Below are 115,343 nucleotides of genomic sequence, written 5' to 3' on the forward strand. Positions count from 1 at the left end.
CCATCAGCAGGCCGGTCATGAGTTCGCGGCGGATGACCCGCCACCAGTCGGCGAGCCGGACCTCGCCCAGCGCCATGGCGCGAATGACCAGCGTCGAGGCCTGCGAGCCCGAGTTGCCGCCGCTCGAGATGATGAGCGGGATGAAGATGGCCAGCACCACGGCGCGGGAGATCTCGTTCTCGAACCGGCTCATGGCGGTGGTGGTGAGCATCTCCGACAGGAACAGGGCGGCCAGCCACACCACCCGCTTCTGCACCATCTGCGGGATCCCGACCTGCAGGTAGGGCGCGTCGAGGGCCTCGGTGCCGCCGATCTTGTGGATGTCCTCGGTGGCCTCCTCCTGGATGACGTCCACGATGTCGTCCACCGTGACGATGCCCTGCATGCGGCCGGCCTCGTCCACGACCGGGATCATGTGCAGGTCGTGCTGCTGGAACAGCCGTCCCAGCGCCTCCTGGTCCATGTCCGCGCGGGCGGAGTAGACCTCGGTCGTCATCAGCTCGCGCACGGTGGCGCCGGGCGCGGCGGTGAACAGGTCGCGCAGCCCGACGACCCCCACCAGCTTCTGGTCGGTCTCGAGCACGTAGACGTAGTTGACGTTCTCGAGCTTGTCGCGCCCCTGGCGGCGCAGGTAGGCGATGGCCTCGTCCGCGGTGACGTCGGGGCGCACGCGCGCGTAGCGCGTGTTCATGAGCCCGCCGGCGTCGTCCTCGGCGTAGGCGAGCAGCGCCGTGACCTCTGCGCGGGTCTGCTCGTCGAGCAGCGCCAGCCATTCCTCTCGCTCCCCCGACTCCTCGCACTGCTGCAGCACGTCGGCCGCGTCGTCCGGCGGAAGCAGCCGCAGCCAGGACCTGCGCTGGGCCGCCGGCATCAGCGAGATGAGCTGGTGTTCGTCGCGCGCCGAGAGGTCGAGAAAGAAGTCCTCCGCGTCCGCACGCGGCAGGTCGAAGAACGCCTCGAGCCGGTCCTCGGGGGAGAGGATCCGCCAGGTTTCCTGGAGGTCCTCGACCGCGAGGTCGGCTTCGCTCTCGGCTTCTTTGCGCAGTGAGTTCACGGGGCGCTCCGGACGCCGCGGGCGCGCGCCTCCCGCGGAAGGTCGTGAGGATGGCCCGCAAGCTAACCGCTCGCTCACTCGCGCGTCCACTCCGAAGCGCTCAGCTCGAGGGCAGGCAGGGCTCCTCGCCGCCGACGGGCCGGGCCGCGGTTTCGGACTTCGCGGCGTCCGCGGGCACCCGTTCACCAGTGCGCGCCGTGGTGATGAGCACGACCGCCGTCACGACCAGCAGCGCGGCGGTCAGCGACCGGTTCGAGAGCGCTTCGCCGGCGAACGCCCAGCCGAGAGCGAGCGCCACGATCGGGTTCACGAACGCGTACGTCGCGACCCGCGCCGGCGGCACGTGGCGCAGCAGGTAGAGGTAGGCCGAGAAAGCCACCACCGAGCCGAACACCGACAGGTAGCCGAGCGCCGCGATCGAACTCCAGCCAACGCGCGCGGGGTCGAAACGCGCGAACTCGCCGAGCGAGCCGCTCATCGCCAGAAGGAAGACGCCACCGGACAGCATGCCCACGCCCGTCGAGGCGAGCGGGGAGCGCGGCAGGCGCACCCGTCGCGCCCACAGCGTGCCCCACGCCCACGAGAACGCGCCCGCCACGGGCAGCAGAGCCCACCGCGCCGGGAACTCCGTGCGCGCCGCGTGCGCGAGCGAGGGCGCGAGCAGCAGCGCGATGCCGGCGAAGCCGAGCACCAGCCCCACGAGCGAGCGGGCCGGCGGCCGCACGGCGTCACGGCCGAACGCGGCGAGCAGCGCCATCCACAGCGGAATGGTGGCGAGCAGCAGCGCCACGAGGCCCGAGGGAACGTGCGTGACGCCGAGCGTGACCGAGCCGTTGCCGACCGCCGGCAGCAACACGCCGACGATCGCGGCGTTGCGCAGCTCGGCGCCGCGGGGCCAGGACGCCCCGGTCACGCGCGCCCAGACGAGCAGCGCCAGCCCCGCCGACAGCAGGCGCGTCGCGCACATCAGAAGCGGTGGCAACGTCGCGACCGCGATGCGGGTGGCGAGGAACGTCGAGCCCCAGATGAAATACACGCACGCGAAGGCGATCAGCACCCTGGCGATCCGCCCGCGTTCGCGCAGGCGTTCAACCACGCGCCTTCACCGGGCGGGGCGCGCCGTCCACGGGCAGCGCCCAGCTGTCCTTGAAGGTGTCGAGCGCGATGATGCTCTGGGTCGAGCGAACGGACTCGATGGCGCCGAAGCGGTCGCGCAGCAGCCTGCCGAGCGCCTCGGGATCCTTGACGCGCACCTTGACCAGGTAGCTGTCCTGCCCGGCGACGTGGTGCACCTCGAGCACCTCGGGAAGCTGCGCGAGCGCCTCGCCCGAGGAGCTCGTGCCGATGCGCTCGTCGCTGCGGACGAGCACGTAAGCGAGCAGCGGCCGGTCCACCGCCCTCGGGTCCACCCGCGCGGCGTAGCCGGTGATGACGCCGCGCTGCTCGAGGCGGCGCACCCGCTCGAAGATCGCCGACGGCGCCATGCCGATGCGGCGCGAAAGGTCCACGTTGGCCATGCGACCGTCCGTCTGCAGCAGCTCAAGGATCTTGCGGTCCACGTCATCGAGCATATGGAACCTCCCGGTAGACTCGGGACAATAGTTCGCGCTTGTCGCCAATCAAGAGAAGTTTCTGCTAGTTCCAAGCCGAACAATCCGACGATTATTCGGCAAGCTGCGACTCACGTGGCGGGCGCCGCGAGGCACATTCGGCGCGGCAGAGCGAGCCATGAACGGCCCGCCGCGGCAGCTTCCCAGTTCCGAAGAGTCTCAGGCCGGCCCGGTGCCCTTCCCCGCGCTCACACCTTCGGCCCAAGAACGCGACGCGGCCCCTTCCGGGTGGGAAGGAGCCGCGCCGCGATCGAGGGCCCCGGCGGGCCCGAAGTCAGTCGTCGATTTCCTTGATGACCACGCTGTCCACGCCGTCGATCTCGAGCAGCTTGACCCCGATGACCTCCTTGCGGGACGTGGGCACGTTCTTGCCCACGAAGTCGGCGCGGATCGGCAGCTCGCGGTGGCCGCGGTCAATGACCACGGCCAGCTGGATCGAACGCGGCCGGCCGAAATCGATGAGCGCGTCCATCGCGGCGCGCACCGTACGGCCGGTGAACAGCACGTCGTCGATCAGCACCGCGATCTTGCCGTTGATGTCCACCGGGATTTCGGTCGCGCCGACCACCGGGTGGGCCGAAACGGTGGACAGGTCGTCGCGGTAGAGCGTGATGTCGAGGCTGCCCTCGACCGGCGAGGTGCCCTCGAACTCCTTGATCTTCGCGGCGATGCGGTTCGCCAGCGGCACGCCGCGCCGCCGGATGCCGACCAGCACCAGGTCTTCGATGCCCTTGTTGCGCTCGACGATTTCGTGCGCGATCCGCGTCACGATGCGGCGCAGCCCGTCCGCGTCAACGATCTCGGCCTTCTCACGCATGGTCATGGGGGCCTCTTGCCTCGGAAAGCTTCCGGGTGCGGGAAAGTGGGCGGACGATAGCGGGCGGTGCACAGTCGGGCAAGGCGCTCCGGCTCGGGGTGGCCGCGGTCGGCCGTCGCCGCGGACACGCGCGGGCCGCGACGCGACTCCCCTGCCCGAGGCGGGCGGAGCGACCGCCAGCGCTCACGCCTTCCCGCCCTCGACGACGACCTTCGAGAGGTCCCAGCCGCGCACGAACAGCTCGCGCACTTCCGACAGGAGGCGCAGGCGATTGAGCCGCACCGCCGCGTCTCCGGCGTTGACGAGCACCTGGTCGAAGAAACCGTGGATCGCGCCCTCCATCCCGAGCAGTGCGGGGATGATCTTCGCGTACTCGCGCGCGTCCCACAGCGGCGCGGTGCCGGCGCGCGCGGCCTCGAGCGCCGCGAGCAACGAGCGCTCCGCCGGTTCGGCGAGCCGCGCCCGGTCGAGCGAGGCCGGCAGCGGCTCGGTCGCCGCCCGCAGGATGTTCGCGACCCGCTTGTCGAGCAGGACGAGCGGGGCGAAGCGCGGATCGCCGCGAAAGGCCTCGAGCGCGCGGCCGCGCGCGAGCGCGTCCGCCGCGTCGCACCAGCCCGGCCGCGTCGCGCCGCCCAGGTGGATGCGGGCTTCGAGCGCCGCCTCGCGGGTGTCGTAGGGCACGCCGCGCTCCTCGAGCGCGGCGTCCACGCGCGCGCGCAGGAACTCGCCCAGCTTCTTCATGATTTCGGCCTGCGCGAGGTCTGGGTCGGCGGCGAAGAACGGCCGCGTCATCTCCATGGCCGCGGCGCGCAGGTCCAGGGCGCGCGACTGCTCGAGCACGATGCGCACCGCGCCGTTCGCCGCGCGCCGCACGCCGTAGGGATCCTCGCTGCCGCTCGGCGACTTGCCGGCGACGAACGCGCCCGCCACGTGATCGAGTTTGTCCGCCAGCGAAAGGAGCGAGCCGGCGTCCGTCTCGGGCAGCGCGTCGCCGGCGCCGCGCGGGCGGTAGTGCTCGGCGATGGCGGACGCGACCGCCTCGGGCTCGCCCGCGCGCCGCGCGTAGTGCCCGCCCATGACGCCCTCGAGGCTCGCGTACTCCTTGCCCGAGCCGATCATCTCGCCCAGCAGGTCGGTCTTGCACAGCAGGGCGGCGCGAACCACCGCCGGCCTGGCCGGCGGCGCGAGGCGGTCGGCCAGCCAGCCCGCGAGCGATTCCAGCCGCGCGGCCTTGTCGCGCAGCGAGCCGAGGCCTTCCATCCACACGACGGCCGACAGCTTCTCGAGGTTGTCGGCCGGGGTCTGCCGCAGGTCGGTCTCCCAGTAGAACTTCGCATCCTCGAGCCGCGCGACCAGCACGTCCTCGTTGCCCTTGCGCACCCGCTCGAGCCCGCGATCGTCACCGTTGCGCACGGTGACGAAGCCGGGCAGCAGGGAGCCGTCGGCCCGCTCGAGCGCGAAGAATCGCTGGTGTTCGCGCAGCGCGGTCACGATCACTTCGCGCGGCAGGTCGAGGTAGTTCGCGGCGAAGGCGCCCTCCACGGAGGTCGGCCATTCGATCAGGAAGTTGTTGATGTCGGTGAGCTCGTCGTCGGCGACGATCCGCCCGCCACGGGCTTCGGCGAGGCGGGCGATCTGCCGTTCGATGGCCTGCCGCCGCTCGCGCGGGTCCACGACGACGAAGGCCCGGCGCATCGCCTCGACGTAGCCGCCCGGCGAGGCGATCTCGACCGCGTCCGGGTGCAGGAAGCGGTGGCCGAAGCTCGTGCGCCCGGCGGTGAGCCCGAACGCGCGCACGGGCAGGACCTGATCGTCGAGCAGCGCGACCAGCCAGCGCACCGGGCGGCCGAAGCGCCAGTCGCCGGCGTCCCAGCGCAGCGTCTTCGGGAACTGGAGCTTCGGCGCGAGCGCTCCGAGCATCGCCGGAAGCACGTCGGCCGCGGGACGGCCCACGTGCTGCACGGTGACGGCGACGTACTCGCCCTTCGGCGTGGCGACGCGGCGGACGGCGGAGACGTCCACGCCCCGGCCCGCGCAGAAGCCGACGAGCGCCTTCGTGGGCTGGCCCGCGGCGTCGAACGCGACCTTCGCCGCCGGACCCATCGCTTCCTCCTCGTGGTCACGCTGGCGGGCGGCGACGCCGGTCACGAGCACCGCGATGCGGCGCGGCGTCGCGAAACCGGTGACCTGATCGAAACCGAGGCGCAGTTCCTCGAGCCCCGCGCGCACGCCGCGCTCGAGCTGTTCGAGCGCCGGCGGCACGTAGCCGGCGGGAAGCTCCTCGACGCCGATTTCGAACAGCAGTTCTCCGGGCGCGCTCACTTCGCTCCGCCCTTCTTCGCTCCGGTCGCCGCGGGCGCCGGGGCGCCGGCCGCTTCGGCCGGCTTCACCCATTTCGCGCGCTCGTCCGGGTCCCTGAGCAGCGGGTAACCGAGTTCCTCGCGCAGCTTCACGTACGCGACGGCCGCCTTTCGCGCGATCTTCCGCACCCGGCCGATGTAGCCGACGCGTTCCGAGACCGAGATCGCGCCGCGCGCATCGAGCAGGTTGAACGCGTGCGAGCACTTGATGACCGCGTCGTAGCCGGGGCCCACGAGCTTCAGATCGAGGAGGCGGTTCGCTTCGGACTCCCAGATCCGGAACATTTCGAAGAGCTCGGCGACGGGCGACTGCTCGAAGTTGTAGTGCGACCATTCCCACTCGTTGCGAACCCACAGGTCGCCCCATGTCACGCCGGGCGCCCACGCCAGGTCCTGCACGCGGTCCTTGCGCTGCAGCATCATGCCGATGCGGTCGAGCCCGTAGGTCAGCTCGGCCGAGATCACCGGCAGCTCCAGCCCGCCGCACTGCTGGAAGTAGGTGAACTGCGAAATCTCGGTGCCGTCCATGACCACCTGCCAGCCGAGCCCGGCCGCGCCGAGCGTCGGCGACTCCCAGTCGTCCTCGATCAGCCGCGGGTCATGCTCGTTCAGGTCCAGGCCCATGGCCCGAAGCGACTGGAAGTAGACGTCCACGACGTCGGCCGGGGCCGGCTTGAGCAGCACCTGGTACTGGAAGAACTGCTGGAAGCGGTTGGGGTTCTCGCCGTACCGCCCGTCCTTGGGCCGCCGCGAGGGTTCGACGTAGGCGACCCGCCAGGGTTCGGGGCCCAGGGAGCGCAGGAACGTGGCCGGATTGAACGTGCCCGCGCCGACTTCGCTGGGGTAGGGCTGCTGGATGACGCACCCGCGCTCGGCCCAGAACTGCTCGAGCGCCAGGATCATCGCCTGCAGGGACTGGCGGGGATCGGAGGACATGGGGTGACGCGGGCCTCGGTGAGCGCGGTGGCGGCCGCGGCGTGTGCGGAATCGGGCTCCGGCAACGGTATCGAGCGCGGCATGTTAGCCCGATGCCGCACGCCGTGTCACGCGGCGGGCCGCAGCGGGAGCCGCGCGAGGCGCGGGGCCGCCGCCGGTGGGCCCGGGAGCGCGCCGAACGCGACGACACCACGGACGTTCGGACTTACGGAACGAGCTTCCCCCGAAGGCATCGTCCCGGGCCTTCCCGTCCGTGGCGCCGTCGGTCCTCGAATGGCCCCGTCCACGACCGGCGCTCTCCCCGAACACCCCGGAGAGCGGTCGCGAAGCGGCTGGCCAACTCTCGTGCTAACCTTGCGGGAGCCGTGGGTCCGCCCCCGAGCCACGCCCGAAAGGTAGGCTAGGACCCACGTGCCGCAAATACGTGGACCTACGTAGCTGCGCGTTCTCGGGGAGGAACGCTGGTGCCGCTTTCGGCCGCCGACACGTCATGCCTGCACCGCTGCGTGCTGACGCTGCACGAGCCACGGGATCTGCGCGGTCTCGCGGCCGCGGCGCCGGGCGCGTTTCTCGAGGCCGTTCCCGCCGACTATTTCTTCCGGATCGAGATCGCCCGCGGGCCGGGCGGCGAGTTCGAGCGCGTGACGTCGTACTGGCAGCATCCGGCGCGCGCGAGCCGGGAAATGTTCGAACTGGCCGTGAGCCTTGGGCCCGAACACCCGTTCACCGGGCACGTCCTGCGAACCGGCGACCTGGGTCCGCTCCGGCTTTCGGACTTCTGGTCCCGCCGGCGCCAGCTCGCCGCCCCGATCCACCGGCGGTTCTACAAGCGGGTCGGCATCGGGTGGCTGCTGACGCTGCTGTCGGTGCGGGGCGATCGCTACTGCGCGATCAACCTTGGCCGGCCGTTCACCGCCCCGGACTTCAGCCAGCGCGACCGTGAAGTGCTCGGCCTGCTCGAGCCTCACCTCCGGCTGGCGCTGGACGCCGCCGAGCGCGAGACCGCGGCGCAGGAGGCCGACGCCTCGGCGCTGGCGGGCCTGGGACTCTCCGCGCGGGAGTGCGACGTCGCGGGCTGGCTCGCGCGCGGCCGCACGAACGGCGAGATCGCCTCGATCCTTTCCCTGCGCTCGCGCACGGTCGAGAAGCACGTCGAGCGCATTCTCGACAAGCTGGGCGTCGAGAACCGTACGAAGGCCGCGCAGGTCGTGCTCGGGCGGCGCGGCGCGCGACCGGTGAGCGAACCTGCGGACGCCCTCGAACTCGTCCGCCGCGTGCTGCGGCCCGACCGCACGCGCCGCGTCCTGTGAGCGCTCCGCGCATGAACGCGTCGCAACAGGCCGCCTTCCAGGCGGCCCTGATCGAACTCCACCAGCCGCGCGACGCCGCCGCCCTGCGCCTGGTCGCTCCCGCCGTCTTCAAGCGGCTGATTCCGTGTGACTACTTCCTGCGGCTCGAATTCGCATCCGCTCCACGCGGGAACGGCGACGCGCTCGAAGTCCTGTGGGACATGCCGGCACGCGCGACGCGCGCCCTCATGCGCAGGGCGACCCGTCTTTCGACCGATCATCCGCTCACGGCCCACGTCCTGCGGACCGGCGAGCTCGGTCCGATGCGGCTTTCGGATTTCTGGTCGCGGCGCGAGCAGCTCGCCTCGGCGATGCATCGCGAGATCTACCAGCCTCTCGGCGTCGGCTGGATGCTCGTCCACCCGTTCCTGCGCGGGGACCGCTGGGGGGCGATCGACCTGAGCCGGCCGTTCAGCGCGCCCGACTTCAGCGATCGCGACCTCGCGATGCTCGGGTTGCTCGTGCCGCATTTCGTGCAGGCCGTGGATGCCGCCGAACGTGTGGCCGCCCGGCGCGAGCTGGAACGGCTCACGCTCGCCGGCCTCGGCCTCACGCCGCGCGAGCAGGACGTGGCCGCCTGCCTCGTCCGCGGCCAGAGCAACGTCGAGACCGCGGCGAGCTTCGGCATGAGTCCGCGCACGGTGGAGAAGCACGTCGAACGCATCCTGGGAAAACTCGGTGTCGAAAACCGCACGTCCGCGGCGCGCGTGATCATGGGCCTGCAGGCGAAGCAACCACCCGCGGCTTCGCCGCGGAAGGTGGACGCGCGCATGGCGTTTCGGCGCCTGCTTTGGCCGGAAACGGGCGGCGAAGGTGACGGGCGAGACTCCCGTGCGGAGGATTCGCCTACCCGGGCTCCCGCAGGGCACGCAGCACTTCGAGCGAGCGCAGGCCGTGGAAGCGATGGAAGTGGGCCCTCAGGAAGTCCTCGACGACGCGCAGCAGCTCGGCGCTTCGCGGCACCTCGAGGTACTCGCCGGCCTCGCTGACCGGCCGGCCGAGCAGCAGCGCGAAGCTCGCCAGCGCCTCGGCCGAGAGCGCGACGACGCCGCCGTCGCGCCCGGCACAACCCTCGCAGACGAGCCCGCCGCGGCCCGGCGAGAACAATCGCCGCTGCGATACCGGCCGGCCGTCCACCGCGCAGGCGTCCAGGCGGGGCCGGTAGCCGAGCTCGGCGGCGAGCTGGAGCTGGAACGCGAGCGTCACCGCGGGCAGCGAGGCCGCCGGCGCCCGCGCGCAGCCGTCGAGCGCGGCGAGCAGCAGGTCGTAGATCTCGCCCTGCGGCTCCTCTCCCCACACGAGCCGGTCCACCAGTTCGAGCGCCGCCTGCGCGTGCGACAGCCGCGTGAGGTCCGTGAGCCGGCCACCGAACGGATCCAGCACCTCGGCCCGCGAGAGCAGGTGCAGGTCACGGTCGGGCTTCTCGTAGTAGACGAACTGCGATCGCGACAGCGGCTCGAGCGCGAAACCGAAACGGCTCGGAGTCCTGCGCGCGCCCTTGGCGACGAACTTGCGCAGCCCGAAATCGCGCGTGTAGGCGGTGACGATGCGGCTCGTGTCGCCGAGCGCGTGAATCTTGAGAACGACGCCTTCGGTGGTGACGATGGCCATGCCGGTGCGGAGTGTAGCGCAGGCGTCCCTCGCGGCGACCGGCCGGGGAGCGCGCTCCCCGCGGACGCTCGCGGCGCCCGCAGGCGCGGGACGAGGTCTAGTCGTTCGCCGCGGGCGCGCGGTGCGCGTCACCGGGCGAGCCCGGTTGCACGACGCCGCCCGAGACGACCACCTTGAGCCCCTCCTCGACCGGCCAGTCGAGGTACACGAGCTCGCGCTTGGGCACGTAGTGCACGAAGCCGGACGCCGGATTCGGCGTGTGCGGCACGAACACGCACGCCACGTCCTCGCCGAGCCTGGCCTTGAGCACGTCGTCCACGTGCCCGGTCACGAAACCGACGCGCCAGACGCCCGGCATCGGCCACTGCATGAGCACGACCTTGCGGAACGCCTGGCCCTCGCGCTGGGTGAGGAACGCCTCGCCGAGCGACTTGGTCGAGCCGTAGACCAGCCCGACGCCGGGGATGCGGTTGAGCATCTTGTCCCAGAGCCGCGCCAGCGGCCCCTGCCCGAGGAGCGAGGCGACGAAGCCCACGATCACCAGCAGCACGAGGGTCGCCAGCAGTCCGAGTCCCGGAATGCGATGGTAGTCGAACGCCGCGAAGCGCAGGTAGCGCCCGAGCAGGTTGTCCACCCAGTTGAGCAGCCGGAAAAGGACGAACAGCGTGATCGCGGTCGGCGCGAGCACGAGCAGGCCGGTGATGAGGTACGTGCGCACCCGGCCGAAAAACGAGGATCGGGACTTTGTCGCTGCGGAGGTCATGCCGGGCAGGGGCTCCGGGTCGGGAGTGCGGTGCGGACGCGCGGGAATCTAGCGAAGTTTCGGCGATTCGGCACCAGCGGCCCGGCGGCCGGGCGTCAGGCGCCGCGGGACGCGGCCCGCCAGCGGCGGTCCAGTTCCCGCACCTGCACGCCCACCGCGCGCAGCGCGCGTTCCTCGCGGGCGCGCATCGTCCGCCGCTCCGCGGCCCGGACGTGGTCGTGACCGCACAGGTGCAGCGTGCCGTGCACCACCAGGCGCGCGAGCTCGGCGCCCGGCGTCACGCGAAAGCGCCGTGCCTGCGCGCGCACCCGGTCCAGCGAGACGGCGAGGTCTCCCGAGACCGGCCGCGTGGCGGCATCGGGCTCGTGCTCGTCGTAGGCGAAGCTGATCACGTCGGTCGCGCGGTCCATGCCGCGCCAGCGGCGATTCAGGCCACGCAGCTCGTCGTCTCCGGTGAGCCGGACGCCGATGTCCCCGGCGCGACGCGACTCGCCCTCGATCACGCGCGCGACGATGGCGCGCAGCGGCGCGGACAGCCGCTTCCACGACGCGGCGGCGGTGACGGACGTGGCCATGGCGGCATTCTCGCGGGCGGCCGCCGGGGCCGCAACGCGCTCCCCGCCGCGGCGCGGGAGTTTGGTGTCCGGGAATCCGGGAGAGGCACGGGCAAACTTCGATTCGCGATCGGAGCGCCCGGCATTTGGCCGTTCCGCCGGCCCCGCCTTCGCGCATAGAATGGCGGCCTCGCGCTTCACCGAAAGCTTCGGGCACTTCGCCGGCCGGCCGGCCGGCCGCGGTCCGCGAGCTCAGGCGGAAGCCGAGGCACGGCCCCCCGAACGTGCGCGCAGGGTCCTCAAGACCGCCGCACCGATTCCGGCGCCCCCGACACCTGCATCGGACCCGGCGGTTCGCCGTCGCCCCAGGCCGCCCTCGTGAAGCGCCGCGTTCCGTCCGCGCCCGCCTCGAGTGTCCTGCACGACGGACGCTTTCGAGCAGACGTAGTCGGCCGCGAGTCCCCGATGCGGATGCCTTTCCCCCGGCACGCGGGCACGTCGTGGCCAGGACCAAGAGCGATCGCGTCTCGCGCGATCACAGGGGGAATCGCCATGCAGCGTTCCGGAATCGCCGCCCTCCGGCGGATCGCGTGCGTCGTCGCGGGCCTCGCACTCCTGCCGTCCGCGGTCCTCGCGGCCACGTACACGTGGAATGCCGCGAGCGGCAGCTTCACGGACGCCTCGAGCTGGTCCCCGCTCCGCTCCGCGCCGGCCGTCACCGACGTCCTGTTGTTCGACGGCTCGGTGACCCCCACGGCGGCCGTCACCGGGCTCGTGACCCAGACCATCGCGCAGCTCGTGGTGCAGAACGGCGCGGCGGTGACGTTCGCCTCGCCCGCCAGCGCGACGCTCACGATCGCGGGCGACGCCGGGGCCGACTTCGACGTCAACGGCGCGACGCTCACCACGCTCGCCGGCAACGTGATCATCCTGGCCATCGGGGCCGGCGCGACCGGCACGGTGCGCAACGCCGGCGTCGTCGCCCTGCAGGGCGGTGGCCACCGGGTGCTGCCCGCGGACGCGGACGCCCTGCACTTCCAGAGCGGTGGAAAGTTCGTCTCGGACGTCGGCATGACCGGCAATCCCTTCGGCAACGCCGGTACCGCAAACGTGGTCGTCTTCGAGACGACGAGCGCGTTCGTCTTCCGCGCCGGCGCCAACCCGTTCGGACTCCTGCAGCCGGCGAGCCGGGTCACGTTCCAGGCCGGCAGCCTGTACCGGCACGAATCCGTCAACCAACCCTCGCTCGCGGGCCGCACCTATGCCGACATCGAATGGGACAACGGGCCGACGACGCTCACCGCGAGCAGCGGCACCGCGCCCTGGTCGGCGGACCACCTGCACCTCGTCTCCGGCGTCCTCAACGTCACGGCGGCCCTGCCGCTCACCGTCCGCAACGATCTCGACGTGTCTGCCGGCGCGACGTTCAACTATTCGCCCTCCGTCACACCCGCGACGCTGACGCTGGGCGGCACCGGCGCGCAGTCCATCAGCTCGACGAACGACGCCGCGGCGGGAACCGGCAACCTGACGCTCGGACCGCTCGCCAACGTCGTCGTCGGCGGCGCCTCCGCCCCGGTCGTCGCGGCCGGCGACCTCGTCGTGCAGGGGTCGCTGTCCTTTCCGGGCAAGCTTTCGTGCGCCGGAGCGAGCCGGGTCGTGATGGCTCCCGGCAGCGTCCTGACGCCCTCCGCCGGCTGGGTGGACGGCCCGCTGGCGCTGAGCGTTCCCGCGGGCTCCCCGTCGCTGAACTTCCCGGTCGGCGACGCGGCCGGGCCCTCGCCCGTGAATCTCTCCTTCGCTTCGGTCGGGTCCTCGGGGAGCGTCGTGGTACGGGCCAGCGCCGGCGACCACCCGCTGCTCGTGGGCTCGGGACTGAACGCGGCGCGGAGCGTGAACCGCTGGTGGCGCGTCGGGCCGGTGGGCGGCGCGATGCCGCCGCCCCTCTTCACGACCTGCGATGCGACCTTGAATTTCACGCCGGGGGATCTGGACCCCGGGACCGTGCCCGCCAGCCTCATCGTCGGCAAGTTCGACACCCCGACCTGGACGCTCCCGACGTTCGCGTTCGGGCCGCCCTGGAGCATCGTGGCGACGGGTCTTTCCTCGTTCAGCGACTTCGCGGTCGCCGAGGCCTCGAGCTGCCCGGCGATCGCGGTCGCCCCGGCGACGCTCGGGCCGGGCAACTCGGGCTCGCCGTTCGCGGCGACGCTCACCGCGAGCGGCGGAACCGCGCCCTACACGTTCGCGGTCGTGATCGGCTCGCTGCCGCCGGGCCTCTCGCTCGCGCCGGGCGGCGCGCTCACCGGCACGCCCACCACGGCCGGCTCCTACGCCTTCACGGTCGCGGCGACCGACGCCGGAGCCTGCGGCGGGACCCGTTCGTACAGCTTCGTCGTCAACGGCCCATGCCCGGCGATCAGCGTCGCACCCCCGACGCTGCCGGACGGCCTGATCAGCACCGCGTACGGACAGTCCGTGACGGCCAGCGGCGGCACCGCGCCGTACACGTTCGCGATCACCGCCGGCGCGGCGCCGACCGGGCTCGGCCTCAGCCCGGCGGGCGTGCTGAGCGGCACCTGCTCGGCGCTCGGCGTCTTCGGTTTCGACGTCACCGCGACCGACGCCAACGGCTGCACGGCCACGCTGGCCTACTCGGTCACGGTCGGCTGCCCGATCATCGCCGTCTTCCCGAGCGTGCTCCTCGGCGCGACGGCCGGCGTGCCGTTCTCGGCCAGTTGCGCGGGCGGAGGCGGAACCGCGCCGTATTCGTTCGCGGTCACCTCGGGTTCGCTGCCTCCGGGCCTCTCGCTCGCGCCGGGTGGCGCGCTCACCGGCACGCCGGGAGCGTCGGGCAGCTTCCCGTTCACCATCACCGCGACCGATGCCGACGGCTGCACGGGCAACCGCGCCTACGCGATGGGCGTCGCGCCCGGCGACGTCGTCAGCGTCGGGCCGGCGCCTTCGTGCATCTCGTCGGCGCACCCGTGCGTGGTGGTCCCCGTGAACTTCACGCGCTTCGACCCGACGCCGATGCGCGCCTACAGCATCACGGTCCAGCTCAGCCCCGAGCTGGCGGCGTGCGGTCCGCAGTTCACCTCGGCCGGCTTCCTGCCGCCCGGCTCGGGCGGAACGTTCTTCTTCGTCACGCCCGGCGCGCCCGGCCAGTATGTCGTTGACGAGTCCACGCTCGGTGAGCCGTGCGGCGTCACGGGCAGCGGAACGCTGTTCAACATTTCCCTCACTTCGAGCGCACCGAGTTACACCTCGGGGGCCGTCACCGTGACCTCGGTGACCGTGCGCGACTGCGCGAACGCGCCCCTGCCCGGCGTTCCCGGGAGCGGCGCGACGCTCACGATCGACTGGACCGGACCCGGAGCGATCGCCGACCTGGCGGCCGCGCAGCACAAGACCGGCAACGACGCCGACGGCACGACGAAGATCGGTCTCACGTTCACGCCGCCCGGAGACGCCGCCTCGGTCGAGGTCTGGCGCCACCCGTTCGGCGGCTATCCGCAGTATGACGAGAACGGCGGCGCCGTCCCGGCCCTGCCCGCGTCGCCCACCTCGGCGGCCCTCGCGGGCTGGACGCTGACCCCGGTCACGGCTTCCGGGCAGTCCGACGAACCCGCGGCGCGCGACTTCTGGTACTACGTCGCGTTCTCGACCGACGCGTGCGGCAATGTTTCGGCCGTCTCGAATCGCACCAACGGCACGCTCGATTACCACCTCGGCGACGTGGCCGACGGCTTCACGGCGTGCGCGGGCGAGAACGCCGTCACCATCGCCGACCTCACGCTTCTCGGCGCCAACTATCACCTGCACCCGCCCGTCAACGGTGCGCTCGAGTGTCTCGACGTCGGACCGACGACCGACTATTCGGTGAACGCGCGACCGACGACCGACAACTTCCTCGACTTCGAGGATCTGATGCTCTACAGCATCAACTTCGCCCAGGTCTCGTCGCCCTCGCTGGCGGCGGCGCCCGCGCGCGAGGACGGCGCCGGGGCCAGCGCCGTGTGGATCGAGGCGCCGAAGCTGGCGGCGGCGGGCGCGCGCCTGCAGGCGTTCGTCCGCGTTCGCGGGGAGGGCGATCTGCAGGGCGTCTCGGCCAGGCTTCGCTGGGACGCGGGCGTCGTCCGGCCGGTGGGTTTCGCCTCGGGCGGCTGGCTCGAATCGCAGGGTGGCGTGGTGTTCGGAGCCGGCGAAGGCGGCGTGGACGGCGCGCTGCTCGGGGTCGGCGCCCGCGGAATGAGCGGCGAGGGTGCGCTCGCGGTCGTCGAGTTCGAGGCGCTGCGCGAGGGAGATCCCGGCATCTCCCTCGCGCGGGCGGAAGGCCGCGACGCGGACAACCGCCGCGTCGCGCTCGCCGGAGCGTCCGCCGAGTCGGGACCGTCCCCGCCGGCGCGCACCTCGCTCGGCCCGGCGTTCCCGAACCCGTTCCGCGGCACGACCTCGCTGCGGCTCGCGCTCGCGCACGGGTCGGCCGTGAAGCTGGCCGTGTACGACCTCGGCGGCCGGCGCGTTCGCTCGCTGCTCGACGCCGAGCTGCCCGCCGGCGAGCGGCTCGTCACCTGGGATGGCCGCGACGACGCGGGGCTCGCGCTCGCGCCGGGGCTCTACGTCGTGCGCTTCGTGGCGTCCGGAGACGCGCAGAGCCACCGCGTTCTGCTGGTTCGCTGAACGCGCCCCGCGGAAGCGCGACGGCCGCCTCCCCCGACCCGGGGGAGGCGGCCGTCGTCGCGCGCGGGCTACGCGTCGCGGCGCGCGTCCTCGCGCGACGTGCGCCGCGCCGTCTCGGGGTACGGCACGCGCACGTGGAAGATCGCGGTCAGGACGGGAATGAACGCCTCGCGGATCCGCGCCAGCTCCTGCAGCGTCAGGCCGCAGTCGTCGAGCTGCCCGTCGCGCACGCGCTCGTCAATGATGCGCTGCACGAGGCCGCGGATGCGGCTCGGGGTGGGTTCGGCGAGCGCCCGTGATGCGCCCTCGACACCGTCGGCGAGCATCAGGATGGCGGTCTCGCGCGAACGCGGCCGCGGCCCGGGATAGCTGTAGTCCTCGCGCCGCGCCGTCGCGTCGGCCTCGAGCGCCTTGTGGTAGAAGAACGCCATCACCATGGTGCCGTGGTGCTCGGGGATCGCGTTGCGCACGGCGCGCGGCAGCCGCTGCTTGCGGGCGAACTCGAGCCCCTCGGTGATGTGCGACTTCACGACCAGCGCGCTCATCGAGGGCGTCAGCTTCTCGTGCCGCGAGCGCGAGGCGGCCGGTTCGTTCTCCGCGTAGTACTCCGGCTTCGCCAGCTTGCCGATGTCGTGGTAGTAGGCCGAGACGCGCGCGAGCAGCGAGTTCGCGCCGATCGCCTCGGCCGCCGCCTCGGCGAGCGAGCCGACGACCATGCTGTGGTGGTACGTGCCCGGCGCCTCGAGCTGCATGCGCCGCAGCAGCGGCCGGTTCAGGTCCGAGAGCTCGAGCAGCGTGATGTCGCTCGTCAGGCGGAAGGTGCTCTCCACCAGCGGCAGCAGCAGGAACGCGAACAGCGTCGCGACGAAGGCGTTGAGCGTTCCGGCCAGCCCGTCCACGAGCAGGGTGTGCGTCGGACTGAGCCGCGCGAGGTCCCAGGCGAGGATGGCCGCCAGGTTGGCGAGCGCGATCGCGAAGAAGGCGCGAACGAAGTGCCAGCGGTGGCGCAGGCGCGAAACCGAGTAGGTCGCGGTCACTCCGCCCATCATCGCCACGGGCACGAACGGCGCGCGCAGCTCGGCGACCGCGGTCGCGAGCACGGCGAGCATGAGCGTGAAGACCAGCGCCGGCCGCTTCTCGAGCAGCGACGCCACGACCAGCGGCGCGAGCGCGAGCGGAACCGTGAACTCCGACTGCCCGCCCCAGTTGACGAGCGCGACGATCGAGCCGAGCACGGCCAGCGTCAGCAGCGTGAACATCGCCAGCATGCCGTTGTCGCGATAGACGTGCAGCAGTTCCATGCGCAGGTAGGTCAGGAACGCCGCGATGAACAGCAGCATGAGCAGCATGCGCGCGACCGGCGGATAGAGGAACTCGCTCTGGTTGCTCTTGGCGAGTTCCAGGTTCCGCAGCGAGCGCAGCTTGAGCACCGCGTCGTGGGTGACGCGCTGGTTCGCGTCCACGATCAGCTCGTCCTTCTTGACCGTGCCGATCACGCCCCGCACCGCGCCCTGGGCCTGGACGCGCCGCCATTCCGTCTCGGCGCGGTCGTACATGACGGTCGGCTGGACGAATGGCCGCGCGAGCTCGATCGCGAGCTGCACCGCGCGCGGGTCGCCGATGAACGTGCTGCGCGCCCGCGCGCCGATGCGTTCGAGCGCCTCGCGCGGCTCGTAGAAGCGACCCGACGAGGCGGGAGCCTCGGTCTCGCCCTCGCGCAGGGCGACGGTGCGATAGCCCAGCACGAACCCCGTCTTCTTCTCGGCGACGATGCCGGCGCGCACCAGATCGCTCAGCCACGGCCCGAGTTCGTGAAGCACGCGCCGCGCCCGGCCGGGTGAGGCGAAGGCCTCGGCGGCCTCCCCTTCCAGGGGAACTCCCAGCGCCCGCAGGCGCGCGAGCCGGTCGTCCGGGCCCAGGCGCGTGTCGGCGAGGGCGGCGAGGGCCTGCTCCTCGAAGGTGGCCCAGCGGTTCAGCACCTCGGCCTGCGCCCGGGCGTCCACGACGAGCACCGGCGGCACGGCGGTGCCGGCCTCCTCCTGCTCGCGCCGCAGCGTCGCCTCGTCCTTCTGCACCGGGAAGTCGTAGGGCGCGACGACGCGCTCGCGCGCGATCTCGCCCTCGCGGAGCCGCAGGCGCTCCCACTGGCCGCGGCCGGTCGGCAGGAGCGCGGCGGCCGCGAGCAGCACGACCACCAGCCCGAAGCGGGCGGCGTAATAGCCCCAGCGGATCTGCCTCGCGCGATCCGGCAGCGCGGGAACGGATCCCGTGTCCAGTGTGCTCAGGGTAGGGCCCCCGGGTGTGTCGGCGTCGCGCGAACTCTACGCGGCCGGACCGCCCGAGTCACCCGCGGGTTCGGCCGCGGATTCCGCGGGCTCCTCGCTCCCGGACCGTGCCGCCGGCGGCGACTGCGGGTCGAGCGACGTGCCCACGCCGTCGTCGGCGTCGGCCTCCGACCGGGCGTGCCAGCTGTCGAAGGCGTGGATGATGTCGCGCACGAGCCGGTGGCGCACCACGTCCTCGGGATGGAAGTAGACGAACTTGATCTCGGGCACGTGGCCGAGAATCGCCTGGATCTTCACGAGCCCCGAGGTCTCGGGATTGCGCAGGTCGATCTGGGTGAGGTCGCCGGTGATGACGGCGCGCGAGTTCACCCCCATGCGGGTCAGGAACATCTTCATCTGCCGCACGGTCGTGTTCTGCGCCTCGTCGAGGATCACGTACGCGTTGCTCAGCGTGCGTCCGCGCATGAACGCGAGCGGCGCGATTTCGATGACGCCCATCTCCAGGAAGCGGCGCATCTTGTCGTACGACATGAGATCCGCCAGCGCGTCGTACATGGGGCGGAGATACGGATCCACCTTCTCCTGCATGTCGCCCGGCAGGAAGCCCAGGCTCTCGCCGGCTTCGACCGCGGGGCGCACGAGGATGATGCGATCCACCTTCTTGCCGCGCAGCGCCGCCACGGCGGCCGCGACCGCGAGATAGGTCTTGCCGGTACCGGCGGGGCCGATGCCGAAGACCACGTCGTTCGCTTCGAGCGCCTTGAGGTAGAGAGCCTGCGTGGGCGTGCGCGGCCGGACCGCCTTGCGGTCGAAGGTGTACCCGGGCGCGCCCTCGTAGGCCTCGACCAGGCTGGGCCGTCCGTGCCCGTTGCCATTGCCGTTCCGTTCGTGCTCGTCGTCGCGGTCGCGCCGCGTCTGTCCGAGGGCAGTCGCCACGTCAGCCTCCTCGATGACTCGGCCGCGCTCGACGAGCTGCACCAGTTCGCCGATCGCGGTCGCCGCGGGCATGACGTCGTCCTCCTCGCCGGCCACGGTGAGCGTTCCGTCGCGCAGGGTGATGCGCACCGGAATCGCCCGTTCGATCTGGCGGAGGTTGGAGTCGTTCTGCCCCAGCAGGGAGATGGGATCGAGATGCTCGATGGGAAACTTGCGGACGATCACTCTGCGCTTCTCCGGTCCCGAAAAGCACGAAACTCCCGACCCTGGGACTCCCACCTCGGGAGCCGGGTCAAGAGCTCGAACCGTCTCGGGCCTTTTACGGCGAGTCGTTGGGTCAACTCGAGGTGCCCTGGGTCTGTGCTCAAGGGGCGCCTGCCTCCTCTGGACGAGAGGGGGGCGTCCCGACGCCGTGTGCTTCCTGCGGCGACCGGAACGTAACAAACCGACTCGGACCATTCCACAGGTTCCTGCGAATTCGCAGTGTCCGCCTGCAAGGTATCGGCAGGACAGCGGCGGACTGGAGCGGGGATTGCAATCACCCCGGATGGACTCCTCGGGCGGCAGCGCCGCCCCGGCGCGGACGGCGAGGGTCGCCGAAGCGGCCTGGCCGCCTCAGCCGGCCTGCGCGGCTTCGGGGTCGAGCTCGACCAGTTCGACGCCGCCCTGGACCATCGCGCCCGCCGTGGCGTGCACCGCCTTCACACGGCCCTCGCGGGGCGCGCGGATCATGTGCTCCATCTTCATCGCTTCGAGCGCCACGAGCGGCTGCCCCCTGACGACCGTGTCCCCCGGCGCGACCAGCACGCGCGTCACCACGCCGGTCATCGGCGCGCTCATTCCCTGCTGCAGCCGCGCGCCGGAACTTCGCGCCGCGCTCTCGCGATCGAGCACGAACTCGAGCGTGCCGACGCGCACGAAGCGCCGCGCGCCGACGGCCGTGACCTCGGCGATCGTGTCGCCGCGATCGGTTCGCAGTCGCATGCGGCCGCCCTCGAGCGGCTCGGCGGCGACGTCGAACTCGGCGCCGTCCACGCGCACTCGCCAGATCGCGCCGCCGCGCGGCTCGAGCTCGACCTCGCGCACGCGCTCGCCGTCCCGCCAGGCGCTCTTCACGCGTCGAGCCCCGGCGCACGCCAGCGCCCCAGCGTCGCGAACGGATCGCGCGGCGCGGCGGACGGCGTCGCGCCGCCGGCGTCGGCCTCGCGTCCGGCGCCCACCACCTCGGCGAGCGCCGCGGCCGCGAGCGCGAGGTCGGGCGCGGGCGCGCGCAGAAGCTCTTCGAAACCCGCCAGGAACTCGCGCTCGATCCATTCCGTGTCGAAGGCCGCCTTCGCCACGGCCTCCGATCGCACGAGCGCGCGCAGGAACGGCAGGTTGGTGACCAGGCCGTGCACCCGGGTCGCGTCGAGCGCCCCGGCGAGCCGCGCGAGCGCCGTCTCGCGCGTCGGCCCGTAGGCGATGATCTTCGCCAGCATCGGATCGTAGTGGATGGTCACCTCGTCGCCGGCTTCGATCCCGCGATCCACGCGCGCGAACGGTCCGTGCGGCCAGCGCACCTTGACCGCCCTGCCGGACTGCGGCACGAATCCGCGCGAGGCATCCTCGGCGTAGACGCGCGCTTCGACCGCGTGACCGCGGTGGCGCAGCTTGTCCTGACCGAACGGCAGCGTATTCGTGGCCGCGACGTGCACCTGGGCGCGCACCAGGTCCACTCCGGTGATGAACTCGGTCACCGGATGCTCGACCTGCAGGCGCGTGTTCATCTCGAGGAAGTAGTGGCCGCCATCGGGCGCGAGCAGCATCTCGATCGTGCCCGCACCGCGGTAGCGGACCGACTCGGCGAGCCGCACGGCGGCGGAGGTCAGCTCGGCGCGCTGGCGGGCCGTGATCGCGACCGAGGGCGCCTCCTCGATCACCTTCTGGTGCCGCCGCTGCAGCGAGCACTCGCGCTCGAACAGATGCACCGCGTTGCCCTGTCCGTCGCCGAGCACCTGGACCTCGATGTGGCGGGCGTGGTCGAGGCGCTTCTCCAGGTACACGCTGGCGTCGCCGAACGCCGACTGCGCCAGGCGCCGTGCCGATTCCACCGCTTCCCGCAGCCCGGCCTCGTCGGCGACCGAGCTCATGCCTTTGCCGCCGCCGCCGAGCGCCGCCTTCACCATCACCGGGTAGCCGATCCCGCGGGCCGCGGCGGCCAGCTCGTCGGCGTCGGCCCCCTCGGCGCCCGGCACGATCGGAACGCCGGCCCGCGCCGCGATCGCGCGCGCCGCGCGCTTGTCGCCCATGGCCCGGATCTGTTCCGCGGTCGGACCGATGAAGACCAGCCCGGCCGCTTCGACCGCCGCGGCGAACGCGGCGTTCTCGGCGAGGAATCCGAACCCCGGGTGAATCGCCTGCGCCCCGCTGGCGCGCGCCGCCTCGAGGATGGCCTCGACGTTCAGGTACGAGGCCCGCGCCTCGGCGGGGCCGACGAGGAACGCTTCGTCGCAGACCCGCGTGTGCAGGGCGCCGCGGTCGGCCGCGGAAAAGATCGCGACCGAACGGATGCCCATCTCCTGCAGCGTCGAGGCGATGCGGCAGGCGATCTCGCCGCGGTTGGCGATCAGCACTTTCCGGAAGGGCGCGGTCATGGCCGGGCGCAGCCTACGGCACGGACGCCGCACGGCGCGAGCGCGTCGCGGCACCGGCGCGGCGCGTCCGGGGCGCCCGCTACGCGCTCCACTTCGGCGGACGCTTGTCGAGAAACGCCGCGAGCCCCTCGCGGGCCTCGTCGCCGCGGCGCGCTTCGGCGAGCGCGCGGGGGAGCGCGGCGCGGTACTCCTCCCAGCTCGAATCGGCGTACAGCTCGAGCAGCGTCTTGATCCGCTTCTGCGCTTCGGGGCCTCCCTTGAGCAGCTCGGCGACGCGCTCGTTCACCTTCGCGTCCAGTCCGGCGGCGGGAACGACGTGGTGCACCAGACCCAGCCGCAGCGCGTCGGCGGCCCCGAAGCGCTCGCCGGTCAGCATCAGCTCGCGTGCGGCGCGGTCGCCGAGGCGGCGGATCACGTACGGCGAGATCAGGCCGGGCAGGATCCCGAGCCGCACCTCGCTGAGGCCGAACTTCGCGTCGTCGCTGGCCACGGTGATGTCGCAGGCGCAGGCGAAGCCGACGCCGCCACCCAGCACCCCGCCGTGCACGCGGCCCACGACCGGCCGGGGAAAGTCGGCGAGGGCGGCGAACATGCCGCCCAGCTTCTCCGCACCGGCCAGGTTCTGCTCGAACGTCGCGGCGCCGGCCGCCTTCATCTCGGCGATGTCGGCACCGGCGCAGAACGACGGCCCCCGCCCGCCCAGCACGACGCAGCGCACGCCCGGGTCATGGGCCAGTTCGTGGAGCGCGGCCGTGAGCTCGGCGCCCATGGCGGCGGACAGGGCGTTGTGGACCTCGGGGCGGTTGAACCAGACGCGCGCGAGCGCGCCTTCACGTTCGACTTCGACCAGCGGCATGCGGGCTCCGGAGTCGGGGGCTCGATCAACGATGGACAGGGCGGCGCGCCGGGGGCCCGGCCGGCGCGCCGCTCCGGCCCGCCCTCACCTCACCCGCACGACGCTCCGCGATTGTACTTCGTCGCCGACTCGCAGGCGCACGACGTAGTGGCCCGCCGCGAGCGGGCGACCGTCGGTGTCGGTCCAGTTCCAGCGCGAGGTGTGCGCGCCCGCCGCGACGCGCCCGCTCGCCAGCGTCGCGAGTCGGCGCCCGGCGAGGTCGTGCACGGCCAGCGAGACGTCGGCGTCCACCGGCAGCGACCAGCCGATCGTGAAGCCGTCGCGCGATGGATTCGGCGCGGCGGCCCCGAGCCACACACCGCGGCCCGGCAGACCGGCCGTCACCCCGGTGGTGCGAACCGTGACGTTCACCGGATGGTCCTCGGTTTCACCGCCCGCGTAGAACCCGCCCGGTTCGCTCGCCGAACCGTTCCACGGGAAATCGTCCGCCACCGCCGCCGGGGTGAGCGTGACCCGCATCCACGAGCGGTCCGGGTACTGGCCCGTCTGGAACGCGGGCGTCTGGAGGAAGTTGCAGCCCGGGGTCAGCGCCACGGCGAGGTTCTTGACGACCCACTCGGGCGTGCACGCCGTCTGGCCGCACGCGGGCGCGAGCACGTCGTTCCAGTCGCCGTCGTGGTTCCAGTCCACCAGCACGTTGAGCACCGCGGCCGCATCCTGCTGGTCGCAGTTGTACGCCTCCACGTTCACGACGCCGAGCGAGCACTGCGCGAAATGCTTGGGCTGGGTGAGCCCGGCGTCCAGGTCGCCCAGGCACTCGTCCTGGTTCATGGAGAGGCCGATCAGGCTCTCCATGCAGTCGGTGGCGACGCTCGGGTCGCACGACGATGGGCCGCCCGACCCGGCCCCAATGTTCACCTTCCCGTCGGTTTCGGAGTCCACCGCCGAAAGCGGCACGACGTACTGCCCGCAGCCGAGCCAGAAGTGGGCCGGGTCCGCGGGCGTGGCCAGGTGCCGCACGTGGCCGGTCGGTCCGGGGGGCGTGCCCGGGGCGGCGCCGCACTGCACTTCCTGCGTGCCGGCCGGGCCGACGCCGAGACAGGTCGGGAACGCCCCGACGACACCCGAGAGGTAGGCGTCCAGCTTCTCGGGCGCGTCGCCGAAGTCCTCGTAGGACACAGCGCACGTGTCGGGTCCCGCGATCGTCACCGGATGGTCCTCGGTCTCGCCGCAGGCGAACGCGCCGCCCGGCGCGGACGCCGAGCCGTTCCACGGGAAGTCGTCGCCCACCGGTTGCAGTGTCAGCGTGGTGCGCATCCACGCGGGGCCGGCGTTCGGGCCGACGAGGAACGAGCCGGTGTTGAGCGTCGTGCAGCCGGGCGGCAGGGCGACGGGACGGTTCTTGACCGCCCACTCGAAGGCGCACTCGGCGCCGCAGCGAAAATTGTCGTTCCAGTCGCCGTCCGCGTTCATGTCCACGAGCACGTTGAGGTAGGCGAACGTGAACTCGCCCGTGTCGCAGTTCATGACGAGCAGGTCCACCGAGTCGCGCGAGCAGATCGTGAACGTGACCGGAGCGCGCAGGCCGGCGTCGCCGTCGGGGTCGCCGATGGCCTCGTCCTGCCCGAACGTCCCGAAGGGCGCGGGCTCGGCGACGTCCACCGGCGTCACGCCGTCGCAGTCGCTCGCTCCGGGGCCCGTCGTGTTCACCTTGCCCTCGGGTTCGGAGTCCACACCGCTCCAGCCCGCCGCCGGGTCGCCGCAGCCGAACCAGAAGCGCGGATCGCCGGGTCGCGTGAGGTGCAGCACGCTGCCCGCGAGCGGGCCTGGAAGCGTGCTGATCGCGCCGCAGGCGAGGTCCTGCGCGCCGGCGGGCGAGCCGCTCATGCAGGTCGGGAACGCGCCGATCACCGCGCCGCCGTACGCCGGCACGCCCTCGGGCGCGTCGCCGCGGTCGTCGTAGGTGTCGGGACAGTTCGCGCCCGTCGGATTGGCGATCGTCACCGGGTAGTCCTCGGTTTCGCCGTTGTGCAGTTCCGGGACCGGATCGGTCTCGACCCCGGCCCACGGGAAGTCGTCGTTCACCGGCCCGTCGCTGACCGTGATCCGCATCCAGCCCTCGCCCGCCGACGGACCGGCGAGGAAGTCCGGAGACGTGAGCGAAGTGCAGCCCGTGCCGATCGCGAAGGCGACGTTCTTCACCGCCCACTCGTGGGCGCAGTCGGGCTGGCCGGGGCACTGGAAGTTGTCGTTCCAGTCGCCGTCGCGGTTCCAATCCACGAGCACGTTGAGGTACACGGTGCGCGGCTGGTCGGGATCGCAGCTCGTGACGTTGAACGTCACGTTGGAGGGCGAACAGGCGGTGAATGACACGGCCGCGGCGATCCCCGCGTCGTTCGAGCCGTAGCACTCGTCCTGGCCGAACGTGAGACCGAAGGCGCTCTCGGTGCAGTCCACAGCACTGCCGGAGCAATCGCTCACGGGCGTGCCGCTGGCATTCACCTTGCCGTCGGGGTCGCTGTCAATGCCGCCATTCCCCGCGAAGCACCCCAGCCAGAACGGATGCTGGCCGGCCGGGAGGACGTGCCGGACGAAGCCGGCCGGTCCGGGCGCGGTGCCGCGCGGCGGGCAGACGAAGGTCTGAGTCCCGACCGGGCCGGCGATCGAGCAGGTCGGGAAGCACGCCAGCACGCCCGGGTACGCGGGGATTCCCTCGGGCGCGTCGCCCCAGTCCTCCCGACTCTCGGCGCAATCGTTTCCGCCGTCCACGTCGGTCGCGCGAACTTCAGGCGGCGAGGCGAGCAGGGCGAGCGCGACGAGCAGAGCGCGGTGTCGGGGCGAGGGCAGAGTGCGGGCGAACCAGCGGGCCATGGGTCACCTTCCCTTCGAGGGTAGAAAAGGGCGGTTCCGCCTTGCGGAGCCTGTTCCTCGGGATCGGGGGTCCGGGATGGGCGGCCGACCCCGGCCGAATTCAGCGTCCGACTCCGGAAGTATCCGGTGGCGATTGCGGGGAATTCAAGGATCCATTGGGCGTAGCGGGCCCCGCCGCGTGTAGACCTGGACGTAGGCGAGGTGGAGGACGAGCCGGCAATCCACGCATTCGTCCTCGAGCAGCTCGGGGGCGACGGCGTCCACGGCGACCTCGTAACCGCTCGCCTCGTAGAGCGCCACCAGGTCGGCGGCGCGGGCGCGCTCGATCACGAACCGGCGTTCCCAGCCGTCCGCGACGCGGGCCGGGTCGGGCTGGATGCGGGACTCGGCCTCGGCGCGAACCGCCTCGCCGCGCACGATCGAACTGAGCGGACGCGCCGGGGGCCCGGCATCGTCGCCGGCGCCCTCGCAACCCTCCCGCGAGCCGCCCCGCGGTCTCACCCGCGCCCCCCGGTCGCGCCCGCCTCCGCGCGCGCACCGCTCATGCCCAGCACGTCGAGCCGCCGCTGCCCGAGCAGGGCGGCGCCGTAGGCGGCCGCGAACTGGACGAGGTCGCCGGCCGGCAGGTTGACGTCCGCCTGCAGCGCCTCCCGCACGACCCGGCCCATGGCGGGGAAACGCATGATGCCGCCGATCAGCGTGTACTCGGGCTCGAGCTTGACGCGCTTCATGAGCTGCACCGAGCGGCCGACCAGCGAGACGATGGCACCGTGCATGATGTCGGCGGGCGCGACCCCCTGCGACAGGTGGTTGATGACCTCGGACTCGGCGAACACCGCGCACACGCCCGAGATGTTCGTCGTGCCTTTCGAGGTCTCGACCAGCGGCCCGATCTCCTCGGTGGAAAAGCCCATGTAGCGCGCGGTCTTCTCGAGGAACGCGCCGGTGCCGGCGGCGCACTTGTCGTTGAGCCGGAATGAATGCACCCGCGCCTCGGGAGTGAGCCGCGTGGCCTTCATGGTCTGGCCGCCGACGTCGAGGATGGTGCGCGTGCCGGGGAACAGCTTCGAACAACCGCGCGCGGCGGCGGTCAGATCGGTGACGTGGATGTCCGCGAACGCCGCCTGGTGGCGGCCGAAGCCGGTGGCCACCACGTACGCCTGCTCGCCGCGGCGGCGTCCGGCCTGCGCCAGCGCCGCGTCGAGCGTGCGGTTGGCGACCTCGGTGAGGCGGAAGCCGGTGGGCTCGAGCGCGCGGCCGAGCACAGCGCCGTACTCGTCGCAGACGAGCGCCTTCGTGTAGGTGGAGCCCACGTCGATGCCGGCGGTGATCCTCATGACGGTGTCCCCTGTCGGGCCGCGGCCGGCGTGCGGCTCGCGCGGATGTGGTCGAGGGCGAAGAGCGCGGCGCCCAGCGCGCCCATGAAGTGCGATTCCTCGCTGACGTTGACCTTGCAGTTCATCGCCTTCTCGAGCGACTCGATCATGGCGATGTTCTTCGCCACGCCGCCGGTGAAGGTCACTTCGGGCTCGATGCCGACGCGGCTCAGCAGGCCGGTCGAGCGGCCGGCGATGCTCTGGTGCACGCCGAGCAGGATGTCCTCGATGCGCTTGCCCTTGCCGAGCCAGCTCAGCACCTCGGACTCGGCGAACACCGTGCAGGTCGTCGAGATCTTCACCGGCCATTCGCCGCGCAGCGCCACCGTGCCGAGCTGGTCGAGCGGGATCTCGAGGGCGGCCGAGGCGGCGCCGAGGAAGCGGCCCGTGCCGGCGGCGCACTTGTCGTTCATGCAGAAATCGAGAATCTCGCCGCGCGGCGAGACACGGATGGCCTTCGTGTCCTGGCCGCCCATGTCCACGACCGTCCGCGTGGCCGGGAACATGTGCACGGCCCCCCGGCCGTGGCAGCTGATCTCGGTGACCTGCGTGTTGCCGAACGTGACCTTGTAGCGGCCGTAGCCGGTCCCGATCACGTACTCGACCTCGCCCTCCTCGACGTTCGCGTCGCGCAGCGCGACGCCGAACGCCTCTTCGGCGGCCTGCGTGACGTTCGCTCCCGTCATGGTCAGCGCCCGGCCGACGATCCGGCCCTGCTCGTCCACGACGACCGCCTTGGTCTGCGTCGAGCCGACGTCCACTCCCGCTGCGTACGCCATGTGCCCTCCCCTCAGGAGATGCCGGCCGCGGTCTGCTGGCGGCGGGACTGGAGGCCTTCGAAGAAGGCGTCGATCCGGTTCTTGAGCTGCGCCTCGGACACGACGCGCCGGTCCATCATGTCGGACTCGATGAACAGGCTCGGCACGTCGCGCAGCTCCATCAGGGCGCGCCGGTTGTCGGCGAGTCCGGTGGACGTGGTGCGGCAGCTTTTGATCGGGTGGTAGATCACCCCGTCCACCGCGAACTCGCCGATGATCGAATCCAGCGCCCGGGTCTGGAAGAACATGCTGTCCATCGCGTCGCTGCAGCCGACGAGGACCCCCTCGGCGAGGCTCTCGATCGGGTCCTTCAGGTCGTACTCGAAACCGAGGTTGGTGCCGCCCGAGGCGAACCACAGGTAGGTCGAGTTCACGAACGTCCCGCCGTGCTCGGAGAACAGCTCGGTGAAGCGGCGGAAGATCGGGTAGCACGGCACGCCCACGAACACGAGCCGGAACTTCTCGTCCACGAGCGTGCCGATGCCGTGGGCGCGCTTGTGCTCCAGCTCCTCGACCAGCTCCTCGAAGTAGCGCGCGCCGGCCTCCTGGCCGCGGAAGCCGTTGCACACGCCGAGGTAGATGGTGCCGTCCGAGAGCGCGTTGAATAGCGACGGCCGGCTGCGGTTCAGCTCGATCACGCGCTTCCACGAGCGGCTCATGCTGTTCGCGTGCCCCATCGCCTCGCGCAGCCGGTCCACGTCGAACGCCTTCCCCGTCGTCGTCTCGAGCAGGCCGATCAGCTCACGCAGCTGCGCGGCGACGTAACGGCGGTCACGCTCGAACCCCGGGGCGCCACGGTGAACGGGATGCCCGTCCTGGCGCGACGCCGGAATGTCGAGCACGTAGGTCGGCATGTGGTACATGCGCTCCCAGATCTCGGCCCATTTGATGTAGGTGTTGCAGGCGTTGGTGAGCACCGCGATGGCCGGCTTCGGGACCCGGCCCATCGGCAGCATGCCGCCGCGCCGCTGTGTCGCCACGTCGGCCTTGACGTAGCCGCAGATGTCCGGCGAGTAACCGATGTCCTCGGCCTCGTTCAGGTACTCGTGCGCCTGCCGGCGGACCGCGGTCTGCAGCGAGTTGATCTCCGGGAACACCATCGGCAGGTCGAACGCCGTGAGCAGCTCGCCGAGGCTGCCCATCACGAACACGTAGGCGCCGTCCCGCCCCTCCTCGGCGGCGGCGCCCAGGCCGTCGAACCACAGCCGGAAGAGCCGCGCGCCCTCGCGGTTCCCGCGGCCGACGATTCCGTCCACTTCCGGGGTCTGGTCCATGCCGCCTCCCTCAGACGAACAGCAGGTTCTCGACGAACGTCTCGAGCTGGATCTCGAGCGTGTCGAAGCTGGTCATGTTCTCCTCGAACTCGGTCACGAAGTACGGCAGCTTCGCCTCGTCGAGGGCGTGCACGTACGCCACCTGCTCCTCGAGCCCGGGCTCGCACATCTTCGCGGCGGCGAGAATCACCGCCTGCGCGTTCGCGCCCCGGACGCGCTCCAGGAGCATCGCCTCCTTGAGCTTGCGCGGGTCGTGCTGGACGGGGCTGTAGCTCGAGCGGTTCAGGTACGCGTCCGCGAGCGCGTCCAGCGGATCGCCCTGCGTGCCCACGTCCTCGAGCAGCCAGCGCAGGCCGATGAGGAAGTCGTCGTCCACGACGTAGCACGAGCGGCCGATCGAGCGGATCAGCTCGAACGGCGGCTGCTCGCAGAAGCCGCCTTCGAACACCACCCGCACCCGGTCCTGCGGATGCGTCCCGCGCGCGCGCAGCAGCGGCAGCACCGCCTCGAGCAGCTCGTTGTGCTCCTCGCGCGGCACCAGCCCCGCGATCGCGGTCAGCGCGTAGGCCTCGTGCGCGGCCACGAGCCACGGCGTCCCGCGCTTGATCGCGTACAGCTCGCGCAGCAGCGCGCGATTGCGATCGAACACCCCGATCGCGGCGCGCAGGCGCTCGTCGGTGACCTCACGGCCGGCGATCTCGCCGCACAGCTCTCGCACCCGGTCGTACTCGCCGCGCAGGTACTCGCGCGCCGCCGGCGAGGTGGCGTTTTGCGGAAGGTAGAGAATCTGGCAGGGGTACGGAAAATTGCGTCCGAACACGCCCGCCAGGTTGCGGGCCGCGTCGCAGATCGGGTGGGTCACGAACAGCTCGAGCGGCACGCGGTTCGACAGCGCCAGCTCGAGCGAGGTCTTGAGGATCGAGCACAGGTACGAGCCGAAGCGCGAATCCGCCTGCCGCGGCTTGATGGGCGCGCCGCGCATCTTGAACGGCAGCATGCCGGCGGCGTGCGCGATCTCCTCGGGAAAGTAGACCTGGAAGTGACCCACGACCTTGCCGCCCGATTCGCGCCAGCGCTTCACGGTCGGGAAGTCGGTGTTCTCGAGCAGCTCGATCGCGGCGTGCAGGATCCCGTCGAGGTCCCTGCCCCGCCACTCGGGGAAGAGGGGAGTCGCGTTCACCGGTGCCTCCACGCGGCCGGACGCTTCTCGAGAAAGGCCTGCAGGCCCTCGAGCGCGTCGTGGCTCGCCATCAGTTGGTCCACGTAGGCGCGGGCCGCGTGCCGGAGCGCATCGCCCCGCGGCAGCGTCGCCGTCTCCCGCAGCGTGCGCTTGGTCTCGCGCAGCGCCACCGCGCTGTGGCGCGCGATGCGCTTGGCGAGTCCCGCGGCCTCGGCCTCGACCGCGTCGTCGGCGACGACCTGCTGGACGAAGCCCATCTCCCGCGCGCGCGCCGCCGGCACGGCCTCGCCCGTGAACAGCAGCGCCGCCGCGTCGCCGTAGCCGATCCGGCGCGGCAGCAGCACGCAGGCGGCGGGCGCCGTCACGCCGAGCAGGATCTCGGGCTGTCCGAACGAGGCTCCTTCGCCGGCGACGATCAGGTCCGCCGCCTGCGCGAGCTCGAAACCTCCTCCCAGGCAGCGCCCGCGCACCGCGGCGATCACCGGCAGCGGAAACGCGGCGACGGTCTCGATGGTGTCGGCGAACTCGGGGATCAGCTCGGCGTACTCGGGCGGCAGGTGCTCGCCCACGTCTGCGCCGGCCGAGAAGTGCCGCCCCGCGGCGGTGAGCACCACGGCGCGCAGGCCGGGCTCGTCCGCCAGCTCCCGGAACGCGGCGCGCAGATCGCCGAGCAGCGCACGCGTCAGGATGTTGAGCGGCGGATGGTCGAGCTGCAGCGTCGCGACTCCGTCCTCGAGGGTGCGGTTCAGCGGCATGTCGTTCTCCTCGTCACAGGCACTGCCCTCCGTCCACGCGCACGACCTGGCCCGTCAGGTGTGCGGCGGGCCCGCCGCACAGGAACGCGATCGCCGCCGCGCAATCGTCGGGCTCGGCGAGCCGCCCGGTGAGCGTCTCGGCGACCGCCTTCTCGACCACCTCCGGCGCCAGTCCCGCGGTCATCGCCGTGCGCACCATGCCCGGGGCGACGGCGTTCACGGTCACGCCGTGGCGTCCCAGTTCGCGCGCCAGCGTCTTCGTCAGCGCGATGACGCCCGCCTTGGACGCCGCGTAGTTGGCCTGCCCGAACTTGCCGCGCAGGCCGTTGATGGACGCCACGTTCACGATCCGGCCGCCGCCGGCCTGTTTCATGTGCGCGCCGGCGGCGGCGCAGTAGGCGAAGCAACCCTTCAGGTTCACGTCCAGCACGCGGTCCCACTGCGTCTCGGTCATCTTCCAGGACACCGCGTCGTCGGTGATCCCCGCGCAGCAGACCAGCACGTCGAGCCGCCCGAACTCGGCGGTCACCGCGGCGACGGTGCTCCGGGCGAGCGCGAACTCCGCGACGTCGGCCGCATGAACGGCCGCGCGGCGGCCGGCGCCTCGCACGGCCGCGGCCACTTCCTCCGCGCCCGGCGCGCCGGGCAGGTCCACGAGCGCGATGTCGCATCCCTCGCGCGCCAGGCGCAGCGCGGTGGCCGCGCCGATGCCGGACGCCCCGCCCGTCACCAGCGCCGTCCGGCCCGCGAGTCCGAGATCCATGGCGTTCGTCGGCGGCGCCTCAGCGCGCCGCGCCCTCCGGGTGGAACTGCGGCGAGATCGCGCGCAGCAGCTCGTCGTTCCACGGGTGACCCGCGGCGAGCAGCTGGCGCAGCTTGATGAAGTCCACTTCGCGCCGGTCCTTCGGACCCTCGTTGAAAGCGCGGAATCCCGCCCGACCCTCGGTCATCATGTTGAGCGCGAGCCAGTCGCGGTTGGTCTGGCTGTTCGCGTTCCAGTGGTTGAGCTTGTGCTTGCGCACGCTGTTGAGGGTCTTGGTCACGCAGTCCGGCATGAGCATCAGCAGCCGGGTGCACAGCCGCTCGGTCGCCTGGTCGAGCGCCGACAGGTCGGTCGTCGCCTTCGCGAGCAGCGCTTTCGCGGCCGCCGCCTCGTCGCCGGTCCTGAACTCGCCGTAGACGATCCGCCCGAAGGCGTCCACGAACCGGTCCGTCACCACCATCGGGTTGGGCGTCCACTGGCCGTCCACGCGATAGACGGGCACCACCTCGTTCACCAGTCCCAGGAACGCGGCCCGGTGCGCGCTCCACGTTTCGCACAGCAGGCAGCTCTCCATGGCGTGCGAGAAGCCCACGTAGAGCGGCAGGAAGTCGGTCGAGCCGCCGTCGGGGGCGGAGCCGTGCTTGGGCCCCGCCTGCCCGAAGCGGGCGGAGTCCACCGCGACGGTGAAGTCGCAGGCCATGCCGATCTCCTGCCCGCCGGCGATGCGCATGCCGTTCACGCGGTTCACGACCGGCTTGTCGCAGCGCAGGATGGAGTCGATCATGTCGTTGAAGATCCGCATGTACTGCCGGTATTCCTGCGGATTGCCCGCGTAGTACTCGGCGTACTCCCGCGTGTTGCCGCCGGTGCAGAAGGCCTTGTCGCCGGTCGCCGTGAACACCACGCACACGACGCCGCGGTCCATGCTCGCCTGCCGGAAGGCGAGCACGATCTCCCGGGCGATGTCGGTCGTGTAGCTGTTGAGCTGCGCCGGGTTGTCGATCACGATCCAGGCGTTGAACAGCCCCTCGACCGGGCGGCCCTGCGGGTCGAGCGCGTTTCGCAGCTCGTACTTCACGTGCTGGAACGACCAGTCGGGCACCAGCGTGTGCGACCTGAGCATGTGCGTGTCCTTTCGCGCCCGGCGGCGCTCAGTGGTTCGCGTCGGGCACGAGGATCGCCCGGCGGTGAATCTCGTGGTCGGCGACGCGCCGCAGCATCTCGGGCCCGGCGCTCAGCGGGTGGCGCTCGATGAACGGCTTGAGCGTGACCTTGCCGTCCGTCACCAGTTCGAGCGCCGCGGGATAGAGCTCGGGCAGGCAGCCCCAGGTGCCCTGCACGGTGGCGTCGAACGCCATCAGGTTGGAGAGCCGCAACTCGATCCTGCCGAGCGTGAAGCCGACGACCATCAGCGTCGCGGCGGGGCCGAGCAGTCCCCAGGCGGTCTCCTGCCCGGCCGTGTGGCCCGAGCACTCGAAGATCTTCCAGCCGTGCGGCGGGCAGCCCCACTCGGCGGCCTTCGCGGTGATCGCCTTGCGCAGCGACTTGAAGTCGGTGGTCCGCGAGTCGAGCGTCAGGCTCGCGCCGTGCGCCGCGACGGCGGCGAGCCTCGCGCCGTCCACGTCGATGGCGACCACCTTCGCACCCATCGCCGCCGCGATCTGGACCGCGTAGCCGCCCACCCCGCCGGCGCCCACGACGATCGCGAGATCGCCGGTCCCGAGGCCGCTGCGCACCACCGCCTGGTAGGGCGTCGTCACCGCGTCGGCGATCACCGACAGCTCGGCGAGGTCGTAGCCCGGCCGTTTCCCGACCACGCACAGCCCGCGGCCGGGGACGACGAGGGCCTCCGCGAAGCCGCCGTCCAGATCATTGCCCGGCATGACCTGCTCGCGGCAGGCGTTGCCCCGGCCCGCGCGGCACAGGCCGCAGTGCCCGCACGGCACGACCGCGGGCACGATCACCTCGCGGCCGACGAGGGCGCGGAACGCCTCGCCCGCGGCCTCGACGGTGCCGCTCACCTCGTGGCCGAGCGTCAGCGGAAGGCTCCTGCGCGTCGGCACGCCGTCGCGCCAGAAGCCGATGTCGGTGTGGCACACCCCGCAACCGGCCACGCGCACGCGCACCTGCTCCGGCCCCGGCTCGGGCAGGGGAACGTCCTCGAGGGCGAGCGGAGCGCCCACCGCGTTCAGGCGCACGGCCTTCACGCGCGGACCTTTCCCGGCCTGCGCGGGCGTGCGGACGCACGGGCCCTGTGCGCGGCGCGCGGCCGCGCCGCGGGCGCGAGCCCGAGCACCAGGTGGTCCGCGAACTGCGCGCCCAGCGTGGCCGCGTCTAGCGCGCCGCCGGGGCGGTACCAGCGCGCGACCCAGTTGATCGCCCCCAGCACCGCGAACGTCGCGACCTTCGCGTCCACGCGGCGGAACGAACCGTCGCGGATGCCGTTCTCGATGATGAGGCGGATCTGCCGCTCGTAACGGTCGCGCCCGGCGAGGACGCCGGCCTGGTGCCTCTCGCCCAGCGCCGTGACCTCGAACGCGAGCGGCGAGCCGTCCACCGTGTCGGTGACCTCGCGCACGTGCTCGACGATCACGTGCCGAAGCTGCTGCTGCGGCGTCGCGAGCCCGCGGCCCGCCGCGACGATGCGTTCGAGCCGTGCCAGCGAGTCCACGTGACAGGCGTGAAGGATCGCGTCCTTGTCGGGAAAGTAGTGGTAGAGGGCGGTCTTGCGCACGCCCAGCCGCTCGGCGATGTGGTCGAGCGTGGCGCGATGGAAGCCGTGCTCACGAAACGCCTGCAGCGCGGCGCGCAGGATCTCGTCGCGCCGCCGCTCGCGCTTCGCGCGCACGTGCGCCGAGGCCTTCCGGACTTCGCCATGGCGCGCCATCGCGTCCCTCCCGGGTCCCGAATCGAATCACTGTTGGAATTTCGAACAGTGGGTCACTTTTTCGCAATGGTCCGAAAGGACCATGCCGGGCGCCGGGAGCAGGCTCCGCCCGGCCTTCGCTCGAGGGAGCGGGCGCCACGCGGGGCCTCCCGATTCCCTACCCCCTCGCGAGGGCCAGCGCGATCACGCCCGCGGCGAACGCGCCGGCGGCGGCGAGCCGGCGATGACGATCGCCCTCGCCCAGCACGCGGCCGCCCAGGTAGGTCCCGAGCAGGATGGCGATCTCGCGCGCCGGTGCGATGTGGCTGATCGCGCCGGTGCGCATCGCCAGCAGGATCAGGATGTAGCTGAGCGGGCTCAGCAGGGCGATGCCGAGGACGCGCGGGCGTTGCTCGCGCCACAGCGCCGCGACGCCCGCCCGATCGGCGAGGGCGACCGGGGTGAAGATGGCGACCCGGACCACCTCTCCCGCCCAGTAGTAAAGGAGCGGCGGGACCCCGGCGCGCTTGACCGCCCAGCCGTCCCACAGCGTGTACACGGCGATGAGCGCGCCGATGGAGAGGCCGTGGCGCAGCCCGGGCGCGAGCTTCGCCTGCCGTCCCGGATCGGGATGCCACGTCAGGACGACGATTCCGGTCACGATGAGCAACAGTCCCGCGACCGAGAAGACCGTGGGCTTTTCGGCGAAGACCACGATCGCCGCGCTGGCGGCGAGCAGGGGCCCGGTGCCGCGCGCGACCGGGTAGACGAGCGAGAAGTCGGCGGCGCGGTAGCCGCGCAGCAGCAGCACGAAGTAGCCGACATGGATGACCCCGCTGCCCAGGATGAGCGCGAGCGCCGCCGGATCGGGCCGCCATCCGCCGTGCAGCACCGCGAGGAGCGCCGGCGGCGCGTACGCGACCGCCGAGATCACGACCAGCAGCCACATGAGCGGGCCGCTCCTCGCCGAGGGTCCGAGCTGCTTGGCCCACAGGTTCCAGGTCGCGTGGACGAGCGCCGAAGCGAGGACGAGCGCGAGCGTCGCGAGAGTCATACCGCGAACCCCGGCCGGACACGTTCCCGAACCGCCTGCCGGAAGTTCCATCCGCGCGTGGAGCGCGGCGCCGCGACCCGATCGCGGCGTGGCCGCCTACATTCGAAAGACGCCGAAGCGCATCTCCGGGATGGGGGCGTTCAGGCAGCTCGAGAGCGCCAGCGCGAGCACGTTTCGCGTCTCGGCGGGATCGATCACGCCGTCGTCCCACAGCCGCGCCGTCGAGTAGTAGGGACTGCCCTCCTCCTCGTACTTGTCGAGCGTCGGCTGCTTGAACGCCTGCAGCTCGGCCTCGCTCATCCGCCCGCCACGCGCCTCGAGGGCGTGCTGCCGGACCTGCGCCAGCACGCTCGCGGCCTGCTCTCCGCCCATGACGCTGATGCGGCTGTTCGGCCACATGAACAGGTAGCGTGGCTGGAAGGCGCGGCCGCACATGCCGTAGTTTCCGGCGCCGTAGCTGCCGCCGATGATCAGCGTCAGGCGCGGCACGGGAGCGTTGGCGACGGCGTGCACCATCTTGGCGCCGTCCTTGGCGATGCCGCCGTGCTCGTACTGCCGGCCGACCATGAAGCCGGTGATGTTCTGCAGGAACAGCAGCGGCACGCCGCGCTGCGAGGCCAGCTCGATGAAATGCGTCGCCTTGAGCGCCGATTCGCTGAACAGGATGCCCTGGTTGGCGAGGATCGCGACCGGCATGCCGTGCAGGTGCGCGAAGCCGGTGACGAGCGTCGTGCCGTAGCGCGCCTTGAACTCGTGCAGCCGCGAGCCGTCCACGAGGCGTGCGATGACCTCGCGCACGTCGTACGAAGTGCGCAGGTCCTTCGGCAGCACGCCGTACAGTTCGGCCGGATCGTAGGCCGGCGCTTCGGGCTCGCGCAGGTCGAGGTCGGCGCGCCGGCCCGCCCCGAGGTGGCCGATGGCCTGGCGCACCTGCTCGAGCGCGTCCGAGTCGTCCTCGGCGAGGTGATCGGCGACCCCGGAGATGCGCGTGTGCACGTCGCCACCGCCCAGCTCCTCGGCGGTGACCTCCTCGCCCGTCGCCGCCTTCACGAGCGGCGGGCCGGCGAGGAAGATGGTGCCCTGGTTCCGCACGATGACGGCCTCGTCGGACATCGCCGGCACGTACGCGCCGCCCGCGGTGCACGAACCCATCACGGCGGCGATCTGCGGGATGCCGGCCGCCGACATGCGCGCCTGGTTGTGGAAGATGCGCCCGAAGTGGTCCCGATCGGGGAAGACTTCGGCCTGCAGCGGCAGGAACGCCCCGCCCGAGTCCACGAGGTAGACGCACGGCAGGCGGTTCTCGTAGGCGATCTCCTGCGCGCGCACGTGCTTCTTGACCGTCATCGGCAGGTAGCTGCCGCCCTTCACGGTCGCGTCGTTGGCGACCACCATCACCTGCCGCCCGTGCACGACGCCGACGCCGGTCACGATGCCGGCGGCCGGCGCCTCGTCGCCGTAGAGCCCGTTCGCGGCCAGCGCCGAGAGCTCGAGGAACGGCGTTCCCGGATCGAGCAACCGCTCGACGCGGTCGCGCACGAACAGCTTGCCGCGCGAGCGGTGGCGCGCGAGCGCATCCGCCCCGCCGCCGGCGCGCACGGACGCGAGGCGCGCGCGCAGTTCGCCGGCGAGGGCGCGGTGGTGCGCCGCGTTGGACTGGAACTCGGCGCTCGACGGGTCGAGGTGCGACTCGATGCGTTCCATCGGAACGGAACGTAGCCCAGACCGTTCACCGACCGCCAGCCGGACGCCCGCCGGGTGGCTGCCCCGCGAAGCGAGGCCTCAGCCTTTCGCCTGCCTCGCGGCCATCTCCTCGCGCGTCGGTCCGTAAATGCCCGGCGGCGTTCCGCCGGCGAGGCGGCACATCAGGGTGAGTTGTCCGCGGTGGTGAATGGCGTGGTGCAGCAGCCAGCCCCACAGGACCTCCGACACGCTGACCGTCGTTCCCATCGGCGAGGCGAGTTTGCGTTCGAGCTCGGCGGGACCGAGAGCGGCGACCTGCGCGCGGCTCGCGGCATGCACGCGCTCGTAGCCGCCCGCCAGCTCGGCCACGGTGCGGGGCTGCTCGAGCCCCGGGAGCTTGACCGTGAAGTCCAGCTTGCCGGTGGCCACGGAGTGCGCCATCACGGCGTCAATGCCCGCCAGGTGCCAGGCCTGCTCGGCGAGCGTGCGGCCCTCGGGGTAGGCGCGGAAGTCGTACTTCCCGGCCGGGAGCGAACGCAGGACACGCACGGTGCTGCCGGCCTCGTGGTCCCAGGTGGCGAGGAACGATTGCAGTTCGTGGGTGGTCATGGACGGCTCCCTTCCGGTGGGTGACGCAGGGCGTGGATGAAGGCCGGCAGTATACGCCGCGGGGGTCGGCGGGGGATGCGCGGCTACGCGGGCGGCCGCGTCCCTTCGGCCCAGCAGATCGTGTACCAGAACGCCGCGTCCGCGCGGCGGGCGAACGACTCGAGCCCCGCGAGCGCGGCATCGAACTCCCCCGCCGACACGCCGCCGGTCTCGAGGATCGTCTCGCGCGCGCCGCGGAAGATGTCCGCGAGATTGGAGACGAAGGGGATGAACGACGGCTGGCCCGAGCAGGCGCCGAACGGCAGCAGTTCGATCCGTCGCGGCTCGAGCCCGGCGCTCGAGAGCAGTTGCACGAGCCGCCGGCCGACGATGGGATCGTGGCCGAGCCGGTCGTAGGTGCGCACGTACGCGCGCCAGACCGCCGACACGCACGGCGGCTCGGGCCACAGCCGCAGCTGCTCGTGGTCGTCGTCCTCCAGGACGACGCGTCCGCCCGGCCGCACCGCGCGCGCCATGCCGGCGACCGCCGCGCCGGGGTCGCGCAGGTGCTCGAGCACGAAGCGGGCATGCGCGCAGTCGAAGCCGCCGATTTCGCCCTCGCCGAGCGGCAGGGCGAGCGCGTCGCCCTGGCGGAACTCCACGAGCGGGTCCTCGCCCGCCTCGCGGGCGAGCGCCCGCGCGCGCGCGAGCTGCTCCTCGCTGCGCTCGATGCCGAGCGTTCGCGCCCTCGTGACGCGCGCCACGTCGCGCGCGAACTGACCCAGCCCGCTGCCGACGTCGAGGAACGTCTCGCCCGCGCCCGGCGCGAGCGCCGCGAGCGAAGCGCGGTTGACGAGCGCGTTCAGGTCGGCGAGGCGCCGCTGTTCCCCGGGGTGCGTGCCGTGGACGTAATCGTTCGACATGCGGGTCACGCCGCTGCGTCGAGCCCGCCCGGGCGCATCAGAGGACGCGCACGACCTCGTACTTCCTCGGATCGTCCACGAAGGCGGACTTGTTCGCCTCGGACTCGAAGAAGTAGGGACCGCCGATCCACCAGGCGCTCGGCGTGAGGGACGAGGGCAGGAAGCGCCGGCCGCTCACGGGGTCCCGGACGACGCCGCACCACAGGTGCGGCGCGCGCAGGAAGCGCCGCAGGTCGCGTTCGTTGGCGAACCGGTAGACCTCGCCGTTGACGCGGGACTGCAGGTCCGGCGACAGCGAGCCGAGCTGCGTCGGGTCCACCGGATCCCAGAGCGCGCGCTGCAGGTGAAAGAGCGCGAACTCCGAGTCCACGACCGGTCCCGACGGGACCGCGTAGGGCGCTCAGGTGAAGCGGGAGGAGGGCGGCGTGAGAGAGGCGCCCGCGGCAAATGCCGCGTGCGGCCCGGCAAACGCGAGTGCCAGGGCGAGGCCGCAACAGACGGCGGGGCGCCCCGACCGGGTCCTCGCGTGCTTCGTCCGGCGCGTGCGGAGCAAGGGGTTCATGGGCCGAAAGCCTACCATCCCCCGGCGGCCCGCGGGAATCGTCAGTCCAGGCGCTTCTTCAGCCGGATCGAGCCGTTGACCGTGCTCGCGCTGAGCTTCGCGCCGCCGTGCCCGACCGTGCCGTGCAGGTTGCGCGGCCCCCACCGGCCGGAGACCGTGACCGGGAAGTCGGTCTCGATCGAGCCGTTCACCGTGCTGCCGGTGAGATCGGCGTCGAAGGTCTCGGGCAGCCGGAGCGTGATGCTGCCGTTGACGCTCGAGAAGTCGAGCCGGTCGTCCGCGGCGACCCGGCCGAGCGTGGCCCGGATGCTGCCGTTCACCGTCGCGGCCTCGCCGCCGCGCGACGTCTCGATGTCGCAGCCGCCGTTCACCGTGTGCGCACGGACCGGTCCGCTCAGGGCGCGCGCGGACACGCCTCCGTTGACCGTGTTGGCCGAGAACCGGACGCCTGCCGGCACCCGGACCTGGAAATCCACCGTGACGTCGTTGTGACCGTTCCACGAGCGGCTCCGCCCGCCCGTGCACGCGCTGCCCTGACCCGGGTAGACGGCGCAGATCGTGATGCCGTCGGAGTCCTGGACGACCTCGATCTTCACGGTCGCGGGGTCGCTGCGCCTGCCACTCTTGTCGGCGACGACTTCGATGCGGTCGCCGCCGGCGGGCACGGCCGAAATGTCGCCGTTGACGCCGTTGATCTCGAGCGTACGTCCGGCGGCGATCGTCCCGCTCCAGTTCCACGTCTCGTGCCGGCGGCCGCTGTCGCCTCCGGCCCAGCCGTCCCGCCCGACGACCAGGCCGATGAGGGTCGCGCCGATGGCGGCGAACAGCTTCAGGGAACGCGAGCGCCCGAACGTCGTGAACATCAACGATCCTCCTCCGGTTCGGGCGCGCTCGGGGGCGCGGGCGCCCTGTGGGTCCTGCCGGCTTTCGGCGCATGCGGGGCACCCGGGCCCCGCGGAGCGCGTGGCGCCGCCGTCGCCGCGGGGACCTCGGCCGGGCGCAGCAGCTGGATCTCGCCCAGAAAGGACTCGAGCTCGAGGGACGAACCGCCGTCGCCGAGCACGAAGTTGAACTTCTGGCCCTTGCGCCACGGTCCGATTTCGAGCGGGAAGGCGCTGCTGAAGCCGCCTTCGAAGGTCGCCACGGAAACGTCGACGCCCGCACCTACGGGAACGCCCACGACCAGGTTGCCGGCGTGGCTGGCGAGCCGGTAGCGGCCGCGCGGCTCGAAGGCGCCGCGGAAGATGACGGAGCCGTTCACCGTGCTGGCCTCGACGTTGCGCGACTTCGCGCGGGCGATGCGGATGTCGCCGTTGACGCTCTCGACGACGAGGGCGCCGCTCACGTCGGCAAGCTCAATCTCGTCGTTGATCGAGGAGGCCTCCAGCCCGCCGTCGCAGTCGAACGCGCGCACGGCGCCCTCGACGGACGAAAGCTGGAGCGGCCCGCGGGCGCCGCGCACCTCGACGCTGCCGCGAACGGACTCGGCTTCGATCGCCGCCCGGACACCCTCGACCGAGATGTCGGATTCCATGCCCGAAAGTCTCAGCACCATCCACTGCGGCACGGTGATCGTGTAGTCGGCGGCCGCCGGGATCCCCCTGCGGTCGAGCGTCTCGATCTGCAGCGTGCCGCCCGCCAGGCCGGCTGGCGGTGGCGTGCCGGCGACCTCCCCGCCGGAGCGCCGGGCCAATTCCGCGGCGCGCCTGCGCGCGGCCTCGGCGCGGTTCCGGGCCGCCTCGTCGCGCCGGCGCTGCAACTCGAGCTGGATGTTGAAACGGTCGCTCCGGTCGTGCTGGGCGACGACGCGCACCACGTCCTTGTCCCAGCCCTCGACGCGAATGTTGCCGGCCATGTTGTAAAGCTCGAGCGCCACGCCCCTGGGCACGGTGAGGAGGGTTTCGCTGCGGGCGCTGAACTCCCGTCGCGCGCCCGCCGGCGCCACCAGCTCGAGCCATCGCGGCGGGGATCCGGGGGCGTCCGCGCCGGGATCGAACTCGAACGAGAAGCCCGGCGAGACGAACACGGTGCCGTCGGCGAGACGGCGGACGAGCACGCTTCCGACGTGCCGTTCGATCACGACCGGCACGGGCACGGGCGGCGCCTGCGGCGCCGTGACCAGCAGGCCGAGCGCGAGGATCGGTTCGAACATGGCGTCAGACCCCCGCCAGTGAGGTGGCGCGCCGCATCAGCTCCAGCTTCCGGTGGACGTTCGAGGCGAAGTAGTTCCGCAGGTCCTGGTTCGCGGGATCGGCCGCGAGCGCGCGCCGGGCGTCCTCGGTCGCCTGCCGGATGAGCGTGAGGTTCTTCTCGAGCACCGCGATGGTCTTGGGGTCGAGCTTGCCCCGGCCCTTCTCGAGCGCGGTCTGCAGATCGGCGATCTCGCCCTCGACCGCGTCGGCGTCGAACGTGGCCAGCCGGGCCGGGCCGGCCGTGGCCGAGTCGGCGGCGGCCAGGCTCGGCGCGCTCCCATCCGCCGGGGTGCGCAGGAAGTGGACGAGGGTGACGGCGGACACGAGCAGCAGCGCGATGCCCGCCGCCATCGCCCAGGTCCAGGCGGTCGCGGGCCGGCGCGCCGGGAGTCGAGTCACGCGTCCGGACTCCGCGGACCGCCCGCTCGCGGATCCCGCCGGCCCGATTCGAGAAGCGATCCCCGCCCAGAGATCGTCCGGAACCGGCGGGTCCGCGAGCGCGCGGGCCGCCTGTTTCACCTGTCGCAGTTGCGCGAGAACGAGTCGGCAGTCCGCGCAGGATTCGAGGTGCTGCTCGAGCGCGCGGGACTCGGCGGCGCTCAGGTCGCCGTCGAGATGATCCGTGAGCAGGTTCGTCCAGCGGTCCGTCATGTCCGCATCACGCCCTTTCAGGCCAGCACGCGCCGCAGCAGCATGCGCGCGCGATGGAGTTGCGCCTTGGTCGTGCCCGAGGTCACGCCCAGGGAGCGGGCGATCTCCTCGTGTTTCCAGCCTTCGACGTCGTGCAGCACGAACACCGTGCGCGCGCCGTCGGGCAGCAGGTCCATGGCCGTCTCGAAGTCGAGCCCCAGTTCGCGCCCCGACGGCCGCGCGGCCAGGCCTTCGAGCGTGTCGTCATCACCGAGGAACCGCGCCCGCTCGGTGGCCCACGAAGCGCGGCGGCTGAGGATCAGGTTCACGGCCAGCCGGTGGAGCCAGGTCGAAAACTTCGCTTCGCCGCGGAACGTTCCGAGTTTGCTCCACACGCGGACGAAGACGTCCTGCGTCAGCTCGCCCGCCCGCTCGTGCCCGGCCATCCGCCGCGCCAGCGCGAACACCCGGCCCTTGTGCTCCTCGTACAGGCGCGCGAAGGCGCGCGCGTCTCCACGCGCGGCCAGTGCCACGTCGCTGGTCTCGAGGATCGGGGACAGTGCGGGCGCTTCCACGGTCGGAAGGGTCAGATTCCAGGTTGCCGTCGCCGCCATATTCAACGGCTTGGACGGGCGGCGAGGACCGAAGGTTGGAGCATCGCGCGAGACGCGACCAGACGGCGCGAACCGGGCGCGGCGCGCCGCGCGACTGGCGCGGCCCAGGGCTGAAACTCTTGACGAGGCCTTGATTCAGGCCCGCGCCGGGCGGGCCGCCGCGAGCCGGAGGAGGGCCGGCCGCGGTCGGTCGTCAGGCAGGTCCGAGGCGGCGGGCCAGGCGGCCCACGGCGCCAAGGACGGCAACGGCCACCCGGTCGGCCACGCGCTCAAGGGCGGCGGCGGAGCGGGCACGGCGCCCGCTGCGGCCGGTGCTTCGCCGTTCACGACGGTCACGCTTCCCGCGCTTCATCGCTTCGAACTCCAGTCCTCGTGGTGCCGGTCGCCGGCTTCGTCGCGGCCGCCGCCCGCCCGACCGGGTGCGCGAGCCGCGAAGCTCCCGGAAGTCTTCGGCCGGGCGCTTTGCCGGGTAAAGGCCCGTTTCGAGCGGGGGTGGCGCGTGGCCATGACGTGCTCAGCGCTCCCGCGTCGCGCGGATCAGCGCTTCCATGTGGTCGAGGTAGCGCTGCAGCGCACGCCGGCCGGTGGCGGTCAGCCGGAACTCGGTGCGCGGCACGCGGCCTTCGAACGACTTGCGGCATTCGACGTATCCGGCCTCCTCGAGGCGGCGCGCGTGCACGCTGAGGTTCCCGTCGGTGATGCGCAGCGCCTTCTTGAGGTCGTTGAACGCGAGCGCGGGGCTCACGGCCAGCGCGCTCACGATCGCGAGCCGCACGCGCTCGTGGATGACGCGGTCGAGGTCGTGGTGCGCGGCCGCCGCCGGCGTCGCGGCCGGCCCCACGCCGGCGCGCCGTCCCGCGCCCCTGCGCCGCGCCGCGTCAGCCACGGTGCCGCCGCGCGATCCAGGCGCCGAAGCCGACATGCAGCAAGCCGAAGCCGGAGCCGAGCAGCAGGTTCGCCCACGCCGGCGGCGCGAACATCGCGACCGCCCCGAGCGCCATGAACGCGGCCCCCATCGCCGGCACGCTGCCGACCGAGAACGACCCGCCGCCCGCGACCGAGGCTCCGTAGAGGAGCAGCCACGTGCCGGGCAGCAGCGCGTTCGCCTTCGCGAGGATGAGCGCGGCCGAAACGATGGCGCCGGCGGCCGCCGGCGTCGCGAACGCGAGCATGAAGCGCCTGCCGATCGCGCCGAAGAGCGGCACTTCGAGCCGCTGCGCCTTGAGCACCGAGGTGCCGACGGTGATCGCGATCGCCAGCAGCGCCTCGCCGAGCCAGACGATCAGCCAGCGGTCCGTCGCCAGGCTCCGCGGCGCGATTGCGGCGGCCACCAGCGCCGTCAGGCCGACGGCCACCAGCCCCCAGCCCGAGATCGAGGTGAACTCGGCGGCACGCTCGATCGCGCGGCGGATGTAGCGCAGATCGTCGGCCGCCCGCAGCGGCAGCGGAATGGGCGGCGGCGGCTCGTCGTGCTCGGGGCGGTCCGGGTTCACGGGCGGAATTGAAGCCGCGCGGCCCACTCCTCGTCAAGTACTTTGTGCTGCCAAGCGAGCCGCGGTGCGGCCGAGGCCGGCGATTCGCGTTCCGCGCCCGTGGCCGTGCGTCTCACCTTCGCGCGGCGAGGCTCGATCGTCCGGGCCGCGTCAGGTCCGGCGGCCTGTCGTGCCCTCGCGCCGTCCCGGAGCCCGGGGCGTGGGGCGCGCGCGCGCGACCTTCTCGAGGCAGCGCGTCACCAGCGCGGTCCATCCGGTCTGGTGGCTGGCGCCGAGTCCGCGTCCCGTGTCGCCGTCGAAGTACTCGTGGAACTGCAGCAGGTCGCGCCACAGCGGATCGCCGGCGTGGCGATCGGCGTCGCCGCGGAACGGGCGGCGGCCGCCCGCGTCCGGCGTGAACAGCGAGGACAGCCGTCTCGCCAGCTCGAGGGACACTTCTCCGAGCGAGCACATCCGCCCGGAACCGGTCGGGAACTCGACCTTCAGGTCGTCGCCGTAGAAATGGTCGTAGCGTTCGAGCGCCTCGATCAGCAGATAGTTGACCGGGAACCACACCGGCCCCCGCCAGTTCGAGTTGCCGCCGAACAGCACGGTGTCGCTCTCGGCCGGCGCGTAGCTCACGCGATGGACGTCGCCGTCGTTGCGGAACTCGTACGGCTGCGCGTCATACACACGCGACAGGGAGCGCAGCCCGTGCGGCGAGAGGAACTCGGCCGGGTCGAGCATCACGCGCAGCACCCGCTCGAGACGCTGGCGCGAGGGAATCGCGAGCAGCCGGCGCCCCGCGCCGCCGCGGCAGTTCTCCCCCGGCTTCTCGAACCACGACATGTGCCGCGAGAGGTCCTGGCGGTTGTCGAGGAACCACTGCATGCGGCGCCGGAAGCCGGGCAGCCGGTCCACGGTCTCCTGGTCGAGCACTTCGACCGCGATGAGCGGCAGCAGCCCGACCATCGAGCGCAGGCGCATGGGAATCGACTGGCCGTGAAGGTGAAGGCTGTCGTAGTAGAAGCCGTCCGCCTCGTTCCACAGCCCCGCGCCGCCGAAGTGGTTCATGGCGTCGGCGATGGCGACGAAGTGCTCGAAGAACTTCGAGGCGAGATCCTCGTATGCGGCGTCCTCGCTGGCGAGCTCGAGCGCGATGGACAGCATCGTGCCGCAGAAGAACGCCATCCACGCGGTGCCGTCGGCCTGTTCGAGATGCCCGCCCCCGGGCAGGGGCCGGCTGCGGTCGAACACTCCCACGTTGTCGAGCCCGAGGAAGCCGCCCGAGAACAGGTTGTTGCCCTCGTTGTCCTTGCGGTTCACCCACCAGGTGAAGTTGATGAGCAGCTTCTGGAACACGCGTTCGAGGAACAGCCGGTCGCGCGCGCCGCGCCGACCGGTCAGCTTGTAGACGCGCCACGCGGCCCACGCATGCACGGGCGGGTTCACGTCGCCGAGCGCCCACTCGTAGGCCGGCAGCTGGCCGTTCGGGTGCATGTACCACTCGCGCGTGAACAGCAGCAGCTGCTCGCGCGCGAACGCCGGGTCGGCGTGCGCGAACGCGACGACGTGGAACGCCAGGTCCCAGGCCGCGTACCACGGGTACTCCCACTTGTCGGGCATCGAGATCACGTCGCGGTTGTACAGGTGGCGCCATTCGCGGTTGCGGCCCATCCGGCGGCCCGGCGGGGAGGGCGGCTGCGCCGGGTCACCGTCGAGCCACTCCGCGACGACGTAGTAATAGAACTGCCGCGACCACATGAGGCCCGCGTACGCCTGGCGCGCGACCGCCCGTTCGTCGGCGTCGAGCGCCGCGGGAATCCGCGCCGCCCAGAACGCGTCGCACTCGCGGCGCCGCTCGGCGATCGTCGCCTCGAAGGCGGGGCCGAACGCGGCGGGTCCGGCCAGCGCCTCGGCGCGCAGGCGCAGGCGGACCACCGACTCGGCGCCGGGGGCGAGCGTCAGGCGATGGAGCACTCCCGCCTTCGTTCCGCGGCGGGCGGGGTTGACGGCGGCCGCGTCCGCGTTCACGACGTAGGAGTGGAAGGCATCCTTCACCCACCGCTGCGGGTTGGGCGCGCCGAACAGCCGCGCGTCGTTGGTTTCGTTCTCGGTGAAAAGCAGCTCCGGCGCCGCGCCGCCCGCGGAGTCGCACTCGAGCCGGAAGCGGCCGAGGGTCGCGTGCTCGGCGAGCACCGCGCCGCCCGGCTCCGCCGACAGCGAGGGCCGCGCGGGATACGCCTCTCCGGTGCGCCCCCAGCTCCAGACGTTGCGGAACCACAGCTGCGGCAGAACGTGCAGCGACGCGGGCTCGGGACCGCGGTTCGCGACCGTGACGCGCACGAGAATGTCGTCCGGCGCGGCCTTGGCGTACTCGACCGTGACGTCGAAGAAGCGGCCGCCGTCGAGCACGCCCGTGTCGGCGAGTTCGTACTCGGGGGCGGCCTTGCCGCGGCGGCGGTTCTCCTCCACCAGCCGCGTGTACGGGAACTCGGCCTGCGGGTAGCGGTACAGGCCGCGCAGGTACGAGTGCGTCGGCGTGGCGTCGAGGTAGAAGTATTCCTCCTTCACGTCCTCGCCGTGGTTGCCCTCCTCGCCCGAGAGCCCGAACAGCCGCTCCTTGAGGATCGGGTCGCGACCGTTCCACAGCGCGAGCGCGAAGCACAGCCGCCCTTCGCGGTCGGTCAGCCCGAGCAGGCCGTCCTCGCCCCAGCGGTAGGCGCGGCTGCGCGCGTGGTCGTGCGGCAGGTAGGACCAGCTCGTGCCGTCCGCCGAGTAGTCCTCGCGAACGGTGCCCCACTGGCGCTCCGACAGGTAGGCGCCCCAGCGCCGCCAGTTCGCGGCGCGGACCGCGTCCTCGGCGAGTCGCCGCGATTCGGGATCGGCGGGCGGGTTCGGGTCGCTCATCGCGTCCGCGACGGTCCGCCCCGCCGGCGGCGGCTGTCAAACGCGCCACGTGCGGCGCGGCGCCGCACCCCGGCGGGACGGACGGCGAAACGTGCCATCACCCGGCGATCTCGACGACGGTCTTGATGCCCTGCGGCGGCGAGGTCAGCGCGCGGGGCGCGTCGGCGAGCGGAACGTGGTTGGTGATCAGCGCGCGCACCGCGGCGGGCCAGCGCTGCATGAAGCGCCCGAGGTCCGTGACCGCCGCTTCGTAGGCGTCCCGGCCGGCGTTGACCGTGCCGAGCGCCACCTGATTGCCGAGCACCAGACCGCGCATGAGCGCGCCACCGTCCACGTTCGGCTTGCCGTGCTGTCCCGGCACGCCGGTGAAGATGAACAGGCCGTTGGGGCTCAGCGCCTGCAGCGCCTCGAACGCCGGCGGCGCGGCGCCGGTCGCCTCGTAGACGACGTCGGTGCGGCCGAGCCGCGGCAGGATCGAGCCGAGCGGCTCGTTCTCGGTGGACACGTAGCGGCCGCCGATCTGCTCGAGCAGCGAGCCGCGCGCGTCCGCCGCCGGTTCGCGCGAAACCATCGTCACGCGGCAGCCGGCCGTGCGCAGCGCCATCGCGCCGAGCAGACCGACCGGGCCGGCGCCGAGCACGACGGCCGACAGTCCCTCGACGCTCTCTCGCCGCCACGGCATCCGGTCGAGCATGGCGTTCACCTCGAGCAGGGCCTTCTCGGCGATGGTGAGCGGCTCGACGAGCACGCCGACGTCGCGCAGCTCCTTCGGCACGCGGACCAGCCAGCGTGCGTCGTCCACGACGGTCCCGGCCATGAAGCCGTCCGCGCCCTTGATGCCGCGCTCGACGTACTTGCCGGTCACGCAGAAGTCCTGCCGGCCCGCCCGGCAGGCGTCGCACGCCGGGTCTTCGCATGGCCGGCGCACGATGAGCACGGCGAGGTCGCCGGCGCGCCAGCCGTCCGCCGCCGGACCGGCCACGGTCACCTCGGCCAGCGACTCGTGGCCGAGCACGAGCTCGTCGCTGCCCGGCGGCGGCGTGCCGTATTCGAACCGGCAGATCTCGCGATCCGTGCCGCAGACGCCCGCCCGGATCATCTTCAGGACGACCTCCGTCGGCGACTGCGGCTTCGGCTCGGGCCGCTCGCGCACCTCGACGACGCGTTGGGCGGGAACGACGGTGACGGCTTTCACGTTCTGCCTCCTTCGCGGTCCGCGAGCACACCGAGATACTCCCGCCACGGGCCGACGGCTTCGCGGTACCGCTTCGCCATCACGCGCGCCACCTGCGCGACGTGCGTGAGGTCGTGCACCACCCATGCGGCCAGCAATTGTCGCGCGCTCACCCGGCCCAGCGCCGGGTGCGTGCCGGTGCGGTCGAGATCGGCGCCGCGCAGTCCGAGCGATTCGAGCGCGACGAGGCTCTCGGCGCGGCGCGCGGCGAAACCGTCGAGCAGTTCGCCGACCGTGCGATCCGCGAATCGACCGCGGAACCCGTCGCGCTCGAACGGCGTGAACGGGCGGGCCTCGCCGTGTTCGAGGAGGATTCGCAGCCGGGGCAGCCAGTCCACCTCCTCGTTGTCGAGCAGGTGCGCGACGACGTCGCGGGGCGAATATGTGCCTTCACCCTCGCGGGCCGCGAGCCACGGTTCCGAAAGCCCGCGCAGCCAGCCGTCGAGCAGCGCCGGCGTGCGCGCCAGGATCTCGCGCGCGGCGGACGGGCTGACGAGGCCGGCGGACACGGTGGCCGATTCGGCCGGACCCGGACTTCCGACCGTGCCTCGTCCGCCCGCGGGCCCCGCGCTCACGCGGCCACCCTTCGCCACACGTCGCGGGCCGGCGGAGCCTTACCGTCGGGCGGATCGGCCCGGACCACGAAGTCCTCCTCAGCGCCCTCGGGCATCCCGGCGAACGAGGAGCCGTCAATGCACGACATGAACTTGATCACGGATGCGGGTCTCCCGGGCAAGTGCGCAGCCGATCCGGCAGGCACGAACGTCGCACCGGCGGCATTCCGGCCCGTGCGACGTGCGCAAGGATAGCGGAGGGCTGATAGGGACGCCGAGGGCTTCGCGCGTGTGGAGAACGCCGACGCGATGATCCTGCGCCGTGCCCGGGCGGGTCGCTACTGCGGCTTCAACCCCAGCTCGCGCAACGCCTCCGCCTCGATCGGGCCCGGCGAGCCGTCCATGAGCGACGTCGCCGAGGCGGTCTTGGGGAACGCGATGGTGTCGCGAATCGAATCGCGTCCGCCCATCAGCATGATGACGCGGTCGAGACCGATGCCGATGCCGGCGTGCGGCGGCGAGGCGTAGCGGTAGGCGTCGAGCAGGAAGCCGAACTTCTCGTACGCCTGCTCGCGCGTCAGCCCGACCACCTTCATCACGCGCTCCTGGATGTCGGGGCGGTGGATGCGCACCGAACCCGAGCCGAGTTCGTTGCCGTTGAGCACCAGGTCGTAGAGCTGCGCGTGGACCCTGCCCGGATCGGTCTCGAGATGGTCGAGGTGCTCCGGGTTCGGCATGGTGAACATGTGGTGCTTGGGCTCCCAGCGCTTCGCGTCCTCGTTGAACTCGAAGAGCGGGAACTGTCGCACCCACAGGAACCGCCATTCCTGGGCCGTGCCGGTCGCGCCCGCGAGGCCGCGCCGCTCGAGGTCGGCGGAGCCGAGCTGGCTGCGAAGCACCCCGAGCGCCTTGCACGTCCGCTCCCACGGGCCGTTCGTGAACACGACCGCGTCGCCGTCCTTCGCGCCGCAGGCGGCGAGGAACTCGTCGAGCAGCGCGCCCGGGAAGATCACCTGCTGCTTCTCGCGGTCGGCGGCCTGCACCTTGAAGAAGGTCAGCCCACCCGCGCCCGCGGACTTCACCACGTCCTCGTACTTGCGCAGCTGCGTTCCCGAGATCCCGGCGCCGCCGGGAAGGGTCATCGCGACGCCGATGCCGCCGGGCGCCTGCGCGCCGCTGGCGACCACGTTGCGGGGCGACCGGGCGCACAGCGCGGTGACGTCGGTGAACTCGAGTCCGAAACGCGCGTCGGGTTTGTCGGAGCCGAAGCGGCGCATCGCCTCGTCGTAGGTGATGCGCGGGAACGGCGTCGGGACCTCGACGCCCAGGCATTCCTTCCACAGCGCCGCGAACAGTCCCTCGACGACGTCGAACACGTCGTCCTCGGTCGCGAAGCTCATCTCGACGTCGATCTGGGTGTGCTCGGGCTGCCGATCGGCGCGCAGGTCCTCGTCGCGCAGGCAGCGCGCGAGCTGGAAGTAGCGATCCATCCCGGAAATCATCAGCGTCTGTTTGTAGAGCTGCGGACTCTGCGGCAGCGCGTAGAAGTTTCCGTGGTGGACGCGGCTGGGCACGACGTAGTCGCGCGCCCCTTCGGGGGTCGGCCGGACGAGCAGCGGGGTCTCGATCTCGAGGAAGTCCCGGCCCGCGAGGTGCGCGCGCGCGGTCATCGCGGCGTGGTGGCGCAGCGCCATCATGCGCGACAGCTCGGGACGGCGCAGGTCGAGGTAGCGGTACTTGAGCCGCAGGTCCTCGCTCGCGAGCATGCGTTCCTCGTTCACCTGAAACGGCAGCGGCTCGCATTCGGACAGCAGCTTCAGCTCGCGGATGTCCACTTCGATCCCGCCGGTCGCCATCTCGGGGTTGACCGCGTCCGCCGGCCGGGCGTGGACCTGGCCGCGGACGGCGATCACGAACTCGTTGCCGAGGTGCGAGGCGCGGTCGAGCAGCGCCTTGCCGCCGGTCTCGGGGCGGAAGACCACCTGCGTGAGCCCGAAGCGGTCGCGCAGGTCAATGAAGAGCACGCCGCCGTGATCGCGCGAGCGGTGCACCCAGCCCATCAGCGTGGCCTGGCGGCCGACGTCCGCCAGGGTCAGTCCGCCGCACGTGTGCGAGCGGCGCCAGTCCCCGAGCCCTTCCAGCGTGGTCGTCACCTGTGTTCGTCCCCCGACGGCTGCGCCGTCTTCCGAAGCTTCGCGCGCAGCGCGCCGGCGAGCGCGTCACGTACGAGCGATTCCTGCGTGCCGTCCTGCGAGTCCTTGAGCACCACCTCGCCGCGCGCCCATTCCTCCTCGCCGAGCAGCACGAGGAAGCGCGCGCCGGACCTGCCGGCGGACTTCATCTGCGCGCCGAAGCCGCGCGCCTCGACGTCGTGCTCGACCGCGAACTCGCGTCGAAGCTCGCGGGCGAGCGCGGTCGCCGCGGCGCGCGTGCCGTCCATCGCCACGAGGCACACGCGCTCTTCCGTGGCGGGCGGCGCGTCGCGCCCGGCGATCACGAGCAGCGCGCGGTCGAGCCCGATCGCGAAGCCGACCCCCGGCGTCGGCGGGCCGCCCAGCATCTCGACGAGGCCGTCGTAACGCCCGCCGCCGCCGAGCGCGCTCTGCGCGCCGAGCGAGCGATCGTGAACCTCGAAGGCCGTGCGCGTGTAGTAGTCCAGGCCGCGCACGAGGCCGTGGTCCACCTCGTGACGGATGCCCGCGGCGTCGAGCCCGGCCAGCACCGCGTCCCAGTGCTCGCGGTCCTCCGCATCGAGAGCGTCGAGCAGCCGCGGCAGCGGGCCCGGCGCGCCTCCGGGCCAGCCCTCGCCGCGCAGCAGGGCGAGGTCGCCCTCGTCCTTGGTGTCCAGCACCCGCAGCGGGTTCACCTCGAGCCGCGCCTGCGAGTCGGCGGAAAGCCTCGCGCGCACCGGCGCGAGCCACGTCCGCAGGCGTTCGCCGTAGGCGCGGCGCGTGGCCGGCTGGCCGACGCTGTTCACGAGCACCGTCAGGTCGCGAAAGCCCCACGCTTCGTACAGGTCCACGAACAGCGCGATCATCTCGACGTCCGCGCCCGGCGCGGGCGATCCGACCAGCTCGCAGTTGAGCTGCGAGAACTGCCGCCAGCGGCCCTTCTGCGGACGCCCGTAGCGGAACACCGGGCCCATGCTCCACAGCCGGTGCACGCGGGCGCGGCCGCCGAGGCCGTGCTCGAGGTAGGCCCGCAGCACGCCGGCGGTGAACTCGGGGCGCAGCGCGAGCTCGCGCTCGCCGAGGTCCTTGAAGCGGTACATCTCCTTCTGGACGACGTCGCTCGACTCGCCGGACGTGCGGGCGAACAGCTCGTAGTCCTCGAAGACGGGGGTGCGCAGTTCGCCGTAGCCGTAGCGCTCGAGCACGCCGCGCGCGAGGGACTCGGCCCGGCGCCACAGGCGCGTCTCGTCGGGCAGCAGGTCGCGCGTGCCGCGGGGAGCCTGATGACGCGGCGCCACGGGTCACGCCTCCCGTTCGCGGGCGGCCGCGAGATAGGCGAGTTGCGCGAAAGTGATCCCGGTGCCGTCGGCGAGCCAGTCGAACACGGTCGAGTCGCGGCCCGGCACGAACGATTGGAAGAACTCGTCGCCGGCCCCGATCCCGAGGCCCAGCGCCATCGTCAGCATCGTCGTCAGCAGCCAGCTGCGCGGGCGCAGCGTCGCCCGCATCGCGCGCGCGAGCAGCACGCCGAGGACGCCGTACTCGAGCAGGTGCGAGAGCTTGTCCGAGTTCTGGAAATGGAACGGCGGCCGCAGGTTCGGCTGTGCGCTGAGGACGAAGATCAGGCTCACGTAAGCGGCGACGGGCAGCCAGTAACGCATGGCCAGTGTCCTCGCGCCGCTGCCGGTGCCGCCTCTCGCCAACCGCAGCCTCCACTCCGGGGAAAGCAGGTGTACCGCCGAACCGAATGGCCGGGCAGGTTAGCACGCGCTCCGCTTGACGCGCGAACGGCGCGCCGATAGATTCCCGCGGCTTTTCGCCGACTCCGTGCGATCGCCGGAACGGTCGGCCGCGCGCTGCGCCGCTAGCTCAATTGGCAGAGCAAGTGACTCTTAATCACTAGGTTCTAGGTTCGATTCCTAGGCGGCGCACCATCCCGCTTCGAACGGCCCGCCCGATGTCCGGGCGGGCCGCTTCGCTGCCCGTCGCGGCCCTTCCCGCCGGCGGTGCCGGCATCGAGCTCAGCCGACGCGCACGCTCTTGACGTTCACGAACGCCTTGAGGCCCTGGTCGGCAAGCTCGCGTCCGTATCCCGAGGCCTTGATACCTCCGAAGGGCAGCCGCGGGTCCGAGGCGACGATGGCGTTCACGAACACCGCGCCGGCCTCGATCCGGGCGGCGAGCGCTTCGCCACGCGCGGGGTCGCCCGTCCAGACGCTCGCCCCGAGCCCGAAGCGCGACTGGTTGGCCAGGGCGACCGCTTCCTCGACGTTCCTCGCCCGCGTCACCGCCGCGAGCGGACCGAAGGTCTCCTCATCGAAGACGGCCATGCCGGGGCGAACGCCGGTCACGACCGTCGCGCCGTAGAAGGCGCCGGGGCCGGGAAGCGCGGCGCCGCCGGTCCGGACGCGCGCACCGCCCTCCACGCTCCTCGACAGTTGCGCGTGCAGGTCGTCGCGCAGGTCGGCGCGCGCGAGCGGCCCCAGCTCGGTCGCGCGATCGAGCGGATCGCCGGTGCGCACGGCGGCGAAGCGCGCGGCGAGCGCGTCCTCGAACGCGTCGGCGACCGGGGCCTCGACGATGAAGCGCTTCGAAGCGATGCAGCTCTGTCCGTTGTTCTGCAGCCGGGCCTTCGCCGCCTCGAGCGCGACCGCGGCGGGATCGGCGTCCGCGAGCACGAGGAACGGATCCGAGCCGCCGAGCTCGAGCACGGCCGGCTTGAGCGCCCGGCCCGCCGCCGCGCCCACGTCGCGGCCCGCGGCCTCGCTGCCGGTGAGGCTCACGGCGGCGATCGCCGGATGCGCGATCAGGTCCGCGACGGCCGAAGCGGGGACGAGCAGCACCTCGAAGAGTCCCGGTGGCGCGCCCGCGGCCGCGAACACGTCGGCGATCGCGAGCGCGCAGCCGCAGACGTTCGAGGCGTGCTTGAGCACGACCGCGTTTCCGGCCGCGATCGCCGGAGCCGCGCAGCGGAACACCTGCCAGAAGGGAAAGTTCCACGGCATGACCGCGAGCAGGACACCCAGCGCGTCGAATCGCACGAAGCTGCGCGCCGGCGGCGTCGCCGCGGGCGCCGGCGCGAGCCCCGCCTCGGCGTGCCCGGCCGCCCACTCGCAGACCCACGCGCACTTCTCGACCTCGCCCTCGGCCTGAGCGATCGGCTTGCCCATCTCCAGCGTCGCGAGACGCGCGAGCGGGTCGCGTCGCGCCCGCAGCGCCGCCGCGAGCGAACGCAGGAGGTCCGCACGTTCGGAGAAGTCCGAAGTCCGCCACGTTCGCGCCGCCGAAGCGGCGCGCGCGAGGCGATGTTCGACCTCGGCGGGCTCGTGCGGCGGGTACTCGGCGATTCGCTCGCCGGTCGTCGGATTCACGGAGCGCATGCGGCCAGCATACCCCCGGGGCCCCGCTCCGCGGCCTTCGCCATTCTCCGCCACCGCGCGTGCGCGACGGTCCGTGAGCGGAGGCTCCCCGGGGAGGACCCGGGCACGGGCTTCCCTCGCCGGCGGGGTCTCCCGTGGTCAGCGGCGCGCCGGCTTGCTAGGTTCCCCCGCCATATGTGTGCCATGCGCCTTCACGGACTTCTCAGGCTGGGTCTGCTCGCGACGCTCCTCGCGTGCCGGGCGCCGGGCGTTCGGGCGGAGACGGACCGCGGGGCCGACGAGCCCAGGCTCGTGGTCGGGGGCGATCTCAGGATCGAGCCCGGCCGCCGGATCGACCTGCAGTGGAGCGCCACGGACGACGTCCGGGAGCTCGAGATCCTGCTCTCCACCGACGGCGGCGCCACGTTCACGACCTGCATCTCGCCCCAGCTCGACCCGGACCGCCACCATTTCGAGTGGCGTGTTCCCGCGCGCCTGTCGGGCCGGCTCTGTCTGAGGATCCGCTTCAATCGCGGCGGGCGCGAAATCGAGGGCGCGCCGATCCGGCTCGATCGCTCCGCGGGCGACGAGGCGCTTCCGCTCGGACTTCCCGCCCCGGAGGCGCCGTCTCGTTCTCCCGGCCGCGGCGAGAGTTCCCTGATCGCCACGTCGGACGACGAGGGCTTCGAGCAGGCGCCGGCTATCACCGTAACCCCGTCGGTGCGTCCCCCGCGGGACACGCCGCCGCGCATCCTCACGCGCCGCGATCCGACGCCTCCCACCTTCGAGCCTCGGTACCTGCCCCTGCGGATCTGATCCGGCCCCCGCCGCGATCCCTCCGCTCCCCCCGCGCGCGTCGGTGTTGGCGACGCGCCGCGCAGGGCACCGTCTTCTACCCTTCGACCGAGGATTTCCCATGCCCCGTCGTTTCGCATGCATTTTCCTGTCGCGCTGGGCGCTCATGGCGCTGCTCCTCATCGCGCCGTGCCTGGCCTTCGCCGAAACGCAGATCACCGGCACCGTCACCGATCCCGTTTCCCACCTGCCGGTCGCCGGAGCCGCGGTGACCGCCGAGGGTGGATACGCCCGCGCGGTCACCGACGAAGCCGGCCGCTTCACGCTCCGTTCCGATGGAACGGTGACGCGCATCATCGTGACCCGCGTCGGCTACCAGCGCCTGGCCGTCGCGGTCGGCGACGCCTCGCAACCGCTGGCGATCGAGCTTCAGCCCGCGCCGCTTCCCCAGCCGCCCACCGAAGTGACGGGGCGGGCGCTCGCCTCGCCCGACCTCGACCTCTCACGGACCACGGCCGTGCTCCAACCCCGCGACCTGAATCGCGCCAGCGGGCTGGATCTCGAGAGTTCGATCAACACGCTGCCGGGCGTGATCATGCGGTCCCGCACGCCGTACGGCGGCGCCCACGTCCAGATTCGCGGCTACTACCCGAATTTCTCGCACAACTTCAACGGCTTCGGCTACCAGGCCTTCCTCGAGGACATCCCGGTCACGGACGCGACGGGCTCGACGATCCTCGACGACGTGGACTTCGCCACGCTCGGCCGCGTCGAGGTCGTCAAGGGGCCGAACTCCAGCCGCTTCGGCGCTCCCATCGCGGGAGTGGTGGACTTCCACACTCTGCGACCTGCTCCCGGCCTGTCCGTTTCCCAGCAGGGCGTCGGCGGCAGCGACGGTCTCTTCAGGACCAACACCACGCTCGCGGACGGCGGAGAACACTCGCAGATCGTGGTCAACTACGGGCACCAGACCTACGACTCCTTCCGGCCGAGCAGCCGCTCGAAGAAGGACTACGCGCAGTTCACCGGCGACTTCGAGGCGGGACCCCGGCAGAAGCTGAGCGCGTACTTCTCGTACAACAACTCCTTCGAGCAGCTGGCGGGTGAAATCGACAGCTCCGACTTCTACGCCCGGCAGGCGATCGACAACCCGGCCTACGCCGCGCAGCGGTCGCGGGTCTCGATCGAGAGCTCGCGGGTGGGATTCACCCACGACGTCCGCTTCGACGACCGCTTCGATCTGCGCTCCACGCTGTTCGGCACGGCGCAGACGATGCAGCAACCGTTCGCCCACGGCTTCAGCAACACCAACCGCTTCAGCCTGGGCGCCCGCAGCGCTCTCGGCGTGAACGCGAAGATCGCGAACACGCCGCTGGACGGTGCGGTCGGGGCCTTCGTGCAGCGCACGAACGCGACCGTGAACGGCTTCTTCATTCCCGCCAACCGGCCGTCCGACCAGGAGAACTACGGACTCAACACGTTCGCCTTCACGGAGTGGAACGCGCACCTGCCGAAGGACGTCGTGCTCACCGCGGGCGTCAACGTGAACGTCTACGAGTTCGGCATCCGCAACATGCTCAGGAACAACCTCATCAGCGACAGCACGAAGACGCTGCGGCGGCGGTTCGATCCGCAGTTCTCGCCGCGCGGCGCGCTGCTCAAGCGCTTCGGCGACGAGCTGTCGCTCTACGGCAGCATCTCCCGGGGCTTCACGCCGCCGTCGCTGTCGAGCTTCATCAACTCGGACAACACGGTGAACGAGGATCTCAGGCCGGAGAAGGTCCTCCAGTTCGAGGGCGGCGCCAAAGGTCTGCTGCTCGAAGGCCGGCTCACCTACGACGTGGCCTGGTTCGACCTCGAGATCACCGACAAGCTCGTCTCCCAGCGCATCGGCCTCGTGAACACGACCACCAACGTCGGCAAACAGCGGAACCGGGGCATCGAGGCGAGTCTTTCCCACCTGCTCTACACGTCCGCGGACGGTCCGATCCGGAACGTGCGGCCGTGGCTCTCCTACACCTTCACCGACGCCCGGTACCTGAGCTTCAAGAGCGACAACAACGACAACGCGTCCACCGTGGACTTCTCCGGGAAGCGGGTCGCCCGCATTCCGAGGAACGTCTACAACCTCGGGCTCGACGCCGAGTCGAAGGGCGGCGGGTACCTGTTCGCGTCGCTCCAGCACGTGGACGAGATCTTCGTCACCTTCGGCAACACGAACCGCCTGAAGGCCTACAATCTGCTCGCGGCGAAGCTCGGATGCCGCCGTCGCCTCGGACCGTTCGATCTCGACGTGTCGGCCGGTGGCGACAACCTGCTCGGCGACACCTACTACAAGTTCGCGTTCGTCGGACCCGACTATCTGCGGCTCGTGCAGCCCAAGGACGGCGGTTCCGGTGACGGTTACATCCTTCCCGGCCCCTACGACGCCACGTTGTTCGGCGGCGCCCGACTGAGCTGGAACTTCTGATCCCCCGCGGGGGCGGGACGGTCACGCCGCCCCGCCTCCCATGCGGGCCATCCGAGAGGTCTCGACGTGAAGCGTTCCTCCCTCCTGCTCGCCACCATCGCCCTGGCGTTCGCGTGCGCGGCTCCCGCCGCGCCGGCACGCGAGCGAGTCGTCTGCGTCTCCAAGCAGCTCAACGAGTTCCTGTTCGCGATCGGCGCCGAGGACGTCCTCGTCGCGCACGACCTCACGTCGGTCTATCCGCCGCGGATCCGGAAGCTGCCGAGCGTGGGCTATCACCGCGCCCTCAGCGCCGAGGGCATCCTCTCGGTCAAGCCGACGCTGCTGCTCACCGATGGCAACGTCGGGCCCGAGGCCGTCCTCGATCAGGTGCGTTCGGTCGGGATTCCGGTCGTGACGATGCGGGCGGGGGCGGGTCCGGAAGGCGCCGAGTCGCTGCTCACCGCGCTGGGCCGGCGGTTCCACCGCGAGGCGCGAGCGGCAAAGGTCGTCGCCGACTGGCGCGCCGGCATGCAGCAGGTGTACGCCGACTCGACGAAGGCCCCCGGGCCGCGGCCGCGCGTGCTGATGATGCATTTCGGGCAGATCATCAACAACTACCTGGGCGTGCGCTCGGGCTCGACCGGCGACCGCATCCTGCGCTGGGCGGGCGGGGTCAACGCCATCGATTCGGTGGGGGGCATGTCGCGCCTCACGCCCGAGCTGATCGCGAAGTGCGCTCCCGAGGTCATCCTGGCGACCGATGTCGGCTTCGACCGCGTCGGCAGCGCCGCGAAGTTCGCGCAGCTTCCGGGAGTGGCGCTCACCCCGGCGGCGAAGTCCGGGCGCATCTACCGGATCGACGAGACCGAGATCATGTACTTCGGTCCGCGCACGCCGGCCGCGGTCCGGCACATCGCCTCGCTGATCCACGCGAAGGGCGGGAAGTGAGTCCGCGCCCCTCGTTCCGCGGCACGTACCTGTTGCTCGGCGCCCTGCTCGCCGCCTCGGTCGTCATGGCCGCGGGCGTCGGCGCGTTCGCGTTCACCCCGGCGCGCATGGCCACGCTCGTCGCGCAACTGCTGGGATGGCTGCCGAAGCTCGACGCCGACGCGCTCGACCGGAACGTGTTCTTCACGCTGCGCCTGCCGCGCGTGGCCATGGCCGGACTCACCGGCGCGATCCTCGGGGTGTGCGGGGCGGTGATGCAGGGGCTGTTCCGCAACCCGATCGTCGAGCCCGGACTCGTGGGCACCTCGGCCGGCGCGGCGCTCGGGGCGGCGCTCGTCTTCGTCTTCGGCGTCCCGGTCTTCGCCCCCGGCGGCGCCACGGCGCTGGTCGCGCTTCCGCTGTTCGCGTTCGCCGGCGCGCTCGCGGCCACGGCGCTCACCTACCGGATCGCCTCCGCCTTCGGCCGCGTCCACGTCTTCCTGCTGCTGCTCTCGGGGATCGCCGTGAACGCGCTGTGCGCCGCCGGCACCGGCTACCTCTCGTACATCGCGCGCGACCCGCAGGCGCGCAACATCACGTTCTGGAGCCTGGGAACGTTCACCACCGCGAGCTGGGGCTCGGTGGCGCTGGTCGCGGGGGCCGCCGTCGTCGGCTACGCGTTCGTCGCACGCGACGCCAAGGGCCTGAACGCGCTCATGCTCGGCGAGGACGAGGCGGCCGCGCTGGGCGTCGAGCCGGCGCGTCTCACGCGCCGCCTGCTCGTCTTCAGCACGCTCATGGTGGCGGTCGCCACCGCGACCGTCGGCGTCATCGCCTTCGTCGGCCTGGTGGTGCCGCACGCGCTGCGGCTCACGCGCTCCTCCAACTACGCGTTTCTCATTCCCGCGTCCGCCCTTCTGGGCGCCGCGTTCGCCGAGCTGGTGGACGTGGCGGCGCGCCTCGTCATCCGCCCCGCGGAGCTTCCCATCGGCATCCTCACCGCCGTGATCGGCGCGCCGGTCTTCCTGCTCCTCCTGCTCCGCGCGCAGCGGAGCGGCGATCCGGGCGCCCATGGTTGAGCTCGACCGGATCGGCTTCGACGTCCCGGGGCGCACGCTGCTTCACGACATCGGCGTGAGCTTTCCCGCCGGACGCTTCTCCGTGGTGCTCGGCCCGAACGGCGCCGGCAAGTCCACGTTGCTCCGAATCGCCGCGGGGCTGCTCCGGCCGCGCTCGGGGGAAGTGAGCTACGGCGGGAAGTCCATCGCCCGCTGGCCGGCCGGCGACCTCGCCCGGGTGCGCGGCGTGCTGTCGCAGCACGCGGAGCCCGCGTTTCCCCTGAGCGCCGGCGAGGTCGTGGCCATGGGACGCTACCCGCACTACGACCGCGTGCCCGGACGACGCGATCTCGCCGCGATCGAACGGGCGCTCGTCACGGTCGGGATGGCGGACCGCTCGTCGCAGCGATTCACCACGCTCTCCTCGGGCGAGCGCCAGCGCATTCAGATGGCCCGCGTGATCGCGCAGATGGACGTCGAGGGCGATCCCCCGCGCGTGCTCTTCCTCGACGAACCCACGGCCAGCCTCGATGTCCGTCACCAGCTCGCGCTGCTCGATCTCGCGCGCTCCCTGCTCGCGCGCAACGTCACGGTCGTCGCGGTGCTGCACGACCTGCACCTCGCCGAGGTCTACGGCGATTTCCGCGTGCTCCTCGACGCGGGTCGGATCGTGTGGTCCGGCACGCGCGATTCCGGCTTGCCCGAAGAACTCATCGGGCGCGTGTACCAGGTCCGGGCTCGTCGCATCGTGGATCCGGGTGACGGTGGCGGGCTGTGGAGGTTCACGACGCTCGCGTGACGGAGGATCGCGCCCGGCGGCGGCCGGCCGCACCCGCCGGCGCGCGATCGCGACGTTTCGGGCGTCCGCGCCGCGGGGTTGGCCCGATCAGCTCCTCCACCACTCCCACGCCAGCGCCGCCAGGCACGCGGCGCTGATCGCGAAGGCGGCATGCGCGGGCCAGGGCACGCCTCGTGCGGGCGCCGGCCGGCCGTCGGGCGAGCCGAAGGCCGCGCGCAGGTCGCGCGCCGTGACCGCGAACGCGGTCAGCCACGCCGCGGCCAGCGCCAGCAGCAGCCCCGGATGCCCGGTCGCCGCGAGGCGTCGGCCGACCGCCAGCCACAGGAACATTCCGGGCGTGAACGGCGCGCCCGCCAGCGAGAGCATCGCGAAGGCTCCAAGCGCTCCGCTCACCGGGTGGCGGCGGAACAACACCACCGGAGCGTCGGCCGGACCCGACTCGACGGCGAGGAAGCGCGCGAGCGCGCCGGCGCCGGTCAACGCGAGCGCGAGGTGCGTGGCCCACGCCGCGAGCGCGCCGGACAGCTCGGCGAACGGCGCGAGGCCCGGGTCGGCCGCGAAGGCGGCGAGGACGAGCGCGCCCTGCAGGCTCGCGAGCGTTCCGACCCGCCGCTCGGGCCGGCGCTGGGTCGCCAGCGTCGCCGCGCTGCCGATGAGCGCGACCGCCGCGGCCAGCGCGAGCAGCCCGCTCACGAAGGCGGCGCCGTCGGGGAACGCCTCGATGCCGGCGAGCCGCGTCGCCAGCCAGGCCGCCCCCGCCGCCTGCGGGGCGGCGACGACCAGCGGCGCCAGGTGCGGGCGCGCGCCGTGGAAGACGTCGGCGAGCCAGAAGTGAAACGGCGCGCCGCCGAGCAGCACGGCGCCCGCGAGCAGCGAGATGGACAGCGCGCCGGTCCACATGCCGTACGGATCGAGCCGCAGCGACAGAACGTTCCACTGTTCGGCGGCCACGCTCGTGCCGGTGGCGATCGCGAGCAGCGAATGCCCCGCCCACGACAGCGCGAACGCCGCGGCGAACACCCACGTCATCTTGAGCGCGCACTCGGACTGCGCGAGGTCCTCGCGGTCGCGCGCGAGCAGCGCCGCGGCGAGCGCCGCGGCGAGCGCGCCCTTCGCGGGCGAAAGCGCCTCGGGCGCAGCGACCACGAGCGCCAGCGGCAGCAACGCGATCCAGATCAGGGCCGCGCTCGGCAGGCCCTCGTCGCGCCGCCGGTCGAGCTGACGCAGAAGCAGCGCCGCGAGCAGCACGGTGGCGAGCGGAACCCAGACCGGCATCACCGCAGCAGCGGCAGCAGCAGCGCGAGCACGCTCACGCCGGCGAGAAAGAGGAGGTACTCCTGCGCGTCGCCCGTGTGCAGGCCGCGGGCCGGAGCGCTCACGGCGCGCAGCAGCACGCCGAGCGCAGCGGCGAGGCGGCCTTCGAGCCACGTCACCGAGCGGAAGACGGACAGCGCGAAGTCGCGCGCGCCCGCGCCCGCCGTGACCGGCGCGGCGGCCCCCGGCGGCGGCGGCGCGGCGGCGCGCGCGCGCGGCCAGGCCGCGAGCACGGGCGGCAGCAGCGCGATCAGCGCGCCGGGAAAGCTCGCCTCGAAGCCCGCCCACCAGGCCAGCAGCAGAGCCAGCGGTCCGAGCGCCAGCGTCGCGAGCGCGCCGAGCAGGCCGAGCAGCCGGCCCGCGTCGAGTCGCGGCACGGTGCGCCGCTCGGGAACCTCGACCACGCGACGCAGCGACAGCGCCGAGGCGAGGAAGACGGGCGCCGCCAGCACGACGAACTCGACCGGCCGGAACGTGCGGCCGGCGAATCCGACGCCGACGAGCAACGGCCACGCGAGCGCCGCGCCCGCCGTCCAGCCCGCCAGGCGCCACAGTCGCGCGAGCGCCTGGCCGCGACGCGCGGCGGATCCGCGCAGCTCGGCGGCGAGCGCCATCAGCCGGCCGCCGGCGGCGGCGAACCAGAGCAGGAACGCGACCTCGCCCGGAACGACGTCGAACGCCACCAGCAGTCCCGCGAGCGCCGAATCGAAGACGGCGAGCCAGCGCAGCGACGCCGTCCAGGTGCGGCGCGCGTAGGCGCGCAGCACCGCGAGGCCGGCCGCCAGCACCAGCGCGATTCCCGCCACCTCGCGCATGAGCGGCGCGTGCGACCAGGCCGCGTCCTGCCGCCACAGCACGAGGAAGCCCGCGGCGGGCAGCATCGCGGGCAGCCACGAGCCCACCGCGGGCAGCGGGCCGGTAAGGTCCGGGTAGGCGCGCGAGGCGGGGCTCGCGGCCAGCAGTTCGAGCCCCGCCCACAGCACCGCGAGCGCCTGCAGCGCACGCAGCGTGCGCAGCGGATCGCGCTCGTCGGGCGCGATCGCGCGCACGAGCCGGGGCACGCCGCTCTCGCCGGCGGGAACGCGCGCGGGCGGCGGCGAGGCGGGCAGCGCCAGCGCGAGCGCGGCGGCGAGCCACAGCGCCATGGCCGGACGTCGCAGCCACGCCCAGCGCGCGAGCTGTTCGTGCCGGTCCGGCGCGGTGCGGGCCCACAGCCAGAACGCCAGCGCGACGGCCTCGACGCCGAGCGCCGCCGCGATCAGGCCCGGCACCGCCAGCAGCGCGACCCCCGCCGCCGAGGCGAGCAGCCCGGCCAGCGTCGCGCGCCGGGTGACGTTCCGGTCGTCGAACAGGCTCGCGAAGATCACGGCACGCCCCTAATCGTGCAGCTCGTGCGCGTCGCCGACGTACGGCGAGCGGGCGAAGCGCTCGCGCGAGATCGCGATGCGGTGGGCGAGCGCCATGGCCACCAGCGTCGCGGCCAGCGCGCCGCCGGCCGGAGCGCCCGCATGCAGCGCGTCCAGCGAGCGCGCGGCCGCGGCGAGCAGCTCGAGCCCGAGTCCGAGCGCCGCGAACGCCGCCAGTGCCCGGCGCAGGTGCCGGCGCAGCATCAGGTGCAGCAGGCCGAAGCTGACGAGCAGCGCGCCGAGCGAGGTGAGCCGTGCGTCGGCGGGCGCCAGCGCCTGACGCGAGGCGCCCGCGAGCAGCAGCAGCGCGATCGCGAGCCCGAGCACGAGCGCCAGCAGGCCCGACTCGATCGAGCCGCGCGTCGGAGCGCGCGATCCCGCGCCGGGCTCGTCGGCCGCCCCGGCGCGCCAGGCGACGAGCAGCCACAGCATCGGCCAGCCGACGCGCACCCACGCCGGCGCCGGGAGCTCCGCGAGCAGCGCGGCGGCGACCGCCACGGCGAGCGCCGCTCCGCGGGCGATCGTGCGTCCGGGCAGCAGCGCCGCGACGAGGACCGCGGCGGGAATTCCGAGCAGCCGCAGCAGGTCGAGCGTGCCGAGCGAAGTCCAGGCGGCCAGCAGGTGCATGAGGCTTCCCCTGCGCGGAGGGTCCGGCCCGCGGCGGGCGCGGACGGCGGACCGGATCGGCTTACTGCGGGATGTGCACGGACTCCGCCGCCTTGAGCGCGGCGAGGAACGCCTCGGGGCTTCCCGCCTCGCGCAGGGCCCGGCGCACCGACTCCTCCTTGAGCAGGCGCGAAATGTTCGCGAGCACCTTGACGTGCACCGCGCCGCCGCTCTCGGGGGCGACCAGCAGGATGAACAGCGTCGCCGGCTCGCCGTCCACCGACTCGAAGTCCACGCCGCCGGCCGAGACGCCGCACGCGGCGACGAGCCGGTCCACCAGCCGCGCCTTGCCGTGCGGGATGGCGATGCCGTTGCCGATCCCGGTGGACATCATCGCCTCGCGGCGCAGCACGCGGTCGAGAATCTCGCCGTGACTCGCCAGCCCGTGGGCGCTCTCGAGCAGCTCGACGAGCTCGACGATGGCGTCGCGCTTGTTGCCGGCCTTGAGCCGCACCGTGATGGCCTGGGTATTGAGGAGTTCGGAGAGCCGCATCGGCTGCTTTCTCGAGTGGAGGCCGGAGCGTCGAATCGCCGACGCACCGTAAGGACGCGCCGCCGCAGCGTCAAGCGCCATCGCCCGAACGGAGACGTCCGGGTGGAATCACCCGATCGCTTCCGGCGCGTCCGCGCCGCGAGTTTCGCGGCGGGCGCGCGAGGCGCGTGTGCTAGACTCGGGCGCGTCCAGGTACCCCGCGCTGCAGCGTGCTCGACTTCTCTCCAGAGGCATCCCCCATGGCCGAGGGCGTGGACATCGCCGGCAGGGCAACCCGCAGGGAGGCAGGTGGGCCCATGAAGCAGAAGAACATCGGTTTCCGGGACCTGCTCGAACGGCTCCTGCCGATTGACGAGCTTCCGCCCGTGGACCGCATGCGCGTCCAGCGCGCGCTCCGCTCGGGAGTCTCGAACGAGGTCGAGCGCGCGGCGATGCACGCCCTCGACCTGCTCGAGCAGCAGGGCGCGCTGCGCCGGCTGCCCGCCGAGGCGAAGGCCGGGCCGTCGCTGGTGCGCTACCAGCACCGCGACCGCTACGACATCATCACCCTGCAGATGCCCGGGCCACGGCAGCACGACGGCGTCACGATCCTGTCGCGCGGCGCGCTGCCCATGCAGGCGCCGGCCCGGCTCGACCAGGTTCGCCGCCTGATCCGCCTCGACGATCCGCTCATCTTCAGCGACCCGCGCACCGGGGCGACCCGCGCGGGACTGCACCGGCAGCTCGAGCAGGCCGGCCGCGAACTGCTCGGGTCGGCGCACGTGGCCTACTTCGGCAAGGACGAAACCGACGACCGGCAGGACGACCGCCCGCTCGATGCGGCGCTCGCCGCCGACGTGCTCGAGCACCACGGCATGCTGTTCTACTGCCCCGATGTCGAACGGAGCGCCGCGCTCTCGGCGGCCTCGCGCGGGCTCGGCGTGCGTTCGGCGGCGCTCGTCGCGGTCACCGATTCCGAAGGCCGCCCGATCGGGCACCTCGAGGTGCGCAACGCCGAGGCCGACCCCTACCTGCCGGCCGACCTCGCGATGATCGCGCTGCTCGCCGACTACTGCGGCGGGGTGCTCGAGCGCGCGACGCGGATCGAGAAGCTGGTGTTCGTGGACCCGCACACCGGCGTCTACAACCGTTCGTACTACGAACAGCAGATCCACAACGAGATCGCGCGCGCGACCCGCGAGCAGAGCTCGCTGGCGCTGCTCATCTGCGACATTGACGACTTCAAGTCGTTCAACACCTCGTTCGGCTTCGAGGCCGGCAACCAGGTGCTCATCCAGGTCGCGCAGACGCTGCGCGCCGGAGTGCGTCCGTTCGACACCGTGGCGCGCTGGGGCGGCGAGGAGTTCGCGGTGCTGCTCACCCCGCCGGTCGTGCAGGAGGACGTGGCGACGATCTCCGAGCGCCTGCGCTCGTCGGTCGAACGCACGCCCATGCGTCTCGAGGGTCTCGACGGACGCGCGCACCGCGTGCACGTCACGGTCAGCGTCGGCGTGGCGATGTTCCCGGACCACGCGGGCACGCCGCAGGACCTGTGGCGCGCCGCCAACGCCGCGCTGCTGCTCGCCAAGCGCCCGCCCAAGAACCAGGTCGTATTCCACCGCCCCAAGGGCGAGCCGAAGCTCAAGCTGCACTGAGCGCGCGGGCGGCGGCGCCGGGTTCCCTCAGCGTGGCGCCACCCGGCGGTGGATCTCGATCGCGGGCGCGAGCCACATCTCGCCGGCCAGCGCCGCGCCGAAGGGCCTCGGGAACCCGGCGGCGAGCTCGTAGCGTCCCGCCGGCGGCGCGGCGTGCAACGAGTCCCACCACGCCGCGCGCACCTCGCGGCGGCGCGTGAGGAAGACCGTGTCCGTGGAAGAGACGACCACGAAGTCGCCGGCCGGTCCGCGCGCGTGCGCGAGCAGGCCCGGTTCGTCCACGCGCAGGATCTTGAACCCGTGCGGCACGCGGACGTTGTTGTGCGCGTTGCCGCTGACCTCGACCGAAGCGCCGGCGCTCGCGTGCGCGCGCAGCCAGCGCTCAGCGGGCACGCGCGGGTCGGCGAGCATCAGCCACGAGACGAGCGGGCCGCCGAACAGGCCCAGGACGACGACCGCGGCCGCGACCGCGACGCGCCATTTCGGCGGCACGGTCAGGCCGCGGACCGCGATCGGCAGCGCCAGCACGAGGAGCGGCAGCAGGAAGCGCGGGTAGACGTAACCGATGCGCCCGAGAAAGAGCACGAGCAGCGCGAGCACGACCCAGCCCCGCAGCGCGAGGCCGCGCAGCGAGACGCGACGGACCAGGGCGAGCGCGAGCCCCAGCAGCACCGGCAGGCCGAGCGCGAGCGGCGCGTATTGAGCGGCCCTCGCGGCGAGCGCCGCGAAGCCTGCCGGCGTCGCCGGGTACTTGCGCGGGTAGAGCGCCTCCCGCCAGAGGAACTCGTGATGCGCGCGCCAGCCGGAAACGTTGAACGGCAACTGCCACAGGAGCGCGTAGGTGGCCACCGCCGCGAGGCCGACCGCGACCACCGCCGCCCGCCGGCGCGCCGCCGTGCCCGGCAGCCTCCACGCCTGCCAGGCGCAGGCGACACCGATCACCGCAGCCGCCGGTCCCGTCTGCTCCTTGCAGCAGAGCGAGGCCGCGGCCGCCGCGACGGCGGCGCACAGTCGCGACAGCCGTCCTCGCGCGGTCTCGGCGAGCAACAGCGCGAGGAACAGCCAGAAGAGCGCGTGCACGTCGGCGTTCGACGTGCGGCCGTAGTAGGCGAACTGCGCCGAGCCCAGCAGCAGCAGCGGCACGAGCCAGCGCGGCGCGTCCGGGTCGTGCTCGCGCGCGCGGCGGGCCTCGGCCCACGCGATCCCCAGCGCGCACGCCACGGTCGTCAGCCGGGCCGCCACGACCAGTAGGGTGATGGAAAACCCGGGGTGCCGGAAACCGAACGGCCAGGTCGCGCTCGGGACGCCCAACTCGTGCGTGAGCTTCATCGCGACGAGCACCGGCAGATAGACGGCCGCCATCAGGTAGTAGGGCAGCGGGCCGTAAGTCGAATACCAGCCGTGCCCGAAGCGGGCGGCGAGCCCTTTCAGGACCGAGCCGGGGGCGAGGTGGTCGAGATCCCAGGGGAAGCGGGCATCGGCCCCCCACCAGATCGGCACGAGGAGCACGGCGACCAGGGCGGCCCACGCAAGCCACTCACCCCGCGAGCGACGCACCACCACCTCCGTGTGGAAACTCGCGAAATTCCCGGGATTCGCCCGCACTTGGGTGTTGTTCGCCGACGAGGGCGTCCCTAACCTGCTCACGAAACACGGCCTCCCCCGGGGCCCGCCTCTCACGAGGGTACGCATGCCGCTGCCTGCCCCCACTCACATCCTCGCGAAGTTGCGCGATCAGGGACTCGGCGCCTCGTGTCGTTACGCGCTCCACCGCGCGCACGCCGAATACTGGGAGCGCCGCCTGGGCATCCGGACCGCCGGGGGACATTCGCTCGCGTCCGAAGGAATCGCCTCCGCGGACAGCCACGACTATTCGCCCGAGAGCTACCTCGATTTCCAGCGCGCGATGAAGTGGCTGCGCGCCGAGGAGCGTGCGGGCGCCTTCGTGGACTGCGGCTCCGGCAAGGGGCGGATCGTGCTGCGCGCGGCGCGCGAAGGCTTCTGCCGCGTCACCGGCGTCGAGCTTTCGCCGATTCTCAATCGGATCGCGGCGCTCAACCTGGCCGCCTCCCGGTCCCGATTGCGCTGTCGCGACGTCGAGCTCGTGACGATGGACGCGGCCCATTACCCGTTCCCACCCGATGTGCGCTGCGTCTTTCTCTACAATCCGTTCGGAGGCGCGGTGCTGGGCGCCGTGCTCGCCAACCTGCGCGACTCGCTGGAGCGCGCTCCCCGATCGCTTGCGCTGATCGTCTCGACCCCGGATCGCGCTGAACGGGCCCTGGCGGGCGAACTCTGGATCACGAAGGTCGCCGAGTTCCACGGGCTGCGCCGCCACATCCTGTTCCACACGCCGTGATTCCGCCGCGTGCGCGTGCGGCCCTACGGTGAGGCGCCCAGGTCGTTGATCGCGGCAGGCGGTGTCGCGTCGGGCGCGGTCGTCGTAGCGGTCGCGACGTTGCTGACCGCCGACCAGTTGGTGGATTCGTCGCGCGTCCGGATCGCGAACCAGTACTGCGTCGAGGGCTGCAGGCCGAGCGCCACGAACGTCTGCGGCTGGCCCGCGGAGAGCGGGTCGGGCACGGACGTGAACGGCGTCGCCGAAGCGAAGTTGCCCGCGTCGATCGGCGAAGTGGACCAGCGGATGTCGTAAGCGGCGGCGATGCCGCTCGAGCCGTCGTCGCCCGGCGCGGTCCAGGAGAGCAGCACGCTGTTCTCCGCCGGCTGGCCGGCGGCCAGGTTCGCGATCGCGTTCGGCGGCGTGGTGTCCCCGATCAGCGAGGAGGCGGGAAAGGCGCCCGCGTAGCCATCCGGCCAGCGCGACGCGTACGCCGGCGAGCCGTTCGCCGGGCGCAGGTCCGGGGCGTTCCACGACGCCGCCATCAATTGCGGGTTCGACCACAGCGAGTTGCAGTCCTTGCCGTAGGTCGAACACCAGGCCGTGCCCGATCCGACCGCCGAGAAGACGCTGCCCGAGCGGCTGTAGACCGCGCGCGCCGGGTCGTTGCCCGTCGCGTAGTAGAGGTTGCTGTCCGCACGGTTCGACGCGGCGTCGGGTATGTAGACGTGGGCGTTGGTTGCGGCACCGCTGCCGTAGAAGAGGTTTCCGACCACGCTGCTGCGCGTCAGGTCCACCTGCTGCGTGTCCCACACGATCGGCCCGGTCGAGTTGTAGAAGGTGTTGTGGCGGACGACCATGCTGTCGCCCTTGGGCGTCCAGGCCTGCTTGAGCGTGAAAACGTTGCCCTCGATGCGGTCGCCGTAGCCGGGGTTCTGGTAGCCGCAGATGCCGTCCACTTTGAAGACGCAGTTCGTCCACGAGTTGTAGCGGACCGTCTGCGGGTAGCTGCCCGAAGTCGCGAACTCGCACTTGACCGACATGGTGCTGGTCGGGTCCACCTCGAACGTGTCACGCACCCAGACGTTGAAGCGGGACGAGTCGCGCTGATTGAGGATGTAGACCTCGTACCCGGCCAGGTTCTTGAGCGTGTAACGACAGTCGATCCACTGGTTGTTGACGCAGCGGTAGAGGGTGTTCGAGTGGGTGTCGGACGCGCCCGCCAGCATCGTGATCCGGTAGCGGTTGCGGAGGAACCGGTTGTTCCTCATGTAGTACCCGGTCATCGCGTTTCCGCCGTTCAGGGTCGCCAGGTTGAACGTGCAGTCCTGAATCGTGCACCACTGCGTCACCGAGGCCTGCGGCGTGCGGTTGTCGCCCGGGTAGGCCGAGAAGTTGACCTTGTCCGTCGCGTCGCCGGTGCCGATCGAGCTGTTCGCGAGCACGCTGTACCAGGCGCCGCTCATGGACAGCCCGCTGCGCCCGACGCAGTACAGGATGCTGTCACGGTCGGCCGAGTTGCCCGAGGTGTTCGCGAGCACGTTGATCTCGCCGTTCGACGTGATGCCCTTGATCGAGATGTAGTCCTGCCCGTAGAACTGGATCGCGTTCACCACCACGCCCGACGGGTTCGAGATGTTGCCCATGTAGGTGATGCGGTTCGCGCTCGTGCCGTTGGCGACGGGCTGCAGCGTCTCGGAGTAGGTGCCGGGCGAGATGCGCACCACGTCGCCCGCGACCATCGTGGAGCTCGCCTTGCCGATCGTCCGCCAGGGCGAGCCCGACGAAGTGCCGGGGTTCGAGTCGCTGCCGTTCGTCGCGACGTAATAGGTCGTGGCGGCGGCCGCCTGCGCGAGGAGCAGGCCGGCGCCCACGAGCAGCGCCACGGCCGGAAATGTCGCGCGCGCGCGCAGAGTGCGCGGGCCGGGGCACGTCAGGTGCGACATGGAGTCTCTCGCTTTCGTGGGGCTGCGGAACACTGGGTGTCGGGGTCGGACGAGTGCGGCGAAATGGCATGCACGCTCTGTGCCTCGCGCGGGCTCAACGGGAACGACTCAAGTATCGGCCCCGCCGTCACGTCGCATCACGTTTCCGGCCGGTCCGCGGCCGGCCCGGCCAGCGGCGGGCATTCTGCAACTTTCCCGCGCCCTTCGCCATGCGTTCCGCGCGTGACCGCCATTCAGTCCGACTCCGTCGCCGTCAGCCTTCCCGGGGCGTAACCCGGGACGCGGTTGATGATGTTGAGGATCTTCCCGTTCGGCATGCGCTCCAGCTCGGCCACTTTCTCGACCTTCACGCGAAGGCCCCCGCCGATTCGGGACGCGAACAGGTCGGCGGCGTGCCGGGCATCGGCGTCGCCGAAGGCCGGCAGCGTCACCACCCGCACGGTGATCTCGCCCTCGCGCTCCTGCACGACCTGCGAGCGACGAACGTTGCGCAGCAGGTCCACGAAGTGCGTCACGGTCGGGTAGCGCCGGCCGTCCGGCGTGAGGATGAACTCGCTCGTCCGGCCGCGGATGGCCTTGATGACCGGCCCCGGGCGCCCGCACGGACAGCGCTCGCGCGGCGCGAGCAGCACGTGGTCGCCGACGCGGTAGCGGATCAGCGGCATCGTCCGCGTGAGGAATCCGGTGCACACCATTTCCGCGAGCTGCAGTCCGCCCTCCTCGCCCGCGGGCAGGTACTCCGTGTAGGCGTAGTCGAGGTGTTCGTGCTTGTTGCCGTGCTCGCACTCGCCGATCAGCGAGGCGCACTCGGCCTGACCGTAGTCGTCGTGCACCTTCGCCTTCCAGGTGGTTTCGAGCAGCTTCCGCGTCGCGGCGCTCAGCTGGTCCGAGGTGCTGAACACGGCGCGCGGCGGCACGCGCGGCGAAATCCCCCGGTCGGCCATGAACTCCGCGATCACCGCCATGAAGTTGGCGTAGCCCTGATAGTACGCGAACGTCGTCGAGGCCAGGTCGCGGGCGTACGCTTCGACGCGGCCCGGCGCGAGATGGCGCATCGAGTAGAGCCGCTGGTTCGCCGCCCGGTTGTCGCGCCAGAAGGGCGGGGACTTCTGGCCCGCGGGCACGACCTCCTTGCCCTGGAACGCGGCGTAGCGTTCGCCGCGGCGGATGCCCGGGCGCATGCGGTCCCAGAACGCGGCGTAGTGCGCCTGCAGTTCCTCGCGCGTGCGCCACAGCCGCAGCGGCTGCCCGGTCGTGCCGCCGGTCGTGAGCGTGACGAGCGAATCGCGGTCGGCGGCGCTCGAGACCATGCGCTCGCCCGCGTCGAAGACGTCGTCCTTGCTCGTGTCCGGGAAACGCGCGAGATCGGCGAGGTCGCGGAAGTCACCGGGGGCGACGCCCGCTTCGCGCCAGCGCCCGGCGTAGTGCGGCACCTTCGCGGCCGCGTGCGCGAGCAGCGAGGCGAGCTGCTCGCGCTGGTGTTCGCGCAGCCGCTCCTCGCTCCACGAGCGACGCTCCGCCCACCCGGCCGCGAAGCGCGCGAACGCCGGCCCGTAGCGCTCGCGCTCGAGGCGCCGGCCCCAGAGCGTGCACAGTTCGTTCTGCACCCACACGGGCGCGCGATCGTACAGCGCCTGCTTCAAGCCGCTCATGCCCGACACGGCCGGCCCGCTACGCCTTCGCGGACCTGGACCGGACCAGCGACGCGAGGCGCGCGCGCGCCGCCCTCGCGGCCGAGGCCGCGTGGTTGGGCAGCGCCCAGAGCGCGCCGCCCCCCAGCCAGCAATGCGACTCGAGCCGCTCGCCGCGCAGCTCCTGCTTGAAGGTCGTGACGCCGCCCCAGTTCATCGCCCGGTGGCCGGATTCGCGGCCCTGGCGCAGGGCTTCCCAGGCGAGCAGGGCGTTCGCGCCCGCCTTGAGCGCCTCGGGCGTGGAAGCGTTCGCGCGGTAGTCCATCATGCCGCCCGGGTAGTGGCCAAAGCCCGAGCCGGCGACGACCTTGCCCTCGCGCTCGGCCACCCACAGCGTCTGCCAGGGGTGCTCCCACTCGCGCCAGGCTTCGGTCGGACCGGGGGACTCGGCGAGGGGACCGGTGTGAAAGCCGTGCCGCTCGTCCACGACCAGGTGCAGCTCGGCGAAGACCCGCATCTGCTCGAGCGTGGTCGCGATCGCGACCGTATAGCCCTCGCGGCGCGCCTTGTTGATCGCGCGTCGCTTGTTGCCGTCGAGGCTCTTGAGCAGCTCGTCCTCGGAGGGCCGCAGGTCCTTGACCAGCGTCGCGCCCGCGAACAGCGAAGGAGCGGCTCCGGCGGGCGCGAGCGGCAGGTGCAGCAGCAGGCGGCGCCCGCCCGCGAGCGCGTTGCCGCGCGCGTAGAGCCAGCGCGCATCCTCGGGCGACGGGGTGAACGGCGCGTCCTCGGGCGCTTCGAGCCCGACCTGCCAGCGCCACGGCCAGCCGGACTCGTAGCCCTTCGCGCCTTCGCGCAGCACGAGCGCCGCGCGGCGTGCGCCCTCCTCGACGAGCGCGAGCCGGGCATGTTTGCCGCGCGCGGCCTCCCAGCGCACGAGCGCCAGGTCCATCGTGAAGTTCGCCAGCCGGCAGCGCGAGAGTCGTGCGGCCCAGGCGGCGTCGAATCCGTTCGGAACGTGCTCGCGCGTGTCCCAGGTCTGGACGGTCATGGTCGCTCGGGTGAGGGTGGGCCCGCGGGCCGCGCGTCCGGCGGGATCGCGGCCAGCGGCGCGTCTGGACTACTTCGGCATCGCCCGCTGAACGGCGCGCACCTGCGCGTTCAGCTTCGGGTCGCGCATCAGGATGTCGAGTTCGGGATTGATCTTGAAGCGCGTCATCGGGTCTTCGGGATCCACCTCGATCAGGTTCTTGATCCGCACCGCCCGCGCGCGGACGTCCGCGGGCATCTTGAGCGTCGCGTCCACGAGCGCGAAGACCGCCCGGCCCAGCTTGCTGCTGGCATCCAGTCCCCGCTTCTGGCTCAGACCCGGGCCTCCTCGGACCGCAGCGCCCTGAACACGTAGCTTCCGTCCCCGCGTCCCACCTCCACCGTATCGCCCGTCTTGAACTCGCCCTCCAGCAGTTTCAGCGCCAGCGGATTCTGCACGCGCCGCTGCAGCGTGCGCTTGAGCGGCCGGGCGCCGAAGTGCGGGTCCCAGCCCTCCTCGGCGAGCGCGTCACGCGCGGCGTCGGTGAGCACGAGGGCGATGCCGCGCTCGGCGAGCATCGCGCGCAGGCGCGCGACCTGCAGGTCCACGACCTTGCGCAGGTCCTCGCGCGAGAGCGCGTGGAAGACGACGATCTCGTCGAGCCGGTTGAGGAACTCGGGCCGGAAGTGCCCGCGCAGGGCGTCCTGCACGATGCGTTCCATGCGCTCGCGATCGCGCTCGCCCAGCTCGAGGATGGCGTCCGAGCCCAGGTTGCTGGTCATGATGACGAGCGTGTTGCGGAAGTCCACGGTGCGTCCCTGTCCGTCCGTGAGGCGGCCGTCGTCGAGCAGCTGGAGCAGGACGTTCAGCACCTCGGGGTGCGCCTTCTCGACCTCGTCGAGCAGCAGCACCGCGTAGGGACGCCGGCGGACCGCCTCGGTGAGCGCGCCGCCTTCTTCGTAGCCGACGTAGCCGGGAGGGGCGCCGATCATGCGGGCGACGGTGTGCTTCTCCTGGTACTCGCTCATGTCGAGCCGCACCATCGCCCGTTCGTCGTCGAACAGGAACTCGGCGAGCGCGCGCGCCAACTCGGTCTTGCCGACGCCCGTGGGGCCCAGGAACAGGAACGAGCCCGTCGGCCGGTTCGGATCGTGCAGCCCGGCGCGGGCCCGCCGCACGGCGTCCGCCACGACCCGCACGGCCTCGGTCTGGCCGACGACGCGCTCGTGCAGGCGGTCCTCCATGCGGACCAGCTTCTCGACCTCGCCCTCGAGCAGCCGCGTGACGGGAATGCCCGTCCACTTCGCCACGACCTCGGCGACGTCCTCCTCGTCCACCTCTTCCTTGAGCATGCGCTGCTTCTGCTGCACGACCGCCAGTCGCGCCGACTCCTGGTCGAGCTCGCGCTGGAGCTTGAGCAGGTCGTTGTTGCGGATGCGGGCGATCGTCTCGAAGTCCTGCGCGCGTTCGGCGCGCGCTTCCTCGAGCTTGAGCCGCTCGCGCTCCGCCTTGAGCTCGCGGATGCGCGTCACCGCCGCCTTCTCCCGCTTCCAGTGCTCCTCGAGCCCGCCCCTTTCCTTCTCGAGCTTCGCCAGCTCCTCGTCGAGGCGGCGCAGCCGCTCGCGGGCCGCCGAATCAGACTCCTTCGCGAGCCCGATGCGTTCGATCTTGAGCTGGTTGACGCGCCGGGTGATCTCGTCGAGCTCGACCGGCATCGAGTCGATCTCCATCTTGAGCCGCGAGCCCGCCTCGTCGATCAGGTCAATGGCCTTGTCCGGCAGCTTGCGGTCCGTGATGTAACGGTTCGACAGCACCGCGGCCGCGACGAGCGCGCCGTCCTTGATGCGGATGCCGTGGTGGACCTCGTAGCGCTCCTTGAGGCCGCGCAGGATGGCGATCGCGTCCTCGACGCCCGGCTCGCCGACCAGCACCGGCTGGAAGCGGCGTTCGAGCGCCGCGTCCTTCTCGATGTGCTTGCGGTACTCGTCGAGCGTCGTGGCGCCGACGCAGTGCAGCTCGCCGCGCGCGAGCGCGGGCTTGAGCAGGTTCGCCGCGTCCACCGCGCCTTCGGCCCCGCCGGCGCCGACCAGCGTGTGCAGCTCGTCAATGAACAGGACGATCCGGTTCTCCTCGGCCGTGACTTCCTTGAGCACCGCCTTGAGCCGGTCCTCGAACTCGCCCCGGAACTTGGTGCCCGCCACGAGCGCGCCCAGGTCGAGCGCGATCACGCGCTTGTCCTTGAGCGAGTCGGGCACGTCGCCGAGCACGATGCGCTGCGCGAGCCCTTCGACGATCGCGGTCTTGCCGACCCCGGGATCGCCGATCAGCACCGGGTTGTTCTTCGTGCGGCGCGCCAGCACCTGAACGACGCGCCGGATCTCGTCGTCGCGCCCGATGACCGGGTCGAGCTTGCCGGCGCGCGCCGCGGCCGTGAGGTCGCGGCCGTACTTCTCGAGCGACTGGTACTTGTCCTCCGGGCTGTCGTCGGTCACGCGCTGCCCGCCGCGCACGTTGGTGAGCGCCTGCAGCAGGGCCTCCTGCGTGACGCCCGCGCGCGCCAGCGCGCGCTGCGCTCCGCCCGGGTGCGCCCCGTCGGCGAGCGCGAAAAGCAGGTGCTCGGTGCTGACGAAGTCGTCCTTGAGCCGCCCGGATTCGGCTTCGGCGCGCTCGAACACCGAGCGCAGGGCGTCGCCCAGCCACGGGCTGCCGCCCTGCACGCGCGGCAGCGCCTGCAGCGCCTCGTCCGCGTAGGCCCCGAGCGTCGCCGCGCGCACGCCGAGCTTGTTCAACACCGCCTGCACCGTGCCACCTTCCTCGGCGAGCAACGCGGCCAGCAGGTGCTCGGGGCGCAGTTCCTGATGTCCCAGCTCGCGGGCGGAACGCTGGGCGCGCTCGACGGCCTCCCGGGACTTCTGCGTGTAGCGATCGAAGTTCATCGTGTGCTCACCTCCGGCGTTTCGATTCGCGAAGGTAGCACAGCGATGCGCGGCCGCCGGCGGCCGCGGAGACACGTTTCAGGAAGTCGTCAGGTGTTCGCGCGCGCTCAGGCCGCGCGCTCGAGCCACGGCAGCAGCACCGGCAGCAGGCGCCGTGCGAGCTCGGGGTACTGCATCGCGTCGGTGATCGCGCCGCGCAGCAGGTCCCAGTCCAGCTCGCCCGCTTCGAGGCACCGGGCCACATCCGCGAGTCGCGCCGCCAGCGAGGGGCGCAGGCCGTCCGGCACGGCGTAACGGCCGAGGTCGGCCGCGAGCGTCGCGACGGCCACGGCGTCCGGGTCGAGAAACTCGGTCGTGTCCGTACGCCGCTGAACCGGCTTGCCGACGACCCCGAAGACCGGCGAGTTCTGCATGAAATCGAGCGTCGCGCGCTCGCGGTCCTGCTCGTTCACTTCGCCCCCTTCGTCGTGAGGTTCGCCGGCGGCGGCGGACGGCCTGCGCTCGCGGACCTCGGGCCCGCGGGGCGCCGGCGCGACCTCGGGCGCCGCGGCGGGCGTCCGGGCCGCGGCCGCCGCCGGTGCGGCAGCGCGCGCGGGCGATTCCGCGGCTGCGGGCGCTGACGCGCGCACGGGCCCGTCGGCGATCGCGGGCGAAGCGTCGCTTCCGGGCTCGTCGGCGACCGGGGACTCGCCGGCGCTGCCGGGCCCGTCGGCGGCGGAGCGTTCAGCCGCGCTCGCGTGCGCATCGGCGAATGCAGGCAGGGGCTTCGCCACCGGCTCACGCCCCGCTTCGGGCGCCGGGGGCGGCGCCGGCGCGGTGACGGCCGGCGCAGGGGATGCTTCCAGAGCGGGCGATGCGGCGGGCGCGGGCGTTGCGGCCGACGCGGGCGTTGCGGCCGACGCGGGCGTTTCGGCCGGCACGGGCGACGCGGCCGGCGCGGGCGACGCGGCCGGCGCGTGCGTCTGGGCTGAAGGCCCGGGAGCCGGGGCGGCCGATGGCGCGGCGAACGCGCCCGGCGCATGCGCCTCGAATTTGTCGAGTCCGAGCAGGTCCTTGAGCTTCTCCTTCGAGGCCGGCTTCTTCGTCCTGCCGCGACCGTTTCGTCCCTTGCTGACGACGCGTGCGGCTTCGCGGCGCGGCGGCGGCGCGGCATCGGCGCCGGGCTGAACCGCCGCCGGCGGGGCAGCGAACCCGGGAGTCTCCCCGGCCGCCTCGGCGACGGCTTCCTGCGCCGGCGCGGAGGCCTCCGGCTGCGTGTCGCCGGCCTGCTCCTGCGGCCCGGCCGCGGGACGCAGGGGCGGGCGGGGAATCTCGAGCGTGGGGCGGTCCTCGCTCACCGCCGGTGCGGGCATGGCGCGCGGATCGTCCAGCGCTGGCGGAGCGTCGGCTGCCGGCGTCTCGCGCCGGGCCGCTTCCGTCCGGGTCGGCAGCTTCCAGCGCATTCGCAGGGACGGAGGGCCCGGCGACCGCGGGTCGCCCGGCGAAGCGCCCTGGTCATCGGGGGTCGCGTAGCCGGAGGTGAAGCCGAGCTCGCTCGTCTCCGGCGCGCCCGCCTCTTCCCCGACCGGCGGGTCGCCGGCGGACTCGCTCAGGTCCAGCATCGGGAAGCCGACCTCTTCCTCCATCGCACGCGACTCGAAATCGCGATCGCCTTCCGCCGGAACGGGCACACCCTCGCTGTCGATCGCTTCGAGCAGCTTGTGCAGGTAGGCGCGCGATTCTCCGATGCCCTTGCCGAACCACTCGCGGCTCAGCTTCACGTCCGAGCGCGAATGCGGCGGCGTGAACACGACACGCCGGAAACGCTCGACCCGCTCGCGGTCGCCCGGCCAGATGCGCTGGATCGCGGTGACGGTGTTCTGGCGCCAGTTCTTGAAGCTCTGGTCGCGCACGTTCGCGGTGCGCAGCGTGGCCATCGCCTCGAGCTGCTCCTGCAGCAGCTGGCGGCAGCGCTGGACGTGGGTCGGCGCGCTCACGCTCCGCCCCCGCGCGCGTCACCAGTCCGAGAAGCGCTCCTCGCGCCACGGGTCCGCTTCGTTGTGGTAGCCGTTGCGCTCCCAGAAACCGGGCTCGTCGCGGGCCACCAGCTCGATCCGGCGGATCCACTTCGCGCTCTTCCAGAAGTAGCGCCGGGGCACGACCAGACGCAGCGGCCAGCCGTGCTCGGGCGCGAGCGGTTGGCCATCGTGGCGGTCGGCGAGCAGGACGTCATCCTGGAGAAGCTCCGAAAGCGGCAGGTTGGTCGTGAAGCCGGCTTCCGCGTGCAGGATCGCGAAGCGCGCCTCGAGCTTCGGGGCGGCCTGCGACGTCAGCTCGCGGAACGACACGCCTTCCCAAGTGTTGTCGTAGCGGCTCCACCGCGTCACGCAGTGGATGTCCGAGTGCACCTGGACCCGCGGCAGGAGTTGGAACTCGTCCCACGTCCAGCGCCGTGGGCGCTCGACGAGGCCGTCCACCCTCAGATCCCAGCGGGCGAGGTCGATGACGGGGACCGAGCCGTGGTGCAACACGGGCCACTTCTCCGTCACGATCTGACCCGGCGGGAGCCGGGGCTCCTGCCGTGGACTGCTGACGATATCGGCCGGATGTCGTTCGGAGTTCATGCCGGAGATTCCTGCGTTTCGGGAGGAAGGACTCGCGAGAGTAAGCCGGGCCTCGGGCCGCTCGTCAACCGGCCGTGACCGCGGCGGATCAGGGCCCACCGAACGCCGCACCCGCGGAGCGTTCGGGCCGCGGAGCCACTTCGTGCTCACCCTCGAGGTCCACCGTCGGCAGCTTCCCGCGGTTCGAAACAGCCGGGTCATCGTGGCGGGGGGTTGCCTGCCGGACTTCGACGTGGGCCGGTCTTGCGAACGCCCCGCTCATTCGTCAATCTCGCGCCCGGCCGCACGCCCGCGCAGGGGAGCTTTCCCTGAGGAGGGGTTGCGGACTTCTCCGGGGCGATCGCCCTCGTGGCGAAACGGTGTTCGCGTCCCTCCGGCCGCTCGTTCTCCATGCCGTTCGAGACGCCATCGCAACCTTCGTGACCCACCCAAGGCTGTGCACGCTCGGAACCGGGATCGCACAGCGCCACCCGACGAAAGAGGCCATGATGAACCGACCGCTCCTGGGGACCGTTTCGTTGCTGCTGACCCTGGCCAGCGTCCCGTGCAGCTCCGCCCTTGCCCAGACGCCGGCCGAATCACCGACGACGAGCGCCCCGACCTCACCGGCGACCATGCTCCCGGGCGGCCAGCTGGCGGAGCTGCTTTCGATCTACGTTCCGCGCAGCGAATCGGACCTCGGCCGTTATCTCGAGGACGCGCGCGACCTTCAGCGGGCCTCCGCCAGCGAGATCGACGACACGCGCCGCCGCGCGGCCGAGGCCGACGGCAGGGCGAAGATCATGAAGGAGGAGATGAAGACTTCCAAGGTGCGGCGCGACGTGGCCGGCAAGGCGAAGGACCAGGCCCAGCGCACCCAGTTGGACGCCGCCTTCAAACAGCAGACGAACGAGCAGGCGTACCTCCTGCGGCAGCGAGACGCCCTGCGTGCGGACGCCGTCCGACTCGAGGCGGAGCGCCAGGCCTGGGACCTGCGCGTGAAGGCCCTGGAGCTGGAACTCGACGCGGCGCGGAAGCACGCCGAGGTCGTCGCCCAGCCGAGCGACGCGAACAAGGTCGCGGAGTATCGCTCGCTCCTCCGCAATCTGCTCGAAGCCCAGAAGCAGGCGGCCAACCGCTGGATCGAAGCCTCCGCGGATCGCAAGCGCGTGGCCGAGCGCAAGCTGGCGCAGCTCCAATCCCTGTCGCGCCTGTAAGTCCCGGACGTGTCCGGCGGACAGGACCGAATCCGCCGCCCGGCGCCTGGACAGCAGGACCCGCGTTCGTCAGCGCCGCCGCGGCGAACCCGTGGCGGCCGGGGTGTCACTCGTCCGTCCCGGCCGGGCGGCGGAGCCGCTTGCGCTCTCCCAGCCGGCGCTTGCCCTCGAGCCGGTCCGCGCGGGCGGCCGCGGTCGGCCGTGTGGCCACGCGCGGCTTTGGCTTGCGGCTGCGGGCTTCGAGCGCCCGCCAGACGCGTTCGAGCGCTGCTTCGCGGTTGCGGGTCTGCGAGCGGCTCTCCGTCGCCACGCGCACGAGCCCCGTGGGCCGGTGCCGGACACGCACGCTCGACTCGGTCTTGTTCTTCTTCTGCCCGCCCGGACCCGAGGAGCGGTACGCCTCGACGTCGCACTGGGCGAGCAGCCTGAGCAGGTGTTCCGGGAGCGCCATGCGCGGAATGTAGTCCGCGCGCCGCGGCCTGCCCAGTCCTACGGGCCGAGCTGCGCGCGCAGCGCCGCGAGCTGCGAGCCGCCGGGGACCGCGGCGATGCCGCGCTCGAGCGCCCGCCGCGCGCCGGCGCGATCGCCCGCGTCGAGTCGCGCCCTGGCCTCGAAGACGTAGGGCATCTCTTCGGCCGGCGCGAAGTGCTGCGCGGCGGCGAAGCGCGCCGCGGCTTCGAGGAGCCGGCCCCGGGCGACCTCGACGAGCCCGGCGCAGACGAGCGCGTCGGCCTTCTCCGCGCTCGTGCCGACCTCGAGCGCGCGCGCGACCGAGCGCAGCGCGGAGTCGGGCGCGTCCGAGAGCCGCTGCTGCTCGGCGAGCAGCACCCAGACGCGGCCGTTCCCCGGCGCCAGCGCCGCCGCGCGGTCGAGCAGCGCGCGCGAATCCGCGGGGTTCCCGCGCAGGGAGGCCTCGCGCGCGGCGCGCAGCAGCGGCGGCACCTCACGCCCGCGCCGCTCGTCGGCCACCATCCGCTCGAGCCCCGCGGCCAGCGCGCCGAACCCCTCGGCGCGCGCGCCGGCGGCCACCGCTTCCGCCGTCTCGAGCCGCCCGGCATGCGCCAGCTCGCGGGCGCGCGCGGTGTACCACGCCCCGGGTCCGCCCCAGTCCGCGAACAGCGCGGCCGCGTCGCGCCGCGTGCCGCGCGGCAGCGCCTGCGCGAGCGGCAGCGGACCGGACGACGCGAGGTGCGCGCGTTCGACCAGGTCCCTGGGCGCGCGGTACTCCACGTACGGGCGATCGTCGGTGTTCGCGGGCGCGCCCGCGGCGAGGGCGCGCAGCGAATCGAGCGGCCCGATCCAGTAGCCGGCGACGCCTTCGGGGCCGAGCAGGCGCCCGCGCGCGAGCTCGTACCGCGCCGCCGGCGTCGAGAGCCGCGCCAGCGACAGCGAGCGCGTCGAGTCGCAGGCCACGAGGATCAGGTCGGCGCCGCGCGCGCCGAGGAACGCCTGACCCTTCGGGAACGAGGCGAGGAACCCCGAGAGGATCGAGCCGAAGGCGGTCGGCGAGATCTCGTAGAGCTGGATCCACTGGGTGAACACGCCGCCCGGCGCGAGGCGCGAGCGCACCAGCCGGTAGAAGTCGCGCGTGAACAGGTTGTTGACGCCGGCGAGCCAGGGATTCGAGGGCTCCGAGACGATCACGTCCCAGCGCTCGCGCGCGTGCTCGAGCACCGTGCGGCCGTCCTCGACGATCACGTGCACGCGCGGGTCGTCGAGCGGATCGCGGCCCCGCTCGTGGAAGAAGCGCGAGCCGTCGAGCACGGCGCGTTCGAGCTCGACGAGGTCGGTGCGGCCGGCGCCGGTCGCGAGCAGCGCCGCGAGCGTCACGCCCGAGCCCTGGCCGATCACCAGCGAGCGCGCCCCCGAGTCGGCGAGCGCGCCGGGCAGCAGCCCGCTCAGGGCCTGCGTCAGCATGTCGCTGCTGCTCGCGTCCACCTTGCCGCCGATGCGCAGCGCGGTGTTGTTCGAGAGCGTGTCGAGCGTGACCAGCACCGAGCCGTTGAGTCCCTCGCGGTACAGCAGCACCTTCTCGCGCCCGAGCGCGCGGCGGATGAGCGAGCCCTCGCCGCGGCCGGCGGCGGCTTCGAGGTAGGCACGCGCGTTGGGCCGGAACGCGCCGGCAGACATGAGCGAAGGGTCCCACGCGGGCGCGGCGAAGCACATCGCGACCGCCAGCGCGGCCGGCAGCGCCGAGAGCGCGCCGGCGCGCGCTCCCGCGCCACCCTCGCGCAGCGCCAGCGCCGCCGCGAGCACGGCGACCACGGCCGACAGCACGACGGCGGCGACGTGCGTGCCCTGCACGCCCAGGCCCGGCACCATCAGGTAACCTGCCACGAGCGAGCCCGCGATCGTGCCGGCGGTGTTCACGGCGTACGCTCGTCCGACCGTGCCGGCGCTGCCTCCGCGCTGCAGGAAGCGCACCGCGACCGGGAAGACCGCGCCCATCGCCAGGCAGGGCACGAACACGACCGCCGCGACCAGCACGAGCTGGGTGACGAACAGCCAGCCCCAGCTCGCGCCGGCCGCCACGGCGATCGCCAGGTAGCGGTCCGGCAGCTGCGGAAAGAGCCACAGCGCGAGCGCCGCCGACAGCGCCAGCAGGGCCTGCAGCGCCGCCAGCACCGCGAGCGATCGGACGCGCGCGATCCAGCGCCCGGCGAGCGCCGCGCCGATCGCCAGGCCCGCGAGATAGACGCCGAGCACGCCCGAGAACGAATAGACCGACGAGCCGAGGATGAGCCCGAAGAGCCGCACCCACGCCATCTGGAACGCGAGCGCCGCGAAGCCCGAGAGCGCGAGCCCGGCCGCCACCAGCGCGCGCGCGCCGGGGCCGATGAGAGCGGTCCCCTCCGGCGGCGCGTCCGCGGCGGGCTGCGGCCCGCGGGCGGCGGCCGGCGGCGCCGCGCGAAGCGCCACGAGCGCCGCGACGACGTTGAGCGCCACCGCCGCGAAGCTGGCCGCCAGCAGTCCGACGGCGGGCACGAGGACGAAACCCGCGAGCCACGAGCCGGCCACCGCGCCCGCGGTGTTGATCGCGTAGAGCCGCGCGAGCGCCGGCCCGACGAGCTCGTGCTCGAAATAGTCCACGAGCACCGGCAGCGTCGCGCCCATCAGCAGCGTCGGCGGCAGCAGCACCACGAACACGATCGCGAAGCGGGCGGCCGCGAACGCCGCCGTTCCCCCGCCCAGCGCGTGGTAGAGCCCGCCGAAGCCCGGCAGCAGGGCGCGCAGCAGCGGCACGGAGATCAGTCCGAACGCAGCGATGCCCAGCTCGAGATAGGCGTACCGGCGCGCCCCGCGCCCCGGAGCCGAGAGCCAGGGCCCGAGCCGCCAGGCGCCGAGCGCGAGACCGCACAGGAAGGCCGCCACCACCGTCGAGATCGCGTGCAGCGAATTGCCGAGCACGTGCGACAGCTCCTTCGACCACACCACCTCGTAGAGCAGCCCGGCGGCGCCCGAGAGCAGGAAGCAGACCGCCGCCCACGCGGGCAGCGCCGCGCGGCGGGCGGATCCCGCCGGAGCGGCCTCGTGCGCCGGCGCGGCGGCGGCCTCGCGGCCCGAGGAGCGGCCGGGGCGGCGCTCCGCGGATCGGGGGGGCCTGCGTGAGGTCACGGCGTGCCCGTCTGCAGCGCGAGGAGCAGAATGCGCACGCCGACCAGGCCGAGCGCCAGCGCCAGCGAGCGCATGATCCACACGCCGCCGACACGCTTCGACAGCGCCGCCCCGATCTGCGCGCCGACGAGCACGCCGGCGCCGATCGCGGCCACGCGGCCCAGACCCGGCAGCAGCTCGCCGTTCGACAGGTGCACGATCGTCCCTGCCAGCGCCATCACCGCCAGCACGAAGTGCGACGTCGCCGTCGCGACGTGGACCGGGAATCCGAGCACCTGCGTCAGCACCGGCACGTGAATGATCCCGCCGCCGATCCCGAGCACGCTCGAGGCGAAGCCGACGAACACGCTGATGGCGATGCCGAGCCACGGCTCGTAGGACCAGCGGTGCACGGTGCCGTCGCGCTCGGTCAGCTGCCGCGCGAAGGACCCGGTCGCGTGGCCCTCGCCGCCGTCGCGCCGCAGCGGACGCCACAGCAGGTACAGCGAACCGAGCAGCAGCAGCACGCCGAACAGCAGGTCGAAGCTCCGGCGCGGAATGCGGGCCGTCGCCATCGCCCCGAGCACCGCGCCGGGAATCGTGGCGGCCGCGAACATCCAGCCCGAGCGGAAGTCCACGCGCCGCATGCGCGAGTAGGCGAACGACCCCGAGGCGGCGTTCAGGCACACCACCGCCAGCGAGATGCCGGTGACGAGCGCCGGCGAATCCTTCGGGTAGAGCAGCAGCAGCACCGGCACGAGCACGAAACCGCCACCCGCGCCGATCAGGGTTCCGAACGCGCCGACCAGCACCCCGAGCAGGGCCAGTCCGGCCGGGTTCACGCCCCCATCCAGCGGGCCAGCCAGGCGAGCACCTCTCGATACCAGAGCAGCGAGTTGCGCGGCTTGAGAATCCAGTGGTTCTCGTCGGGGAAGTACACGAGCCGCGCCGGCACGCCCTTCGCCTTGAGCACGCCGTAGATCAGCAGGCCCTGCCCGACCGGCACGCGGTAGTCGCGCTCGCCGTGGATCACCAGCATCGGCGTCTTCATGCCGCCGGCGAAGCGGATCGGCGACCAGCGGTCCTGCTTCTCGAGCCCGTCCCAGACCTCGCCGCCCGAGGCGCGGCCGCGGCCCTGCGTCACGTCGCTCGCGTACTGGCCGGTCAGGTCCGCGACGCCGGCGTGGTTGACGATGCACCGGAAGCGGTCCGTGTGCCCGGCGATCCAGCTCATCATGTAGCCGCCGTACGAGCCGCCGGCCGCGGACATCCTCGACTCGTCCACCCAGCCGGTCGCGACCAGCGCATCGGTCGCCCGCATCACGTCCTCGAACGGGCGCAGCGCCCACTCGCCCTGGATGCGCTGCGCGAAGTCCTGCCCCCAGCTCGTCGAGCCCTGGAAGTTGACGAGCGCCGCCACGTAGCCCGGCGCGGCAAAGAGCTGCGCGTTCCAGCGCGCGTGGAACGCGTCGGCCGAGATGCCGTGCGGGCCGCCGTGGACGACGTGGACGAGCGGGTGGCGGCGGGCCGGATCGAAGCCGGGCGGCAGCACGACGAACATCTGCACCGTCTCGCCGCCGGCGCCGGCGAAGGTCAGCTCGCGGACCTCGCCGGTCGCGAAGCCGGCGGCGACATCGGCGGTGAAGCGGGTGAGCTTCGCGAGCCCGCGGCCGTCGAGTCCGACCGCGTGCACCTCGGCCGGCTCGGCGAGCGACTGCAGGGTGAAGAACACGCGCCCGTCCGAGCCGACGCTGAAGCCGGCCGCGCTCCCCTGCGTGGTCAGCGCGCGCGGCGCGCCGCCGCCGCTCCAGGCCCAGAGCTTGAGCCGCGCCGCGTCCTCGGCGGCGATCACCAGCGTGCCGTCGGGCGCGAACTCCCAGTGCACCGGCAAGCGGTCCCAGCCCCCGAGCCACTCGGAGTGCCGGCCGGTGGCGCGCTCCCAGCGCCACAGCTTCGCGTGGTCGGCGTAGAACTCGGGATCGCTGGTGCGCCCGTAGACGACGTACGCGCCGTCCGGGGACCAGCGCGGCGCCAGCGACTCGGCCGGGTTCGTCTCGGTGATGCAGCGCAGGGGTCCGCCCGCCACCGGAACGACGAACACCTGCGAGAGCAGCAGCGAGCGCTTCGGATCGAACACGATCCCGGCAAGGGCGATCTCGCGGCCGTCGGGCGAGAGGTCGTACTGCCCGGACGGATCCATCCACTCGAACCACAGCGACGATTCGGGCGTCAGGTCCCGCGCCTCGCCGCTGGCGGCGTCCACGTGCCACAGGTGCACGACCTCGCCGGTCGTGAGCCAGGTGTCCCAGTAACGGTAGACGCGCTCCTCGGTGACGTGCGCGCGGACCGGGTCGGCGGCGCGGCGCTCGAGCTCGGCGGCGGTCGCCTCGGGGGTCGCGTGGTCCTTCAGCAGCATGCCGGCGCAGATCAGGCCCGAGCCGTCGGGCAGCCAGCGCGGGTCGAAGACGCCGAGCGGCAGCCGGGTCAGCCGGCGCGCCTCGCCACCCGCCATCGGCAGCAGCATGAGCTGCGCCTTGCCGCCGGCGTCCTTGCGCGTGAAGGCGAGCTGCGAGCCGTCGGGCGAAAGCCGCGGCTCCTGCGCGGAGGCCTCGGCGCCGGTCAGCGCGCGCGGCTCGCCCGAGCCGTCGGCGGCGACGAGCCACAGCCGCGTCGTGGGCGTGTTCTTCTCGAGATCGTAGATGGTGACCGGTACGACCATCCACCGGCCGTCGGCCGAGACCTCGGGCGTGCCGACGCGCGGCAGCTTCCACAGGTCCTCGGCGGTCATCGGCCGCGCGCCCTCGCGCGCGGGATACAACGTCGTCAGCGGCTGCTCGAGCACGGACATGGCGGCTCTCCGGAAGCGGGGGTTCGAACGGCGAAGCGTGCAGTCTAGCGTAGGACCGTGGAGTTTCATCAGTTTCAGCGGCCGGGTGCGGCCCGCGGCCGCGCCGGGCGCGGTGCGCCGGCTTGCCGCGTTCCGGGGCCGACCCTATCCTGCCAGCCGTACATCCAACTCGCCGGCGGGGGGCCTTCCGCCCGGCCGCGACGGCCGCGCATCCCGCGCGCCGACCCCCCGATCCGCGCCACACATCCCGGTATTGCGGCCGGCGCCCGATCCGCGCCGCGCCTCCGAGAGGCCCATGAGCACACTGGAGCAGAGCGTGAACGTCAACGACCGCCGCGAAAGCGAGCGCTTCTTCCTCAACCTGCTGCACGGCTTCAAGCGGCAGGTTCCCGACAGCGACCCCAACGAGACGCAGGACTGGCTCGATTCGCTCGAGGATATCGTCCGGGTCCACGGCCGCGAGCGCGCGGACTTCCTGCTGCGCCGGCTGCTCAAGCGGGCTCGTCAGCTCAACGTCGGGCTGCCCGGACTAGTGCAGTCGCGCTACATCAACACCATCTCGACCGAGCAGGAGCCGCCCTTCCCCGGCGACGAGCAGCTCGAGAAGCGCATCCGCCGCGTCATCCGCTGGAACGCGGCGGCGATGGTCGTGCACGCGAACAAGCTGTCGGCCGGCATCGGCGGGCACCTGTCCACCTACGCGTCGGCGGCCACGCTGTACGAGGTCGGCTTCAATCACTTCTTCCGCGGCAAGGACGACGGCGGATCCGGCGACCAGGTGTTCTTCCAGGGGCACGCCTCGCCCGGCATCTACGCGCGCGCGTTCCTCGAGGGCCGGCTGAGCGAGGCGCAGATCGAGAACTTCCGCCGCGAAGTGGGCGGCTCCGGCCTGCCCAGCTATCCGCATCCGCGCCTGCTTCCCGACTTCTGGGAGTTCCCCACGGTCAGCATGGGCCTCGGGCCGATGAACGCCATCTACCAGGCGCGCTTCAATCGCTACCTCGCGGCGCGCAAGCTCGCGGACACGTCGAACTCGCACGTCTGGGGCTTCCTCGGCGACGGCGAGATGGACGAGGCCGAGGCCACCGGCGCGCTGACGCTGGCCTCGCGCGAGAACCTCGACAACCTGACGTTCGTCATCAACTGCAACCTGCAGCGGCTCGACGGTCCGGTGCGCGGCAACGGCAAGGTCATCCAGGAACTCGAGGCCGTCTTCACCGGCGCGGGCTGGAACGTCATCAAGGTGATCCTGGCGCGCGAGTGGGATCCGCTGCTGGCCATGGACGTGGACGGCGTGCTCCTCGACCGGCTCAACGAGACGGTGGACGGCGACTGGCAGAAGTACCAGGTGGAGTCCGGAGCCTACGTGCGCCAGCACTTCTTCGGCACCGACCCGCGGCTGCTGGCGATGGTCGAGCACCTCTCGGACGACGACATCAAGCACCTGCGCCGCGGCGGCCACGATTACCACAAGGTCTACGCGGCCTACGCCGCGGCGCTGGCGACCCGGGGCCGCCCGACCGTGATCCTCGCCAAGACGGTCAAGGGCTGGACGCTCGGCACCGGCGCCGAAGCCCGCAACATGACGCACCAGAAGAAGAAGCTCGACCTCGAGGAGCTCAAGCGTTTCCGCGACGTGCTCGAACTGCCGATCCCCGACAAGAAAATCGCCGACGCGCCGCTGTACCACCCGGGTGCGGACAGCGAGGAGGTGCGCTACCTGCTCGAGCGCCGGCGCGCGCTCGGCGGTTGCATCCCGAAGCGCATCGTGCGCGCGAAGCCGCTGCCCGCTCCGCCCGCGAAGGCGTTCGGCGAGTTCGACGGCGGCACGCCCGAGGGCCAGGTCGTCTCGACGACCATGGTGCTCGGCAAGCTCATGCGCAACCTGCTCCGGGACCCGGACTACGGCCGCCGCATCGTGCCGATCATTCCCGACGAGGCGCGCACGTTCGGCATGGAGGTGCTGTTCCGCGAGATCGGCATCTACCAGCCGCTCGGCCAGAAGTACGACCCCGTGGACAGCAAGCTCGTGCTCTCGTACACCGAGAAGCCCGACGGGCAGCTGCTCGAGGAGGGCATCACCGAGGCCGGGTCGGTCGCGTCCTTCACGGCGGCGGGCACGAGCTACTCGACGCACGGCACGACGACGATTCCGTTCTACGTCTTCTACTCGATGTTCGGCTTCCAGCGCACGATGGACTTCATCTGGGCGTTCGGCGACGCGCGCGGGCGCGGCTTCCTGTGCGGCGGGACCGCCGGCCGCACCACGCTGAACGGCGAAGGGCTGCAGCACGAGGACGGCCACAGCCACCTGCTCGCCTCGGCCGTGCCCAACTGCGTGGCCTACGACGCGGCGTTCGCCTACGAGCTGGCGACGATCGTGCGCGACGGACTGCGCCGCATGTACCAGTCGGGCGAGGACGTCTTCTACTACCTGTCGGTCTACAACCAGGACTACGCGCAGCCGGCGAAGCCCGCCGACGTGGACGAGGGAATCCTCAAGGGCCTTTATCGGTTCCGGCGCTCCGATTCGTCCGCGAAGACGAAGGCGCAACTCGTCGGCAGCGGCGTGCTCCTGCTTCAGGTGCTGCGGGCGCAGGAGATGCTGGCGGAGAAGTGGAACGTGGCGGCCGACGTGTGGAGCATGACGAGCGCCCAGCAGCTGCGGAACGAGGCGCTGTCGGTCGAGCGCTGGAACCGCCTGCACCCGCTCGAGAAGCCGCGCGTGCCGTACGTGACGCAGGCGCTCGGCGGCGCCGAAGGCCCGGTGGTGGTCTCCAGCGACTGGATGAAGTCGGTGAACGACATGCCGGCACGCTGGGTGCCGAACCGCTTCGTGGCCCTGGGCACCGACGGCTTCGGCCGCAGCGACACCCGCGAGGCCCTGCGCCGGCACTTCGAGGTGGACGCCGAGCACGTCGTCGTCGCGACGCTGCACGCGCTCATGCGGGAAGGCGCCGTGAAGCCGGAAACGGTCGCGCAGGCGATCCGCGAGTACGGCATCGACCCGGAGAAGCCCGAGCCGCGGGACGCCTGACCCGCGTCCCGGCCCCGGCGCGCGCCGCGCTCCGGTTCGCGCGACGGCGCGGGCACGGAGCGCGGCGCGGCGCCTTCCGGCCCGTGCGCTCCTCCGGCGGACTCAACCCCGCGCCAGCAGCGACTCGATGTGGGCTTTCGTCGCCGGCCACTCGTCGTCAATGACGCTGAACCAGACGGTGTCGCGGCGGCTGCCGTCCTCGTGGAACATCCACTTGCGAAAGGTGCCTTCTTCGACGAAACGCAGCCGTCGCATCGCCGCCTTCGACTTCTCGTTGCCGAGGCTGGTCTTGAGCTCGACGCGCAGCAACCGCCAGGTTTCGAACGCGTGCGTCAGCATGAGCAGCTTGGCTTCGGTGTTGAGCGCCGTGCGCTGGAACTCCGTGCCCAGCCACGTCCAGCCGATCTCGGCCCGCCGGTATTCGGGCACGATGTTGCCGAAGCGCGTGCTGCCGGCGATGCGGCCGCTCGCACGGTGGACCGTGACGAAGGGCAACGCGACGCCCCGCGCCTGATCCTCGAGCGCGCGTTCGAAGTACCGCCGCAGCGCCGCGGGCCCGTCCACCTTCGCGACCGTGAGGCGCCACAGCGACGGCTCGAGCCCGATGGCCACGAGCCCCTCCCAGTGCCGGCCGAGGTCGAGCGGCTCGAGCCGCACGTGGCGGCCCTCGAGCACGACGGGTCGGAGGTCCATGGCGGCGTCAGCCCCGCGGCGGGCGCAGATCGCGCTCCGGCAGGGCGTCGGCGAACGCGGGGTTGTCCTTCCACCCCGGCCGCGGACACGTGTGCCCGTCGCGCGGCGCGAACGGCGAAGTCTCGATCCGTTGCATGAGGTGCACGTAACGCGGGCAGTTCGGGAACGCCTGGCGCACGGTCAGGCGCACGACGAGCTGGGCGCCCTCCCAGGTGGCCAGCAGCGGATCGTCGTCCACGACGCGCGTCGTGCCGTTCACCCGCAGCCGGCCCGGGCGCTCCCAGTCCACGAACAACAGTCCGGCCTCGGGATTGGCCAGCAGGTTTCCGAGCGAGCGAAACTGGCCGTTGCCGTCGTAATCCGGCCACGCCAGTTCCTGCGGCGACAGCACGCGGACGAACCCCGGCATTCCCCCCTTGTAGGAGCAGTCCGGGCGACCCACGGGGTCCACGGTGGCGAGGAAGAAGTGGTCGGAGCCTTCGATGAAGTCGCGGTCGTCGGCATCGAGGGTGGTCGAGTAGGTCACGGCGTCGAGCCGGTCGGCGATCCGCCGCGAGTCGAACCGGTCCTGCAGGCGGCGCTGGCCGTCGTGGTAGCGGGCGATGGACATGGGCGCGCTCCTCCTCGTTCCGGTGGTTCTGCGGAGCGTCCGGCCGTTCGCTCCCGCGAGCCGCCGGCCGCCGGCTACTCCTTCACCAGGTAGTACAGCGCCTGCGGGTGGTGGACGATCACCGCGCTCGTGCTCGCCTCGGGCACCAGCTGGTACGCCTGCGTCAGCGAAACGCCGATCGCCTCCTCGGGCCCGAGAAGCTGGAACAGCTTCGCCTGATCGGCGAGATCGGGACAGGCGCTGTAGCCGAACGAGTAGCGCTTTCCGCGCTCGGGCTCGATGCCCAGCTCGCGGCGGATGCGGCCGTGATGCCACTCGGCGAGCCCTTCCGCCGCGCCGACGGCGAGGCCGTGCAGGAACAGAGCCTCGGCGTACTGGCCGCGGGCGTTGAGCGCGGCGCACATCTCCTCGGCGTTGGCGCCGACGGTCACGAGCTGGAACGCGACCACGTCGAAGCGGCTCGAGTCCGCGGGCAGGAAGTAGTCGGCGAGGCACAACCCCTCACGCTCGGTCTGCCGCGGAAACGTGAAGCGCACGACCTCCTCGATCTTGCCGCGCGGCGTGAGCGAGCCCGGCGAGAACGCGGACGGATCGAAGACCACCAGGTCCTGCCCCTCGGACTGGCAGGGGAAGAACCCGTACACGGCCGTCGGCCGCAGCCAGCCCTTCTCCTCCGCTTCGCGCTGCAGGCGCAGCCGTCGCGGCTCGAAGTCGTTCCGGATGAGCTCGTCGAAGCCCGCCCCCGAGCCCCGGGCGCCCCAGTGCAGGCGGTAGAGCGTCTTGAGGTCCATGCCCGCGTACATGTCCGCGAACGGCACCTCGCGCACCGGCGTGACGCGCCGCCCCCACGAGGGGGGCGCGGGCACCGCGTGGTCGCGCGAAACCGAGACCTTGAAGTCCCGCTGATGCGCCTTCGACTCGGCGACGCGCGTCTCCAGCTCGGCGCTCTTGGCCTTGAACTCGAACGCCTCGCGCCGGACCCGCTCGACCAGCTTCGGGCCCTCGACCGGGTCCACCAGCGCGTTCATCGTGTCGAGCCCCTCGAACGCGTCCTTGCAGTAGTAGACGCCGGGCGCGTAGAAGACCTCGCCGTCCACCAGCGCCGCGCGGCGGCCGAAGTTGCGGTTGATCGCGGCGCCGCCGATCAGCACCGGGAACTCGAGCGCCAGCCGGTGCAGCTCGCCCACGGCGATCGGCATCTGCTTGCTCGTCGAGACGAGCAGCGCCGACAGCCCGATCGCGGTCGCCTTCACCTCGCGGGCCTGCTCGAGGATGCGCTGCACCGGAACCTGCTTGCCGAGGTCGAACACCGTGTAGCCGTTGTTCGACAGGATCGTCTTGACCAGGTTCTTGCCGATGTCGTGCACGTCGCCGTACACGGTCGCGAGCACGACCCGGCCCTTGCTGACGTCGGCCTTCTTCTCGAGGTAGTGCTCGAGCTGGGCGACCGCCTTCTTCATCACCTCGGCGCTCTGCAGCACGAACGGCAGGATGAGCTCGCCGGCGCCGAACTTGTCGCCGACCTCCTTCATCGCCGGCAGCAGCACGGTGTTCAGCACCTCCACCGCCGCCTGGCGCTTGACCGCCTCGTCCACCAGCCCCTCGATGCCGGCCGGCTTGCGGTGCAGGATCTGGAAGTGCAGCCGCTGCTCGACGCTCATCGCCGCCTCGGCCGCGTCGTCCTCCTTCGCGCGCGCGTCGGGCGCGCGGCCCTCGAAGTGGGCGATGTACTTCGCCAGCGCCTGCGGGTCGCGGTCGAAGACGAGGTCGTCCGCGAGACGCCGGTCGTCCTCGGAGAGTTCCGCGTAGGGAACGACGTCGGCCGGGTTCACGATCGCCGCGTCCAGGCCCGCCTGCACGCAGTGGTACAGGAAGACGCTGTTGAGCACCGCGCGCGCCTCGCGGCCCAGTCCGAACGAAACGTTCGAGACGCCCAGCGAGGTGAGCACCCCCGGCAACTCGCGCTTGATGAGCCGGATTCCCTCGATGGTCTCGATGCCGCTGCGGCGGAACTCGTCGTCGCCGGTCGCCAGCGTGAACGTGAGCGCGTCGAAGATCAACAGCTCGGGGGGCAGACCGAACTCGCCCGTGACGATGTCGCGGATGCGGCGGGCCACTTCGAGCTTGCGCTCCGCGGTCTTCGCCATCCCGGTCTCGTCGATCGTCAGCGCGATGACCGCCGCGCCGTAGGTCCGCACCAGCGGCATCACCGCGTCGATCCGGCCGCGGCCGTTCTCGAGGTTGATCGAGTTGACGATCGCCGCGCCGGGACACGCCTGAAGCGCGGCTTCGATCACCGGCGCCTCGGTCGAGTCGATGCAGAGCGGCGCCTCGACCGACAGCGACAGCTTCTTCACCAGCGCGCGCATCATCTCCTTCTCGTCGGTGCGTTCGGTGAGGGCGAGGCAGACGTCCAGCACGTGCGCGCCGCCCTCCACCTGCTGGCGGGCGACGGGGATCATGTCGTCCAGTCGGGACTCGAGCGCCAGCGCCTTGACCCTGCGCGAGCCCTGCGTGTTGAGCCGCTCGCCGATCAGCAGCGGCGCGGGCTCCTGCCGCAGGCTCGCCGCCGTCATGCCGCTCGACACGCTCCAGGGTCCGCGCGCGGGCCGCTGGCGCGGCGCGACGCGCCCGACGGCCGCGACCAGCGAGCGGATGTGCTCGGGGGTCGTGCCGCAGCAGCCGCCCACCGCGTTCACCCCCAGGTCGAGCACGAACTCGCGCAGCGTCTCGGCGAACGGTTCGGGCCGCATCGGATAGAGCGTGCGCCCGCCGTCGTTGATGGGCAGGCCCGCGTTCGGGATGCAGTGCACCGGCGTCGAGGCGTTCTCGCACAGGTAACGGATCGAGTCGCGCATCAGGTCGGGCCCGGTCGAGCAGTTGAGCCCGATGACGTCCGCCCGCATGGCTTCGAGAGTCGCGAGGGCGCCACGCACGTCGGTGCCCAGCAGCATGCGGCCCGTCGGATCGAGCGTGACCGAGCACTGGATCGGCACGACGCGGCCGGCCAGCGTCATGGCTTCGCGCGCGGCCAGCATCTGCGCCTTCATCTCGAGGATGTCCTGGCAGGTCTCGAGAATCAGCACGTCGGCTCCGCCTTCGATCAGCCCGCGCGCCTGGTCACGGAACGACTCGACGAGATCGGCCAGCGTCAGCCGGCCGAGTTCGGGATCCTCCGAGGACGGCAGGTAGCCCGAAGGCCCCATCGAACCCGCGACGAAGCGCGGTCGTCCGTCGGCGGCGTAGCGGTCCGCGACCCGGCGGGCGATCGTGGCGGCCGCGCGGTTCAGCTCGAGCGTGCGCGCGCCGAGTTCCCACTCGTCGAGCCGCGTGCGCGAGGCCTGGAACGAGTTGGTCTCGACGATGTCGGCCCCGGCGTCGAAGTACGCGGCGTGGATGCCCTCGACGACGTCGGGACGGGTCAGGCTCAGGTAATCAATGCAGCCTTCCCAGCGCTTGCCGCCGAAGTCGGCGGCGGAGAGGTCGCGGGCCTGCACCTGCGTGCCCATGCCGCCGTCGAAGAACAGGACGCGCTCGCGCAGGGTTTCGAGAAGCTTGCTCATGGCTGTCCGGGAACTCCTGGGGCGCATCGGGCCCCGCGCGGCGCCGCGCGGCCGTGGCGTCGGGTTCGTTGGGTGTGAGTGACCCGGAATGCTATCGGACGGCTTCGGCCCGCCGCAAATGCGGGCGGACGGCCGTCCGTCTCGCGTATGATGCCGCGCATGATCCCCACTCCGGGCACGACGCTCTGCCTGCTGCGGCACGGCCGCGCGCTGGGGCAGGGCCCCGACGCGGCTCTCGTCCACGAGGGCGAGCAGTACGTGATCCGGCTCGGGCAGCGGCTCGCGCGCGAGGGCTTCGCGCCGCGCCGCGCGTACTGCAGCCCCTACCTACGGGCCCGCGAAACCGCCCGGCTCCTGCTCGCCGAGGTCGCGCCCGGGCTCGCGGCGACGCCGCTGAGCGCGCTCACCCCCGAGCGGGAGCCGGAGGAGACGCGTGCGGCGCTGGCGTCGCTCGACCTGCCGTCCGGCCGGGTGCTGGTGGTCGCCCACCTGCCCCTGCTCGGGCTGCTCGTGCAACACCTCGCCGACGAGGTCGTGACCTTCATGCCCGGCACCCTCGTGGAGATCGAAGTGGACCGGGACTGCGACCATGGGAGCGTCACGCGCATCCTGGACCCCGACGTGCCCGGCAGCTGAGCCGGCCGGGGGCCGCGTTCGCACCCTTCCTGGGAGGGAAGCCCGTATGAACTCGTTGAAATCCAAGGTCGCGCTCGTCACCGGCGGCAATCGCGGCATCGGCCGCGGCATCGCCGAAGCGCTCGTGGGCGAGGGCCTGGTGGTCGCGATCACCGCCCGGAAGGAAGGCGACGCCACCTCCGCCGCGCGCGAGATCGGCGCCGCCCGCGGCTACGCGTGCGACGTTCGGCGCCCGGGGGACGTTCAGGCCCTGTTCGCGGCGCTCGACCGTGACCTGGGCGGCGTGGACGTGCTCGTCAACAACGCGGGTGTCGGACACTTCGCGCCGGTCGCCGAGATGAGCGTCGAGGACTGGCAGGCGGTGATCGAGACCAACCTGAACGGCCTCTTCTACTGCACGCGCGAGGCGCTGCCGCGCATGCAGGCGCGCGGCGGCGGCTACGTGTTCAACCTCTCCTCGCTCGCCGGCCGCCACGCGATGGTCGGCGGCGGGGCCTACTGCGCGAGCAAGCACGCGGTCAACGGCTTCAGCGAGGTGCTCTTCCAGGAAGTGCGCCACGCCGGCATTCGCGTGACCTGCCTCATGCCGGGCAGCGTCGCGACCGCGTTCGGCCGCGGCACGGCCGACAAGCAGGAATGGGCGCTTCAGCCGTCCGACGTCGGCGAAATGGTCGTGGACCTGCTGCGCACCTCGCCGCGCGCCCTGCACAGCCGGGTCGAGATGCGTCCGGCGAGGCCCCCGAAGAAGCCCTGAGCCGGCGGCGTCGTGGGCGCGGCCGTTCCGCGCTCGGCGCCCGAATCGCCCCGCCGGGCCGTGCTTCGCTTGGTGGCCCCCGTGGCCCTTCGCTAACTTCACCGCTCGCCTCATGTCGGCCGTGCCGTGAGACCCTGGCCGACGCCGGCTTCGCGCAATGCCTCCCACTCCAAATACCACGGAGGATCCGTGATCCGTTTTCGCCCGCTCGCGCTCGCGGCGCTGCTGCTCGCGACGCCCCTGACCCCCTGCCTCGCGGCCCCGGCCACCGTGGCCATGCCGCCGGACGAGGCGCCGTTCTGGACCGGCAGGCCCGATTCGGCCGCCTTCGACGTCCGGCAGCGCCGGCGGCTGTCGCTCGCCAGGACCGCGATCGACAAGATGCTCGCCGTCCGCGGGCCGCGCACGATCGCGAACACGCTCGTCCCCTACGACGAAGCCCTGCGCCAGCTCGACATGGCCGGCTCGCAGGCGAGCCTCGCCGAGAACGTGCTGCCCGACCGGGCGACGCGCAACGCCGCCGAGAAACTGAGCCAGGACGTGGCCGCCTACTTCACCGAGCTGTCGCTCAATCGCAAGGTCTACGACGCGCTCGCCGCGCTCGACCTCGCGGGGACGGACCCCGCCACGAAGTACTACGTCACCCGCACGCTGCGGGACTTCCGTCTCGCCGGCGTGAACAAGGACGACGCGACACGCGCGAGGATCAAGCAGGTCAGCGACGAGGTCGTCGCCGTGGGCCAGGAGTTCGGCCGCAACATCCGCGAGGACAAGTCCACCATCACCTGCACCCCGGACGAGCTGGCGGGACTTCCGGCCGACTACATCGCGCGCCACGCGCCCGGCCCCGACGGCCGCATCACGCTGTCCATCGAGTACCCGGACGCCATCCCGCTGTTCGCGTACGCGAAGAGCGACGACGTGCGGCGGCGGATGTACATGGCGTACAACAACCGGGCGTGGCCGAAGAACATGGCGGTGCTCGACAGCCTGCGCGCGAAGCGCCACGAGCTGGCGACGCTGCTGGGCTTCCCGAACTGGGCCGATTGCATCACCGCCGACAAGATGGTCGGCTCGGCCGCGAACGCGCGCGGCTTCATCGATCGCGTCGTCGCCGCCTCGGCGGACCGGCAGGCGCGCGAGTACGAGCAACTGCTCGCGGCCAAGCGCAAGGAAGTCCCGGACGCGACGGTCGTGAACTTCTGGGAGGTCAATTACTACAAGGAGCAGGTCCGCAAGGCCGACTACGACTTCGACTCCCAGCAGATGCGGCCCTACCTGCCGTACGACCGCGTCAAGGACGGCATCCTCGCGACCGCGGCGAAGCTCTTCGACGTCGAGTTCCGGCGCGTGAAGGACGCCCCGGTGTGGAGCCCGGACGTCGAGTGCTACGAGTTGTGGGACGGGGGCAAGCTCGCGGGACGCTTCTACCTCGACATGCATCCGCGTGCGGACAAGTACAACCACGCCGCCCAGTTCGACATCCGCACCGGCATCGAGGGCCGGCAGATTCCCGAGGCCGCCCTCGTCTGCAACTTCCCGGGCGGCACGCCGGGCGACCCGGGCCTGTGCGAGATCAGCGACGCGACGACCTTCTTCCACGAGTTCGGCCACCTGCTGCACACCATGTTCGCCGGCCACGGCCGCTGGGTCGGCATCGGCGGCATCCGCACCGAGCAGGACTTCGTGGAAGCGCCCTCGCAGATGCTCGAGGAGTGGATGAAGAGCCCCGAGGTCCTGGCCTCGTTCGCGAAGAACTACCAGACGGACGAACCGGTTCCGGCCGATCTGGTCCGGCGCATGAACCGCGCGAACGCCTTCGCCAAGGGGATCGACGTGCGGCGGCAGATGGTCTACGCCGGCTCGTCGCTCGCCTGCTACGACCGCGACCCGAACGGGGTGGACACGGACGCGCTGTTCTCGGACCTGGTCAGGAAGTACCAGCCGTTCCCGTTCGTCGAGGGCACGCACTTCCAGTGCGCCTTCGGCCACCTGAACGGCTACTCGGCCGTCTACTACACGTACATGTGGTCGCTGGTCATCGCCAAGGACATGTTCTCGAAGTTCGACCCGGCCCACATGCTGGCGCCCGGCGCGGCGAAGGAGTACCGCATGAAGGTGCTCGCGCCCGGCGGCTCGAAGCCCGCCGCCCAGCTGGTCGCCGACTTCCTCGGCCGGCCGTTCAACGAAAACGCCTGGAAGGAGTGGCTGAACCGCGTCGACCAGTAGGCGGTGCGATGGTCGCGGTGCGAACGCCGGCCCGGGGCGACCCGGGCCGGCGTTCGCGTGACCGTCCCCGCCGGGGCCGGCACGGTCCGGGCTTTGCCGCCGCGTATGCCGGTTCCTACACTGTCCCGGCATGACCGCCCCGGACCCCGAATCCACCGCCGCCCTCCTGCAGCGCATTCGCGCCGGGGACGAGGCGGCGCGCGAACGGCTGCTGCAGCGCTATCTGCCGATCCTGCGCCGGTGGGCGCACGGCCGGTTGCCGGCGAAGGCCCGCGGCTTCGCCGACACCGACGACCTTGTGCAGATCACCTTGATCCGGGTGTTGAAGCAATTGGAGAGGTTCGATCCCCGGCACGAAGGGGCGTTCCTCGCCTACCTGAGGCGCATCCTGATCAACGCCATGCGCGACGAGATCGCGCGGGCCGCCACGCGCGGCCGCCAGGAGGAGCCGGGCGAGAGCCTCGTGGACCGGGGCGCCTCGCCGCTCGAGCACGCGCTCGAGCGCGACATGCTCGAGCGCTACGACAGGGCGTTCGAAAGGCTGGGCGAAGAGCAACAGGAGGCGGTCTTCATGCGGATCGAAATGGGACTTTCGTACGACGAGATCGCGACCGCGATGGACAAGAACTCGGCGAACACGGCGCGGATGATCGTGGCCCGCGGGCTCGCGCGGCTGGCGGAGAACATGGAGGAGCCCGGTGGCGGCGCCCGAAGCTGACGACGAAGGCCTCGTGGCCGTGGCCGGCGCCGTGGCCGACCGAACGCCCGTGCGCTGGGAGGACGAGTGCTCGCGCACACCCGAGCGCGCTCCCGAACTGGCGCGGCTGAAGGAGCTGGCCGCGCTCGAGGCGGCCATGACGCGCGTGCGCGATGGCGGTCCGCGCGAGGCGCTGTTCACGTGGGGCGCGCTGCAGGCGGTCGAGCGCCTCGGCGAGGGCTCCTTCGCCGAGGTCTGGCGGGCCTGGGATCCGGTGCTTCAGCGGGAAGTGGCGCTCAAGCTGCGCCGCGACGGCGCCGCCGGGCCGGCCGGCGGCCGGCGCTGGATCGAGGAGGCCCGGCGCCTGGCGCGCCTGCGTCACCCGCACGTCCTCGCCGTGCTCGGTGCCGACGAGCACGAAGGTCGCGCGGGCCTGTGGACGGAACTGATCGAGGGCGTGACGCTCGAGGACTGGATCGCGGCGCAGGGCCCGCTCGGCGCGCGCGAGGCGGTGGCGGTCGGGCTCGACCTGTGCAACGCGCTGGCCGCGGTTCACGCGGCCGGGCTCGTGCACGGCGATGTCAGCCTGCGCAACGTGATGCGCGAAGGCCGGGCCGGCGCGGCCGACCGCTCCGGCCGCATCGTGCTCATGGACTTCGGCAGCGCCCGCGAAGCGCGGGCCGGCAGCCTGGCGGCGTTCGGCACGCCCGCCTTCACGGCCCCCGAGGTGCTCGAGGGAGGGCCGGCCGACGTTCGTTCGGACGTCTATTCGCTCGGCGTCGTGCTCTACCGCCTGCTCACGGCCCGCTACCCGGTCGAGCCGGGCCCGCTCGACGCCATGCGCGCCCGCCTCGCGCGCGGCGAACGTACGGCGCTGCGCGACGCCCGCCCGGACCTGCCCGGTCCGCTCGTCTCGGCGGTCGAGCGCGCCTGCGATCCCGATCGGGCGTCGCGTTTCGCGAGCGCGGCCGAACTCGAGCAGGCGCTCGCCGGCTCGGTGCCACGCTCGCGCGAGGACGCGCCCGCCGGCCGGAGGGCGACGCGCCCGCTCGCGCTCGGCGTGACGCTCGCGGCGCTGGCCGTGGTGGCGCTGCTCGCCGGACGCGCGCTGCAGCGGCGGACCGCTCCGCCTGAGACCAGCGCACCGACCGCGACTTCGGACGTACCCGCGCGCATCGCGGCACCGCCGGCTGCGACGCCCGCGCCTTCCGCGCCGCAGCTCGAGGCATCGCTGGTGCGCGTCACGGCGGGCGCACACGAGGTGCTGCGCAGCGGCGATCTCGTCGCGCCCGGCGACGAACTGGCGCTCGAGTTGGACGCGCGCGAGCCGGTGCACGCCTACGTGCTGAGCGAGGACGAAACGGGCGCGGTCTTTGTCCTGTTCCCGCTGGCCGGCCGCGGAGCAGTCAACCCGCTCGCCCCTGGGCCCCGCAGGCTGCCGGGCAGCGAGGACGGCCACGAACTGTCCTGGCAGGTCACCAGCGCCGGCGGACGCGAGACCTTCCTGCTGCTCGCCTCGCGCACGCCCCTCGCGCCCGTCGCCGAGGCCACGGCGGGCCTGCCGCAGGCCCGCCCGGAGACGCCGGTCGCCTACCACCCTTTGCCGCCCGAGGCGCTGGCGCGACTGCGCGGCGTGGGCGGAGTGGTCGCGGGGCCACCCTTGCGGACCGAGCGCCGAGCCAGCATGCTGGCCGCGCTCGCGCGCGACCTCGAGGACTCGGCCGCAGGCAGGCCCATCTGGCTGCGCCTCGTCGTGCTCGAGAATCCCGCTCCCTGAGCGCCCGCCGGCGCGGGAGCCTCCGATCGCGAGGGCCCATGCCGACGGGACGTGCCGCCTGGATCCTGCTGCTGCTCGCCGCCGCGCCGGGCGTCGCCGCGGCGGCCGCGCGCACGCCCGATTCGCTCGCGTTCGTGCGGGAGGGATTCGCCACGCGCGGCACCGACCCGGCGGTCGTGGCGCTCGCCGAGCGCGTGCTGACCCGTCGTGCGGCCGGGCGCGGGGCGCGGGCAGGCGACGTCGCCGAGGCCTGGGAATGGCTCGGCCGACTGCGGCTGCTGCGCGTCGAGTACACCGCCGCGGACACCGCGTTCCAGCGCGCGGTCGAACTGCGTCGCGGCGCCCGGCCCGCGGACGCGCGCGCGAGCGCCGACGCGCTCGGCTGGCTCGCCGAGGCGCAGCGCGTCACCAAGCAGCTCGCCCGCGCCGAAACCACCGCGGTCGCCTCGCTGGCGGCCTTCGCCCGCCTCTCGCCACCGGACACCGCGAGCGAGATTCGCGTGCGCGGGACCCTGGGCAACGTCCACGCCGAGCGCGGCCGTGGCCCGCTCGCGGTGGCCGAGCTCGAGCGCGTGGTGGAGCTGGCGTCGGGTCGCCACGCGCCCGACTCGCTGCAACTCGGGCAGGCGCTTCGCAATCTGGGTCGCGCCCGCTCGGTGGCGGGCGACCTGCGCGGCGCGCTCGCGGATTTCGATCATGCCGCCGAAGTTCAGGAAGCTTCGCGCGGGGCGGCCCGGGCGCAACTCGCCACGACGCTCATGCTCTCGGCGATGACCGCCTCGTCGCTCGGCGACGGCGTCGCCGCGCGGCGCGCGGCCGAGCGCGCGCTGGCGATTCGCGAACAGGTGTTCGGTCCGGACCACCCGGCGGTGGCCGTGACGCTGTCCACGCTGGGCGGCGCGCACCGGCTGCTCGGTGACGACGAGGGCGCGATCCCGCTCTACGAGCGAGCGGTGGACGTCATGCGCGCGGCGCCGAGGCCGAACCCCTTCGACTTCGCGCTGGCGCTCAACAACCTCGGCAACGCCTGCCTGGCGACGGGCGACGGCGAGCGCGCCCGGCGCTGCCTGCTCGAGGCGCGGCGGGTGCGCGAGCGCGCGTTCGGGCCGGGCTCGGGCAGCGGGACTTACAGCCGCACGCGCCTGGCGGAAGCGCTGCTGCTGCTGGGCCAGCCCGACTCCGCCGCCGCCGAGCTCGCGCCCGCGCTCGCCGGGCTTCGCGCCAACGCGGGGCCGCAGTCCGATCTCGATCTGGGCGACGCGCTGGCGATTGGCGGGCGGATCGACTGGGCGCTCGGCCGTCGCGCCGAGGCGATCGCGGCGTTCGGCGACGCCGCGGCCCGGCGTGCGGCGGCCGCGGGCGTGGGCTCGCCCTACACGCTCGAGACGCTGGCCCTGCGGGCCGCCGCGCGCCTCGCGACCGGCGACCGCGAGGGCGCGCTGGCCGACGCCCGGCGAATCGAGGAGGCGAGCCGCGACCTGCTCTCGCACAGCGCCCGTTCGCTCGCCGAGCACGAGGCTCTGGCGCTCGAGCGCCGGCGCGCGTCGGGCCTCGACGTCTGGCTGACGCTGGCGACGGATTCCCCGGGCCTCGACGCGCAGGGGCGGCGCGATCTGGCCGACGCGGTCGTGCGCGCGCGGCTGCTCGTGCTCGACCAGCTCGCCGAGGAGCGCAGGGCGCTGCGGGACGAGCGGCCGGCGCTCGCGCCGGCCGCCCGCGAGCTGAAGAGCGCGCGCGACGCGCTGGCGAGCGCGCTCGTCGAGGCCCTGCGCCAGGACCGCGCGCCGGACTCGGTGGCGACCCGCGCGCGGCGGCGGCGCGAGGCGGCCGAACTCGCGCTCGCCCGGCAGAGCGAGGTCTTCGCGGTCAGCCTGAGGCGCGCCGGCGCCGGGCTGGCGGAGGTCGCGGCACAGCTCGGGCCGGGCACGGCGCTGGTTTCATTCGTGCGGTACGTCCCGCCCGCCACGCTGGGCGAAGCGCGCGACTCCGCTCCCGCGCGCTACGCGGCCCTCGTCACGCACGCCGGCGGCGCGGCGCCCGAGGTGGTGGCGCTCGGCGATGCGGCCCGGATCGAAGCGGCGGTCGCACGCTGGCTCGAGGCGTGCGCCACGCCGCCACCCGCCGGCGATGCGCTCGCCCGCGCGGCCGAGCGACGCTGCGACGCCCTCGGCCGCACCGTCTACGACCGGGTGTGGTCGCCGCTCGCGCCCCGGCTGGCGAACGCACGGCGCGTGTTCGTCGTGCCCGACGGCGTGCTGCACGCCGTCAACTTCCTCGCCCTGCCCTCGCCGCGTGGAGGCCGCCTCGTCGAGCGCGGAGCGGTGCTGCACCGGCTCACCGCGGAGCGCGATCTGCTGCCCTGGCCCGGAGAGCCCGCGGGCCGCGGACTGCTGGCGATGGGCGGTGCCGACTTCGATCGCTCCACCGGCACCATCCCGCTGCTCGCCTCGGCCACCGCGCGCTCCACGGCCGGGACGCCGCACCTTCGGTTCGCGCCGCTCCCGCAGACGGCGGCCGAGGTCGGCGAGGTGGCCGCGCTGTGGCGGGCCTCCGGGGTTGCCGACGCCGCCGACGTGCGCGTATGGACCGGAGCAGAGGCCACCGAGGCCGAGTTCGAGCGGGCCGCGCCCGGCAGGCGCGTGCTGCACCTGGCCACGCACGGCTTCGCGCTCGGCGACACGGCCGCCGCGACGGCCGCACTCGCGGGGGTCCGCGGCGTCGGCGCGGTCACGGCCGGCGGCCCGGGCCCGGGACTTCTTCGCCGCGCGCCGCTGCTGCCCGGGCTCGCGCTCGCGGGCGCGAACGCGCCCTCGGCGGAGGGCGTCGAGGACGGATTCCTGACCGCGGAGGAGATCACCTCGCTCGACCTCTCCGGGGTCGAATGGGCCGTGCTCTCGGCGTGCGAAACCGGCCGCCCGGACCCGGCGGCGGCCGAGGCCGTGCAGGGACTTCAGCGGGCCTTCCGCAGAGCCGGGGTTCGCACGGTGATCATGAGCCTGTGGGCGGTGGACGACGCGACCACGCGCGAATGGATGCGCGGACTGTACGAAGCGCGCCTGCTGCGCGGGCTCGACACGGCGGAAGCGACCACGGAGGCCTGCCGCGGGTGGCTGCGGGCGCGCCGGGCGCGGCGGCTGGACACGCACCCGTTCCGTTGGGCGGCGTTCGTCGCCGCCGGCGACTGGCGCTGACATCCCGGCGCCGCGCGCGGAAGCGCGGCGTGGTGCGCGTGTGCGGTCGCGCCGGACCGGCCGGTTGAGGGGATATCGGCCGAGCGGCCGATGACCCCGACCCGTCCCGGAGGCGAACCCATGCGAAATCTTCCGCTGCGTTGCGCCCTGCTGTGCGTGGCGCTGGCCCCCGCCCTCGCCTTCGCGCAATCGGGCGGCACCTACAACCTCGACTGGCACTCGCTGACCGGCGGAGGTCTGACCTTCGCCGGCGGCGGCGGTTACACGCTCGGCGGCGCCGCCGGCCAGCACGACGCCGGCCCGCAGTCGGGTGGCGCGTACGCGCTCGCGGGCGGTTTCTGGGTGGGCGGCCCGGCGGGCAACGTGGGAGTGCCCGCCGGCGAAGCGCTGCCTCAGGTGTTCGCCGCCGGCCTCGCCGGCCCCAATCCCTCCTCCGGCGCCAGTGTCCTGCGCCTCGATCTGCCCGAGGCGCGCCGCGTGCGCGTCGTGCTCCACGGCATTGATGGGCGGGCCGTGCGCGTGCTGCTCGACGGCGAGCGCGGTGCGGGTCGTCACACCGTGCGCTGGGACGGAGCAGGCGAAGACGGCCGGCGCGCCGCTCCCGGCATCTATTTCGCGCGAATCGAGGCCGGAGCCTCGCGCGCTTCGGTACGACTCGTCCGCCTCCAGTAACGACTTCCCTCTCCATTCCCCGGAGCCCGACATGACCCGCTTCCGCAACCGGCCGCACCTGCTCGCCTTCCTCGCCTTCACACTGCTCGCCGCGGGGATCACGTCACCCGCGCACGCCGCCCCGGTGACCACCGTGTTCACCTACCAGGGCCGGCTTCAGATGAACTCCACCGCGTACACCGGCACGGCCGACCTCGTGTTCCGCCTCCACGACGACTTCGCCGCCGGGAACCAGGTGGGAGGCGACGTCGGCGTCAGCGGCGTCACCGTCACGGACGGCTACTTCACGGTCGAGCTGGATTTCGGTCCCGTCTACGACGGCACAGCGTTGTGGCTCGAGACCGAGGTGATGACGCCGGGAGACGGCGGCTTCACCCTGCTCGCCCCGCGGCAGTCCCTCACCGCGGCTCCGTTCGCGCTCTACGCGCTCGGCGCGCCCGGCGGCGGCGGTGGCAGCCAGTGGTCCGACGTCGCGAACGGCATCGAATACTCGGCCGGCAACGTGGGAATCGGCGTCGCCCCCGGCGTGGACCGCAAGCTGTGGATCGCGACCGGCACGTCCGACATGAACACGCTCTTCCTGACCAGCAACAACACGAACTATGCGACCCTGGCCGTTCGCAACGACGCGGCGAACGGCTACGGCGTCTACGACGCCTGGAGCGACCGGCATTACATTGCCGGCCGCCTCGGGCTCGGCACGCTGAGCCCGGGCTACCCCCTCGACGTCTACGCCAGCCTCAAGCCAGGAGCGCGCATCGTGTCCACGGGCTCGACGCTCACGCCCGGCACGCACGCGGCGCTGTACGTGAGCGGACTCACCGGCGGCGGGCTGTTCGGCGGTGTCTCGGACGGCATCTACTCCGCCAGCACCGACGGCCGCGGCATCTCCGGCTGGAGTCAGTACCTCTACGGCGTGACCGGGGACTGCACCTCATCGGGTACCTACGGATTCCTGGGCACGCCCAACGAGGGTGTGTACGGCTACTCGCCGTCCGTCTCGAAACCAGCGGGGCGTTTCAACTGCGCGGTGGGCGGCGTGGCGATCGAGGCCAACGGCCTCGCGAAGGTGAAGACGCTGCAGATTCTGGGCGGCGCCGACCTCGCCGAGCGCTTCGAGGTGGACGGCGCGCCCGAGCCGGGCACGGTGCTGGCCATTGACCCCGCGCGGCCCGGCCGGCTCGAGCCCGCCGCCGAGGCCTACTCGCACCGCGTCGCCGGCGTCGTCAGCGGCGCGAACGCGCTCGATGCCGGCATCGTCCTGAGCAAGGACGGCCACACCGAGGGCACCGCGGCCGTCGCGCTGACCGGCCGGGTGTGGGTGAAAGGCGACGCCACCGCCGCGCCGATCACGGCCGGCGACCTTCTCACCACGTCCTCGCTGGCGGGCCACGCGATGAAGGCCGCCGACCGCGAGCGCGCGCACGGCGCGGTGCTTGGCAAGGCGATGACCGCGCTCGGTTCGGGCACCGGCATGGTGCTCGTGCTGGTGAGCCTCCAGTGAGCGCGCGCTTCGAACCTTCCGCCGCGCGGGCGGTGGCGCTGGCCCTGGCGCTCGTCACCACGGTCGCGCTGTCTCGGGCGGAGGCCGCACCGCGCGGTCCGGGCTGGCGGACGACACCCGTCGCGCGTTCGTCCGCGGTCCTGGCCGGCGAGCCGGGAAAGCCCGTGCGCGAGGTGGATCTCGGCACGGTCGAGATGCCCGGGGCGCCGTGGCTGCGGCTCGTCTTCGGACCCTGCGCGCTCGGCGATTCGAGCCGCATCCTGCTGCGCTCGGGCTGGAACGACGACTGGCAGACGCTCGACGCGCGCGCGCTCGCGGACTGGGGAAACACATCGGCGGTCTTCAACGGCGACCGCATCGAGGTGAAGCTGCTCGTGGCGCCCGGCGACCGGGACGTGCAGGCCAGCGTGCGCGGCGCGGTCGTGGGTATCGGCGAGCCGCTGCGGCCGCAGACGCAGTGCGGGGCGAACGACGACCGCGTCGCCTCGGGCGACAATCGCGTCGCGCGCGTCTTCAACAGCGGCTGCACCGCGTGGCGCGTCGGCAACGGCGCGTTCCTCACGGCCGGGCATTGCGCCGACTTCGACCCGGACGCGGCCGGGCCGATGCTGCCCGACGGCTTGCTCGATCTGAGCGGAGTCGTCGAGTTCAACGTCCCGTGGTCCGGTCACGACGGCACGCTGGTGGCGGCCGCCCCGCAGGACCAGTACCCCATCAACCTCGCGAACGTTCAGTGGCGCTTCGACGGCGACGGCCAGGGTCTCGGCAAGGACTGGTGCGTGTTCGGCGTGAACCGCAACGCCAATACCGGATTGCTCCCGCACCAGGCCTACGGGCTGCCGTTCCGGATCACTCGCGAGCTGCCCGCCAACGGTTCGACGATTCGCGTCACCGGCTTCGGCACCGACGCCGACTCCACGAACCAGACCAATCAGACCGCGGCCGGCCCGTTCAGCGGCGAGTCCGCGTCCGGTGCCGACATCCGCCTCGACTACGCGGTGGACACCGAGGGCGGCAACTCCGGCAGCCCGGCGATCTGGGAGGGCTGGAACATCGCGATCGGGGTGCACACGAACGGCGGCTGCACGACGTCCGGCGGCGGCAATGTCGCGACGTCGTTCGAGGTGGACGCGCTCGAGAACGCGATCAACGCCTTCCCCGGTGCCGGCTCGACGCACGTGGACGCGGGTCATCCGTTTCCGGTCGTCGAGAGCGGCTCGCTGATGCGGCCGTGGAACACGTTCATGGAGGGCGTCGGCGCCGTCGTCACCGGCGCGACCGTCTCGGTGTTCACGGGCAACTACAGCGTTCCCGCGGGCTCCAGCATCGTTCGCGCGATGACCATCTCCGCGAGTGTCGGCCCGGTGACGGTGACCGCACCCTGAAACGATCGGGCCGGCGCCCCGGGGGGAGCGCCGGCCCTGGACGTTCACCCTGCGCGGCTAATCCGCCTTCGAGGTCTCCCCCGGCCTGACCGTGCCGGCGAGCAGGTCGGCATGGTAGCTCGAGCGCACCAGCGGACCGCTCGCGGCGCCCTCGAAGCCGAGGCCGTCCGCGACGCGCTTCCAGTGCGCGAACTTGTCCGGATGCACGTACTCGGCGACCGGCAGGTGCAGCCTGGACGGCCGCAGGTACTGGCCGATCGTCAGCAGGTCGCAGCCGTGCGCGCGCAGGTCCTCGAGCGTGCGCAGCACCTCGTCGTCGGTCTCGCCGAGGCCGAGCATGATGCCGCTCTTGGACTTGATGCCCGTGCCGCTCTCCTTGACGCGCCGGAGCAGTTCGAGCGAGCGGTCGTAGCGGGCGCTCGGACGCACGACCGGGTGCAGCCGCCGCACGGTCTCGACATTGTGGTTGATGACCTCGGGCCGCGCGTCCATGACGCGTTGCAGATCCTCGAGGCTGCCGCGGAAGTCGGGGATCAGCACCTCGACCACCGTCTTCGAACGCCGGCGAATCTCGCGGATGACCATGGCGAAGATCGTGCTGCCGCCGTCCTTCAGGTCGTCGCGCGCGACCGAGGTGATCACCGTGTGACGCAGGTTCATCGCCGCGACGCCCTCCCCGACGCGGCGGGGCTCGTCCCAATCCACCCAGCCGTTCGGCCGGCCCGGCGCCACCGCGCAGAATCCACAGCGCCGCGTGCACAGCTCGCCCAGGATCATGATGGTCGCCGTGCCGCGCGCCCAGCAGTGGCCGAGGTTCGGGCAGCGGGCCTCCTCGCAGACGGTCACGAGCCGCTGGCCGCGAAGCAGCGACTTCGTCTCGGCGTACTCGCCCTGGCCCGGCAGCTGGATCTTGAGCCACGGCGGCAACCGGCGGAACTCGCCGGGCTCGACCGCTCCGAGCGAGCCCGCGCCGGAGGCGCAGCCCTTCGTGCGCGGCTGAAGCGGCACGCGCTCGGGCACCGCCGGCCGCGGAGCGCCGTAGACGCCGATCGTGGCGGCCGGCTCGCCGATCGGGACGAGCGGCTGATCGTCGGGCGGGGTCGTGTCGAAATCGCTCATCGTCCGGTCCCCGGGGCCGCGGCGCCGATCGCGACCGCGCCGGTGCCCTTCAGCGCCAGCATGCGGTCGAGGGCGGTGCGCGCGTCGCGGCGCACGTCCTCGGGAACGCGAATCGGGTTCACCACCTTGCCGTCCACCAGGTTCTCCAGCGTCCACAGCAGGTGCGCGGGGTCAATGCGGTTCATGGTGGCGCACGGACAGACGTTCTTCTGCAGCGAGTGAATCGTCTGCTCCGGATGCTCGAGCGCCAGCCGGTGTACGAGGTTGATCTCGGTGCCGATCGCCCAGTGCGCGCCGGGCGCCGCGGCGCGGACCTGCTCGACGATGTACGAGGTCGAGCCGACGAGGTCCGCCGCGCGCACGACGTCGAACGGGCACTCCGGGTGCACCAGGACCCGGACCGCCGGGTCCGCGGCGCGCACTTCGTCCACCATCGCCTTCGCGAACTTGGTGTGCACCGAGCAGAAACCCTTCCACAGCACGATGCGCGTCTCCGGCCGTAACGCGGCGGCGTTGCCGGCCCGCGGGTCGGTGGCGCGCCAGTCCCACTCGGCCATGTGCTCGAGCGGCACGCCCATCGAGTAGGCGGAGTTCCGGCCGAGGTGCTGGTCGGGGAAGAACAGCACCTTGGGCTTCCTCGCCCACGCCCACTCGAGCACCTTCGAGGCGTTGCTCGACGTGCAGACGACGCCTCCGTGGGCGCCGCAGAACGCCTTGATCGCGGCGGTCGAGTTCATGTACGTGACGGGCGTGAAGACGTCGCCGTGCGCGGCGAGCAGCGCGTCCCACGCCTCCTCGACGTGTTCGAGCGACGCCATGTCGGCCATCGAGCAACCGGCCTTGAGGTCCGGCAGGATCACCGTCTGCCGCGGGCCGCGCAGCACGTCGGCGGCCTCGGCCATGAAGTGCACGCCGCAGAAGACGATGTACTCGGCCGCATCCTGCGCGGTGGCGATCTGTGCGAGCCGGAACGAGTCGCCGCGGAAATCGGCGAACTCGATGACGGCCTCACGCTGGTAGTGATGCCCGAGGATCACGACCTTTTCCGCCAGCTTCGCGCGCGCGGCGAGCGTCCGCCGCCGGATCTCCTCCGCGTCGAGCGCGACGTAGTCCGAGAACGGCCGCGCGCCCGCGGGCAGCGCCGCGGGTCCGAGCATGGTCGTCATTCGAGGCCCGCGTTCTTGAGCGGCCGCCGGCCGGAGAAGCCTTCCTCGAGCGAGTGCCAGTGGCCGACTTCCGTCTCGCCGAGCCGCCAGCACAGGAACACCAGCCGGTCGCCGGCGAGCGCGTAGAAGTCGCACAGGCCCTGATCCAGGTCCTTCACCAGCACACCGGTCTCGTGCAGGGACGCCACGGCGCGCGACAGCGAGTCGCCGAGCCGGCGGCGGCGCTCGGAAACCTCGCGCAGTTCGACCGCGTCGGCATTTCCGGGCGCGGCGCCGCTGGTCGCGACCTGCAGCACGTCGAGGCGCGTGCCGAGACGGTCGAAGTCCCGCTTGCGGCCGCGCAGCCGCTCGAGTTCCGGCCGCAGCCGGACGAGCGCCTGGTTGGCTTCCTCGACGGTGAAGAGCGTGATGCGCACGGGGGGTCCCGGGGCGGCCGTCAGCTGCCGCAGCCTCCCTCGCCCGTCTCGAACGACTTGCCGCACCCGCACGAGCGGACCACGTTCGGGTTGTGGATCGTGAAGCCGGTCGCCTGCAGCGACTCGACGTAGTCCACCTTCACGCCGTTGAGGATGCCGGCGCTGTCCGGGTCCACGAACACCTTGACGCCCTGGAACTCCCCGACCCAGTCGCCTTCCTGCGTCGCCTCGGCGAACGCCATGCCGTACTGGTAGCCGGAGCAGCCGCCGGGGACCGCGCTCAGGCGCAGGCCGAGCACGCCGTCCTGCTGGGCGAGAAGTTCGTTGAGCTTGGCGGCAGCGGCGTCGGTCATCGTCACCATTTGGGGATTCCTCCGTTGCGGGTCAGGTCCTTGAGGCCGTTCCGGTCGCGGTTTCGGCCGCGGGACGATCCCGCTTGATCCAGCTTCGCGCCTCCTCCGCAGGGGCGGAGACGACGCGTTCGTAGGCGAGAAGTATCGAAAGCTCCTGCGTCACGTCCTCCCGCACGACTTCGAGCGGGGGAGCGCCGCTCCCGAGCTCGGCCGCCATGCTGGTCATCCGGACACCTTTGAGGCCGCACGGATGGATGAGGGAAAAGTCCGAGAGATCCGGACGCACGTTGAGCGCGAAGCCATGATAGCCCACCCAGCGCCGGACCGCGACGCCGATGGACGCGATCTTGCGCTCGCCCACCCACACGCCCGTGCGTCCCGCGGACCTTTCGCTGACGATCCCGTGACGCGCCAGCGCCCGGATGAGGGCTCCCTCCAGCACCCGCAGCCAGCGGTGCAGGTCGCGGTCCACCCGGTCGAGCGAGACGATCGGATAGCCGACGAGCTGCCCCGGACCGTGCCAGGTCACGTCGCCCCCGCGCGGCACCTCGAACACCTCGATGCCGCGCGACGCGAGCGTCGCCGCGTCGGCGCGCACTCCGTCCGCGCTCGCGTTGCGGCCCACCGTCAGCACCGGCGGATGATCCGGGTACAGCAGCCAGTCCCCCGTCTTCCCCGACGCACACGCGGCCACCAGCGCGTCCTGAAGCGCGATTCCTTCGCGATAGGGCGTCGCGCCGAGCGCGCAGACGGTCAGGGTGCCGGGGCTGGTCAGATCAGGCGTGCTCCCCGCTTCGGCGCCGAAGCGGGGAACCTCCACATCAGGCGTAGAACCAGAGCAGCTCGGGCTTCTCGAGGAGCTCGCAGACGCGGCGCAGGAACTTGACGGCCAGCTCGCCGTCCACCACCCGGTGATCGAAGCCGATGACCGTGTTCATCATCGGCGCGACCACGATCTGACCGCCACGGACCACCGGGCGCTCGACGATCTTGTGCACGCCGAGGATCGCCACGTCCGGCACGTTGATGACCGGCGCCGAGTTGATCGCGCCGAAGACCCCCGCGTTCGTGATCGAGAACGTGCCGCCCTGGATCTCGTCCATCGTCAGCCGGTCCGCGCGCGCGCGCGCCGCGAGGTCGTTCATTTCGGCCGCGAGCTGCACCAGGTTCTTGCGGTCGCAGTCCTTGAGGTTGGGAACGATCAGCCCCTTGTCGTCGCGGCCCACGGCGACGCCGATGTTGTAGTACTTCTTGACGATCATCGCGTCGCCCGCCGGGCTCACCGCGCCGTTGACCCACGGGAACTCGCGAAGCGCGAGCACCGACGCCTTGATGAAGAACGGCATGTAGGTGAGCTTGACGCCCTGCGCCTCGAGCTTCGGAGCCCATTCCTTGCGGAGCGCGACGATGGCGGACATGTCCACCTCGTCGAAACAATGCGTGTGGGCCGCCGTGTGCTTGGCCTTGACCATGTTCTCGGCGATGACCTTGCGCACGCGCGTGAACGGCACGATCTCCTCGCGCGGGCCGTCGCCGGCGGGCGCGGCCGCGGCGCGCAGGAACGCCGGCAGCGCGGCCGGGGCGGGAGCCGCCGCGGTTCGGCCCGCGGGAGCCGCGGCAGCGGCGGGCGTCGCGGCCGGGCGGTTCTTGAGCCAGTCGAGCAGGTCGTCGCGCGTCACGCGGCCGGCCGTGCCGGAGCCGCGAATCGTGCGCACTTCGGCGGCCGTGACGTTGTTCTCCCTCATCAGCCGGCGGACAGCCGGCGAGAGCGTGCGTTCGTCGTCGTGACCGAGGCTGCCCCCCGAGGCGTGACCGTTGCCGGCGTCGCTCGCGACGGCGGCGGGGGCCTGGCGCGCGGGCGCGGAGGCCGGCGGGGCGGGCGCCGCGGCGCGGGCAGGGGCCGCGGTCGCCGGCGCGGCGGCCGGCGCGGCGGCGCCTTCGGCCGCGCCCGAGATCGAGCCGATCTCGGTTCCGACCAGCACGGTCGTGCCCTCGGCCACGACGATCGCCGCGAGCGTGCCTTCCGCGGGCGAAGGGATCTCGACGTTGATCTTGTCCGTCTGGATCTCCACGATCGGCTCTTCCTTGCGCACCTTGTCGCCCACGGCCTTCAGCCACTTGGCGACGGTCCCCTCGGCGACGCTCTCGCCGAGCTGCGGAACCACGATCGAGATGGCCATGTCGTTCCTCCGTTGGTGCCCCCGCGCCCCGCGCGGCCGGCCGTGTCGGCAATTCGATTCGTCGTCCGGGCCCGGCGGTTCACCGCCGCCCGGGGTCAGCTCTTCGCGTGCGCCTTGCGGCGTTCGAGCCGCTGCCGCCGGCGCTCGAGCGCCTGCGCGTGCTCGGACCGCTCTCCGTCCGTTTCCAGCAGCAATCGTGGCACCGGCGTCGGGCGCCGGGTCACCGGATCGAGCGCGACGAACGTCACGAAGGCCGTTCCCGTGCGCCGCCGCTCCCCCGTCAGCACGTCCTCCGAGTCCACGTCCACCCGGATCTCCATGCTGCTGCGATCCGCGAGCGTCAACCGCGCCCGGAGGATCGCGATCTGGCCCACCATGACCGGGGCGAGGAACGCCATTTCGTCGAACGCCGCGGTCACCACCGGGCGGCGGCTGTGCCGGTTCGCGACCACCGCCGCCGCGAGATCCACCCAGTGCATCACCGTCCCGCCCAACAACGTTCCGTGGACGTTCGCGTGGTGCGGCAGAACCATCTGGGTCATCTCGGTGGCCGACTCGGCCACCGTCCGGCCCTCGCGCGTCGTCTCGGGACTCACTTCGGCTTGCTTCCCCGGGTGTGCGTTCGGCCCGCCCTTCGTGGGGGCGGCCGTGAAATCAGGAAGGCGGCAGTATAGGCGCGTGGCGGAGCACCCGCAAAGAAACGGCCGGGAGCCCGTTGGGGCTCCCGGCCGCGTCCATCGCTGCCGCGCTTACTGGCCGAGCCGGACGTTGCGGACCGAGTAGGTCTTGCCGTCCACCGTCAGGCGGTAGAAGTAGACGCCCGCTCCGACCTTGCCGGCCGACGTGCGTCCGTCCCACTCGCGCGAGTACTCGCCGGCGGGCATGCGGCCCCGGGCGAGCTGCGCGACCTGGCGGCCGGCCACGTCGAACACGCCGAGTTCGACGTTGGCTTCGGTCGGGAGGCTGAACGACAGCCGCGACGTCACGCCCGGGTTCGGGTAGGCCGCGAAGCGGACCTTGCCCGAGGCCGGCGGCACGCTGACGTTCATGCCGTGGTCCACGATGTCGCCATAGTCGCGCGGGCAGATGCGGAAGCTGTTGTTCGAGTAGTGCAGCACGCCGGTCACCGTGCAGGTCATGCCGAGGGGCTTGACCGAGAACGGGCTGAGCACGCCGTTCAGGTTCGACACGAAGATGGTGTCCGTGCCGGCCTGGTTCATGATGTGGAAGCCGTTCGTCGGCGGCGTCACGAGGCCCTCGGCGAGGATGACCTTGCCATACGCGACCTTGACCAGCATGCCCTCGTAGTCCTCGGCGTCCTCCACCGACTCGTTCGGGTCGCAGCCGTCGTGGTCAATGATCGAGAGGTCCGGCGTGGCCGCCGCGGGTGCCGTCGCGACTCCGAGGTCGGTGCTCGAGACGATGGCGCCGACTTCCGTCTCGCCGAAGAACTCCTGCACCTGTCCGGTCACGAACATCTTGTGGCCCAGAACCGGCAACGTCGGCGGCGCGAAGATCGAGACGCCCGAGCGCAGTCCGCCGCCCTCGTCGGCGAGGTAGTGCAGCGGCGTGTAGATGCCCTGCACGACGCCCGTCATGGACATGCGCGGCCCGATGTTGCCCTGGCTCGTCTGGCCGCCGCCGCCGGCGAAGCGCGAGCGGTCGAGGCAGGGAATGCCGGCCAGAGAATCGGGATTCGGGGCCTGGACCTCGGCGCAGCTGAGCACGCCGTTGATGAACGTACGCGACTGCGGCGCCGTCATGGCCAGCCCGCTCGACACGCTGACGATGCCGCTGACCGTCACGGTTTCCGAGGCGCCGTGCGGCAGGCCGTTCGTGATGTCCAGCAGGACCGCCGAGGAGCCGTCCATGGTCGCCGCGTCCACCGATCCGAACGACGCCAGCGAGTAGTTGTTGATGTCCGTGGCCGTCGCCGACGTGACCGCGCGATCGAAGGTCAGGCGGACCTGTGTGTCCGCGACCGGGTAACCGTCCGTCACGTTGGGCGGCGTGGCCAGATCGATGTCGTTGCCGTCGCGAATCTGAATGCGATAGCCGCGGGTGCGCTCCTCGTAGATGCCGCGCACCAGGGTCACGGTCGTGCCGACGGCGGGCGCCTCGTAGGTGGTCAGCGTGTTGCCGTCGATGTTCACCGAGTCGCTCGGCGCCGAGGGATCCACGAGGAGGAACGATCTCGTGCCGACGCCGGAATTGCGGGCGACGACCAGCGGCCCGTTGATCTGGACCAGCATGCCCTCGTACTGCTCCTGCAGCACGTTGCCCTTCGGGGTTTCCCTGAGCTGCGTGGTCGTGCCGCCGTGAATGGCGGGCAGCGGGTTGCCGCTCGAGAGCTTGCGAACGATGATGTCGTTCGTACCCTGGACGCCGTCGAAGCCCTCGATCTCGGTTCCGCCGCCGAACTCCTGGATCCGGCCGTAGACGATGACCGAGTCGCCGAGCGCGAGGCTGAAGGGCGCGGCGTTGTAGTTGAACGAGCCGGTGAAGACATCCACGCCGGTCCACGGCACGGTGCCGTCGGAGGTCTGGATGTAGAAGCCGTAGCCGGTGGCCTTGGCGTCGAAACCGGTGATGATGCCGCCGACGCCCATCACGGTGTCGAGCAGCGCGGGAGCGCCGGCGCCCGGATTGGCCATGCCGAACTGCACCTGGTACAGGTTCAGCGTATCCGGGTAGGTGGCGTTCGGCCACTGGGCCGCGCTCGCCAGGCCGGCGGTGGCGCACACGAGCACCGCGGTGCTCAGGACTCGGGTCAGAAACTTGTGCATTTCGATACCCCTGTTTGCTGGTTGGACTGGATGAAGGGTCTGAACGGGGCGTTGTCGGGCTGCCCTGCCTTGGCCTCCTTGGCGCCGAGTCGCGAGACCGTTCGTGCCGGTCATGGAGCGGTCACTGCCGCCCTCTCGTGAAAGGATTTCCGCGACAGAGTGTATCAGCGCCGGGGACCCGAAACGGAAGGAATTTCACGGCGAAGTCCGTGCAATAGGGGACCTTCCCCGCCGGGATTTGGTGGTGCCAAACACGAGGCCCCGGAAGGCTACGCCCCCCGGGCCGACGCGCCCCGGCAGCGCCCGGAGCCCCTCAGGGCCCGGTGAGCCCGAGCTGCTGGAAGATCTTCGCGAGGATCCGCGGCGCGCCGTTGTAGCCCGCGATGGGCGCGGAAGGAATGATGGGGACGGTCACGACCACGGCGCGTCCACCACTCGGCTGCGGCACCGACATGGCGACCGGCACGGCCGTCGGCGGCGCCGGGGTCAGGCTGGACGGCCTCGCCCACAGAATGCCCTCGGAGGAGTTGTTCTGGACGAAGCAGCGGATCCCGCTCGCCTCCGTCTGGCGGGGCGTGAGCTGCTGCTGGCGGATGCTGTCGCGGACGCTCCCCAGGTA

At 72.3% G+C, this 115,343-nt stretch carries 91 protein-coding genes, 1 tRNA gene and 1 pseudogene (1 of these 93 running past the window's edge); 22 read left to right on the forward strand and 71 right to left on the reverse strand.

What is annotated here, in order from left to right:
- The 6 genes from mgtE to IT347_06380 form a co-directional block, all read right to left on the reverse strand.
- A partial coding sequence (gene mgtE, locus IT347_06355; GenBank protein ID MCC6349198.1) for a magnesium transporter occupies window positions 1-1,045 on the reverse strand: 1,045 nt, incomplete at its 3' end.
- Window positions 1,046-1,154: 109 nt separating this feature from the next.
- Entirely contained in the window at window positions 1,155-2,150 is a 996-nt protein-coding gene (locus IT347_06360; protein MCC6349199.1) for an EamA family transporter, read from the reverse strand.
- Entirely contained in the window at window positions 2,143-2,625 is a 483-nt protein-coding gene (locus tag IT347_06365) for an Lrp/AsnC family transcriptional regulator (GenBank protein ID MCC6349200.1), read from the reverse strand. The genes IT347_06360 and IT347_06365 overlap by 8 nt, the downstream gene beginning before the upstream one ends.
- Before the next feature lie 313 nt (window positions 2,626-2,938).
- The gene (pyrR, locus tag IT347_06370; protein MCC6349201.1) at window positions 2,939-3,481 is read right to left on the reverse strand and encodes a bifunctional pyr operon transcriptional regulator/uracil phosphoribosyltransferase PyrR; all 543 of its coding nucleotides are present in this window, start codon (window positions 3,479-3,481) and stop codon (window positions 2,939-2,941) included.
- Window positions 3,482-3,664: 183 nt separating this feature from the next.
- Window positions 3,665-5,803 carry a glycine--tRNA ligase subunit beta gene (locus IT347_06375; GenBank protein ID MCC6349202.1) on the reverse strand — a complete coding sequence of 713 codons (2,139 nt, stop codon included), beginning with the start codon at window positions 5,801-5,803 and terminating at the stop codon, window positions 3,665-3,667.
- Window positions 5,800-6,777 (reverse strand): glycine--tRNA ligase subunit alpha, encoded by a 978-nt coding sequence (locus tag IT347_06380; protein MCC6349203.1) that lies wholly within the window; start codon window positions 6,775-6,777, stop codon window positions 5,800-5,802. Before IT347_06380 ends, IT347_06375 begins: the two co-directional genes overlap by 4 nt.
- A 683-nt stretch (window positions 6,778-7,460) precedes the next feature.
- On the opposite strand from IT347_06380, the gene IT347_06385 reads away from it, so the two are divergent.
- Window positions 7,461-8,087, forward strand: a complete 627-nt coding sequence (locus IT347_06385; GenBank protein ID MCC6349204.1) for a hypothetical protein — start codon at window positions 7,461-7,463, stop codon at window positions 8,085-8,087.
- An 11-nt stretch (window positions 8,088-8,098) separates the two neighbouring features.
- On the forward strand, window positions 8,099-9,115 hold the full coding sequence (locus IT347_06390) for a hypothetical protein (protein ID MCC6349205.1): 1,017 nt from the start codon (window positions 8,099-8,101) through the stop codon (window positions 9,113-9,115).
- 719 nt (window positions 9,116-9,834) lie between these two features.
- Here the strand turns inward: IT347_06390 and IT347_06395 are convergent.
- Window positions 9,835-10,500: a DUF502 domain-containing protein gene (locus tag IT347_06395; protein MCC6349206.1), complete on the reverse strand. Its 666-nt coding sequence runs from the start codon at window positions 10,498-10,500 to the stop codon at window positions 9,835-9,837.
- A gap of 95 nt (window positions 10,501-10,595) precedes the next feature.
- Complete coding sequence (gene ybeY / locus IT347_06400; protein MCC6349207.1) at window positions 10,596-11,075, reverse strand: rRNA maturation RNase YbeY; 480 nt, start codon at window positions 11,073-11,075, stop codon at window positions 10,596-10,598.
- A gap of 531 nt (window positions 11,076-11,606) precedes the next feature.
- Between ybeY and IT347_06405 the strand changes: the two genes are divergently transcribed.
- The gene (locus IT347_06405; protein ID MCC6349208.1) at window positions 11,607-15,737 is read left to right on the forward strand and encodes a putative Ig domain-containing protein; all 4,131 of its coding nucleotides are present in this window, start codon (window positions 11,607-11,609) and stop codon (window positions 15,735-15,737) included.
- Between the two features lie 68 nt (window positions 15,738-15,805).
- On the opposite strand, the gene IT347_06410 is transcribed toward IT347_06405, so the two are convergent.
- From IT347_06410 to vanZ, 34 genes and pseudogenes are all read right to left on the reverse strand, one after another.
- Entirely contained in the window at window positions 15,806-17,926 is a 2,121-nt protein-coding gene (locus IT347_06410) for an HDIG domain-containing protein (GenBank protein ID MCC6349209.1), read from the reverse strand.
- 132 nt (window positions 17,927-18,058) lie between these two features.
- Complete coding sequence (locus IT347_06415) at window positions 18,059-19,417, reverse strand: PhoH family protein (protein MCC6349210.1); 1,359 nt, start codon at window positions 19,415-19,417, stop codon at window positions 18,059-18,061.
- Between the two features lie 156 nt (window positions 19,418-19,573).
- Entirely contained in the window at window positions 19,574-20,074 is a 501-nt protein-coding gene (locus tag IT347_06420) for a hypothetical protein (GenBank protein MCC6349211.1), read from the reverse strand.
- Complete coding sequence (locus IT347_06425) at window positions 20,071-21,591, reverse strand: ATP-grasp domain-containing protein (protein MCC6349212.1); 1,521 nt, start codon at window positions 21,589-21,591, stop codon at window positions 20,071-20,073. The genes IT347_06420 and IT347_06425 overlap by 4 nt, the downstream gene beginning before the upstream one ends.
- Window positions 21,592-21,670: 79 nt before the next feature.
- Window positions 21,671-22,447: an enoyl-CoA hydratase/isomerase family protein gene (locus tag IT347_06430; protein MCC6349213.1), complete on the reverse strand. Its 777-nt coding sequence runs from the start codon at window positions 22,445-22,447 to the stop codon at window positions 21,671-21,673.
- 84 nt (window positions 22,448-22,531) lie between these two features.
- Window positions 22,532-25,318: a hypothetical protein gene (locus IT347_06435; GenBank protein MCC6349214.1), complete on the reverse strand. Its 2,787-nt coding sequence runs from the start codon at window positions 25,316-25,318 to the stop codon at window positions 22,532-22,534.
- Between the two features lie 144 nt (window positions 25,319-25,462).
- Window positions 25,463-25,819, reverse strand: a complete 357-nt coding sequence (locus IT347_06440) for a hypothetical protein (protein MCC6349215.1) — start codon at window positions 25,817-25,819, stop codon at window positions 25,463-25,465.
- Window positions 25,816-26,655, reverse strand: coding sequence for a 2-hydroxyglutaryl-CoA dehydratase (locus tag IT347_06445; protein MCC6349216.1), 840 nt, complete (start codon window positions 26,653-26,655; stop codon window positions 25,816-25,818). The genes IT347_06440 and IT347_06445 overlap by 4 nt, the downstream gene beginning before the upstream one ends.
- Window positions 26,652-27,473, reverse strand: a complete 822-nt coding sequence (locus IT347_06450; protein ID MCC6349217.1) for a 2-hydroxyglutaryl-CoA dehydratase — start codon at window positions 27,471-27,473, stop codon at window positions 26,652-26,654. Before IT347_06450 ends, IT347_06445 begins: the two co-directional genes overlap by 4 nt.
- An 11-nt stretch (window positions 27,474-27,484) precedes the next feature.
- Window positions 27,485-28,786 carry a 2-hydroxyacyl-CoA dehydratase gene (locus IT347_06455; protein MCC6349218.1) on the reverse strand — a complete coding sequence of 434 codons (1,302 nt, stop codon included), beginning with the start codon at window positions 28,784-28,786 and terminating at the stop codon, window positions 27,485-27,487.
- A 10-nt stretch (window positions 28,787-28,796) separates the two neighbouring features.
- Window positions 28,797-29,966 carry a 2-hydroxyacyl-CoA dehydratase gene (locus tag IT347_06460; GenBank protein ID MCC6349219.1) on the reverse strand — a complete coding sequence of 390 codons (1,170 nt, stop codon included), beginning with the start codon at window positions 29,964-29,966 and terminating at the stop codon, window positions 28,797-28,799.
- Complete coding sequence (locus IT347_06465) at window positions 29,963-30,721, reverse strand: enoyl-CoA hydratase/isomerase family protein (GenBank protein ID MCC6349220.1); 759 nt, start codon at window positions 30,719-30,721, stop codon at window positions 29,963-29,965. The genes IT347_06460 and IT347_06465 overlap by 4 nt, the downstream gene beginning before the upstream one ends.
- Before the next feature lie 13 nt (window positions 30,722-30,734).
- A complete protein-coding gene (fabG, locus tag IT347_06470; GenBank protein ID MCC6349221.1) occupies window positions 30,735-31,484 on the reverse strand; it encodes a 3-oxoacyl-ACP reductase FabG in 750 nt (249 codons plus the stop codon).
- A 19-nt stretch (window positions 31,485-31,503) separates the two neighbouring features.
- Window positions 31,504-32,607: a 6-oxocyclohex-1-ene-1-carbonyl-CoA hydratase gene (gene oah / locus IT347_06475; protein ID MCC6349222.1), complete on the reverse strand. Its 1,104-nt coding sequence runs from the start codon at window positions 32,605-32,607 to the stop codon at window positions 31,504-31,506.
- Window positions 32,608-32,635: 28 nt separating this feature from the next.
- A complete protein-coding gene (had, locus tag IT347_06480) occupies window positions 32,636-33,667 on the reverse strand; it encodes a 6-hydroxycyclohex-1-ene-1-carbonyl-CoA dehydrogenase (GenBank protein ID MCC6349223.1) in 1,032 nt (343 codons plus the stop codon).
- Between the two features lie 20 nt (window positions 33,668-33,687).
- Window positions 33,688-34,371 carry a TetR family transcriptional regulator gene (locus tag IT347_06485; GenBank protein MCC6349224.1) on the reverse strand — a complete coding sequence of 228 codons (684 nt, stop codon included), beginning with the start codon at window positions 34,369-34,371 and terminating at the stop codon, window positions 33,688-33,690.
- A gap of 157 nt (window positions 34,372-34,528) precedes the next feature.
- Entirely contained in the window at window positions 34,529-35,404 is an 876-nt protein-coding gene (locus IT347_06490) for an EamA family transporter (protein MCC6349225.1), read from the reverse strand.
- A gap of 96 nt (window positions 35,405-35,500) precedes the next feature.
- Window positions 35,501-37,108 carry a methylcrotonoyl-CoA carboxylase gene (locus IT347_06495; GenBank protein MCC6349226.1) on the reverse strand — a complete coding sequence of 536 codons (1,608 nt, stop codon included), beginning with the start codon at window positions 37,106-37,108 and terminating at the stop codon, window positions 35,501-35,503.
- Window positions 37,109-37,186: 78 nt separating this feature from the next.
- Window positions 37,187-37,696 carry a DinB family protein gene (locus tag IT347_06500; GenBank protein MCC6349227.1) on the reverse strand — a complete coding sequence of 170 codons (510 nt, stop codon included), beginning with the start codon at window positions 37,694-37,696 and terminating at the stop codon, window positions 37,187-37,189.
- Window positions 37,697-37,779: 83 nt separating this feature from the next.
- Window positions 37,780-38,598: a methyltransferase domain-containing protein gene (locus IT347_06505; protein ID MCC6349228.1), complete on the reverse strand. Its 819-nt coding sequence runs from the start codon at window positions 38,596-38,598 to the stop codon at window positions 37,780-37,782.
- Window positions 38,599-38,635: 37 nt separating this feature from the next.
- Entirely contained in the window at window positions 38,636-38,968 is a 333-nt protein-coding gene (locus tag IT347_06510; GenBank protein MCC6349229.1) for a hypothetical protein, read from the reverse strand.
- Between the two features lie 233 nt (window positions 38,969-39,201).
- The gene (locus IT347_06515) at window positions 39,202-40,023 is read right to left on the reverse strand and encodes a hypothetical protein (protein MCC6349230.1); all 822 of its coding nucleotides are present in this window, start codon (window positions 40,021-40,023) and stop codon (window positions 39,202-39,204) included.
- A complete protein-coding gene (locus tag IT347_06520) occupies window positions 40,023-41,312 on the reverse strand; it encodes a hypothetical protein (protein ID MCC6349231.1) in 1,290 nt (429 codons plus the stop codon). Before IT347_06520 ends, IT347_06515 begins: the two co-directional genes overlap by 1 nt.
- Before the next feature lie 4 nt (window positions 41,313-41,316).
- Entirely contained in the window at window positions 41,317-42,003 is a 687-nt protein-coding gene (locus tag IT347_06525; protein MCC6349232.1) for a zf-HC2 domain-containing protein, read from the reverse strand.
- A 17-nt stretch (window positions 42,004-42,020) separates the two neighbouring features.
- Window positions 42,021-42,579, reverse strand: a pseudogene (locus IT347_06530) (RNA polymerase sigma factor).
- A gap of 531 nt (window positions 42,580-43,110) precedes the next feature.
- Complete coding sequence (locus IT347_06535; GenBank protein ID MCC6349233.1) at window positions 43,111-43,518, reverse strand: transcriptional regulator; 408 nt, start codon at window positions 43,516-43,518, stop codon at window positions 43,111-43,113.
- Window positions 43,475-44,089: a hypothetical protein gene (locus tag IT347_06540; protein MCC6349234.1), complete on the reverse strand. Its 615-nt coding sequence runs from the start codon at window positions 44,087-44,089 to the stop codon at window positions 43,475-43,477. The genes IT347_06535 and IT347_06540 overlap by 44 nt, the downstream gene beginning before the upstream one ends.
- A gap of 150 nt (window positions 44,090-44,239) precedes the next feature.
- A complete protein-coding gene (locus tag IT347_06545; GenBank protein ID MCC6349235.1) occupies window positions 44,240-46,978 on the reverse strand; it encodes a glucosidase in 2,739 nt (912 codons plus the stop codon).
- 97 nt (window positions 46,979-47,075) lie between these two features.
- Entirely contained in the window at window positions 47,076-48,173 is a 1,098-nt protein-coding gene (locus IT347_06550; protein ID MCC6349236.1) for a glucose 1-dehydrogenase, read from the reverse strand.
- Window positions 48,170-48,721: a DinB family protein gene (locus tag IT347_06555; GenBank protein MCC6349237.1), complete on the reverse strand. Its 552-nt coding sequence runs from the start codon at window positions 48,719-48,721 to the stop codon at window positions 48,170-48,172. The genes IT347_06550 and IT347_06555 overlap by 4 nt, the downstream gene beginning before the upstream one ends.
- 62 nt (window positions 48,722-48,783) lie before the next feature.
- Window positions 48,784-48,927 carry a hypothetical protein gene (locus tag IT347_06560; GenBank protein ID MCC6349238.1) on the reverse strand — a complete coding sequence of 48 codons (144 nt, stop codon included), beginning with the start codon at window positions 48,925-48,927 and terminating at the stop codon, window positions 48,784-48,786.
- Between the two features lie 177 nt (window positions 48,928-49,104).
- Complete coding sequence (gene aspS / locus IT347_06565; protein ID MCC6349239.1) at window positions 49,105-50,919, reverse strand: aspartate--tRNA ligase; 1,815 nt, start codon at window positions 50,917-50,919, stop codon at window positions 49,105-49,107.
- Window positions 50,916-52,235 carry a histidine--tRNA ligase gene (locus tag IT347_06570; protein MCC6349240.1) on the reverse strand — a complete coding sequence of 440 codons (1,320 nt, stop codon included), beginning with the start codon at window positions 52,233-52,235 and terminating at the stop codon, window positions 50,916-50,918. The genes aspS and IT347_06570 overlap by 4 nt, the downstream gene beginning before the upstream one ends.
- Before the next feature lie 3 nt (window positions 52,236-52,238).
- On the reverse strand, window positions 52,239-52,598 hold the full coding sequence (gene vanZ, locus IT347_06575) for a VanZ family protein (protein MCC6349241.1): 360 nt from the start codon (window positions 52,596-52,598) through the stop codon (window positions 52,239-52,241).
- Between the two features lie 197 nt (window positions 52,599-52,795).
- Here vanZ and IT347_06580 point away from each other — a divergent pair.
- A tRNA-Lys gene (locus IT347_06580) sits at window positions 52,796-52,871 on the forward strand.
- Window positions 52,872-52,958: 87 nt separating this feature from the next.
- Here IT347_06580 and IT347_06585 read toward each other — a convergent pair.
- Window positions 52,959-54,317: an NAD-dependent succinate-semialdehyde dehydrogenase gene (locus tag IT347_06585; GenBank protein ID MCC6349242.1), complete on the reverse strand. Its 1,359-nt coding sequence runs from the start codon at window positions 54,315-54,317 to the stop codon at window positions 52,959-52,961.
- Window positions 54,318-54,500: 183 nt separating this feature from the next.
- On the opposite strand from IT347_06585, the gene IT347_06590 reads away from it, so the two are divergent.
- The 5 genes from IT347_06590 (at window position 54,501) to IT347_06610 (ending at window position 60,324) form a co-directional block, all read left to right on the forward strand.
- On the forward strand, window positions 54,501-55,112 hold the full coding sequence (locus tag IT347_06590) for a hypothetical protein (protein MCC6349243.1): 612 nt from the start codon (window positions 54,501-54,503) through the stop codon (window positions 55,110-55,112).
- A 100-nt stretch (window positions 55,113-55,212) separates the two neighbouring features.
- Window positions 55,213-57,561, forward strand: a complete 2,349-nt coding sequence (locus tag IT347_06595; protein ID MCC6349244.1) for a TonB-dependent receptor — start codon at window positions 55,213-55,215, stop codon at window positions 57,559-57,561.
- Window positions 57,562-57,627: 66 nt separating this feature from the next.
- Window positions 57,628-58,488 carry an ABC transporter substrate-binding protein gene (locus IT347_06600; protein MCC6349245.1) on the forward strand — a complete coding sequence of 287 codons (861 nt, stop codon included), beginning with the start codon at window positions 57,628-57,630 and terminating at the stop codon, window positions 58,486-58,488.
- Between the two features lie 65 nt (window positions 58,489-58,553).
- The gene (locus tag IT347_06605; GenBank protein MCC6349246.1) at window positions 58,554-59,546 is read left to right on the forward strand and encodes an iron ABC transporter permease; all 993 of its coding nucleotides are present in this window, start codon (window positions 58,554-58,556) and stop codon (window positions 59,544-59,546) included.
- Window positions 59,539-60,324 carry an ATP-binding cassette domain-containing protein gene (locus IT347_06610; GenBank protein MCC6349247.1) on the forward strand — a complete coding sequence of 262 codons (786 nt, stop codon included), beginning with the start codon at window positions 59,539-59,541 and terminating at the stop codon, window positions 60,322-60,324. Before IT347_06605 ends, IT347_06610 begins: the two co-directional genes overlap by 8 nt.
- A gap of 87 nt (window positions 60,325-60,411) precedes the next feature.
- Here the strand turns inward: IT347_06610 and IT347_06615 are convergent, their stop codons facing one another.
- From IT347_06615 to IT347_06630, 4 genes are all read right to left on the reverse strand, one after another.
- A complete protein-coding gene (locus tag IT347_06615) occupies window positions 60,412-61,599 on the reverse strand; it encodes a hypothetical protein (protein MCC6349248.1) in 1,188 nt (395 codons plus the stop codon).
- Complete coding sequence (locus IT347_06620; GenBank protein MCC6349249.1) at window positions 61,599-63,005, reverse strand: hypothetical protein; 1,407 nt, start codon at window positions 63,003-63,005, stop codon at window positions 61,599-61,601. The genes IT347_06615 and IT347_06620 overlap by 1 nt, the downstream gene beginning before the upstream one ends.
- 9 nt (window positions 63,006-63,014) lie before the next feature.
- On the reverse strand, window positions 63,015-63,671 hold the full coding sequence (locus IT347_06625; protein ID MCC6349250.1) for a hypothetical protein: 657 nt from the start codon (window positions 63,669-63,671) through the stop codon (window positions 63,015-63,017).
- 61 nt (window positions 63,672-63,732) lie between these two features.
- The gene (locus tag IT347_06630; protein MCC6349251.1) at window positions 63,733-64,203 is read right to left on the reverse strand and encodes a PTS sugar transporter subunit IIA; all 471 of its coding nucleotides are present in this window, start codon (window positions 64,201-64,203) and stop codon (window positions 63,733-63,735) included.
- A 296-nt stretch (window positions 64,204-64,499) separates the two neighbouring features.
- Between IT347_06630 and IT347_06635 the strand changes: the two genes are divergently transcribed.
- The gene (locus IT347_06635; GenBank protein ID MCC6349252.1) at window positions 64,500-65,837 is read left to right on the forward strand and encodes a GGDEF domain-containing protein; all 1,338 of its coding nucleotides are present in this window, start codon (window positions 64,500-64,502) and stop codon (window positions 65,835-65,837) included.
- Between the two features lie 27 nt (window positions 65,838-65,864).
- On the opposite strand, the gene IT347_06640 is transcribed toward IT347_06635, so the two are convergent.
- The gene (locus IT347_06640; protein ID MCC6349253.1) at window positions 65,865-67,394 is read right to left on the reverse strand and encodes a hypothetical protein; all 1,530 of its coding nucleotides are present in this window, start codon (window positions 67,392-67,394) and stop codon (window positions 65,865-65,867) included.
- A gap of 133 nt (window positions 67,395-67,527) precedes the next feature.
- Between IT347_06640 and IT347_06645 the strand changes: the two genes are divergently transcribed.
- On the forward strand, window positions 67,528-68,196 hold the full coding sequence (locus IT347_06645; protein ID MCC6349254.1) for a class I SAM-dependent methyltransferase: 669 nt from the start codon (window positions 67,528-67,530) through the stop codon (window positions 68,194-68,196).
- A 23-nt stretch (window positions 68,197-68,219) separates the two neighbouring features.
- Here the strand turns inward: IT347_06645 and IT347_06650 are convergent, their stop codons facing one another.
- The 7 genes from IT347_06650 to IT347_06680 all read right to left on the reverse strand — a co-directional run bounded on the left by IT347_06650 (window position 68,220) and on the right by IT347_06680 (window position 78,318).
- Window positions 68,220-70,121, reverse strand: coding sequence for a DUF1565 domain-containing protein (locus IT347_06650; GenBank protein MCC6349255.1), 1,902 nt, complete (start codon window positions 70,119-70,121; stop codon window positions 68,220-68,222).
- 233 nt (window positions 70,122-70,354) lie between these two features.
- A complete protein-coding gene (locus IT347_06655; protein MCC6349256.1) occupies window positions 70,355-71,773 on the reverse strand; it encodes a phenylacetate--CoA ligase family protein in 1,419 nt (472 codons plus the stop codon).
- Between the two features lie 19 nt (window positions 71,774-71,792).
- Window positions 71,793-72,800: a GNAT family N-acetyltransferase gene (locus IT347_06660; GenBank protein ID MCC6349257.1), complete on the reverse strand. Its 1,008-nt coding sequence runs from the start codon at window positions 72,798-72,800 to the stop codon at window positions 71,793-71,795.
- Window positions 72,801-72,869: 69 nt separating this feature from the next.
- The gene (locus tag IT347_06665) at window positions 72,870-73,055 is read right to left on the reverse strand and encodes a hypothetical protein (protein MCC6349258.1); all 186 of its coding nucleotides are present in this window, start codon (window positions 73,053-73,055) and stop codon (window positions 72,870-72,872) included.
- A 56-nt stretch (window positions 73,056-73,111) separates the two neighbouring features.
- Window positions 73,112-75,715: an ATP-dependent chaperone ClpB gene (gene clpB / locus IT347_06670; GenBank protein ID MCC6349259.1), complete on the reverse strand. Its 2,604-nt coding sequence runs from the start codon at window positions 75,713-75,715 to the stop codon at window positions 73,112-73,114.
- A 107-nt stretch (window positions 75,716-75,822) separates the two neighbouring features.
- Window positions 75,823-77,691 (reverse strand): hypothetical protein, encoded by a 1,869-nt coding sequence (locus tag IT347_06675; GenBank protein ID MCC6349260.1) that lies wholly within the window; start codon window positions 77,689-77,691, stop codon window positions 75,823-75,825.
- An 18-nt stretch (window positions 77,692-77,709) separates the two neighbouring features.
- The gene (locus tag IT347_06680; GenBank protein ID MCC6349261.1) at window positions 77,710-78,318 is read right to left on the reverse strand and encodes a sulfite oxidase-like oxidoreductase; all 609 of its coding nucleotides are present in this window, start codon (window positions 78,316-78,318) and stop codon (window positions 77,710-77,712) included.
- Between the two features lie 488 nt (window positions 78,319-78,806).
- On the opposite strand from IT347_06680, the gene IT347_06685 reads away from it, so the two are divergent.
- Complete coding sequence (locus IT347_06685) at window positions 78,807-79,514, forward strand: hypothetical protein (protein MCC6349262.1); 708 nt, start codon at window positions 78,807-78,809, stop codon at window positions 79,512-79,514.
- Between the two features lie 106 nt (window positions 79,515-79,620).
- Here IT347_06685 and IT347_06690 read toward each other — a convergent pair whose 3' ends face one another.
- The 4 genes from IT347_06690 to IT347_06705 are packed head-to-tail and all read right to left on the reverse strand — an operon-like array spanning window position 79,621 to window position 85,956.
- The gene (locus tag IT347_06690; GenBank protein MCC6349263.1) at window positions 79,621-79,965 is read right to left on the reverse strand and encodes a peptide chain release factor-like protein; all 345 of its coding nucleotides are present in this window, start codon (window positions 79,963-79,965) and stop codon (window positions 79,621-79,623) included.
- Window positions 79,966-80,003: 38 nt separating this feature from the next.
- Window positions 80,004-83,129, reverse strand: coding sequence for a fused MFS/spermidine synthase (locus IT347_06695; GenBank protein ID MCC6349264.1), 3,126 nt, complete (start codon window positions 83,127-83,129; stop codon window positions 80,004-80,006).
- A complete protein-coding gene (locus tag IT347_06700) occupies window positions 83,126-83,950 on the reverse strand; it encodes a sulfite exporter TauE/SafE family protein (GenBank protein ID MCC6349265.1) in 825 nt (274 codons plus the stop codon). Before IT347_06700 ends, IT347_06695 begins: the two co-directional genes overlap by 4 nt.
- Window positions 83,947-85,956 carry a S9 family peptidase gene (locus IT347_06705; GenBank protein MCC6349266.1) on the reverse strand — a complete coding sequence of 670 codons (2,010 nt, stop codon included), beginning with the start codon at window positions 85,954-85,956 and terminating at the stop codon, window positions 83,947-83,949. Before IT347_06705 ends, IT347_06700 begins: the two co-directional genes overlap by 4 nt.
- Before the next feature lie 295 nt (window positions 85,957-86,251).
- On the opposite strand from IT347_06705, the gene aceE reads away from it, so the two are divergent.
- Window positions 86,252-88,993 (forward strand): pyruvate dehydrogenase (acetyl-transferring), homodimeric type, encoded by a 2,742-nt coding sequence (gene aceE, locus IT347_06710; protein ID MCC6349267.1) that lies wholly within the window; start codon window positions 86,252-86,254, stop codon window positions 88,991-88,993.
- 102 nt (window positions 88,994-89,095) lie between these two features.
- On the opposite strand, the gene IT347_06715 is transcribed toward aceE, so the two are convergent.
- The 3 genes from IT347_06715 to metH form a co-directional block, all read right to left on the reverse strand.
- A complete protein-coding gene (locus IT347_06715) occupies window positions 89,096-89,686 on the reverse strand; it encodes a GNAT family N-acetyltransferase (protein ID MCC6349268.1) in 591 nt (196 codons plus the stop codon).
- Between the two features lie 7 nt (window positions 89,687-89,693).
- The gene (locus IT347_06720; protein MCC6349269.1) at window positions 89,694-90,296 is read right to left on the reverse strand and encodes a pyridoxamine 5'-phosphate oxidase family protein; all 603 of its coding nucleotides are present in this window, start codon (window positions 90,294-90,296) and stop codon (window positions 89,694-89,696) included.
- A 74-nt stretch (window positions 90,297-90,370) separates the two neighbouring features.
- Window positions 90,371-93,859 (reverse strand): methionine synthase, encoded by a 3,489-nt coding sequence (metH, locus tag IT347_06725; GenBank protein ID MCC6349270.1) that lies wholly within the window; start codon window positions 93,857-93,859, stop codon window positions 90,371-90,373.
- A gap of 159 nt (window positions 93,860-94,018) precedes the next feature.
- Here metH and IT347_06730 point away from each other — a divergent pair, with 159 nt between their 5' ends.
- From IT347_06730 to IT347_06770, 9 genes are all read left to right on the forward strand, one after another.
- Window positions 94,019-94,495, forward strand: coding sequence for a histidine phosphatase family protein (locus tag IT347_06730; GenBank protein MCC6349271.1), 477 nt, complete (start codon window positions 94,019-94,021; stop codon window positions 94,493-94,495).
- Between the two features lie 46 nt (window positions 94,496-94,541).
- Entirely contained in the window at window positions 94,542-95,249 is a 708-nt protein-coding gene (locus IT347_06735; protein ID MCC6349272.1) for an SDR family oxidoreductase, read from the forward strand.
- A 351-nt stretch (window positions 95,250-95,600) separates the two neighbouring features.
- A complete protein-coding gene (locus IT347_06740) occupies window positions 95,601-97,478 on the forward strand; it encodes a Zn-dependent oligopeptidase (protein MCC6349273.1) in 1,878 nt (625 codons plus the stop codon).
- A 130-nt stretch (window positions 97,479-97,608) separates the two neighbouring features.
- On the forward strand, window positions 97,609-98,196 hold the full coding sequence (locus IT347_06745) for a sigma-70 family RNA polymerase sigma factor (protein MCC6349274.1): 588 nt from the start codon (window positions 97,609-97,611) through the stop codon (window positions 98,194-98,196).
- Window positions 98,177-99,952 carry a protein kinase gene (locus tag IT347_06750; GenBank protein MCC6349275.1) on the forward strand — a complete coding sequence of 592 codons (1,776 nt, stop codon included), beginning with the start codon at window positions 98,177-98,179 and terminating at the stop codon, window positions 99,950-99,952. Before IT347_06745 ends, IT347_06750 begins: the two co-directional genes overlap by 20 nt.
- Before the next feature lie 38 nt (window positions 99,953-99,990).
- Complete coding sequence (locus IT347_06755) at window positions 99,991-103,143, forward strand: CHAT domain-containing protein (GenBank protein ID MCC6349276.1); 3,153 nt, start codon at window positions 99,991-99,993, stop codon at window positions 103,141-103,143.
- Between the two features lie 120 nt (window positions 103,144-103,263).
- Window positions 103,264-103,815: a hypothetical protein gene (locus IT347_06760; GenBank protein MCC6349277.1), complete on the forward strand. Its 552-nt coding sequence runs from the start codon at window positions 103,264-103,266 to the stop codon at window positions 103,813-103,815.
- A 31-nt stretch (window positions 103,816-103,846) separates the two neighbouring features.
- Window positions 103,847-105,319, forward strand: a complete 1,473-nt coding sequence (locus IT347_06765) for a hypothetical protein (protein MCC6349278.1) — start codon at window positions 103,847-103,849, stop codon at window positions 105,317-105,319.
- Entirely contained in the window at window positions 105,316-106,704 is a 1,389-nt protein-coding gene (locus IT347_06770; protein MCC6349279.1) for a hypothetical protein, read from the forward strand. Before IT347_06765 ends, IT347_06770 begins: the two co-directional genes overlap by 4 nt.
- A 57-nt stretch (window positions 106,705-106,761) precedes the next feature.
- Here the strand turns inward: IT347_06770 and lipA are convergent, their stop codons facing one another.
- The 9 genes from lipA to IT347_06815 all read right to left on the reverse strand — a co-directional run.
- Window positions 106,762-107,823, reverse strand: coding sequence for a lipoyl synthase (gene lipA / locus IT347_06775; GenBank protein ID MCC6349280.1), 1,062 nt, complete (start codon window positions 107,821-107,823; stop codon window positions 106,762-106,764).
- On the reverse strand, window positions 107,820-108,980 hold the full coding sequence (gene nadA, locus IT347_06780) for a quinolinate synthase NadA (GenBank protein ID MCC6349281.1): 1,161 nt from the start codon (window positions 108,978-108,980) through the stop codon (window positions 107,820-107,822). Before nadA ends, lipA begins: the two co-directional genes overlap by 4 nt.
- Before the next feature lie 5 nt (window positions 108,981-108,985).
- The gene (locus IT347_06785; protein MCC6349282.1) at window positions 108,986-109,405 is read right to left on the reverse strand and encodes a DUF2203 domain-containing protein; all 420 of its coding nucleotides are present in this window, start codon (window positions 109,403-109,405) and stop codon (window positions 108,986-108,988) included.
- 20 nt (window positions 109,406-109,425) lie between these two features.
- Window positions 109,426-109,767 carry an iron-sulfur cluster assembly accessory protein gene (locus IT347_06790; protein MCC6349283.1) on the reverse strand — a complete coding sequence of 114 codons (342 nt, stop codon included), beginning with the start codon at window positions 109,765-109,767 and terminating at the stop codon, window positions 109,426-109,428.
- A gap of 22 nt (window positions 109,768-109,789) precedes the next feature.
- The gene (lipB, locus tag IT347_06795) at window positions 109,790-110,578 is read right to left on the reverse strand and encodes a lipoyl(octanoyl) transferase LipB (protein MCC6349284.1); all 789 of its coding nucleotides are present in this window, start codon (window positions 110,576-110,578) and stop codon (window positions 109,790-109,792) included.
- Between the two features lies 1 nt (window position 110,579).
- Window positions 110,580-111,938: a 2-oxo acid dehydrogenase subunit E2 gene (locus IT347_06800; GenBank protein MCC6349285.1), complete on the reverse strand. Its 1,359-nt coding sequence runs from the start codon at window positions 111,936-111,938 to the stop codon at window positions 110,580-110,582.
- A 95-nt stretch (window positions 111,939-112,033) separates the two neighbouring features.
- Entirely contained in the window at window positions 112,034-112,480 is a 447-nt protein-coding gene (locus IT347_06805) for an acyl-CoA thioesterase (GenBank protein MCC6349286.1), read from the reverse strand.
- 207 nt (window positions 112,481-112,687) lie between these two features.
- Window positions 112,688-114,724: a T9SS type A sorting domain-containing protein gene (locus IT347_06810; GenBank protein ID MCC6349287.1), complete on the reverse strand. Its 2,037-nt coding sequence runs from the start codon at window positions 114,722-114,724 to the stop codon at window positions 112,688-112,690.
- A gap of 313 nt (window positions 114,725-115,037) precedes the next feature.
- On the reverse strand, window positions 115,038-115,343 hold the 3' portion of the coding sequence (locus IT347_06815) for a hypothetical protein (protein MCC6349288.1). The gene runs 1,194 nt beyond the window's last position; 306 of the gene's 1,500 nt are visible here — the last part of the coding sequence; its start codon lies beyond the right edge, outside the window; the stop codon is at window positions 115,038-115,040.

This window comes from Candidatus Eisenbacteria bacterium (assembly GCA_020847735.1).
Lineage (GTDB): Bacteria > Eisenbacteria > RBG-16-71-46 > RBG-16-71-46 > RBG-16-71-46 > CAIXRL01.

Bases quoted from the DNA above. Each gene is read 5' to 3' on its own strand.
- ybeY (MCC6349207.1), bottom strand. From the start codon at position 11,075: ATGGCCACGTCCGTCACCGCCGCCGCGTCGTGGAAGCGGCTGTCCGCG.
- IT347_06535 (MCC6349233.1), bottom strand. From the start codon at position 43,518: ATGTCGGCTTCGGCGCCTGGATCGCGCGGCGGCACCGTGGCTGACGCG.
- IT347_06705 (MCC6349266.1), bottom strand. From the start codon at position 85,956: ATGTCCGTGCTCGAGCAGCCGCTGACGACGTTGTATCCCGCGCGCGAG.
- IT347_06645 (MCC6349254.1), top strand. From the start codon at position 67,528: ATGCCGCTGCCTGCCCCCACTCACATCCTCGCGAAGTTGCGCGATCAG.
- IT347_06505 (MCC6349228.1), bottom strand. From the start codon at position 38,598: ATGTCGAACGATTACGTCCACGGCACGCACCCCGGGGAACAGCGGCGC.
- nadA (MCC6349281.1), bottom strand. From the start codon at position 108,980: ATGCTCGGACCCGCGGCGCTGCCCGCGGGCGCGCGGCCGTTCTCGGAC.
- IT347_06630 (MCC6349251.1), bottom strand. From the start codon at position 64,203: ATGCGGCTCTCCGAACTCCTCAATACCCAGGCCATCACGGTGCGGCTC.
- vanZ (MCC6349241.1), bottom strand. From the start codon at position 52,598: ATGCGTTACTGGCTGCCCGTCGCCGCTTACGTGAGCCTGATCTTCGTC.
- oah (MCC6349222.1), bottom strand. From the start codon at position 32,607: ATGCTCAGGTCGCACACGCTGGTGCCCGACTGGTCGTTCCAGCACGTG.
- IT347_06680 (MCC6349261.1), bottom strand. From the start codon at position 78,318: ATGAACTCCGAACGACATCCGGCCGATATCGTCAGCAGTCCACGGCAG.
- IT347_06445 (MCC6349216.1), bottom strand. From the start codon at position 26,655: ATGAGGATCACCGCCGGCATCGACGTGGGCTCCACCTACACGAAGGCG.
- IT347_06685 (MCC6349262.1), top strand. From the start codon at position 78,807: ATGAACCGACCGCTCCTGGGGACCGTTTCGTTGCTGCTGACCCTGGCC.
- IT347_06790 (MCC6349283.1), bottom strand. From the start codon at position 109,767: ATGGTGACGATGACCGACGCCGCTGCCGCCAAGCTCAACGAACTTCTC.
- IT347_06635 (MCC6349252.1), top strand. From the start codon at position 64,500: ATGAAGCAGAAGAACATCGGTTTCCGGGACCTGCTCGAACGGCTCCTG.
- IT347_06455 (MCC6349218.1), bottom strand. From the start codon at position 28,786: ATGGACCAGACCCCGGAAGTGGACGGAATCGTCGGCCGCGGGAACCGC.
- IT347_06450 (MCC6349217.1), bottom strand. From the start codon at position 27,473: ATGGCGTACGCAGCGGGAGTGGACGTCGGCTCGACGCAGACCAAGGCG.
- IT347_06805 (MCC6349286.1), bottom strand. From the start codon at position 112,480: ATGACCCAGATGGTTCTGCCGCACCACGCGAACGTCCACGGAACGTTG.
- IT347_06765 (MCC6349278.1), top strand. From the start codon at position 103,847: ATGACCCGCTTCCGCAACCGGCCGCACCTGCTCGCCTTCCTCGCCTTC.
- IT347_06755 (MCC6349276.1), top strand. From the start codon at position 99,991: ATGCCGACGGGACGTGCCGCCTGGATCCTGCTGCTGCTCGCCGCCGCG.
- IT347_06425 (MCC6349212.1), bottom strand. From the start codon at position 21,591: ATGACCGCGCCCTTCCGGAAAGTGCTGATCGCCAACCGCGGCGAGATC.
- IT347_06690 (MCC6349263.1), bottom strand. From the start codon at position 79,965: ATGGCGCTCCCGGAACACCTGCTCAGGCTGCTCGCCCAGTGCGACGTC.
- IT347_06520 (MCC6349231.1), bottom strand. From the start codon at position 41,312: ATGTTCGAACCGATCCTCGCGCTCGGCCTGCTGGTCACGGCGCCGCAG.
- IT347_06800 (MCC6349285.1), bottom strand. From the start codon at position 111,938: ATGGCCATCTCGATCGTGGTTCCGCAGCTCGGCGAGAGCGTCGCCGAG.
- IT347_06430 (MCC6349213.1), bottom strand. From the start codon at position 22,447: ATGCCGCTGGTCGAAGTCGAACGTGAAGGCGCGCTCGCGCGCGTCTGG.
- IT347_06735 (MCC6349272.1), top strand. From the start codon at position 94,542: ATGAACTCGTTGAAATCCAAGGTCGCGCTCGTCACCGGCGGCAATCGC.
- IT347_06545 (MCC6349235.1), bottom strand. From the start codon at position 46,978: ATGAGCGACCCGAACCCGCCCGCCGATCCCGAATCGCGGCGACTCGCC.
- IT347_06495 (MCC6349226.1), bottom strand. From the start codon at position 37,108: ATGGAACGCATCGAGTCGCACCTCGACCCGTCGAGCGCCGAGTTCCAG.
- IT347_06655 (MCC6349256.1), bottom strand. From the start codon at position 71,773: ATGAGCGGCTTGAAGCAGGCGCTGTACGATCGCGCGCCCGTGTGGGTG.
- IT347_06610 (MCC6349247.1), top strand. From the start codon at position 59,539: ATGGTTGAGCTCGACCGGATCGGCTTCGACGTCCCGGGGCGCACGCTG.
- IT347_06605 (MCC6349246.1), top strand. From the start codon at position 58,554: ATGGCCGCGGGCGTCGGCGCGTTCGCGTTCACCCCGGCGCGCATGGCC.
- IT347_06515 (MCC6349230.1), bottom strand. From the start codon at position 40,023: ATGTTCACGACGTTCGGGCGCTCGCGTTCCCTGAAGCTGTTCGCCGCC.
- IT347_06365 (MCC6349200.1), bottom strand. From the start codon at position 2,625: ATGCTCGATGACGTGGACCGCAAGATCCTTGAGCTGCTGCAGACGGAC.
- IT347_06385 (MCC6349204.1), top strand. From the start codon at position 7,461: ATGTTCGAACTGGCCGTGAGCCTTGGGCCCGAACACCCGTTCACCGGG.
- IT347_06380 (MCC6349203.1), bottom strand. From the start codon at position 6,777: ATGTCCTCCGATCCCCGCCAGTCCCTGCAGGCGATGATCCTGGCGCTC.
- IT347_06615 (MCC6349248.1), bottom strand. From the start codon at position 61,599: ATGCCGGTCTGGGTTCCGCTCGCCACCGTGCTGCTCGCGGCGCTGCTT.
- IT347_06395 (MCC6349206.1), bottom strand. From the start codon at position 10,500: ATGACCTCCGCAGCGACAAAGTCCCGATCCTCGTTTTTCGGCCGGGTG.
- IT347_06730 (MCC6349271.1), top strand. From the start codon at position 94,019: ATGATCCCCACTCCGGGCACGACGCTCTGCCTGCTGCGGCACGGCCGC.
- IT347_06390 (MCC6349205.1), top strand. From the start codon at position 8,099: ATGAACGCGTCGCAACAGGCCGCCTTCCAGGCGGCCCTGATCGAACTC.
- IT347_06465 (MCC6349220.1), bottom strand. From the start codon at position 30,721: ATGCCGCTGAACCGCACCCTCGAGGACGGAGTCGCGACGCTGCAGCTC.
- IT347_06660 (MCC6349257.1), bottom strand. From the start codon at position 72,800: ATGACCGTCCAGACCTGGGACACGCGCGAGCACGTTCCGAACGGATTC.
- IT347_06625 (MCC6349250.1), bottom strand. From the start codon at position 63,671: ATGCACCTGCTGGCCGCCTGGACTTCGCTCGGCACGCTCGACCTGCTG.
- IT347_06485 (MCC6349224.1), bottom strand. From the start codon at position 34,371: ATGGCGCGCCATGGCGAAGTCCGGAAGGCCTCGGCGCACGTGCGCGCG.
- aceE (MCC6349267.1), top strand. From the start codon at position 86,252: ATGAGCACACTGGAGCAGAGCGTGAACGTCAACGACCGCCGCGAAAGC.
- metH (MCC6349270.1), bottom strand. From the start codon at position 93,859: ATGAGCAAGCTTCTCGAAACCCTGCGCGAGCGCGTCCTGTTCTTCGAC.
- IT347_06810 (MCC6349287.1), bottom strand. From the start codon at position 114,724: ATGCACAAGTTTCTGACCCGAGTCCTGAGCACCGCGGTGCTCGTGTGC.
- fabG (MCC6349221.1), bottom strand. From the start codon at position 31,484: ATGGATCTCGGACTCGCGGGCCGGACGGCGCTGGTGACGGGCGGGGCG.
- IT347_06720 (MCC6349269.1), bottom strand. From the start codon at position 90,296: ATGTCCATCGCCCGCTACCACGACGGCCAGCGCCGCCTGCAGGACCGG.
- IT347_06590 (MCC6349243.1), top strand. From the start codon at position 54,501: ATGCGCCTTCACGGACTTCTCAGGCTGGGTCTGCTCGCGACGCTCCTC.
- IT347_06500 (MCC6349227.1), bottom strand. From the start codon at position 37,696: ATGACCACCCACGAACTGCAATCGTTCCTCGCCACCTGGGACCACGAG.
- clpB (MCC6349259.1), bottom strand. From the start codon at position 75,715: ATGAACTTCGATCGCTACACGCAGAAGTCCCGGGAGGCCGTCGAGCGC.
- IT347_06415 (MCC6349210.1), bottom strand. From the start codon at position 19,417: ATGGTCCGAGTCGGTTTGTTACGTTCCGGTCGCCGCAGGAAGCACACG.
- IT347_06595 (MCC6349244.1), top strand. From the start codon at position 55,213: ATGCCCCGTCGTTTCGCATGCATTTTCCTGTCGCGCTGGGCGCTCATG.
- IT347_06525 (MCC6349232.1), bottom strand. From the start codon at position 42,003: ATGACGGACCGCTGGACGAACCTGCTCACGGATCATCTCGACGGCGAC.
- IT347_06585 (MCC6349242.1), bottom strand. From the start codon at position 54,317: ATGCGCTCCGTGAATCCGACGACCGGCGAGCGAATCGCCGAGTACCCG.
- IT347_06760 (MCC6349277.1), top strand. From the start codon at position 103,264: ATGCGAAATCTTCCGCTGCGTTGCGCCCTGCTGTGCGTGGCGCTGGCC.
- lipA (MCC6349280.1), bottom strand. From the start codon at position 107,823: ATGAGCGATTTCGACACGACCCCGCCCGACGATCAGCCGCTCGTCCCG.
- IT347_06435 (MCC6349214.1), bottom strand. From the start codon at position 25,318: ATGGCCCGCTGGTTCGCCCGCACTCTGCCCTCGCCCCGACACCGCGCT.
- pyrR (MCC6349201.1), bottom strand. From the start codon at position 3,481: ATGCGTGAGAAGGCCGAGATCGTTGACGCGGACGGGCTGCGCCGCATC.
- IT347_06650 (MCC6349255.1), bottom strand. From the start codon at position 70,121: ATGTCGCACCTGACGTGCCCCGGCCCGCGCACTCTGCGCGCGCGCGCG.
- IT347_06715 (MCC6349268.1), bottom strand. From the start codon at position 89,686: ATGGACCTCCGACCCGTCGTGCTCGAGGGCCGCCACGTGCGGCTCGAG.
- IT347_06490 (MCC6349225.1), bottom strand. From the start codon at position 35,404: ATGACTCTCGCGACGCTCGCGCTCGTCCTCGCTTCGGCGCTCGTCCAC.
- IT347_06405 (MCC6349208.1), top strand. From the start codon at position 11,607: ATGCAGCGTTCCGGAATCGCCGCCCTCCGGCGGATCGCGTGCGTCGTC.
- IT347_06745 (MCC6349274.1), top strand. From the start codon at position 97,609: ATGACCGCCCCGGACCCCGAATCCACCGCCGCCCTCCTGCAGCGCATT.